Genomic DNA, 115,343 nt, shown 5'->3' with positions numbered 1-115,343 from the left:
GTGGTGCGGCGAAATCTTCGCCCAGCCTTGTTCTTGGCAACATCACCCCTCCGGCAACGTTTGAGGCGCGGAACATCAACTGGGGCAACCAGTCAGTGTATTTCCAGGCGGTGTACGACAGCCTCCTCAAGCCTTCACCGAACGGCAAGGACGTCGAAGCGAACCTGGCCACGGAGTGGAAGTACAACGAAGACAAGACCGTCCTCACGATGAAACTGCGTGATGGCGTCACCTTCACCGACGGCACTGCTTTCACCGCGGACGTAGCAGCACAAAACCTTCTTCGCTTCCGCGATGGAACTTCCCCCCAGAAGAGCAAGGTCGTGGACTTGGCAGATGCCACCGCCAAAGACAAAAACACCCTGGAAATCAAGCTCAAGCAGGCAAACCCGGCGTTCCTGATCTACCTGGCCCAGGCGGCCGGCATGCAGGAAAGTCCTGCCGCTTTCGACAAGCCCGATGTGCAGACCAATCCGGTCGGCTCCGGACCGTACATCCTTAACTCCGGCTCGAGTGTCGTCGGGACGTCGTATAAATTCGACAAGAACCCCAAGTACTGGAATCCGGATGCGGTCAAGTACGACACCCTGACGATCAACGTCTACAACGACGCCACCTCACTGCTGAACGCGTTGCGGGGCAAGCAGTTGGACGCGTCCGCCATTAACGACGTCAGCATCATCCCCCAGGTCAAGGCCGCCGGTTTCACCGATAACGGCAGCGACTTGAATTTCGCCGGCCTGATGCTGTTTGACCGCGCAGGACAAAGCAACCCAGCGCTGGGCAAAGTCGAAGTACGGCAGGCCATCAACTATGCCGTCGACCGTGACGCCTTCCTCAAAGTTGTCGGCCTCGGCTTCGGAAAGGTGACCGGGCAGGTCTTCCGTGAAGACTCCCCGGCCTTCGACGGCAAGCTGAACGACACGTACAAGTTCGATCCCGCCAAGGCCAAGGAACTGCTCGCCAAGGCGGGCTACCCCAAGGGCTTTGACCTGACGATCCCCACTTCCCCGGGATTCCCGAAGCAGATGTGGCCGCTGCTGCAGCAGCAGCTCGGCGATGTAGGTATCAAGGTCTCCTACACCGACGTCGGACAGAACATCATTGCTGACCTTCAGGCCAAGAAATACGGGGTGTCCTACTTCACCCTCCAGCGCGATGCGAATGAATGGCAGCTCATCAGCTTCCTTCTGGCTCCTACAGCAACCTGGAACACCTTCAAGTACCAGGATCCCACCGTTGATGCACTGATCTCCAAGGTCCGTACCGCCGAGGGCGGGGACCGTGACGCGGCCCTGAAGGAACTCAATAAGTACGTAGTTGACCAAGCCTGGTTTGCCCCTTGGTACACGCCAACGAACTTCTTCGTCACCAATGCCAAGACGAACGTTGAACTGAACCAAGGCAACGCCTGGCCCAACCTCTGGAACATCACCCCCAAGGCATAGGACCACTGCCGGGGACCGCTCCCACGGCCCCCGGCAGCCCTACCCACTGAAAGATCATCATCATGATTTCATTCATCGTGAAAAGGCTGCTCACGGGCATCGTCATGCTCGCTGCTATCACCACAGTCGGATTCACGCTCCTGTACCTGGGTGGCGGGGACATCGCCAGGAAGATTCTCGGCGAGTCCGCGGACGCCCAAACGGTCGCCCAAAAGGCCCGGGAACTCGGCCTGGACCGTCCCGTCCTGATGCAATACGGCGACTGGGTAGTCCACGCACTTACTGGAGACTTCGGCTATTCATGGTTCAGCGGCCAGACCGTTTCCGCCGCGATCATCTCCCGTCTGTCCGTCACCTTGTCCCTTGTCATCGGCACCGTCGTTGTGGTCGCCATCGTCTCGGTGGTTCTTGGCGTGCTCGCGGCAACGAAACGGGGCTGGGTCGACAAACTTGCCCAGCTGCTCGCCGTCCTCGGCCACGCAATCCCCGGGTTCCTTTTCGCCGTCGGCCTGGTTCTGTTCTTTGCACTTGCCCTTGGCTGGTTCGACCCCACTGGGTACGTCCCCTTCACAGAATCACCGACGGGATGGCTCAAGACCGTGACCCTGCCCGTAATCGCCCTGGCGCTGGGTGGTATCGCCAACGTCACCCAGCAGATCCGGGGAGCCGTCATCGATGCCCTCCGCAACGACTACGTCCGCACCTTGCGCAGCCGCGGAATCCCCGAGCGCACCGTCATCCTCAAGCACGTTCTGCGTAATGCTGCAGGCCCTGCCCTTGCAGTCCTCGCCGTCATCTTCGTTGGACTCCTCGGTGGAGCAGTCATCGTGGAGCAAGTATTCGCGATCCCCGGACTGGGACAAGTAGCCGTGCAGGCCACAACCCAGGGCGACATTCCCCTCGTCATGGGTTTGCTTGTCGCCACCGGTGTCATCGTTATCGTTTTCAACCTCCTGGTCGACCTGGCCCAGGGCTGGCTCAACCCGAAAGTGCGTCTGTCATGACAACTCCGGCACACACCACCGATCCCGAGATCGTCGTCGCACCCCGCGACGGCACAAGGGTCTCCCTGTTCCGCCGAGTGCTCCGCAATCCCCTCGCCCTCGCTTCGATGGTGTTCCTCACCATCGCTGTGCTCACGGCAATGTTCGCCCAGTTCCTTGCCCCGCATGACCCCAACAACGCCGTTATCCAGAATGTGCTCGCCCCTCCAGGCGGGGACAACCCGCTGGGGGCCGACGGTTCAGGCCGCGATGTCCTGTCCCGGTTGATTTTCGGCGCGCAGTTCAGCCTTGCCGGAGCCTTGGTCGCCTTGCTGACCGCGATGGTGATCGGCGTGACCGGCGGCCTTCTGGCTGGCTACTTTGGCAAGTGGATCGACACCGTCTGGACATGGGTTATCTCTCTGCTGATGGCGCTGCCCGCGATCATCGTACTCCTGGCCGCCCGCGCGGTCGTTGGGCCGTCCCTGTGGGTGTCCATGCTCATTTTCGGCATCATGTTGTCCCCGGCGTTCTTCCGGCTGGTCTACGCTTCCGTCACCGCGGTACGCAACGAACTCTATGTCGACGCCGCCCGTGTATCGGGACTCAGTGATGCCCGCATCATCACCATCCATATCCTGTCCGTCGTCCGGGCCCCCATTGTGATCCAGTCCGCCATCGTGGGCGGCATCGCCCTGGCCGTCCAGTCCGGGCTCGAATTCCTCGGCCTGGGGGACATCAACGTCCCTACATGGGGTTCCATGCTCAGCGATGGCTTCACCAACCTCTACACCGCTCCGATGCTGATCCTTTGGCCGGCCCTGGCCATCGGTCTGACCCTGATCGCCCTGACGCTGCTCGCCAACAGCCTCAGGGACGAGCTTGAACGCGCCAACGCACCCCGTAAGCAGGTGCGCAAGAAGAAGGCCGCAGTTACCACGACCGACCCGAAGACCGTGGACGACATCATCCGGCACCCGGAGCCTGAAGCTTCCGAAGCAGACGTTGTCCTCGAAGTCGCCAACCTCTCTGTTGGCTACCCAGGCCCAGACGGTGGCACCAAGAGGGTCGTCCACGACGTCTCCCTCACTGTCCGCAGGGGTGAGGTCCATGGGCTCGTCGGCGAATCAGGTTCGGGCAAGACCCAGACTGCCTGGTCCATCCTCCGACTACTCCCCGAAGGCGGCAAGATCGTCGGCGGCTCCATCCACTTCCAGGGCAAAGACCTGGCGAAGCTGTCGTCACGGGACATCGAAAAAATGCGCGGGCGGAAGATCGCCTACATTCCACAGGAACCCATGTCCAACCTGGACCCGTCCTTCACCATCGGAAGCCAACTCGTTGAGCCCATGCGCATTCAGCTTGGCATATCGGCCAAAGAGGCCAAAGAACGTGCGCTGAGCCTCCTGGCACGAGTAGGCATCCCCAACCCCGAGCGAACGTATAACTCCTACCCTCATCAGGTCTCCGGCGGTATGGCCCAACGCGTCCTCATCGCCGGCGCCATCTCCTGTAACCCGGACCTTCTGATCGCCGACGAACCCACTACCGCCCTCGACGTCACGGTCCAGGCCGAGGTCCTGGACCTCCTCCGGGACCTCCAGTCCGAGTTCCAGATGGCAGTGGTCCTCGTCACGCATAACTTTGGTGTCGTCGCGGACCTTTGCGACCGGGTTTCCGTCATGCGGCTCGGCCGGATCGTGGAAACCGGCCCGACTGAGCCGATTTTTGACTCCCCGCGTCACCCCTACACCCAGGAGCTGCTCGGCGCCATCCTTAGCGAGGCTGAACCGCGTGGCCCGCTCGTTGGTGCTGGCGGCAGCGCCAGCCCGTCCCCGAAGGGAGCAGTTCGATGAGCGAGTTGTTGCTTGATATCCAGAATGTCACCGTCGAGTACCCCGGCCATGGTTTCCGTGGCAAACCATTCCGGGCCCTGCACAGTGTCTCCGTTGATGTTCAAAAAGGCGAGTGCGTAGGCCTGGTAGGTGAATCCGGGTCAGGCAAAACCACGCTGGGCAGAGCTGTTCTCGGCCTGGCGCCCGTCACCGAAGGAAAAGTGCTGTTCCGCGGAGAAGACATCGCGCATGCCGACCGTGCCGACCGCCGGCGGCTGGCCAGCGACATCCAGGTGGTCTTCCAGGACCCCTACACTTCCTTGAACCCGTCGCTGACAGTCGAGCAGATCCTGTCCGAACCCCTCGACGTACGTAAGGTCCCCAAGGCCGAATCTTCCAAGCGAATCAAGGACCTCTTCGATATGGTCCGCCTCCCGGCCGACGCGGGAAGCCGTCTTCCCAGGGAGTTCTCCGGCGGTCAGCGGCAACGCATCGCCATTGCACGCGCCCTTGCACTCAAACCAGCCCTGATCGTCTGCGACGAGCCGGTATCAGCCCTTGACCTTTCAACCCAGGCCCGGGTCCTGGAACTATTCAAAGACATTCAGGAGCAAACCCAGGTCGCCTACCTCTTTGTCTCCCATGATCTTGAGGTCGTGCGGCACATCAGTCACCGCGTTGCAGTGATGTACCGGGGGGAAATCGTCGAATTCGGCGACGGAGACCAGGTCACGAGCCGACCCCGGCACCCCTATACCCAGCGCTTGTTCTTCGCCGCTCCGGTGGCAAACCCCAAGGCCCAGGCACGTCGCCGCGAAGAACGCCGACAGCTGCTCGCCGCCCAGAACGCATAGGAAGCGGTGCAGACAACCAACGCCATGAGCCCAGAAGCTAACAAAGGCAACAGCGTGACAAGCATCTTCCTGATCACGGCCGACGACATGGACGGCAGCACCACTAACCTCGCGGGAAACCCTGACATGGCACCGGTCCGCACCCGAAAAGGGAACAGCCTGTCCCGCTGGATGACCGGCACCGGCGATCCGATGACCAGCCAATTTCGTTCAGGAATCGGGCAGGCAACTGATTTCACTGGGGCGCCCACCGCATGAACAAGCCCAACATAGTTTGGATTTCCACGCATGACATCAACCCTGATCTCGGCAGCTACCGGGGCATCTGGCCAGGTGCCGAATATGCGCTGACGCCTAATCTTGACCGCTTGGCCGCAGAGGGCGCCCGTTTCGACCGGGCGTTCGCCTCTGCACCGGTTTGCTCGCCTGCCCGATCGGCAATCATGACCGGCTGTTTTCCCAATGCAATTGGCACGATGCACATGCGAACGAAGGCCGTCCCCCCGGCCGAAGTGAGGCTGTTGCCGCAATATTTTCGCGAAGCGGGCTACTACTGCACCAACAACTACTTCACCGACTTCCAGGTGGACGTACCGCCGGTCGTTTTCGACGACTGCAGCCCAACGGCTCATTGGCGCAACAGACCGGACAAGGACGCGCCGTTTTTCGCAGCTTTTCATGGAATGACCACCCATGAGTCACAGATATATCTCGATGAGGAGTCCTTCCAACGCGCCACCACGCATGTAGCGCCGCAGGATCGGCACGACATGGCAGCCGCGCCGCTGCCGCCCTACTACCCGGATACCGAAATCTTCCGCAAAGCGTGGGCACGGTACGCGGACCTCATTACCGAAATGGACCACTGGGTCGGCGATATCCTCAACCAACTGGAGGAAGACGGGCTTGCCGACAACACCATCGTGGTTTTCTGGAGCGACCACGGCAGGGGAATGCCCCGCGCCAAGCGTTGGGCGACGGAAGCCGGCCTGCGTGTACCCCTTCTCCTGCGCTGGCCAGGTGTCATTGACCCCGGGACAGTCAGGACTGACCTTGTCCACACCATGGATCTTGCTCCTACAATGCTTGCCGTCAGCGGGCTGGGCATTCCTGCCCACATGCACGGAAAACCGCTCATGGAACGGGACGGCACTTTCATCAGCCGCCCCAACGCCTACATCTATGGCGGCCGGGACCGCATGGACGAGTCGGAGGACACGACCCGGACCGTCCGCGACGAGCGGTACCGCTATGTCAGGAACTTCCATCCGGACCGCTCGCCCATGCCGCACATCGACTACCCCGACCACACAGCCACTTGGGCAGAGCTCAGGCGGTTAAGGGGGGAGGAAGCCAGGCAACTGGCATGCGGTGAACTGCCCAGCCTTCTGAGCGAGCTTCAACGGCGCCTCGTCGCAGCTTCAAAGCCCGAAGAGGAACTCTACGACCTTGAGCAGGACCCCCACGAAACGTGCAACCTCGTGCAAGACCCTGAAAGTGCCGAAGCTCTGGCGACGTTGCGTCGCGTCCTTCAAACATGGCAGGACCGCATCCAAGACATGGGCATGCTGCCGGAACGACAGTTGATGGAGACATGGCGCCCTAACGGCCAGGCGCCGGTGACCGCTACTCCAACCGTCTCGCTGACCGCCGAAGGGGCCACAGCTGACTGCGAGACACCAGGCGCGTCAATTGGATGGACAGCCCTCCCGTGGCAACCGCAAGAGCCGAGGAAACTCATGGACCGGGTAACTGGCAGTCCCGGGGAAGACGGACGTATCTGGAACCTCTACACAGGCCCCGTACGCGTCAGTGGGGCCACTTCATTGCGCTTCAAAGCCTGGCGTCTCGGCTTCACGCCAAGCCAAGAAGCACGGCTGGAAGCCCCACTGCCCGGACGTGCCCCGCATTCCTACGAGGGCCACCTCCAAGAAAGCAAAGAACTGCCCCTTTGAGGCGGCAAACAACAACGTGCAGCGAAAGAAGGAATCATGGAAACCCTCACCGTAGACCAACGCATGGAAGCACTGCTCAACGAACTGAGCTTGGAGGAAAAGATCCAGCTCCTGACGGGCCGGGATTTTTGGACGACATGGCCGATGGAGAAAATCGGCCTGCGCCGGATCCTGGTTTCGGATGGTCCGACGGGTGTGCGGGGTGAGGCGTGGGATGAGCGGCAGCCGTCGGTGAATTTCCCGTCCGCGACGGCCATCAGCTCCACCTGGGACCCTGCCATGGCTGACCGTCTAGGTGCCGCCTCGGCGGTGGAGGCGCGGCGCAAGGGCGTCGACGTCGTTCTTGGCCCGACGATCAATCTGCACCGTTCCCCGCTGGGCGGCCGGCACTTCGAGGCTTTCAGTGAGGACCCCGTCCTGACGGGTGAGCTTGCCGCGGCGTATGTGAACGGGGTACAGCGCAACGGCGTGGGCGCCACACCGAAGCACTACGTAGCCAACGATTCCGAAACCGACCGGTTCACCGTTGACGTGCAGGTGGACGAGCGGCCGCTGCGCGAGCTGTACCTGCTGGCGTTCGAGAAAGCCATTGTTGAATCCCGTGCGTGGCTGGTGATGAGCGCGTACAACTCCATCAACGGCACAACCGCCACCGAAAACAACCTGCTGGAGACCCCGCTGAACAGCGAATGGGGCTTCGACGGGGTGGTGATCAGTGACTGGACCGCGGTCCGCAGCGTTGATGCCGCGAAGGCTTCCCAGGACCTGGTCATGCCGGGACCGGATGGGCCGTGGGGTGGGGCGCTCGTGGCCGCAGTCCAGGCAGGGGAGATCCCGGAAGCAAGCATTGACCGGAAGGTGCTGCGGATCCTGCAGCTCGCCGCGAGGGTCGGCGCGCTGGAAGGGTTCGAACCCGTTCAGGCAGAACCCGTGGACCAGGAAGACCTTGTCGCCTTCACCCGGGAAGCCTCGGCCGCCGGCACGGTGATGGTGAAGAACGACGGCGTGCTGCCGCTGGACCGTGCCGCGACGGGCACGGTGGCGGTGATCGGGCACAACGCCAGGCACGCCAGGACCCAGGGCGGCGGCTCGGCCACGGTCCTGCCCGAGAAGGTCGTCTCACCGCTGGACGGCATCCGGGCCGCCTTTGGAGCCGATAACGTCACTTACAGCATCGGTGCCATCGTGCAGGAAGGGGTCGCCGAACTGCCTCTGGACCAGCTGACCAACCCGGCCACCGGCGAGCCGGGGCTGCGGGTGAGCTTCCTCGACAGTTCCGGGGCTGAGCTGTTCACCGAGGACCGCCGCTCCACGGCCCTGGTCTGGTTCGGCGGCGACGCCCCGGTGAAGGAGTCCTCCGCGGTGCGGCTGCACACGATCTATACCCCGGATGAAACCGGCACCGTCCGACTGGGCGCCGCGACCGTGGGTAAGACGCGGCTCTACGTCAACGACGTTCTTGTCCACGAAGGGGACATTGAGGTGGAGGGCAAGGACATTGCCGAATCCTTCCTCGCCCCACCCTCCTCAACCACCGAAATCGCAGTGGAAGCCGGTGTTCCCCTGGACGTCCGCGTCGACCTGGACACCGCGGAACGCTCCGGGCCTCTAGACAATGCCCTCAGCGTCACCCTAGGCACCGAGCCCGCCGACGCGGACCCTGAAATGCTGATCACTGAAGCAGCCAAGGCCGCCCGGAAAGCCGACGTCGCCGTCGTCGTCGTCGGGACCAATGCCCGGGTGGAATCCGAAGGTTACGACCGCACCACCTTGGACCTGCCCGGCCTGCAGGACCGGCTGGTCCACGCCGTCGCCGCCGCGAACCCCCGCACGATTGTCATCGTCAACGCCGGGTCCCCGGTCATTATGCCGTGGCGGCACGAGGTCGCCGCGATCCTGATCGGCTACTTCGGCGGCCAGGAATTCGGCAACGCCCTCACCGACATCCTCACCGGCACCGTCGAACCAGGCGGGCGCTTGCCCACCACCTGGCCTGCCACCCAAGGCAGCGTCCCGGTCCTTAACACCACACCCGACGCCGACGGGAAGCTCCGGTACGACGAAGGCATCCACATCGGCTACCGCGCATGGCTCAAGACCGGGGCTACTCCAGCCTACGAATTCGGCTACGGCCTCGGCTACACCACTTGGACCCTGGACACCGTCGACGGACCCGACGGCCCCCTCACCCCGGGCGAGGCCATCCCGGTCAGCGTCACCCTCACCAACAAAGGCGAACGGAGCGGCAAGCAGGTGGTCCAGATTTACGCCGAAAAGAAGGACTCCGCCGTCGAGCGCCCGGTCCGCTGGCTCATTGCCTCCACACCCGTCTGGGCCCAACCCGGCGAAACTGTAACCGCGACTCTGGAGGTCCCCACCCGTCTGCTGGCGTACTGGGACAACGGATGGACTTACGAACCTGGCGAATACACCCTCAGGATCGGCACCTCCGTCTCAGAGCTTCCAATCACCAGGGTTGTTCGGCTCACCCAGCCAGAGCACTGATAAGCGACAGCCCCCAGGATCAGCACCAAACGTACGAAAGGAAGAACGATGTCGAGGACGAACATCATCTTCATCATGTCCGATGACCACGCCGCCCACGCCATTTCGGCATACGGCAGCCGGGTGAACCAAACGCCGCACCTTGACCGCATCGCCCAAGGAGGCATGCGCATGGATGCCGTCTTCTGCACCAACTCGATCTGCAGTCCCTCCCGGGCGTCTATCCTCACAGGGACCTACAGCCATATCAACGGCGTATCCTCCATCTGGACCGAGATGGACTACCGGGTACCCACATTCGTGGACGTACTCCACGAACAGGGCTACAAGACTGCCCTTTTCGGGAAATGGCACTTGGGTGAGCACGGGAAGTCCTTGCCGCGCGGATTCGATGCCTGGAAGATCTTTCCTGGACAGGGTGACTACCTCAATCCGGAGATGATCGACGAGACGGGCAGCGCGACCGTTCCCGGCTATGCGACGAACATCGTCACCGACCTCTCCATCAATTGGCTGGATGGACTCACGGGGGAGGAGCCTTTCTGCATGCTCGTCCACCACAAAGCACCGCACCGCCCCTGGATCCCCGACGAGAAACACAAGCACCTCTACGCTGACGGGAAGATCCCGGAGCCCGAAACATTCTTTGATGACTACGCCACCCGCAGCCAAGCTGTACGGAACGTCCACATGACCATTGCCGACGACATGGGTGCCGAGGACCTCAAGTCTGAGGTCCCGGAGGAACTCCGCGGACCTGAGAACAGGGAAGCGCGCATGCGGTGGAAGTACCAGATCTACATGCGCGACTACCTGCAGTGCATCCAATCCATCGACGACAACGTCGGTCGGCTTCTCGATTACCTCGATGAGCGCGGACTGTCCGAGAACACCCTCGTCGTCTACACATCCGATCAGGGCTTCTTCCTCGGTGACCACGGCTGGTTCGACAAGCGGCTGATGTTTGACCAGTCCCTGCAGATGCCGATGCTGATGAAATGGCCCGCCGAAATCTCTGCCGGCAGCCGTTGCGAGGCAATCATCACAAACGTCGATTTCGCCGCCACCTTTTTGGACATCGCCGGAATCAAGGCAGACGAGGCACTTCCCACATCGCAGGGCAGGAGCTTCCGGCCTCTCCTGCGGGGTGAGGAGATCGACGATTGGCCAGACGCGGCGTATTACCGGTACTGGGAGCACGACGATCCTATTCACTCAGCACCAGGCCACTACGGCATCCGGACCTCCGATTACAAGCTGATCCACTACTACAACGCCGGGCTGGACGTCCCCGGGGCCTCTGATCGTGTCTTTGAGGCTGAATGGGAACTGTACGACCTCAGAAGCGACCCCACCGAAGTCCGTAATGTAGCCGATGACCCCAGCTACCGCTCCGTCAGAGCCGAGCTCGAACAGAAACTAGCCGGGTACCAGCATCATTACCGGGACGAACCCTACGCGGGTCCGGGCACACCTCACCCGGAATGGGGACCGCACGATGCAGACACCCTGGAACGAGTCGAAACATATGTCCAGGCTCTTCGGGCATCCAGCTAGGACGCGATAGGTGGCGGACTGTCCAGCACAAGCCGGGCAGCCCCGTACCCGTTGCAGCTCCGCTTGTCGCGCGGCACCTCTGGTTGTCGCACCGCACCTCTGGTTGTCGTAATGGCCCGGATCACGCGTCAACGTTAGGAACACCCATGACCATGAGCAAGCGGCCCGCTGCCGCTCCCGCAGACACGCCCGCCGTCACTGTGCTGAGTGCCCTGCGCTGGGCCGCCGTCATCCTCGCATACGGCCGGCGGGAGCGGGCCCGCAGATTCCTTGCGCTGGTCCGCCCACGGGAACGGGACCTGGACGACGGGAACACCAGGCCCTGAGAGCCCCGGAACGACCCGTTGCAAGGAAGCGCCCGGGTTTACGGCAGACTCAAAGAGGCTGGCGTCAGTACACCAGGCCCGGAGATATTCGTGCGCTCGGCACCTCTGGACCTGTCGTCAATATTGGAGTTAACATAATTAACATGAATGTTGGCGGGGGTACAGCCCGGCGCTACGACAACCGGAAACGGGCGTCAAACGCCGCTGACACGGGGCGCCGGATCCTTGAGGCGACACGGGAGCTCTTCATGGAAAGACCGCTCTCGGAGATCACCTTGATCGCGGTGGCTGATCGTGCCGGAGTCACCGTGCAGACCGTCATCCGTCGCTTCGGCGACCGCAGTGGGCTCATCGATGCAGCGGTCGAACACACCGCTGCGCAGGTGATGGCCCAGCGCGATGCTGCGCCTGCCGGCAACGTCCCCGGCGCCATCGAGAACCTGCTCGAACACTATGAGACCACGGGCGCTCTCGCCTTGAAGATGCTGTCCGAGGAGGGAACCTCAGCGGCCGTGGCGGACATGACTGAAACGGGCAGACGACTGCACCGCCTGTGGTGCGAGCGGGTTTTCGCCCCGTTCCTTGAGGATGATTTTCTCCCGGACGGGGCGGAACGGGGCCGCCGTCTTGCCCAGTTCGTCGCTCTTTGTGACGTCTACACCTGGAAGCTGCTCCGGCTGGACGCTGGCCTGACCCGTGACCAGGTGGCCCTTTCCTTAATCGAAATGCTTGAGCCCTTCACCCGGAGGCCATAATGTCCACCGTTCTCGCCTACACCTCGCCCGCCATTGGCCATCTTTTTCCCATGGTCCCACTGTTACTGGAACTGAAGGCCCGGGGACATGAGGTCCACGTGCGGACTATTCCCCAACAGCTAACGGCCCTTCGCGGCGCCGGCTTCCAGGCCGAATCCGTCGACCCGCGCCTCCTTGAGATCAGGCACCGGGACTATCTGGCGAAATCGATCAAGGATGGGCTGACCGCGAGCACTGAGACCTTCACGGCGCGTGCCCGCTTCGACGCCCCTGACCTTCGCCGCGCCATCGGCGATACCAGTCCGGATCTGATGCTCGTGGACATCAATGCGTGGGGCGCACGTATCGTGGCTGAGGATCTCGGGCTCCCGTGGGCCAGCTTCTGCCCCTACACACCGCCACTGACGTCCCGCGGAACCCCGCCGTTCGGACCCGGGCTGGATCCGATGCCAGGTCCAGTGGGAAGGCTCCGGGACGCGCTCATCCGACCCCTGGTGACTGGCGCCGTCGAAAAGCTGATGATGCCCGGGATCAACAGGGCCCGGGCTGAAATCTCCGGCGGTAAACTGCCGCCGTCGCGGAACGTGGATGACTTCTTCCTGACCGCGCCGCTCCTCCTCGTTACCAGTGCCGAGCCGTTTGAATACCCGCACCCGGACTGGGGACAGCGCGTCCGGATGATCGGGGCGCTGTCATGGGACCCGCCCTTCTCTCCGCCAGCTTGGCTTGAGAACGCCGTGGACCCGGTCATCCTGGTGACCACCTCGTCCGAGTACCAGGCCGACGAGGATTTGGTCCGCGCAGCATTGCAGGGCATGGCCAACGAGCCCTTCACTGTCGTTGCCACGCTGCCTGCGGAGGGGAACGGATTGGCAGGAGACCAGCGGTCCGCCGGACCGGTGGATTTTGGACCCCTTCCTGCCAATGCCCGGCTGGAACGGTTCGTGCCCCATTCGGAGGTGTTGGAGCGCGCTGCGGTTGCCATCACCCATGGCGGTATGGGAGCCACCCAAAAGGCACTGTCCAAGGGTGTTCCGGTGGTGGTGGTTCCGTTCGGCCGCGATCAGCATGAGGTTGCGGCCCGGGTGGTGGCCGCCGACGCGGGTGTGCGGCTCAGCAGGAAGAAGCTCACTGCGGAGAAGCTTCGCGCCGCAGTTCACGAAGCCCTCACAAAGAAGGAAGGAGCCCGGCGGGTCGCTGCTGGCTATGCCGCCGCCGGGGGTGCGGCGGCTGGAGCCGATGCACTCGAAGAGCTGCTCCGGATTCCCCACGCCTAAGGCCGGCGGCAGTGGTGAACGTCTGAACCGCCAGCGGTGGCCATGGCAGGCTTCTGCGGCGCTGACCGCTGCTGTGGCCTCTGCCGTGAAACTGCCAACTCGGGGGTTCCCTGTCTATTGCCGAGCGAGCCCTAGGGTATTTGGATTCATCGAGTGGCCCTGACCAGCAGGACCGCCTGCTGCATCAGTCGCATTGTTTGCCGGGAGGGACGCAACGTTGGGTCAGTTTCGCGCACTGCCCGAAAGAGGTCTATTGCGGTGCTGGAGTCGGATAGGACGGGATCCCACCGCCAAACCACGGGGCATCAAAAGTTCCAACTATGGTCATTCCGTCACTGAGGTAGACAGGAATTTCTCTTGGCGGCATCGGCTCATTCTTTGCTGCCTCTTCCGGGCTGCCGGGCATCTTTCCGTTGTAGAGGTCTCTGGAGTACACATACCCGTGACTGCCGTTGGTGGCCAGCACCGCGATCAAATCCGGGGTTCCGTTCTCTTGGCTCTCCACACCGAAAGTGTCCCCCCTGTCATTGACGCCCAGCTCCGTTCGGATCTGGTTGACATACCTAGCCGTTACCTTCCACCGACTGTCGGGTTCGGTCTTGATGGTCACTTCATGCTGCCCAGGCGCGATCTTCAGTGTGTATCGTGACCAATTGCCCGGCGTGGACGACGCATCAGCATCCGAACACATGCTGCTGGCACCGTCCTGGAACTCAAAACGCCCGGCCGTGAGGCAGCTAAGTTCGATTTCTATGGCGGTAGTTCCTTGAGGCGGGGTTCCGAGATCCAGCGTCGCGGTCCCTGTGTATGTCTCGCTTATCTCAGGGGCGAGTGTCGTTACTTTCTCGGTTCCAGGGACCTCAAACAGTCCAGCGGCACTGGCGCTGATTCCGCTGAGCGCTCCGATCCCTGCAAGTGCAGCGGTCCCCACCCAGACACGTCCCTTTCTGCGTCGCGCCGGGGAGGTGCCATCGGCCAGTCGAACCAGCTCCGCACGTAGAGCATCGCTAAAGCGGTCATCTACCTTCACAGGGCTCACGATCGTTTTCCTTCCAGGAGAACCGGTCCGTTGGTCTGTTCTGCCTTGGTTTGAAGTGCTGTGGAATCCATAAGCACTGCCTTCATCCGTTCACGCGCACGATGGAGTCTCGTCTTGGCCGCGCCAGGCTTAAGGTCCAGCAAGTTCGCGGCCGCAGCTATGGTGTACCCCTCAAAGACGACCAGAGATACAAGTCTGAGATCCCCTAAGCTCAGCACTCGCAAGGCTCCTTCCAGCTTCGGGTCTAACGTAGCCAAGGGATCCAGCACAGTGTGAGGATCCGGCGCGAGAGCCGTTGACGGCGTCCTCGGCAAGGATTCCAGCAGCCGTCGGTATCGGCGCGTCGCGCGGGTGCTGTTGCGAGCCAGGTTCGTGGTCGTGACAAGAAGCCAGGGCGCGATTGTTCCCTCGACGATTCTGACTTTGGACTTTAGCCTCCAGAGCTCTAGAAAGGCTGCGGCCATAACATCCTCCGCGTCGTGATGGTCGCCAATCAACCGGTATGCATGTTGCAGGACGCGATCGCTGTGCTTGTCATACAAAGCCCCGAAGGCTTGGCCGTCGCCTTCCAGGCTCCGCGCCCATAGCGCTTCTTCGTCCGCTTCAACATTCCCCATACTTACCAATGTCCGCTGAGGTCCAAAAGGTTACATATAACCGAAAAAAGCTTCATTGACTTGTGTGCCAGAGGGAGCCCGTGGATGTCACAGCCACTCGACATCCAAGCGAGGATGGTGATGAGAATGATTGCGAGGAATTTTACGGGGCTCCGCATGCTGATATCCGGCCTCTCAGGTCCTTAGTCCATACCAAACGGCACCAGGGGTCGTGATCCCTCAGTCATTGTCAGATGTTTCTCCCTAGGTTACTTGTCCGGCATGAGGTGCTTGGTGAACCATTGCAGGGCTGCACCGGAGGTCGCTTCGAATTCGCCGAGGTAGGCGTCAAAGTGTCCCCCGGGGAAGAGCAGCAGCTCTTTGGGTTCGAGGGCGCGCTGGTAGGCCTCCAGTGCCAGATCCGTTGGTGTCACCGTGTCGCTGTCCCCGACGATCATCAGCAGAGGCGTCGGTGAGATGCGTCCGATGAAGATCCCGGGTTCGTAGGCCCGCGCCGCCCGTGTTGAGCGTATGGTGACGTTGTTCTCCCAGAGCCCGTCGGGGATGGGTTGCAGGTAGAACGATACGGCTTCCGGATCGGTGTAGCTGGCAGGGACGGACCCGTCAGAGACCAGGGCGATACGGTGCGGTTCCTCACCGGCGAGTTGTGCACGGTCATCGGCCGCGAACGAGGCCTGCAATGCTGCCAGTTTTTCCGGGCTGACCCGCCGGAGTCCTTGCTGATAGCCGCTGATGGTGGGCACTTGCGAGACGATCGCCTTCAACCGGGGTTCGGTAGCGCCCAGGACGAGTGCGTGGCCTCCCGAGTAGCTCGAGCCCCATAGGCCGATCCGATCCGGATCCACTTCCGGGCGGGACTCAAGGTAGGTGATGGCCCTGCGCCAGTCTTCGATTTGCTGCCAGGGGTTGATGTCCTGGCGCGGTGTTCCACCGCTTTCTCCGAAGCCGCGGTGGTCGTGGAAGAGCACGACGAAGCCGGCGCTGGCGAAGGCTTCGGCATAGGGGAGTGCGCCCTGTTCCTTGACTCCTCCGTATCCCATGGAAAGCGTCAGTGCCGGGTGTGGGCCATCACCTGTCGTGGGGATGTAGAGATTGCCCCGAAGCTCAACGTCGCCGTCGGCACGGAAGCCGACCCGTTCGATCGTGAATTTGCCCTGGGTTTGCGATCGCGGCGTTTGGTGCTGATCATTGGACATGGCTGACTCCTTTGTCATTGTCAGTGCAGTTACTAAATCGGGGGGGAACCCATCGTGCCGGTGCTCTACATGTATCGTTCGACCGCCGATGGTCAGGGAATAGGTCTCCTCGCGCAAGACCATCAGCACTAGGAGGCCATTAGGCCGCCGTCGACGAGCAGGATGTGTCCGGTTACAAAATCGGAGGAACGCGATGACAGGAAAATCACCGGCCCGATCAGGTCCTCCACGTCACCGATGCGCCCGAGCGGAGAGAGCCCCTCGAAGAACTTCACCTGATCCGGTTGATCCGTTATTGCTTTGATGAACGGTGTGCGTACCAGGGACGGTGCAACAGCATTGACGCGGATGTTCTGCGGCCCCCATTCAACTGCCAGCGATCGCGTCATGTTGACGACAGCACCCTTGGTGGCCTGGTAAGCCAGGTTCGGGTACCACCCCCCGGACAGCCCCAGTGCCGAGGCAGTATTGACGATCCTGCCACCTCCGCCAGTGAACATAATTGCGGCCGCGGCCCGGGCGGCAAGCATCGATCCAGTCATGTTCACCGCGATCACCAACTGCCAGTCCGCCATGCTGAGCTCAGTGGTCTTCACACGCCGGTTGACGCCGGCGTTGTTGAAGAGCACGTCGAGTTTGCCGTGCTCGTCGGCGATCCGCGCGAAACCGTCGGTTACGGATGCCTCGTTAGTGACATCGATAGCGACCGCAGTTGCGCCATGACCAACTTCCGCGGCGGCCAATTCGGCGGCCTCCTCGTTGGCATCGGTGATGATGACGGTCGCGCCCACATCGGCGTATGCCGCGGCCAAGGTTTTTCCAATGCCGCTCCCGCCGCCTGTGACGACGACGACGTCGCCGTCAAGGCGGAAGCGATCGGTTGTCTCGTTCATGGTGTAGCTTCCTTGTCGGCGGGATTTAGTTGAGGGTGTTGTCGGCCAGCGCGCGCGCCTCCCGGCGACGTGACGCGACCCCGAGCAGGATCATTGCGATCGTTCCTATGAGGAGCGGGAAGCCGATTGCAAAGAAGATCTGCCCGGTGCTCCAGCCGAGGGAGAGCATGACGCCGCCGACAATGCCGCTGACAATGGTGCCGACGCGACCGAATCCGTGCATCCACGAGACTCCCGTACCACGGGCCCTTGTTGGGTAGACAAGCGCGGCAAGCGCGTTGACGCCCGTGTTCGTTGCGGGGAGAAACAGTCCCCAGGCGAAGGCGGCCACAAAGAGGCCGGAGAATCCGAGTGTGAACGCCGCGACAGCCCAGATTGAGAGGGAACCGAGGCTAAACATGACACCGAGCACCCGGAAACTGCCGAGCTTGCCCATGGCGAAACCGACGAGCAGCGAGCCCACCGTGCCGCCCCAGCCGTACATTGCGACGATCACGCCGGCATCTGCAGCGGTCAGCCCGTAGGCATTGATGATGAGGGGCAAGTAGTTGACGAGGAGGTACGTGACCGAAAGCCCAATAAAGTAGCAGACCCATAGCAGGATGCTTGAGGCCAGGAACTGCTTGGACAGCACGACTCGGACGCCGCCCTCCCGTACAGGCTCGGCGCGATCGATGCCGAGGTTGATTTTCTCAACGTCAGCCGATGGCGAAATTGCCTGGAGAGTGTGCTTGACCATCTCGGGGGAGCGTTCCTTGAGCGCCAGGAAGGTAACCGACTCCGGGATTTTCCACGCGAGCAAGGGGATGATCGCGAGCGAGAGTATGCCTGCAGTGACCAGGAGCGCCTGCCATCCGAGGGTCGGAACGATTGCTGCTGCCAAGTAGCCGCACAAGATCACACCGAAAGTGAATCCGGAGAAGGCGATGGTAATGAGAGTGGAACGTCGCGCCGCCGGCATAAACTCGGCTACGAGAGTGACGATTGTAGGCAGGACGGCGCCGAGGCCAAGACACGCCAACAAGCGGGTGGCGCCAACCATCTCAACAGTTTGCGAGGCGGCACCGAGAAGCGTGAAGACTGTGAACCACGCGGTCCCCACCAAGATGATTGTCCGTCGTCCGAAGCGGTCGGCGAGGGGGCCACCGAGTATGGCGCCAACGGCCATACCCACTACACCGAGAGTAACCACTGCGGTAATCGCGGCAAGGGGCGTCCCCCATTTGGCCACGATCTGCGGAAAGACGAAACTCCACGCCTGGACATCGATGCCGTCGAGGGTGATCACCAGGAACGCAAGGACCACGATGGACCAGCGTCTTCTTCCTACGGGTTGCGAGTCGAGGAAACCCTGGATGTTCGTTTTCGCGGAGGTCGTATCAGTGGTCGCCACGATCGGCGAGGTTTTGTCAGAAGTAGCCACGATCGGCCTTTCTTGGGATCAGCATTGACCCGGTAGATGAGTGTGAGGGAACGTCTAGTTCGTAGGTGACATGCACTGCGGATCTCTTAGAGAATCGAACGACCGCCGTCGATCACGAGTGTTTGACCGGTGATGTAGGAGCCGGCCGGCGAGGCGAACAGCAGGACAGCACCCACCACCTCTTCCGGTTCTGCGATGCGCCCGAGGGCCGTCTTGCGCGCGGCTGCGTCGCCGCGTTGGTCGTCGTCCCAGACGGGAGCGGCGAATGGTGTGCGCACGATCGAGGGAGCAATGCTGTTGATTCGGATGCCGCGGCTGCCCCATTCCGCCGCGATGCTTCGAACGAAGGCGTCCGTGGCTGCCTTGCCTGCGCCGTACGCGCCGAGCGAAATGCTGGCGCGAACTGAGGCAATGCTTGAAGTTGCGACTATGGACCCGCCACCGTTGTTCGACATCATCGGCAGGAAGCCACGCATCAGCTCGAAGTTGTTGAGAACCCCGCTGAAGAGGCGGTCGAGTTCCTCGCGGGTAGTCTGTTCGATCGGGCCCATTGGCGCAAATGGCGTGGCATGCGCAATCAGGATGTCGATGGGCCCGAATTCGTCGGTGACGGCCGCTGGGAACGAGCGCACGTTATCCGAACTCGAGAGGTCGCATGTTGTGCCCGAAACCTCGATACCGTCGCTGGCCAGCATCTCGACTGTGCTACTAACATCGTCCGCGTCGAAGCTTGAGATGATGGTGTCTGCCCCGTGCAGTGCAAAGGCTCGAGCGACAGCAAGTCCCATGCCGGAAGTTGCCCCCGTGATCACGGCGCGCTTGCCGCGGAGTTCAAAGGGGCTTCCGGGCGCAGTGGCCACCTGGTGCATTGAGGGCATGGGCTCGGAGAGTTCCTGTTGTCGTTGAGGGAATAGAGCGGCGTGATGGCCGCTCGCGATGGCTGAGTATCCATTGCCACTGGATGTCGTAGGTGTTGTGGAAGTCTCCATTGAATTCCAGTCCTGTCTAATTAGAGGAGAAATGATAGAAAGGGGTTTCGGATGACGTGCCAGGGCGGCCCCGATGACCTCGTTGCATTCGCCAATGCGTCCGACGGGGACCTTTCTGCTGGGCCGGCCCAGGCATCAAAGCCCTTGGCAATGGCCAGTCCCTTACCCGGCGTCGTGTCCGGTGACCAAAACTCTTCCCCGACGTTCGAAGGGGGAATGGATCACTTCATGCCGCCGTTGTCCTGGTCCCTGAGAAACTTCAGGACATGTTCGCTGAAGGTTTCCGGGTACTGGAAGAGTGAGGCGTGTCCGGAGTCGGGGTAGATGATCAACTGGGCGTTGGGAATGCGCTGGGCCATTAGGAAGGAGTTCGGGGTGGGCACCATGACGTCATTGGAACCATTGACGACCAGGACCGGGTGCTGGATGTTCGCCAGCTCCGGCAAGGTGGAGCCGTTGCCTTCCCACCAGTCAACGATGGCGGCGCGCTGTTTTGCGCCGGCCTCCGCAGTTACATTGGCGCGCTCGGGACGCTCGGGAGTGTAAATGCGGTCCATGTAGGCGCGGGTTGCGGCTCTGCCGGTCCCTTTACCGTTGAACCACAATGCCTGGAAGGTGAGTTCCGGGTCTCGTACTGCATTCACCCAGTGTTCAACCTCCGGCCCGGGGTAGGTGGCTCCTTCGCCGCCACCAGGACCCGTACCTACGAGGATGATGTTCCGGACCAGCTCCGGCTCGGTCAGGGCGATGCGCTGGGCGATGTACCCGCCCATCGAGAAGCCAAGCAGGTCCGCCTTCTCAACACCAAGGGACTTGATGAACTCGATGGCAGTCTTGGCCATCTCGGTAATGTTGGCCCCAACCTCACCGTCGCTGAAGCCCACGCCGGCGTTGTCGAAGGTGACCACGCGGCGATCCTGGGAGAGCAGTTCGATGACAGTGGGATCCCAGTCGTCGATGCTTCCGCGGAACCGGCTGAACAAAACCAGCGGAACGCCGGATTGGTCTCCGAATTCGCGGTATGCCAGCCCAGTGCCGTCAACGTCGACAGAGCGCACAGGGGTAGCAAGGTACAGAGAGGACATGCCTTTCCTTTCAGATTGGGAATGCAGGGGCAATGCCCGACAGCCGCAATGACTACATTCTCGGTAGTTACTTCGGAAGTCACTACGTTTTCAGTAGTCGATGGTGACGCGTGCAACATTATTCCGTGGCAGCGTGGCTGTCAACGATTGGATTCAGCATCCCATCCGCGAACTTTCTTACCTTTCCACCCAGGGCATCGAAAGGTCGATGTCGGAAACCAGATTGCCGCCGCCGAAGCTCATGTTCTCCAGCGGAATGGCATGCATAAGCAGAGTTACATCGTCCTGGTCGACGCCCACGCGTTCCACTGCGTAGCGGGTGACCAACTCGGCGAGCCTGCGCTTCTGCTCGATAGTCCTGCTGTCACCGAAGGTTACGGTCACGATCAGGCGCCGGTCGGACCTTTTTTGGGCCGGGAATGTTGGGTGGATGAAGAGCTCATCCACGCCATGCTCGCTGATGACGACAAAACGATCATCCATGGGCGTTTCCATCGCTTCATGAAGCGCAAGATTCAAGGCATCGGCAAGAGCACGCTTCTCCTCGCTTGAGAATTTTTGAGCTGGAATATACGCGTGAAATATGGGCATAAAACTTTCCTTTGTAGTTGCTGGGCTTGAACAGCGTTCGAAGTGGAACTTCCAGCGAATCGAATCAACAATCGCCGGGAACATGGCCTGAAGGCCAATCGCGGCCGAGTCGCGAAGGGGAATGTAGCAAACGCGATGGCCTCCGGATCTCACTTACTCCATTTTCGATAGTTACTCGGAGGGTTGCTACGTTTTCAGTAGTAAGTGGTGATGGCAGCTACGTTATTCCGTCACAGTGCGCCTGTCAACCCCTCACGTTGACTCACGGAAAAGGTCCTCGGCGGGGCATAGGTTGCCTCGTTGAAAAGGCCCGGTTGGGGCTGTTCGTGGACATCCTTGGCAATGGAGGTGCGACGCGTGCGGGCCCGGCCCGCTCTCGCACCGTTTTGTGGCGCGGGTCGTTGAGTTGGTCGCGTGTTGGACCGTTCTGCTGGCGCCGGCCAGCAAACGGCTGGCGCCGACGGCTGCCTGAGTTGGTGCCGACGCCCCGGCTCCGGCATGGTGCAGACCAGACCGCCGTGAACTTCGCCGATGCGCCGGCTAACGGCTGGAGGCGCCTGACCCGACGGTTACGGGCTCGCTGAACCAGCGGGATATGACGTTCTGGGCATAGCCTGAGACCATAATGGGGTCAGCGGCATCGGGCGTGCGGGCGTGTTCGTATCCCCAGTTATCCAAAACCTTTATCAGCACCTCGAGTTCCTTGCCAGCGGACGTCAGCTTGTACTCGAACCGGGGAGGCCTTTCGTTGTACAGAGAGCGCTCGAAAATGCCCGCGTCCACCAGAGTGGCCAGCCTCTTGGACAAAACCGTGGGCGAGATGGAGAGACTCTCCAGGAATTCGTCGTAGCGGCTCTTGCCCCAGACAACGGCGTCCCGGATGATCAGCACGCTCCATTCGTCACCGATGGCTTCGAGAGCATGGGCGACGTTGCATTTCATGCCGTCAAAGCTGCTTCGGCTGCGCATTGTCACACCGCCTTTCTGGGGTTGACTCAATAACTGATCTACCGATGTAACTCCTGAGTTGATAGTTATCCTACCCGAAGGCCCGAAATTCAGTTCGGAGTGAGAGCCAGCCGCACGATGGGTCCCAGACAGGAGTGCCTGGCTTGAAGGAACCCAAGTACCGAGGGACAGTCCCGTTATTGCGTAGGAGCGTGGCGCACTATAGAGGGGCCCTGCCGCAGGGGTGGGGGAGTAGGCGTCATGACTTGTCAGCCATGACGATGATCCGTACTCCGTTCATCACGAACGAGCCCCTCATGCTTCATATTTCGACGGGTCACCCGATTGAGATTCCGGCCTTTTGGTCCAGCGCGTATCCCTGGCCTGCCAAGTATTTGAAAGCACTCCACGTTGGCGAAACCAACTGGCAGCCATACTGATGATGGGCGGCGAACGATGGCCGCCGCTTCGCTCCCGCTCGAAATACGGCGGGGCCGCCACAAGACAGACATGCCAGTTCCTGTCGGGCTGCTTTTTGTTGTTCAGGGAGAAGAACCGCGAACTCCGGGGCGGTCCATTCCGTGCCATCCAAAATGTTCTTTGCCATGTACACGGCGCCTCCTCGTGTAGTTGTCATGGACAGTTGAGCGATGTGCTGCGGCCCAGGTGAGTCGGGCCCCGCCAACGTAACGGTGCTTTCAAAGCACGTGACGGTGGCGGGGCTGGCCCTTTGCTCCGGGTTGCAGGTGCAGTGCAGGCTTCAGGATTTGGAGCTTGGTCGTCCAGGGATATGGCTAAGAATAGATTTGGTGAAGCCACCGTCGACACAAATGTCTTGCCCGGTGACGTAGCCCGCCAGAGGGCTTACGAGAAACTCGATCACGTTGGCAATGTCCATGGGATCTCCAATTCGTGCCAAGGGGATGATGTTTTCCCTGGCCTTCTTGATTTGGGGATCGGCGTACATTTTTTCGGTCATCCGTGTGTGAGTCATTCCGGGCGAGACCACATTGACGCGAATTCCTTCAGGCGCCCATTCCAACGCGAGAGTTTGGGCCAGCATCGTCAACGCGGCCTTACTGGGGCTATAAGCACCTGATCCTGCGTGTGGTATCTGGCCAGACATTGAAGAGGTAAAGCAGGCGGATCCGCGGCTCTGCTTCAAATGCGGGTGGCTTGCTTTGGCAAGAAGCCACGGTCCGCGAAGGTTGACGGAGAACATTTCGTCCCAGTCCTCGATTGTCACGTCACAGATAGCACCAGGATTTGCGATCCCGGCATTCGCTACCAGGGCGTCCAACCCACCAAACTCCGCTACCGCAGCTTCCACCAATTGACTTGGTACATCCGGATCGCCGAGGTTGCCCGCCAGTGCTATCGCGGTACCGCCCATTGACTGGATCGAACGCACCACCTGGTCTTGGTTGCCGTTCGATTCGTGTCCTGCGACTGCGATCATGGGGTGTACGCCGCGGGCAAGAGCCGCCTCTGCGATTCTTAGGCAGGCAGATGCTCCTATGCCGCTGCTTCCACCACTGACCAAAGCTCTCATTAAACGTAGTCCTTATCATCGGTTCACTTGAGAAATACTTCTATTGCCTGAGAATCAAGATCTGCCCAATTTTACCGGCCACCTGATTCGCAATGTGAACTATTTCGAATTTCTAAATTCGATCTACGGGCCCGCAGGCGTCGCGATCGCCAAATCCGGGTTAATTGGCCAGTTCCCAGCCCCGATCTTTGAGGTCCTGCATCGCCTTCTTGAATTCTTGTTCGGGGTTTTCTTCGCGAATAATCTCGAGAACTACGTTGTTGACGCCGCACGTTTCGCTGACCGCCTTGCCCAGTCCGTACCAGTCAATCACTCCCGTGCCGATCGGATCATGACCCCATGTGTCAGTACCCGTATCGGAAATATGTACCAACCCAATTAGCTCGTGATGGGAGAGCAAGCTTTGTACGGGGTCTTCACCTATGTAGGCGGCGTTGGCGACGTCATAGACGATCTTGACGGCGTCGTCGTTGATTGTCTTAACGACGCCTGCCAGGTCCTGGATCGTGGGGGTGAAGCAATACGGAGTGTTTTCGAAGAGGAGTCGCGTGCCCGCCTGTTTGGCCAGCGGAATCAGGCTTTCCAGGCTCTCGTACATCCACCCGTAAGTCTTTTCAAGAGAGGGCGAAATCATAGGGCGTCGCGTGCCGGGGGAGATCACCACCTCCGGGACCTTCCAAGCTTCGGCCAGCTCAATCACTGACTTGATATGCTCGATACTCTTCCGGCGCATATTTGCCCCGGGACTGGCCAGATTGATGTCGTATCCACCGGCATTCAGCGACCTGATTTCGGCGCCGTAGCCATTGAGCCGGCTGTAGATCGCGGACCGCTCGGGGCCGGAGATTTCCTCCGGCCAGCAATGTGGAGAGCTAATTGGGACTTCAAAGGTTTTGTGCCCGTTTTCAACCAACTCGGCAATCGCATCAATTGCCGTGGATGACCACAGGTAGGAAAACGTATTGATAATCATTTGGTTCACTTGGAGAGTTCCTCTCAGTTCTGAGCCAACGTGGAACGAGCTTTTTAGATAGCACGTACTGTAAATTTCGATCCCACCCGGCAATTTGCTGCGCGAGCCGGCGGCCCGGTAAATCGGGGTCACCCGCTGATGCCTCGTCGGGCTGTGCCGGCCTTCAAAGGACAGGCGCGCCTAACGGCCAGGCCTGCCCTAGCTGGTACGCGAGGACGTGCTTGAGACCAGGTGTTCGCCTTCGAGTACCTCAGGGTCGGCAAGCGCCACGGTGGCGCGGTCACCGCGGTTTCCGGTCTCCGGCAGCGTGAAGTAGACCGCGAGGCAGATAGCGACGACGACGATCATGTAGACCGCGACAAGCATTGGCTGCCCGGCGCCGACGAATGCGGCCGCAATCAGCGGAGCGGTACCCCCGAAGACGGCAATCACGATCTGGTGTGCGAAGCCGATGCCCGATACGCGGACGGAGGCGGGGAACAGCTCGGCCTGAATGGTCGGATAGACCGACTGCCAGATGCCGAGAACAACCCATCCGGATGCCGATACGAGGACGTAAACGCCGAAGCCCGGCTGGTTCAGGAGAAGGAGCAAGGGGTAGAAGAGGACGATCATGCCGATGGCGCCGATGATCGGAAAGATCTTGCGTCGGCCGAGACGGTCGGAAAGCGCGCCGCATGCCGGCACGATGATAACCAGCAAGGCCAGCCCGATAACACTGCCGGCCAGTGTGGAAGCGAGGTCCCGGCCGGAGGTCAGCTTGGCGTAGGTGGGGAGGAACGTGGCCCAGGTGTAGTAGGCCACGGCCGGAGCAGAGAGCGCTGCTGCCTGCAGCAGCGCCTTGGGGTGTTCGCGAAGCAGGTCCATCAGGCGCGCAGCTGAGGACTTTTGATCGACAAGGCTCCCTGCTTCAAATTCAGGGGTTTCTTCCGCGCGGGACCGCAGGATGAGGCCTACGATGCCGAGGATGCCTCCAATGACGAAGGGGATGCGCCAGCCCCACGCGGCAAGGTCTGCCGGTGTAAAGGATGATGTGACCATTGCAGCGGCCCCTGTTGCCGCGAGGGTCGCCAGACCGCTTGCCATGTTGGTGAACGAACCGAACAGGCCCCTCCGGCGCGCGGGAGCGTGTTCAACCATGAATGCGATGGCGCTCTGTCCCTCGCTGCCGGCCGAGATTCCCTGGAGGATGCGTGCAACCAGGAAGAGTACAGGCGCTGCGTAACCGATGGTTGCAAAAGAAGGAGTGAGGCCAATGATGAGCGAGCCGAGGGCCATTCCGGAGATAGACAGTGTAAGAATGACCCGCCGGCCGAAACGATCGGCCAGTGGCGAGACGATGATTCCGCTGAGCGGGCGTACCACGAACCCGACCGCGTAGGTGAGCAGTGCTGCGATGAGGGAGGCGAAGGGGGAATCGCTGGGGAAAATCTGTGACGAGAACACGGCCGCCAGCAGTCCATAAATGTACCAGTCGTACCACTCAACGAAATGGCCGATCGTACCGGCCACCATGTTCAGTGTGCGACGAGGATGTTCAGACGCTTCGGGTCGCTCCGAAGTGCCGGGACTGTCAACGGCTTCCTTTGAGGTCTTCATTGAACTCTCCATGTTTTCACGTTTAGTGCTGTGGGTATATTGCGGGTTCCCGGACACGTCGGTGTGCGGGTTTCAGCCGGCTGTAGATTTTGTTGGCCCGTTCGATGGAATTCCAACGCCGGGCAGCCGGGCAGCGCGGTGGGCGCTGCTGGGTTTTGAAGCGGAAAGAAGCATATGCAACATCCGGAATCTCCAATGAGATCGGTTGCTGAGATCGGTTGCAGTCAACGATACGGATGCAATGTGATCATTGTCAATGTGTTTTGCCATAGCTTTGCTCGGATCCAACATGCGGTCGTTTAGGAGCAGGGCTCAATCGACGGGAAGGGGCGCCTCATTATTGAAGTCCAGGTATTCCACGCCGGACCAGGCGCACTCCAAGCGGCCATATAAGGACCAATATTCATCCCAGTGGGCAAGTTTCCACTGGTCTCGTTCCAGTCCGCGGCGGATAAGCCGAGTACGCAGAACGTCTTTAGGCACCCGTACCCGGACTACGGTGATCGTGGACGCTGGCCAGTGGAAGCTTTCTGCCGTGCGGGTCAAATAGTCAGGGTCCCCGAAATAGGCCCCAAAAGGGGCGTCGAGGACTACGGACCTGCCTAGGCGCAGGTTCACTCCCGCCACATCCATGAGTGTTTCGTATTCAAGGGGCAGCAAATTGTCGCGGTAGTAGTCGTTGGACTCCCGGTCGGTGGGATCGTGTCCGGTCGCGGCCAGGGCAAATTCGACAAATCGCCCGCTGACCCGGTCCTTGTCCAGATACGCGGCCTCATGATCCTTTGCCGTTTGCTGGGCAATGGTCGTTTTCCCCGAGCCAGCCGGTCCTATGACAATGAAGACCTGGGGAGACATTAACGGCGGGCCTCTGCTACAGCTGCGAGGAAAGCCCGGGCTGCCTCGCTGACGCGGGTAAAGTCGCCGTCCGGCTGCCATGCCTTGGTCACATAGCTCCCCACGCCGACGCCTGCCACACCCGCGGCAAACCATTCGCCCACATTGTCCAGGGTTACACCCCCAGCCGGCATGATCGGCAGGTGCGCCAGCGGTGCCAGCACTGCTTTCGCGTAGGCGACTCCGCCGGCCTCGGTGGGGAAGAGCTTGAGGATGTCGGCACCTGCCTCGGCGGACTCGACGAGCTCGGTTGGCGTGTAGGCTCCGCTGATTGTTGGCACTTGGTACCGGTTTGCTGTCCTGATCATGGCAGGGTTCAGTTGGGGGCTGACCAGGAACTCGGCGCCCGCCCGGATGCACTCGTATGCGGAGTGCTCATCAAGCACTGTCCCCGCCCCGACCGCCACGCCGCTGGGTCCGTGTTTTGCGGCCAGGTGGCGGATCACTTCAACGGCCCCCGGAATGGAAAGAGTAATTTCCAGGGCCCGGAAGCCTCCTTCGATGGCAGCTTCAGCGACCTGCTCGGCAAGTTCGGCGCTCTCCAGCCGCACGATGAGGACGGCTCCTGATTCATGGATGGTTTGCAGGGTGCGAAGTTTCTTATTCATAGCTGGCCTCTCTCTGGCCGGGCGGCGTCATCTTCACGAGCGGCCCGACCGTATTGATGTTTCGTTGACAAACTCTCCCACCATCCATACTGTTATTGCAACCGATCTCAGCAACCGATCTCATACAAGGGGGTATTGCGGTTGACTCATGTACGAACAATTATTCTTGGCGCCTCCCATTGGCACGTTCCACTCTGCGCGCAGGCTATCGCCGAAGAACACGACGTGGTTGGAGTAAGCGACGAAGATGTCTCCCGTGTGCAGGTAAAGGAACTGGCCGCTCGCTGGGAGACAGACGCTGAAGCCGATTGGCAAAAGTTGGTTGATCTTCCCGACCTAGGACTCGCGTACGTCTTTGGTCCCCACGAGGGGATGGCGGAAAAGTGCATGGCCCTGATTGAGCGGGGTATTCCGTTCGTCGTGGAAAAGCCGGTGGGCACTTCCCTCGGGGAGCTTGGCACCGTGCGCCAGGCCGCCGAAGCAGCAGGTGTGCCAGCTACTGTGCCCTTGGTTCAGCGCGGCGGCCCCACGGAGAAATGGCTTGCCAAGGCGGGTAAGCCCAGTTATCAGCGAGCTTCATTCATTGCCGGGCCGCCATCCCGGTATCTGGAGAACTCCAATCCTTGGATGCTCGATCCGGTCAAGGCCGGGGGAGGCTGCCTCGCGAACCTGGGTCCACATTTTGTCGACCTGTTCCTCCGAGGTTGCGATGAGCCGGCAGCGGACGTGGATTCCCGGCTCTCTTCGGTTCTCCACGGCCAGGCTGTTGAGGATCATGCCAGCCTCATCATCACGACGCCGGAGGGACGTGAAGCCATCGTGGAAGTTGGCTACGCATTCCCTGGCTCGCCATTGAAGCGGTATTGCAGCTTTACCTCAGTGGGCGAGGCCGGATTCGCCTCCCTTAATTCCGATGGCACAGCTACTTTCACGGCACTGGACGGAACTACGGAAATCGACGAAATCAACGTCGACAGCGACCCGCTCTACGACCCGTTTGTGCGGAACGTCGCCCGGACGCTGGAAGATGGATTCCGGGGCCTGCCGACGCTGGCCCAGCTCGAAAATGTCATGCGCCCCATTTGGCAGGCCTATGGCAACCAGCACGGAGGAAGAGAACATGCCTGACTTGAGTATCGACGTCGTCGCGAAAGCCGCCGGTGTCCATCGGTCAACCGTCTCCCGGGCGTTCTCTCGCCCAGAGGCGGTGAAGAGCGAAACACGCGAGCATATCCTCCGGGTCGCCGAAGGACTCGGCTACACGATGAGCCCACTCGCCCAGGCACTTCGACGGAAGACAAGCAACATCATTCCGCTGATCGTCCCCGACATCACCAACCCGTTCTTCGCGGAACTTGCCAAGACGATGACACAGGCAGCCGACGAGCGCGGCTACCAGCTCATGCTCTGCGTCACCAACGGCGACCCGGCCAAGACCGACGGATACTTCACCGCCATGCAGGCGATGTACGCCCCCTTCGGGATTGTGGCACCTTCGACCAAGGTCGATACCGAGGCCCTGAAACGCTTCGACTTCGGCCACAAAGTGGTGGTAATCGACCGTGTGGAAGGGGATTCCTCCGTACCAACCGTCACCGTCGACAGCCGTCAAGGGATCATGCTCGCACTTGACCACCTGCACGGCCTCGGGCATACATCGATCGGATACGTATCCGGCATCGCCGGCACACACACTGCCCAAGACCGGATGGACGCCTACCTTGAACTCACCGCCCAAAGCGGGAGCACGCCCATCGTGCTGGACAGCGGTTCAGACCTTGATGCGGGCACTCGCGGTGCAGAGCACTTCCTGGAGATGGACAATCCGCCAACGGCCATCATCGCAGCCAACGACATGGTGGCCTTCGCCGTGATCTCAGCACTGGGCGGCAGCGGTGTGAAGGTTCCGGAAGACGTCTCGGTTATCGGATTCGATGGCCTTGCTCTTGGTGCCCGGTTTAACCCTGCCCTGACAACCATCCGGCAGCCCATTGCCGACATGGGGCACATTGCCATCGAGCTGGCCGAGAAGCAAAACGTGGATGGGGCGGTTGAGCATATAGTCCTCGAGCCTGAGCTTCTGGTCCGTCGCTCCACCGCTGGACCGCGCAAATGAGCGGGGCGCAGGAACAGACGCTCCGGCGCCTGCCGGGAATACGGCACACAGACCACGTCGGTCTGACGGTTCCGAACCTTGATGAAGGCATTCGCTTCTTTGTCGAAGTCCTCGGCGCCGAGGAGCTGTACCGCTCCGAGCGCGGCCCCGATGAAGAATTCATGCCCACCAACTTCGAAGTGCCGGCAGATGCCAAGCTCACGCTTGCCATGCTGCGCTTGCCGCCGAACCTGAACATCGAGCTTTTCGAGTGGAGCAGCGCTGAGCGGCGTGAGACGCCACCGCGTCATTGCGACGCCGGTGGGCACCACTTGTGCTTCGTCGTGGATGACGTCGACGAAGCCATCGCCGTACTGCAGGAAACACCTGGCGTCAGGGTGCTCGGTGAGCGCAAGGAAGTCGCTGGCGACAGCCCACGCGTAGCTGGCAACCGCTGGACCTACTTCGTCACCCCTTGGGGGCTGCTGATGGAAATCGTGGACAGATCCCGCGTCGCAGCCCCGCCCCGGCTGGTCGGTCCTACGGACTGGACGGCAGCTCCAAACACTTCAGAAAGGACATAAACAATGCGGCTAGCGGGTCACACTCTAGGTACTCCGAACCACACCGTTCCCCAAGCACTTGGTCTCTTTCGGGCCGCAGGGCTCGATGCCGCCGAGGTCATCTACCAGGATGACTACAAGTCCGGTTTGCCCCTGGGCGACCGGCGCTCAGCAATGGAGGCGCTGAAAGCAGCCGAAGGCGAAGGCGTACCAATCGTCGGTTTGACGCCTTACACCACCGCTATCAACTCACTCGACGATGCCGAATGGCGCAATGCCGTCGACGAATTCCGTGGTGCCATTGACACCGCACAATTGCTCGGCGCTGACCGCGTCCGTGTCTACGCTGGTTCCTGGCACCCCGGAGACACCGATCACGCGGCCCGCTGGGGACAGCTGCGGAAGGCGCTGGAGACCCTTGCCCCCGTGGCCCAGCAGGCTGGCGTCCGCCTCTGCGTGGAGAACCATTTCGGCACCATGACCCAGACGGCAGCGGACACAGCGGCCCTGGTCCGGGAAATTGCCCAGCCGTCCGTCCGCGTGCTCTACGATCAGGCGAACCTCACCTTCACGCACGACGAAAACTACGAAGAAGCCTTCGCTGTTCAAGGTGACCTGATCGGTCACGTCCACGTGAAGGACCTTGTCTTCACGGATCCCAATGCGGCCTTCCGCGCCACTGAAACGGCCAGGGTCAACGCCTCAGAGCGGGCAGTCCGCTCCCGCGTTGTAGGAAGCGGTGTTGTTCCGTGGGCCCGGATCCTCGTCGCGCTGCTTCAGCACGGCTATGACGACGTGCTGAGCATCGAGCTTGAATACCGTTGGCACCCGCAAGACCTCCCTGCGCCGGAGGATGGATTCCGGGAATCCGTCGCTGTCCTGCGCTCAATGCTCGCTGATTCGGCCAAAGTAAGGAACGCCTGATGAATACCAACCGCCTCCGCGTCGGAGTTATCGGCGCCGGCAACATCGCCACCATTGCCCAGCTGCCCACCCTCGTGCAACGCGATGACATTGAGCTGGCTGCCTTGGTTTCCCGGCGTGAGGATCCCAGCAGCCTGGTCCGGCGGTGGGGCTTCAACGATGCCTACAAAACGGTGGAGGACATGCTGGCCGCGCAGGCGCTGGATGCAGTTTTCGTGTTGACCCCACGTTCCGAGCATGCCCATGCCGTCCAGCTTTGCCTCAATCACGACGTGGATGTGTTTTGCGAGAAGCCTTTGGCTCCGGCAACTGATGAAGCGGAACGTCTGGCTGATCTGGCCGACGAGCGGGGACGGATATTGATGGTTGACTTCAACCGCCGGTATGCACCCGTATACACGGCCGGCCGCGAAGTTTTTGGCGACAAAGGTGCTACTTTCTGCGTCGCCCAGAAGAACCGCCCAGGGTCCGAATACCGCGCGACTTTCGAGAACGCCATCCACATGGTCGATCTCCTACGCTGGTACTGCGGAGGCGAACCGGAACACGTGGCCGCCCATGCCGCGGGTGAGGATCCTTGGGAAGAAGACGGACTTGCAGCGACCATCCGCTTCAGCACCGGGAATACCGGCGTCCTGATGGCGGCCCGTACAGCGGGGGCATGGAACGAAAAACTGGACGCCTATGGTGACGGGAAGACGGTCGAAGTCAGGGCACCGGAAACGGTTTCCACCACCATCAACGGCGTCACGACGTCACGGGAACTGAGCGCGGAAGCATACGGCTGGGCTACGGCGACAGACACCCTCGGATTCTCGGCCGCCGTTCACCACTTCCTGGACCGGGTCGCCGACAGGGGCCAGCCGCTTACCTCAGGCCGGGAAGCCGTTCACACCCAACGTCTGCTCGATCAGATCCTTGCAGCCGCCGGCCTGCCGACAGAGGAGCAGACCGGCCGCGAATGGGCAAGCCACGCGGTAAACGCAAGCTGAACCGTTCACCTCTGCCAAAGTTGCACAGGTGTCTGGCGCGGGCGCTTTAGACGCAGTGGCCAGAGCCGCCTGTCGGATATAGGGAGGTGCGAACATAGCTCTACTTCGCCTACGAAACATGGGTGCACTGAAAGGCAAGGAAGCAGAGAAGCGGCCGCTTCGGGGGCGTGTCACCGCGCTGGCTGGAGTCCTGCTGGTTGCCTTCAGCGCGAGAGAAGCGGTCTCGGCGGTGTCCCCGCTCCTTGGCCACATAAGTGCGGACCTTCCGTTCGACGCGGTAACCACGGGGATCCTCGGGATGCTGCCGACCGCAGGCTTCGCAATGATGGGCTTCTTTGCGCTCCCGCTCGTGCGGCAATTCCAGATGGAACACCTGCTCTTGGTCGCGATCCTGTTGACAACATCAGGTCAGGTGGGCCGTGCACTTGGATGGAACGTCGTGGCATTCTTGGTGTTCACCTGCATCGCCATGCTTGGGATTGGCCTGGTCAATGTCGTGGCTCCGCCTCTACTGATGGAGTATTTTCCCGATCGGATCGGAGTTCTGGCAGCGCTGCACATCAGTCTCCTGGGTGCCAGCACGGCCATGGCCGCCCAATTCGCCATCCCTCTGGGCAATCTATATGGCTGGCGGTTCTCCATAGGTATTTGGGCTGCCCTCAGTGCGCTTGCTGCGATCCCTTGGCTGATTCTTCCGGGGGCCAAACGGAACCTAGCCCGTTCGCGGACCTCACCAGCCGATGACAGGCCGTTGCCCCCTGCGAACGCGATAAAACCATGGAGATCATCAATCGGATGGGGCACAGCGATGATCTTTGCTGGTTGCTCCAGCAACACCTTTGCGGCGCTGACTTGGCTTCCGGCGGTTCTCGTTGACAGAGGGACGGGCCCGGACGCTGCTGGATCCATGCTGGCGCTCTATTCGATCCTCGCTTTGCCGGTCGCCCTGGTTGCGCCTGTGGTTGTCGTAAGAATGCCACGCCCGCTACCGGTGGCAATCCTCTTTGTCCTCGCATTTGCCGTCGGTTATGCAGGCATAATCCTCGCCCCACCAGCCTCTGCAGCGGTCTGGGTCGTCATTGCGGGCCTGGGCCAAGGCGCTTATGCCTTTGCGTTCACCATGATCAACAAGCGGACACGAACGCAATCCGGCTCAGGAAGTTTATCCGCCTTCGCCCAGGGGACCGGCTACGCCTTCGCAAGCGTCGGCCCTTTTCTTTTCGCGCTCCTGCACAGTCCAGGGGACGGCTGGCTGCCCTCATTTGGCATGCTCGGTGCCTGGCTCGTGGTGCTTGTGGCAGGGGCAATCATGGTCAACAAGCCACGCATGCTTGATAAAGGCCCTTGACACCCTTACTGCGACACCAAATGTTGGTGTCGCCCATTAATACAACCGATCTCATCGACATTTTGAATGAACTCAAGGGAGAGATTTCATGACCTACACTTTCACTCGAGGCTTGACCTTCGCAGGACCCGCATTATGACGACGGCGGCACAGGCACCGTGCGTCGCTGTGGTGGGAGCGGCCGGCTGGGCCGGATCCCGGCATGCCCGCGCATTCGCCAAAGCCGGTGCAAATGTCACCCACCTTGTGGAGCAGGACGAGCGGGGGTTTGCGCTCGCAAAGGAGCTGGGTGCGCACTTGGTGCCCAGCGTCCTGGAGCTGCCTGATCACCTTGACCTGGTCGTCGTCGCGTTGCCAACAACCTTGCAACCGGCCATCTGTGCGGATCTGCTGAACAGGGGATTCCGGGTGCTGACTGAGAAGCCGGTGGCGGCAGATGCAGAAGGTGCTGCACTCATGGCCTCTGCTTCGGGAGTCAATGAACGGCTCATGGTGGGATACACACTCCACCAGCATCCAGGCGTTCCATCCGTATCGCAGTGGGTCAGCGACAACGACGTTATTGCCATTACTGTTCGTTCGGTTGCCCATAAGCAGAACGTTGACTCATGGCGTGCTGATCCCAAGGAGGGTGGCGTCGCGGTAGTGAACGGCATTCACGCCATAGAACTGGTTTCGTCGTGGTTCAAGGGTGCCCCGAAGGTCCTGGCCACCAGCGCCAGCAACAGCCTTTACGGATCTCCGGTGCCAGAATACGTCGTCTCCACGCTCGAATTCCCCTCTGGAGTGGTGTTCACTCTGCAGACTTACTGGTCCCCTTGGCAAGAACCCGAAGGTCTCAACCAGGGCGATTGGAGCCTGACCATCGATGTCCTTGCCAATGGCGGCCGGATGTTGTGGTCAAACGATTCCCTGCACGTGTGGGACCGGGACGGCGGCCAACAAGAGCAGACGTTCGATCCCTCTGACCTCTTCCTCCGCCAGGCGGAAGCGGCATTGAGGTTCTGTGCGGGTGAAACGCCGGCCGTTTCATTCGCCCAGGCACTCCGTGCCACAGAGATCGCCGACGCAATCCGTGCAGGGGCAGCCCCCGATGCCAGGGAGGTTCATCACGCAGCATCAGCAGAACGCGAAATAGACAAAACGCGAACCAATGGCGACCGACCGAGCAATATCGAGTAAGGAAATGAACATGACGCAAGCACCTCACGCCCCGACCACAGGAACGCCGCGGATGAGCCGCGCCCAGAGCGGAGGGAACCGATGAGCCTCAAAAACCAGGTGGTTCTGGTAACCGGATCAAGCGGAGGAATCGGCGATGCTGCAGTCAGCGCACTCACAGCCTCAGGTGCCATCGTCATCGGCGCAGACCGTTCCCCGAAAGAGGACCAGTCCCTGGAGGCATTCCATCCCCTCGACATCACCTCTGAACAACAGTGCGCAACGGTTATCCAGGACATACAAGCCAAATATGGCCGTCTTGATGTCCTCGTCCACGCAGCCGGAGTGCTCGGCCCCACACCGGACATCATGGAAACAAGCACCGAAGAGTTCGACTCCATCCTGAGGATCAATACCACCGCGACCTTCACCATGGTCCGGGAGACCGCAAAATCGATGCTTGAGACCGGCACATCCGGCGCCATCGTAGTCCTGTCCTCAGTTGCGGCCAAAGAAGCACGGCTCAACTATCTGCCCTACAACGCGAGCAAGCTTGCGGTCCTGCATATTATGTGGTCTTTCGCCGAATTGCTTGGACCCAACGGCATCTCAGTGAACGCCATTGCGCCAGGACCGGTGAACACGCCCATGTGGGCTCAATTCGCCAGGGACTCCGGCCCGGACGCAGCAGCAAACCGGGCCAAGCGGGCAGCGCAGCTACCGATGCGCCGCTTTGCCGAACCCGATGAAGTTGCCCGTGCCATCCTGTTCCTTTCTGATCCCGACAATCGCTACATCACTGGAGTGTCCCTCGACGTGGCAGGCGGAGCACATCTGGGAATAGGAACCTGACCCGCGCGCATCCTTGAGCAGATATTTCGATTCAGTCAGGAATTAGAGGAAAAATGCATACAGCAATCCGTCATCATCACACTGCTCTGCACGTTGCAGACTTGGAGCGCAGCGCCCGGTTTTACGTGGAAGGGCTGGGCTTGACCCGTTTGAATGAGTGGACCTCGGGCCCCTACGTCGGCGAGCTGTACGGCCGTCCGAACGTCAAGGTCAAAGCAATGATGCTCACAGCCGGTGATGGGACCTTTCACCTGGAGCTGGTCCAGGTTGAGGATCCTCCGCCTGCCGTTGATCCCTCGGAAGCGCAGCCTGGCACGGCACATCTTGCCTTCACGGATATTGACCTGCGCGAGGTCTACGCCAGAATGACGAAGCTCGGATACAGGGCCTTGTCCGAACCGGTCGCGCCCACGTCCGGACCGGTTGCAGGAGGTCTGCTGATCTACTTACTCGATCCGGATGGGAATCGCGTAGAACTGATTCAGCCGCCCGACTGGCGCTCGAGCGAAAATTCATAAGCGAATTGGCGGGCAGGGTGCACCCTGCCCGCCAATGTTGCATCTACCGTGGCACCACGCCCGCCTGAGGACCAATCCTCGGCGAATAGGCTACCCCTTGACACCACCTGAGGTCATGCCGGCAACGAACCAGCGCTGGAAGGCGAGGAAGATTGAGAGTACGGGGATGAAAGCCACGACGATGAATGCGGCGAAGAGTCCCCAGAAGCTACCGAAGCCGGTGGTTATGTATCGCACTATGCCGTTCTGGACGGTCTTCATGTCTTCTGTGGTGGCGAGGACGGTGCCCACAAGGAAGTCGTTCCAAACGAAGACAAAGATGAAGATTGCCACAGCAGCGATACCGGGCCGGATGAGCGGGAGGATGATGCGCCACAAAATCTGCATTCGGGAGCATCCGTCGATTGCCGCCGCTTCCTCGATTTCGACGGGTATGTTCTCGATGAAATTTCGCAGGAACAGGATGGTTTGTCCACAGATGATTGCCGTGTAGACGATGATCAGCATCGGGTAGGTGTTGATCAAGGCGGTCTTGACGAACATGGAGTACAGCGCGATGAAAACCACGATCGCCGGGACCATGGACAGGACCAGAATCCCGGTCATCAGTGTTTCCATGCGGCGGCTCCGGTACCGCGTTGCCACGTACGCTGCCGGGATGCAAATTGCCAGGGCAAGGACGATAGAGCCGACCGCATAGATGAGGGAGTTTGCGAAAAAGCGCATGTTGGTCGACGTCAGCAGGCCGATATAGCCCTCGGCAGAGAATGGGGCCGGTATCCACCTTGGAGGAAATTCCAGGGTGCTCGAGGCGGTCTTGAGCGAAGTGGACAGGATCCATGCGACCGGAGGAAGGACCACCGCGGCTGAGAGAATGACGTACGCCCAGGACGGGACCGCACGAATGACATTGCCCAGGCGTCGCTGGCGGCGCGGGGTTGTGATGCTCACAGGCTTTCCTTCCGTCGGAAGCGAATGGCGACGAGAGTCAGGACGATGTTGACGGCGAAAAGAAGGATTGCCGTTGCTGATGCTCCGGAGAGATCAAACTTGTCGAACATCTGGTTGTAGACACGCATGGACAGCGTCTCTGTAGACCCGATGGGGCCTCCTCTTGTGGTGACCAAAATGATGGTGACCATCTGCACATAGAGCATGAGAAGAACGACGACGACGGAGACGATGGTGTTGCGCAGGTAGGGCAGAGTGATATTCACGAACTGGTGCCAGATACCGCCGCCGTCTACCCTCAGGCTTTCGCGAAGCTCTTCAGGAATCGTTTGAAGGGCGCCCAGGAAGAGGAGCATGGCCTGGGGGTAGGACCACCAGGCTGTCATCAGAGTTACTGCAACAAGCGCACTGCCGGGTGATGAGAACACATCAGTAGGGCCGAATCCGAGGGATTTGGTGATAGCGGAAGCGGGACCGTAATTGGGATTGAGGAACCAGAGCCAGATTGTTCCTGCAGTGGCCTGTGACATCAGCCAAGGCAGCAGGAAGAGGCTCCGGACGGAACGCTTGAATCGGTGAAGATTGTTGAGCACGATCGCAGACAGAAGTCCGGCCGGCAAGGCGATAACCAAGGCGCCGAGCGAGAATACCAGGGTTGTCCAGATGCGGCTCGGCAGTTCGGAGTCTGAGAACAGTCGGACAAACGAATTCAGACCCGAGAATTTTCCTATCTGGTAGTAAGTCGTCTCGTGGAGGGCCGTCCACGCTGTGTAGATGAGCGGCCCCACAAAAACAAAGAGGAAGACGGCGCTGACGGGGATGACGTAGAGCCATACCATTCGATCCCTACGGACCCGGCGGATAGCATCGACGCCTGAAGGGGAAGCCACAGTCTGGCGTGTGGTGCGGGTTGGGCTTTTTGTTGACATTATCTGTGTTCCTTCCGAGGGGAGCCTGATTTGGTCAGGCTCCCCTGATATCGGGCGGCTACTTCTTGTTGGCCGCGTCCTGTGCGGAACGGATAAAGTCGTTGCCTGACGTACCGTTGAGGGTCAGTTTCTGCCCGGCTTGGGACAGACCAGTGGCAAGTGCGGTCCAGGTGTTGGAATAGGTGCGTGGCTCACTGTTGGTCTTGACGTAGGCTGCGATGTCATTTACGGTCTTTGCCTCAGGCGTGGAGAAGAACGGTTGCTGGTACGTGGCTGCCCGGGTGGGTACCTCACCGCCGGTTGCCATGAGGGCACCGGCTTCCGGCCCGGTCATGTACTCGATAAATTTCCAGGCGGCGTCGGTGTTCTTACTGCCATTGCCTATGCCCAACGTCCAGCCAATGGTGGTACCTGTCGTATCGCCGGTACTCGCTTTAGGCAAGGCCGTCCACTTAAGGTCCTTGTTCTGCGAGCCGAAGGAAACTGCTCGTTCCGTGCCCAGAACTGCCATGGCGACCGTGCCGCTCGCCATGCCGTCAGCTACTGTGCCGTAAGTGTCTGATACGACGTTGCTACCCAAAGCCTTTGCGTCCCTGAGCTTGGCAAGGAAGTTACCAAACTCGTTGCCTTTGGCTGTTGCGAAATCCGCTTTCCCATCCTTGTTCCAGATTTCCTGGTCAACCTGTGTCATGAAGCAGTTGAAGAAGGTGCTGATGATTGCCGAGTTGTCGGTGTCCGAGAAGCCGGTCCCGAAGCCGGTGAATCCTGCAGCAGCAGCTTTCCGGGCAACGTCGACAACCTGGTCGTACGTGGTGGGAACGGTCGCGCCTATCTGGTCAAGGATCTTTTGGTTGTAGTAGAGGGCGCAGGTTCGGTATTCATAGGGCACGGCAACCGGCTTGCCGTCAGGGCCGGCAAGAGTGTCGGTCGGACGCAGCCAGTCAGTCACCTTGGAAGCAGCCTCAGGCAGCGGTGCGTAGACGCCGGCTGACGCCATCTGGGGCACTACGGGAGTGAACATCTTGAAGACGTCAGGAGCCTGACCTGCTGCCGCGGCTTGCGGCAGTCTGTTCAACATGTCGCCAAGCGAAACCACAGAGAGGTTGATCTTGATATCGGGGTTTGCCGCCTCAAACTTGGCAATGTTTTCCTTGAGTGCCTTCGAGCGCGGATTCGCTTGGCTGGGATCGAGGAAGTCCCAGTAATTGAGCGTCACGGGACCTTTGGGTTCCGAAGCCGAGGGGGAGCAGCCACTGAGGGCGAGGCCGGCCACGACAGCTGTGACGAGCGCCAAGCCCCATCGCTTTTTGATCATGAATTTCTCCTGTGAACTGGGTTGCCTATGCGGGAGCATGCCGTGCTCAATCGATGCCTACCAAACGTGGGCCACCGACGATCGGGAGGAGCCAGTTGATCATCGAGTCTCTCCTTTGAGATCGGTTGCATTTTTACGAAATTAGCAGTGAGATCGGTTGCTGAGATCGGTTGCAATAAACTTAGGGCCGATGGAGGGCTCTGTCAAGGGAACCTTTGATGCGGATTTTGGAAGTGCCTGGCTCTCGATCGGCGGCCCGTGCGGCCGCTCCCGCAATGGTCGAACTCAACCAACATCCAGATTAAGGCTCCTCAGCCAGGGCCCGGGGATCCGGCTCCGCCGGTGCGGGCGATACCTTTCTACCCCCTGTTGTACGGAGCAGAGCGCGCAAGGCCTGGATCGTGTCGGCTTCGGCGGCGGTCTTGTCGTCACGGTAGCGCTTGACGCGTGCAAACCGAAGGGCGATTCCGCCCGGATAGCGGGGAGAGTGTTGGACGCCGTCGATGGCGATCTCGACCACGGTGACCGGCTCGATCCATACGGTGCCCGCAGTACGCCGCACCCCCAACTCCTGGAACTTTTCAGTCTGCCACTTCAGCAGCGCGTCGGTGATGCCCTTGAAAGTCTTGCCCACCATCACGTAATCGCCGGGTTCGCCGAACTCCCCAACAGGGTCCAAGGCTCCGAGGTGCAGGTTCGACAGCAGCCCGGCGCGTCGTCCTGACCCCCATTCGCAGGCGAGCACCACCAGGTCGTAGGTGAGCACCGGCTTTACCTTGATCCAGTTCGAACCCCGCCGCCCGGCGGCGTAGGACGAGCCCAGCGCCTTCACGACCACACCCTCATGGCCGGCGTCCAGGGCATCGCGCGAAACGCTCTCGGCAACAGCTGCATCCGCAGTTATTTTCCCTGGGATGCGGTGATCGGGGACGATCCGCTCAAGCACGCCGATTCGTGTGGCCAGCGGCTCGTCGAGAAGGTCGCGCCCGTCTACGTGCAGCACGTCGAAAAACCACGGATGCAGCAGTATGGTGCGGGCCGCGTTCGCCCCGAACCGGGACATGGTCTCCTGGAACGGTCTGGGCCCGCCGTCCTCGTCTAGTGCCAGTGTCTCGCCGTCGAGGATCACATCGCGCACCGGCAGTCCGCGCACCACCTCCACCACCTCGGGCAACCGATGGGTCACTTCGGCCAGGGTGCGGGTGAAGATATGCACGTCGTCGCCGGCACGGTGCACCTGGATGCGTGCGCCGTCGAGTTTGTATTCCACGGACGCTTCCCCCGTCGTCTCCAACGCCTCGCTGGCACTGGCCGCGGTTGCGGCGAGCATGGGTTGGACCGGACGCCCGACGATGAGGCCGACTGCGTCAAGCTGTGCCGCGGTGCCCGTGATCGCCAGCAGGGCAGTCGCGCCGAGATCGCCGGAGAGCATCGCTGCGCGGCGTACGGCCTCGACCGGGCGATCGGCGGCACGGGCAACGGCATCCGTTAATACGCCCTCAAGCGCACCGGTACGAAGTTCCCCGAGCAGCACGCCGGCGATGAAGTTCTGCTCTCGTTCTGTGGCTTCCGCCATCAGGGTCCGAAGGATGGCGGCGCGTTCTACGGTCGACCCAGCGCCTGCGGCCGCCAGCAGCCGGTCCAAGGCAGCGTCGAGGTGGGCGATGGTGAGAGTCGGCTCAGCAGCGGGCTTGCCCTTGGCCGCCCTCATGCCGCTCCAGCCGATCCCGACCCGGCCTTGGCGAGGCTTGGCCGTAAGCAAGCCGACCGCCGTCGGGATGTCCGCGGGGTCGAGGCGGAGCAGCAGACCTGCCAGTTCGTTGATCTTGGCGACCCGGGAGCGGGTGGCCGCGACGGCTTCCGAGGTCCTCACGAGCTCATCGAGCAGCATGGCACCAGTCTGTCACGGCGGCCGTCCATGAACAGCGATTAATCCCTGTCCAGAAGCGGCGCGGGCGAATGCCCGGTCCCCGGCCAATTTGCCGGCAACCCCCTGACTTGTGGAGGAATGCCTTGTATTCTCATGGCACCACACCGAACCACGGCACCACCCCCCGAACCACTTGAGACTTTCGGCAAGGAGAAATCATGCCCAGCGACGACGAAGCACAGGTTCTGTCCCAGTGGAGCCAGGAACTGGCCCGGGCGCTGCACATCCTGGATCTTGAGGTTGACCAGGAACTTGTCCTTGATCTGGCCAGGAAATCTGCAGACTCCGTGATCCATGCAGCAGCGCCGGTGACGGCTTTCATGGTCGGTTACGCTGCCGGGCTTGAAGCCGGGAAAGGAAGCCGGGGATCGGACGTTTTACCTGCCGTGGCAACTAACAAGGCGGCAGACATCGCCTTCAGGCTCTGTTCTGACCGGGCGGAAGGAAAGGGCTGGGAGCCCACAAATCAGTCGTAAGGCCGAGAACCCCTGACGGTAAGACTTGGCACAGGGGAGTACCGGACGACTCAGCCCGCGAAGCCGGTAGCCGGTAGCCGACTCTAGAACAGCGGCCAGGGGACGGCCGGCATTCCGCCGACCGGGGCCGGAAATCGTCCCGTCAGCCGGAGCCGAGCGCAGCGCGCGGTGAGCGATGCGATTTCTTCGGAAGTCAGCAGGTCCGCCAGATTCCGGCCCAGCTCGCTCTTCAGTCCTTCGATGACGCGATCGATCCCGTCGAGTTCCTCCGCTGTCAGGGCCTCTCCCAGCCATCCCCATAGCACCGTACGCAGTTTAGGTTCGCTGTGAAAGGTGAGTCCGTGGTCCACACCGTGCCGGTGCCCGTCCGTCATGGCAAGTATGTGGTTTCCTTTGCGGTCCGCGTTGTTGACCACGACGTCGAACACCGCCATACGTCTCAGCGCCGGCGAGTCCTCGTGCACGAGGGCCACCATCCGACCGTTTTCATCTTGTCCCTCGAGAACGTGTTTCCAACCTGACTCTGGCAGGTGGTCCGCTGCAATCAGGTCCACCGCGCTTTGGGCGGGCTGTTGCTCCTGCCAGAGTTGCACCATCCCTTCGCCCAGAGGACCGTCACGCAGCCAGGTGCGCGGCACGACGTTCCAGCCGAGAACCTGCGAGACCAGGTACGCGGCCACCTCCCGGTGGGCGAGGGTGCCGTCGGGAAAGTCCCATAGGGGGCTCTCGCCCGCTATTGGCTTATAGACGACCGGCACGTCGCCGATGCTGCCGAGGAATGTGGCGTTTGAGGCCGTCGTGATGCGCCCTGAAAGCGTCAGCTCGGCGGTCATCAGGTCCAGCGCCGGCATTAGACCTCGGGCAAGGTGCAGTCGTGCCCGTCCGCATCCATGGGGTAACCGCAGCGGGGGCATATCGGCCGCCCGGCGTCCACAATCTCACGGGTGCGCTTCGCGAACGCGCGGGCGGTGCCAACCGGCATTCGCACCAGCATCATTTCGGTTTCGTTAGAGCCGTCCTCAACAAGCGGTTCGTCCTCGTCGTCAGCATCAACGTCGATGAGGGGGTATGCCTCGACGACGATCTGGGCTGTGGTTGGGTCCCAATCCAAGGTCATGGCGCCGGTGCGGAACTGCTCCACAGGAGGTTCGATCGGGTCATTATCGACGAGTTCAATGGGTGTACCCGTAGGGACGCTGAAGGGGTTGCCGTCGACGGTGAGGAGCTGATCGAGCAGTTCGTCGATCTTCTCCGCGAGCAGGGCGGACTGCTGCTTCTCAAGGGCAATACTCACGATCTGCGCCCCGGTCCGCACTTGCAGGTAGAACGTGCGCGCTCCGGGAAGGCCAATGGTGCCAATGACAACCCGATCAGGCCAGGCAAACTCGTGAACGCGTGTAGGCATGCCAGTAGTTTAGGCACATGACGTTCACGTCGTCTTCTGTCCTGCACCGCCGCCCACCGGTGCATCGCCCGAACGGATGCCGTTGGACAGCCATGACAGGTCACCAGCTTCGGTATTGGTCGCATGGACGCTGGGGCGACTCGCGCTGTAGTGGATGATTGATACGGAACCGGGGCTGACGTTTATTCGCTGGAACAGGTCAAGGTGCATGCCGAGTGCGTCGGCAAGGATTGACTTGATGACGTCACCGTGGCTGACGGCCACCCACACGGCCCCTGGCCCGTTCCGGGCTTCGAAGGCAGCATCGTGGCGTCGAATCGCTGCCACGGACCTGGCCTGCATCGCGGCCATGGATTCACCGCCGGGAAAGACTACGGCGGACGGTTGCGACTGCACCATGGGCCACAAATCCTCGGTGGCGAGATCATCGAGCTTCCGGCCCTGCCACTGACCGTAATCGCATTCGGTGAGATCGGGATCGACTACTGCCTGCGGCGAGCCGGCCTGGCGATCGATGATGAGCCGGGCGGTCTGCCGGCAACGCTCAAGAGGGCTCGATACCACTCCGGCGACGGGCACAGCAGCGAGCCGGTCACCGGCCAGGGCTGCTTGATCGCACCCCAGTTGGTCCAGGCTGATGCCGTCGGCCCTACCCGCCAACAGTCCACTGGCGTTGGCTGTGGTGCGGCCATGCCGCACGAGAATTAGTGTTGCCATCCACCCAGCCTAGCCACCCTCCGCTGGTGGTGTGGACCATGCCGGGTCGCATCATTCCGGGCTCGATAAGGAAGAGAATCCTGCGGTGAACAAACAGGCTTCGGATAGGCCGAAGAGGCCTTCCCGAGCGGGACACACAGCGGTACAAAAGAGTTGAGGAGGGCATATTCGCCCTCCAACCATGGTCGACAAGGAGGTCGTGGTGTCCAATCAAAATGGTGCGGGTCCGGATCAGGGCCCCTTCCCCGCAGTTCCGCCGGGCGGACAGCCAACCCGCGAGACGCCAACCCGAGGGCCGGCGAGGCCGCTACCCTACGTTGTGGCAGGCGTACTGTTGGTCACCGCGATCGTGCTCCCACTCATGCCGCAGCTGTACTCGTTCGACGCGCCACGCCTGGGCGGTATGCCCTTCTTCTACTGGTACCAGCTGCTCTGGGTGCCCATCTCCGCAGGGCTCAGCGGGATCGCCTACTGGCTGGTCAGTACGGAGGATCGACGACGGCGGACAGCGGCCCGCGCCGGGAACCGAAACGGAGGGGACAGGCCATGAACGGACGCGAGATCAACTGGATCGCCCTCATCATCGTCATCGTGCTGTTCGTCATTGTTGCTGTTATGGGCTTCCTTGCCGCTCGGTGGCGCAAGTCGGACGAGGGGCTCCACAGCCTCGATGAATGGGGGCTGGGCGGCCGCGGCTTCGGCACGTGGATCACTTGGTTCCTGCTGGGCGGCGATCTATACACGGCCTACACCTTCGTGGCCGTGCCTGCAGCGATGTGGGCCACGGGCGCGGTGACCGGCTTCTTCGCCGTGCCGTATACGGTCGTCCTCTACCCGATCATCTTCATCATCATGAGCCGGCTGTGGTCCGTGTCCCACAGGCACGGCTACGTCACTTCGGCGGATTTCGTTGGTGGCCGGTACGGGAGCCGGTGGCTGTCGCTCGCCGTCGCCATCACCGGCATTGTGGCGACGATGCCTTACATCGCCCTCCAGCTCGTGGGCATCAAGGCCGTCCTCACGGTGCTCGGCCTCGGCAGCTCCGAGAACGTGCTGCTGACGGACCTGCCGCTCATCCTCGCATTCGTCGTGCTCGCCGCCTACACCTACACCTCAGGTTTGCGGGCGCCGGCCATGATCGCCGTCGTCAAGGACCTGCTCATCTACCTCTCCGTCATCGTGGCGGTCATCTACCTTCCGATCAAGTTCGGCGGTTGGGACACGATTTTCGGTGCGGCGGAAACCAAGCTGGGCACAGTGAACCAGGCAACGGGCAAGCCCGCCGGGGTGTTCATCCCGGGCGGCGCCAACTACTCCGCGTATTGGACCCTGGCGCTCGGCTCAGCCTTGGCCCTCTTCATGTACCCGCACTCGGTGACTGGCGTCCTCGCGTCAAAAGGCCGCAACACGATCCGACGCAACGCAGCCATCCTGCCGCTTTACTCGCTCATGCTCGGGTTCCTCGCCCTGCTGGGTTACGTGGCCATCAAAGCCGGTACCAAGCCGACTGACCTCGATGGATCGGTCAATCCCCAACTCGTGGTCCCGCAGTTGTTCCTGGACCACTTCCCGGCGTGGTTCGCCGGAGTTGCCCTCGCGGCCATTGCCATCGGTGCCCTGGTGCCGGCGGCCATCATGTCCATTGCCGCGGCGAACCTGTTCACGCGCAACGTCTACCGGGACTTCATCCGGCCCGACGTCGACCCCAAGACAGAGGCGCGCGTCTCCAAGATCGTCTCGCTGGTGGTCAAGGTTGGCGCGCTCATCTTCGTCGTCGCCATGGACCAGACCACGGCGATCAACTTGCAGCTGCTGGGCGGTATCTGGATCCTCCAGACGTTCCCGGCCGTTGTAGCCGGCCTATACACGCGATGGTTTGACCGCTGGGCGCTGCTTGTCGGATGGGCGGTAGGCATAGCCTTCGGTACCGTCTCGGCCTACAACGTCGTCAACCCGGTGACCCACGCGCATTTTGGTGGATCCGTCGCCCCCGTCCCGGGAACCGACTTCACCGTGTATATCGCCGTTACGGCCTTCGTCCTCAACCTGATCGTCGCCGCTGTCCTCACCTTGGTGCTGCGCGCGCTGAAGGTGCCGGCAGGGCCGGACAAGACCCGGCCATCGGATTATGGCGCCGATGAAACCGATCCGAAGATTGCCGAGATCGAGCGGACGCATCGCTTCGTGGAGCCGGGAGACGCGCCCCCGGTGCCGTGAGGCAGACCTGGTCGACGGCGGGGGAGGCGATGTCTCTCAGCGCACCGGAGCCGGCGCTTCCTTCCGCGGACGCCAGGTAATGGGCGATTCCGGATCGCTGAGCCGGTCCTGCAGAAGAAGTTGGTGTCGAGTCCGTCGATTCGCAGCATTCGGCTGCCTTTCGGCGATGCCAGGGTCTCGTCGGGCAGGGGAGTGATGACATTCTCGGGTATGGCCAGGAGCCGTCTTTTGGCTTAGCGCGTGTACCGCAGTCACCGGCCGGGCGGACTGCGCCCGTGAGAGTGCTAGGCCACCTGCGGTGCCCGCTTCCGTGCAGGTCCAACGGATTCGCGCAGTAAGATCCGGGAGTCAGCGAGTGCGGGTAATTCCGGCCCGGGCGCGTTGCGGGTTCGTCCGATGAGCTTCATCATGCTCCTGGCGCCCAAGGCTTCCAGGTCCATACGAACCGTCGAAAGTGAGGGGACAAGGAAGGAAGATTCCTCTACGTCGCCCCAGCCGATGACGCTGACGTCATCGGGGACTTTGAGACGGCTATCGTGGAGGGCCCTGATCACGCCAATTGCCATCTGATCGTTGGCGGCCACAACGGCTGTGACGTGTTTATGAACTGCGATTCGTTGGCCGGCCGTGTAACCGGAGGCCACGGACCAGTCGCCGGCCTCGATGCCGTGCGAGGTCAAGCCCAGTTCAATGATGGTCTGGGAGAAGACGGCCGCGCGACTACGGGCCGCCGTCCAGTCAGTTGGGCCAGCAACGTGGACGAAGTTCGAGTGACCCAGAGAGGCAAGGTGACGCACGATGGCGGCAACAGGTGCGCCGTCGACGAGCGTTCCCGGTAGCCGCAAATTGTCGTCACAGTCGCCGGCAACCACCAACGGCGGCTGGGCAAAGGACCGGTCGGAGATGGACCGCGGCAGAGGTGCGAAGGAGAGGACTCCGGCGACATCGTCGAGTGAAAACAATCGGTGGAACTGTGATTCCCTGTTCTCTTTATATGGATCCAATATAACGATCTCCACGCGATACCCATTGGCCTGGGCAGCGGCTTTGGCGCTGTTGAGCATTCTGGGTGGGACCTGGATGGAGGGTTCCGGAACGATGAAATAGATCGTGTAGGGTTCGCGGGAACGGAGAGCGCGGGCGGCGAGGTTTGGGCTGTAGTTGAGCTGGGAGAGAGCTTTTGCGACGCGCTCAGCCGTGGCAGGTCGAAGTGAGCTCCCGCCTTTGAGGTATCGAGAGACGGTTTGATGTGACACACCGGCCAACATTGCCACGTCATATAGGGTCGGCTGCCGCGATTTGGGGGCGGCTGAGGATCCGGCTGTTGGCGGAATCGTTTCTGCGGTCATCGCCATTTTGTCCTTGTACGAGCGGTGATTCACCCTGATTGGGAATTGAATTTGCGCAGAACCAGCGTGGGTGTGCGGCGAGAGCTCAGCATCATGTCCGTCAAGCCTTATCCCGTGGCTGCTTACTGGTTGATCGAAACCGACGCGGGTTGTCCAACGTGCCCGGGCGCGGCGCTGGTATGGCGGGGCACCAACTGGGGTGCAATGACATAGTGCGCCGGTTGGGTTCGGCCGCCAATACGTTCAAGCAATAAGCGTGTGCTGTTGGCTCCCGTGAGCTGGCCTGACTGGTCCACTGTGGTCAATGAGATCCGGCCGATGGCAGAGACGTAAATATTGTCGTAGCCGGCAACGGTTAGGTCTTCAGGAACGCGGAGTCCTAGCTCCTCGGCAGCACGGAGGACGCCGAGGGCAGCGATGTCCGCTCCCGCGAAAATTGCCGTCGGCCGTTCATCCCCGGACAAAACCTGTATTGCAGCGTCGTATCCGCCGATTTCCGAATAGGCAGTTTCAACGATCTCCGGGACAAGTCCATGGCGTGTCATGGCTTGCTCGTAGCCGTATCTACGGGCGGTATGCGACAAAACGAAGGGCTCAAGCCCGCCAGAGGGCATGCTGGTATGGACGATCCGCTCATGGCCGAGGGCGACCAAGTGGTCAACCATCAGGCGGGCGCCCTGATACTCGTCGTCTACGACGGTGTCAAAATTACTGGCCGTGCCATGCCTTGCCACAACTACGGTCGGGATCTTGGCGCCAAGCTCCTCCAGCCACGCAGCTTCCATCCAGGGAGCGACAAGAATAAGACCGTCGACCTGCCGGTCCATCAAGGCTTCTATGCTTCGCTTCTGACGTGAGGGTGATAAGCCACCAGCGATGAGTACCTCTTGGTATGGCGTACCTTCAAGTGCGTCGGTAATTCCCTGAACCACTTCGGGCTGGAATGGCGAACTCATCTCCACGATCATCACCCCGATCGTGTACGATTTTCCGCGCATTGCCCTGGCGCCGGCGTGCGGACGGTAACCGAGCTTTTCGATTGCCGCTGTGACACGCTCCCGCATTTGCGGGCTTACTCCGGAGGCACCCCGGATGACCTTGGACACCGCAGAGAACGACACGCCTGCTTCACTGGCAACGTCCTGAAGAGTTGCCCGGCGCGGTTTTTCCGTAGATGTGGTTCGTTTGGGTGTCACCGTCGACCCCTTCTGTCTGAGTTCATGGCTAGCTCAGTGTATCGCGCTGGACAACGTTGCACTAGACGCGCCAAAACTTCCGGGTTGGACGAAGCGAGGACGATAAACAAAAGAACGCAGAATCCCAGCAATTCCGCACTTTGCAGGGCCTCCTGTGAGCTGAGCAACAAAAGTCCCTTGACGGTGTTGAGACTCTTGGCTTAGTGTTCTTATGGACAACGTTGCACGCCCTTGCGGTCCACGTCATCGACTGGAGAATTTGGCGGCCGTTGCTGGCAGCGTTCCTGCCCTCAACAACAAAGGAGTTATTTCATGCGACGCACACGACGACGTGCCCTAGTCGCCCTTGCGGCCCCCTTGGCCGTTGGGCTCGTAGCCTTGACAGGCTGCACGAGCGGTGGCCAGACAGGCGATACGAGCGGAAGTTCAAGCAGCAAAGAAATGCTGACTCTCGGTATGACGGCTGACATTCAGGGCTGGGACCCGGGTGTTCAGCCCAGCTACCAGGGGTGGAGCGCCGACGCGGTATGGGATTCCCTGCTGCGGTGCGACAAGACGGGTAAACCGGAGGCATCGCTGGCCGACAAGTGGGAGTTCAGCGCCGATCAGAAGACGGCTACCCTCCACCTGCGCGAGGGCGTGAAGTTCTCGGACGGCACGCCTGTCGATGCTGCTGCGGTGAAGACCAACGCTGAGTACTACGCCACCGCTGGTGGAGCTTCCAGCCGTTGGGCCGGAATCACCGTCACGACCCCCGACACCCAGACTGTAGCCATTTCCTGGCCGGCTCCGAATCCGCTGCTTGCCCTGCGCATGTGCGAGTCCAAGATTGCCACCCCCGCATCCATCCAAGGCAAGAAGTTTGATGTACCGGTCGGTTCCGGTCCCTATGTCCTGGATGTTGCCAACACCACCCGAGGCTCCGTCTACACATTCACCAAGAACGACTCGTTCTGGGACAGCAGCCGCTTCCCGTACAAGAAGCTTGTCCTGAAGGTTCTGGAAGACGAGACAGCAGCGGTCAACGCCCTGAAGACGGAGCAGATCGACGGCACGATGGTGTCCTCGGCCACCCTTGAGGAAGCAAAGGGTGCAGGTGAGAACATCCAGACGCTGAAGGGCAGCAGCACCACGCGCCTGCTGATCACCGACCACCTCGGCGAGAAGATCCCGGCCCTGGGCAACCTCGACGTCCGTAAGGCCATGAACATGGTCTTTGACCGTAATGCCATGTCCGAGAAGCTGTACCAGGGGCATGCGTCGCCGGCGTTTCAGATCTTCCGTGAAGGGAGCGATGCCTATATCCCGGACATGAAGGACCCGTACCCCTTCAATGTCGACGAAGCCAAGAAGCTGATGGAAAAGGCCGGATACGCTGACGGATTCACCTTGCAGATTCCGACCATGACCGGGCAGAATCACGAAACGCTGATGCCGTACATCACCCAGCAGCTGGCCCAGATCAACATCAAGGTGGAGCAGGTTGCCCTGTCCGGACCGAACGCCATTGCCGAACTTCTCAGCGGAAAGTTCCCCGTGCCGCTGTGGCAGCTGGGCAACTACGGTGAATCCCTGCAGGACATCAGTGACTACGTCCTCAAGGACGGCATCTGGAACGTCTCCCACCAGCCGGACGCCAACGTTGACGCGCTCTGGGCCACGGTCCTGTCCGGATCCGATACCGAACGCAAGCAGGCCCAGCAGGACCTGAACAAGTACGTAACCGAGCAGGCCTGGTTCGTTCCGATGGCCTACATGGACCGTTTCTACGCATCCAACCCCAAGGTTGACGTCCAGGAATCAAGCGACTTCTCCGGTCTGCACCCGCTCCTGCGCGACTTCAAGTAACCGAACACAAGAGACCCAGCGACCACAATGATGTTATCCCTACTCAAAAGCCTTCTCCGCTCCGCGGCCATACTTCTCCTTGTCAGCTTTGCAACGTTCTGTCTCATGTTCGGCAACGGAACGGGAATTGCCAGGGCAATCCTGGGCTACCAGGCCACAGAGGCTGATGTTCAACGCAAAGTGGTCAACCTGGGCCTCGATCGTCCGTTGTTTGTGCAGTTCGGCGATTGGCTGGTCAATGCGGTCACCGGCAACCTCGGCGAGTCGTTCTTCACGGGACAAACCGTGACCTCGGCTCTTTCGACGAGGGTGCCGGTGACCCTGACCCTGGTCATCCTTACCTTGATCCTTACCCTAATTCTTAGCGTCCTCCTGGGCGTGGCAGCGGCCGTCTACGGCGGCTGGCTGGATAAGGTTCTCCAGTTCGTCGCTGTTCTGGGTGCCGCCGTTCCGCCGTTCATCATCGCTATCGCCCTGGTTTTCATGTTTGCCATATCCATCCGGCTTTTCCCGGCCACAGGGTACGTTTCCCCTGACCGCAGCTTCAGCGGATGGATTCTCTCGGTCACCTTGCCAGTCGTAGCCCTGCTCATCGGCTCAGTGGCCAGCGCTGCCAGCCAGTTCCGCGGAGCTGTCCTGGACGCGCTCTCCAAGGATTTTGTCCGTACCCTGCGGGCCCGTGGGCTTAAGGAGTCGCACGTGATTTTCAGACATGTGCTCCGGAATGCCGGCGGTCCAGGCTTGACGGTCCTCAGTCTCCAGACCTTGGGGCTGCTCGGCGGTGCAATCTTCGTTGAACAGGTCATGGCACTTCCCGGAATGGGGCAAATGGCCAACCAGTCGGCCCAGCAAGGTGACGTTCCCATGGTGATGGGAACCGTCGTGGTGACGATCATCATCGTGTTGAGCGTGAATTTCCTTGGCGATCTTGCCAACTCCGTCTTGAACCCGAAAGCGAGGACCCGATGAGCGCCGAAGCAAGCATGATTGAGACTGAAGCCGAGGTCCCCGCAGCAGGCCGATCCGTACTGCGGCGCCTGTTGACAAACCCACAGGGCATGATCTGCATCGTGTTCCTCGTGCTGGTGATACTTTTCGGGGTCCTCAGCCCCTGGCTGGCTCCCTTCCAGCCCAACGAGGCGAACCTCAACTCAGTGAACGCCCAACCATTCTCGGAAGGGCATCTGTTCGGTGCCGACCGCGCCGGTCGCGACATCCTGTCACAGCTCATGTGGGGTACCAATGGCACCCTTCTTGGGTCATTGTTGGTGCTCGTGATCGCGGTCCTGTTCGGTGTCACCACCGGTCTCCTCGCAGGGTTCTACCGAGGCAAGTTCGAAGCCGTTGCCGGTTTCGTCACGGACCTCATCATGTCCCTGCCAAGCATCGTCCTGCTGATTGCGCTTTTCGCGCTAACAGGGCCCAACGTGATGGTCGCCATGGCAGTCTTCGGTGTCCTGGTCGCCCCGACCTACTACCGTTTGGTCCGCTCGGTGGTTCTTGGCGTCAGGACGGAGTTGTACATTGATGCAGCAAAAGTGGTCGGCCTTTCGGACCAGCGCATCATTGGCCGGCACGTCCTCTGGGCCGTACGGGCCCCAGTCGTTATTCAGAGCTCCTTCGTCGCCGCGGCCGGTATTGCCATCCAGGCCGGTGTCGAGTTTCTTGGACTCGGCGATCCGGAACAGCCGTCGTGGGGCGGCATCCTGCAGAACGCGAACAGCAACATTTACAACAACCGGTTCGGAGTGCTCTGGCCGGCGCTGTTGATCAGCCTCACTATTCTTGCCCTCATCCTGCTGGGGAACGTGCTCCGCGACGTCCTGCAATCCTCGGCTCATAACAAGACATTGAAAAAGTCGCGCCGACGCGCTTTGCTCACCGATGCCCAAAACGCGCGGACAACGTCCGATTCGTCAGCATCCGATAAGGCACTCCTGTCCATCCGCGGCTTGAAGATCGGCTATCCGGACGGTCCCGACCGTGTCCGCACAGTCGTGCACGGCGTCGACCTGGACGTCCGCCGTGGCGAAATCCACGGTCTCGTTGGGGAATCCGGATCCGGAAAATCCCAGATGGCCTTCTCAACGCTGGGCATCCTGCCCAAGGAAGCCCTCATTCTCGGCGGCAGCATCTATCTCGATGGCGAAGACCTGTTGGCGGATGACAAAGCACTCAAGAATGCGCGAGGCCGGCGCATTGGCTACATTCCCCAGGAGCCCATGTCCAACCTGGACCCCTCCTTCACCATCGGCGCACAGCTCGTCTACGGTCTCCGGGCCGTCAAAAAGATCAGCGACAAAGAAGCCAAAGAACAACTGATCGCACTGCTGACACGGGTCGGCATCCGCAACCCTGAAAACGTAATGCGCTTATACCCGCACGAAATATCCGGAGGTATGGCCCAGCGCGTCCTGATCTGTGGTGCCGTTGCCGGGGACCCGGACCTGATCGTTGCCGATGAACCAACCACCGCACTGGACGTCACGGTGCAGGCTGAGGTACTTGAACTCCTGCGCGAGCTCAGCACCGAACGCGGTTTGGCCATGATCCTTGTCACCCACAATCTGGGCGTCGTCGCAGACCTCTGCGACACGGTCAGTGTCATGAAGAACGGCCGGATTGTGGAACGAAACGACGTCGAATCCCTGTTCAGCGACCCGGAGCAGGATTACACGAAGGCGCTGCTGGAATCGTCCCGCAGCGTCGAACTGATGGAGGCGTAAAGGTGACTACTCCCATACTCCAAGTCGAAAACCTCGTCGTGACCTATACCGGGCGCCACGGGCTTTCCAAGAAGGTTATCGACAATGTCAGCCTGGAACTGAAGGCGGGCGAGACCCTGAGCCTGGTAGGTGAATCCGGGTCAGGCAAGACAACCATCGGCCGGGCCATCCTTGGACTCGCACCCGTTACGGAAGGTTCCATTAGGTTCCGTGGTGACACCATCAGCAACATTTCCCGTTCTCAGCGTCGGAAGGTGGCGCGAGGCATCCAGGTGGTCTTCCAAGACCCCTACTCATCGTTGAATCCGTCAATGACGGTCGAAGACATCCTGGTGGAGCCGATGGCCGCCGCTGGTGCGTCCGGAGGCCGCCAGCGCGTGAGGGAGCTGCTCGACTCTGTTGGCTTGCCCAGCGATTCGGGCAGCCGTTACCCGAAGGAGTTCTCCGGTGGACAGCGTCAGCGCATCGCCATCGCGCGTGCGCTGGCTTTGGATCCGTCGGTCATCATCTGCGACGAGCCGACCAGCGCACTGGACGTTACCACTCAGGCCCGTGTTCTGACACTTTTCAAGGAACTCCAGGAACAAACCGGGGTCGCGTACTTGTTCATCAGCCACGACCTGGGCGTTGTGAATTCCATCAGCGACCGTATCGCCGTGCTGTATCAAGGCTCGGTGGTTGAAATCGGGGAAGCCGATCAGGTAGCCCGTGCTCCACGCCACGACTACACCCGCCGACTTCAGATGGCAGCGCCTGTGGCAGACCCGAAAAAGCAACGAGAACGCCGAGCCGCCCGCTTGCAGTTCCTCGCCGCCGAGAAGGCCGCGGAAACTCCCCGGGGCGCCCCCGCCCAGCTCTGACCCTCACGCTTAACCAGCCGCCCCTTCCTGACAAGGCCGGCACCCGATACAACACCGTCTGGAGACACTCATGGCACACGTTGCCGCTCCCCAAGGCCTTCGCTTTGATCAACGTACCGAAACTTCACCCGTTATTGGGCTGGGTACCGGAACACCGCGACTCTCATGGTTCGTGCCAGTCGCCGATGCCGGATACACGCAGATCGCCTACGAAGTCGAGGTGACCCGCGGTGAAGCAACTGAGGTCTACCGTGTCGAAAGCAACGAGCAGGTGCTGGTCCCGTGGCCTGCGCCGGAGCTGAAGTCCAGGGAGTCCGCCGCCGTGCGGGTCCGTGTCACCGATGGTGGGAATTGGAGTGACTGGAGCGAAGCCTCGACGGTCGAAGCCGGTCTTCTCAACGCATCAGACTGGGCAGCCGATTTCGTCAGCCCCGCGGATATAGGTGCACCCGCCATGCCGGCCCCCATCCTTTCCGGCATTTTGGACCTGCCTGCGGACATCGTCAAAGCCCGTCTCTACGCCACAGCCCACGGCATCTACGTCCCGACTGTTAACGGCCAGCGCGTCGACGACACGGTGCTGGCTCCGGGCTGGACTTCCTACGAGAACCGTCTTCGCTACCAAACGTATGACGTCACGTCGCTGCTGCGGCAGGGCCCGAACCACCTGGACATGCTGCTGGGCAACGGCTGGTACCGTGGTCGACTGGGCTTCGAAAACAAGCGCGCCATCTACGGAGACCGCCTGGCCGTCTTGGCACAACTTGAAGTCACGACGGCGGACGGCGCCGTCCATGTTCTCCTGTCCGACGATTCCTGGACCGCCCGCAACAGCCACATTGTTGCCGACGACCTTTACGACGGCCAGAGCACCGACCTGCGCGAGATGGCCGGCGTCACCGCGTCTGCCTCCAGCGCGGTAGAAGTCATTCCCGCGGATCATTCACGGCTCGTCGCCCCGGAAGGCCCGGCTATACGCCCGATCGAGGTGCTCCCGGCGGTGTCTGTCTTCACTTCGCCTGCCGGGAAGACACTGGTCGACTTTGGGCAGAACCTCGTCGGCTGGGTCAGGCTTCGGACCCACGGTCTTCCGGGGGGCAGCGAAGTGGTCATCCAGCACGCCGAAGTTCTTGAAAACAATGAGCTCTGCACGGAGCCGTTGCGGTCGGCGAAGGCTACTGACACCTTCATAGTGGCCGGGGCCCCGGAAGAAACCCTGGAACCGTCCTTGACGCTTCACGGCTTCCGCTATGCCGAGGTCACTGGCGTTCCGGACCTGAAGGCTGAAGACATTGAAGCGGTCGTCATCGGTTCGGACCTAAAGCGTATCGGCTGGTTCTCATCCTCGGACGAACTGCTGAACCGGTTCCACGAGAATGTTAACTGGAGCATCCGCGGGAACTTTGTCGATGTGCCAACGGACTGCCCCCAGCGCGACGAGAGGCTCGGCTGGACCGGAGACATCCAGATTTTCGCTCCTACAGCCTCATTCCTTTACGACATCGGCGGGTTCCTTGGTTCCTGGCTCCGCGACCTGGCCGCCGAGCAGCTTCCCGACGGTTCGGTACCCCACGTGGTCCCGGACGTCATCCACTCGGACTTCACGAACACCCCCGCAGCTGCCTGGGGAGATGCAGCTGTACTCATCCCGTGGACTTTGTACCAAAGGACCGGCAACCGCCAGATCCTGGAACAGCAATATCCAAGCGCATGCAAATATGTCGCCAAGGTGGCCTCACTGGCCGGTGACGACATGTTGTGGACAGGTGGTTTCCAATACGGTGACTGGCTCGACCCCAGCGCTCCGCCCGAAGACGCTGCCAGGGCCAAAACGGACCCCGACGTCGTCGCTACCGCGCATCTGGCGCGTTCTGCGGAGGTTCTGGCGTATACCGCCGCCGTACTCGGCCACGATGAGGACGCCGCAACCTATCACAAGCTCTCTGAAGAGGTGCGCGCCGCGTTTGCCCGCTCCTATGTGACCCCGTCCGGCCGGATTCTTTCCGACACCCAAACGGCGTATGCAATGGCTCTCGAGTGGGCGCTTCTGCCCAGCGAGGACCAGCGTCAGGAGGCGGGGCGCCGGCTCGCGGACCTGGTTCGCGTCAGCGGTTTCCGCATCAGTACCGGTTTCGTTGGCACACCGCTCGTTTGTGATGCGCTGACCGACGCCGGTGAAGTGGACGTCGCCTACCGTCTGCTCCTCCAAACGGGGTGCCCCTCCTGGCTTTACCCTGTCACGATGGGTGCCACCACTGTCTGGGAGCGATGGGACAGCCTGCGACCGGATGGCAGCGTCAACCCTGGCGGTATGACCTCATTCAACCATTACGCCCTGGGGGCTGTGGCGGACTGGTTGCACCGGACCGTCGCCGGCCTGGCACCTGCGGCGCCCGGGTACCGAAAGATCACTGTCCAACCATGCCCGACGGCGGCCCTCACCCAGGCATCTGCACGGCACCTGACCCCGTATGGTGAAGCTTCGGTTCAGTGGGAGCGCGAAGGGGGGAAGCTGACCCTCGACGTCACCGTACCGGTCGGCACTACCGCCGTCGTTCATGTTCCCGGCACCAGCGAACCCGAAGTGGTTTCGCATGGCACCCACACATGGACCGTTGCCGATCCCACTCCGGACACCGGGGAAGGCAACGCCCTGACCATCCGCGAACTGTTGGATCGTCAACCCCTCACCTGGTCAGCCGTGGTGGACGCCGCCGTCGAAACCGGCATTGCCCCCGAGGGTGAAGCCCAGACCGCTGACAAACTCGCCAGGTATCTGGACGAGCCTGTCGGCAATCTGGGATACGCCTTGGTTCCCGAACCCTGGATCAACCGGAACGTTTCTCTGCGGGAAAAAGTAGCCCAAATCCTGAAAGGCTCCCAGGCATGACAGCGACCTCAACGCACGTGCCCGCAGGCGGGGAGCAGACGGCGAATTCTGCCATTCAGCCGATCCTTTCCGGCTTTTACCCTGACCCTACAATCTGCAGTGCAGGCCCGGACTACTACCTGTCGACGTCCAGCTTCGAGTACTTCCCGGGTGCACCCATCTTCCACAGCACTGATCTGGTGACGTGGACACAGATCGGCCATGTCTTGGACCGGCGGACCCAATTCAGGCTGGGGAACCCCCTCCCGTCGACCGGGATTTATGGTTCCACGCTTCGGGAGCATGATGGGACCTTTTGGTTCATTACCACCAATGTCAGTGATTACGGGGCCGGCCAGGTGCTGGTCCGGGCCACCGACCCGGCCGGTCCATGGAGCGAGCCGGTGTTCATCGGGGACGCCATCGGCATCGACCCGGATCTGTGCTGGGACGACAGCGGCGATTGCTACCTGAGCTGGAAGGCCATGAACTTCACCGAAGGTGAAATCGGTATCCTGCAAGCCCGCCTTGATACCAGCACCGGCATGCTTCGCGATGCTCCATATCCGATCTGGCAGGGCAGTGGAATGGGCGCCGTGGAGGCGCCCCATCTGTACCGTATCGGCGAGTATTGGTACCTCCTGCTGGCGGAGGGCGGCACCGAACGCGGTCACTGCGTGACCGCTGCCCGCAGCACACATCCAGCGGGTCCGTTCGAACCCTGTCCCAGCAACCCGGTCTTCACCCACCGCAGCTCCATCCACCCCGTTCAGAACGTCGGTCACGCCGACCTGGTACAAACACCCGACGGCGAATGGGCGGCCGTTTACCTTGGTGTCCGTCCCAAGGGGTCCACGCCTGGATTCCATGTTCTGGGCCGTGAAACCTTTATTGCGGGCATCGACTGGGTCGACGGGTGGCCGGTGTTCGATGAGGACCGGTTTCACATCCCCTCGGTAGATACAGCATTTTCGGACGACTTTTCCGGCCCGGATCTGAACCCCCGGTGGGTAGTACCGGCGGGGGAGCCGGACAGCGTCACCCAGCGCAACCCTGGGGGTGGCATAACGCTTCTACCCATGCGGGACGGATCTCCGGGAATGCTCTGCACCCGTGTGAAGGATTTGAGTTGGAGGGCCGAAGCGACGATCGAGGGGCAGGGCACCTTCATGCTGCGAATCGACGACAGGTACTGTTACGGGATCACCGTCCGATCCGACGTCGTACGGGCGTGGGCCCGTATCGGCGGACTAACGTTCGACCTCGGATCATGCCCTGCTGATTCAAGCACTATCGTGCACATTGAAAGCGTCCCTGCTGAATCTCCGACAGTCCCGTTGGGCCACGGCGGGCCGGATGACGTTGTACTCTCTGTCGTTCGGCACACGGGAACCGTCCAGCTCGGCCGCCTGGACGGGCGCCATCTGTCCACGGAAGTCGCCTCCGGATTTACCGGGCGCATGTTGGCCCTCCAAGGCGCGCAAGGGCCCGGGACCGTCCTGTCGGTCAGCTACACCCCACAAACCTAGGAAAACTTACATGCCTTTCACGAAGAATGCTTTGCTCAGGGACATCCTGGCAGACCCTGCCGCTTCCCAGGTTCTGGAGCTGCACTTTCCCGGATTCGCGACGTGGAATGACTGGTCCCTAACGCCTTTGGCCACCCTGGACGAGGTATCGCACTGGGCACGCGGGGTAGGGGAGCAGTCACCGGACCTTGCGGCACTTTGGAAGGATATGGCCGCCGTCGAATCGTCCCCCACGATTGCAACTGCCGATGCCCCGAAGCCTGCCACCTCGGGAGACAGGAAAGCCAGCGAGCATGTGCACACTTCGGCCAAGTGCCCGGCGATCCCTTCCCAACAGTGGGGCGTGGCCGAAGTTGTGCTGGCAGGCCCATCAACCGGGAATCCCTTCACGGACGTTGAACTCGAAGCGACTTTCCGCTCCGGCAGCGAAGCAGTACGCGTAGGCGGTTTTTACGACGGCGAAGGCACGTACCGTATTCGGTTTATGCCACCACGGGCCGGCACTTGGCAATTCACGGTGACTTCAAATGCCGACGAACTCCACGGAGCCAGAGGCGCAGTTGAGGCCGCGGCGCCAGAGGAAGGCAACCGTGGTCCTGTAGGTATTCGTGACACCTTCCACTTCGCATACGCCGACGGGACACCCTACCTGCCTTTCGGGACCACCGCCTATGCCTGGACCAACCAAAGCACCGAATTGCAGGAACGGACACTGCGCACCCTGGCCGAAAGCCCCTTTACGAAGATCCGCATGTGCGTGTTCCCGAAGTCGTACTCCTACAACGCGAATGAGCCCGAAAGCTTCGCCTTTGAGAAGAATCCTGACGGCAGCTGGGACTTCAGCAGGTTCAACCCCGCCTTTTTCCGCAACCTTGAACAGCGGATTGACGGTCTCCAAGCACTGGGGATAGAAGCGGACCTGATCCTCTTCCACCCCTATGACAGATGGGGGTTCTCCGCCATGCCGGCCTGGGCGGATGACCTCTACCTGCGCTACATCGTCCGCAGGCTTGGCGCCACCCGCAATGTCTGGTGGTCCCTGGCCAACGAATACGACTTCATGCAAACCAAGAACGAGCAGGACTGGGAGCGGTTTGCCGCAATCGTATGCCAGGAAGACCATGCCGGGCACCTGCTCTCCATACATAACGGAGCTTCCTTCTACGACTACTCCCGGCCATGGGTGACCCACTGCAGCATCCAACGCACGGACAATTACCTGTCCGCCGAGAACACCGACATATGGCGCCAACGATGGGGGAAGCCCGCAGTCATCGATGAAGTCGGCTATGAAGGAGATGTCGCCGAAGGCTGGGGCAACCTTAGCCCCCAGGAATTGGTTCGCCGCTGCTGGGAGGGTGCAGTCCGGGGCGGCTACGTCACCCACGGGGAGACATACCTTGACGACGGCGACATCATTTGGTGGGCCAAAGGAGGCGGGCTGAAGGGTCAATCACCCGAACGAATCGGGTTTCTTCGGCGCCTGCTGGCCGAGGCGCCCAGTGCTCGATGGGATCCGCTCCCTGGAGACTGGGATTCACGCACCGGAGGAGACCAAGACCACCGGGTCATATACCTGGGTATAGGGCGGCCACGTTTCCGCTCGGTACTGGTTCCGCCCGGCTCAGCCTGGCATGTAGACATCATCGATACGTGGAACATGACGATAACTACATTGCCGGAACCGGTCGAAGGCCGGGTCATCGTTCAGCTGCCCGGTCGCGAATACATCGCAATCCGGGTCCGACGCGCCACCAATTCAAGCTAAGCTCCGGGCCGAGACGGCCTCTGATCCGCAGTCTTCGCGGCAGGAAACATCAATCTTGTGAGGAAACAGGATGACTTCTTCCGTGAAACCGGACCCTTCAGGGCAACAAGCCGTGAGAGTATCCACCGACAGCTTTCCCCTGTACGGACTTCTCGCGCTCTCAGCAGCAATCTTCATTTCAATGGCCACCGAGTTTCTGCCAGGCGGACTGATTCCTCAGATTGCCGCAGACTTCGACAGGTCGCCGGGCGAAGTTGGACACCTCATTACGGTCTTCGCTCTAACTGTCATCGTTACGGCAGCGCCTGTTGCCCTGCTTACCCGCCGGGTCCAGCGTAAGGCATTGATTCTGGTTGCTTTTGCCCTGATTGGTCTCGGCAACATTGCCACGGTCCTGGCGCCGTCGTTTGAATTCTTGCTGGCGGCACGCGTATTGGGGGCCCTCGCCCATGGTGCTTTCTGGTCCGTGGTGGCCGCTTACCCCGCCCACCTTGTTCGGCCCACCCAGCTTGGCAAAGCAACCGCGCTCACCGCCGCCGGTGGATCCGTGGCGGGAGTCCTCGGAATACCCCTTGGAAACGCGCTCGGCCAGGCCTTCGGGTGGCGCGTCTCATTCGGCGTACTGGCAGCTCTCGTGGTCGTGACAGGAATGTTGATGGCCTGGAAGTTGCCATCTGTCGCCATCCGGGGCGCCAAGCCTTCGTCCGGCACGACTTCCGCGGTCCGCCGGGATCCGACGCTGCCGGCGATCCTGATCGTCTGCGTCCTCATCACCCTCGTGGTGGCCGCCCAGAACAGTTTTGGAACCTTCAACGTCGTGTGGCTGCTGGACTTAGCCCATGTGGCACCTCCGGCAGTTCCCATCATGCTGTTCGTCGGTGGCGTTGCCAGCGCCGTGGGCGTCGCCCTGACCGGGATTCTGTACAACAAGTTCCCCATTCGGCTCTTCCTCGGTTCCATCGCTGTCCTTGTGGGGCTGTTTTTCACCCTTCCGGCCGTCGTTGGGTCCGAGCCTTCTGTATGGCTGTTGTCGGGATTGATGGGCGCGGTATTCGGTGGTGTGCCGGTCATGCTGCAAACGCGAATGATGATGTCTGCATCCCCAGGGATGCGCAACGTTGCGGCCGCCCTGCAAACAACTGCCTTCAACGTCGGCATCGGCGGAGGAGCTTTCATGGGCGGAGTAGTGATTGACCACCTCTCACTGGACGTCCTGCCGTTTTGGGCCGCCACCCTAATGTTCGTGGCCCTGGTGACTGCGGGCATTTGGCAAATTTACATCAGAAGGCGCCTGCACAACGCGTCACCTCAAGAGAAAGAAGCAGACCATGGCGTTTATGGGTGAACATACGAAAGCCCGATTGATACTCGACTATGAAGCCGGACGGGCCGCCTTGTCCGAAGCGTTGCCTGAAGTTGTCACCAACCCGGAACAATTTGGGGGTGCACTGGATCTGCCCATCGGAGCTCTGGTGACTGTTTTGCGTGTGAAAGAAGCAGCCCAGCAGAAATTGTGGTCGCAACTATCCGTCGTCGAGGTCCCGGATCGCGTCCAGGAACCCGCGATCGAACCCGACCCTGCCTATGAAGGGTCGGACGTTCCCCACGCATCCGCGCCGCTAACCGCGCCGGAAACAGGACAGGTCCATGAAACTGTGGAAATCGCCTTCGAAGGGCCGTCCCACGGCAACCCGTTCACCGACGTTGAGCTGCATGCGTACTTCTCCCTGAACGGCGAAGAAATCCGTGCGGGTGGCTTCTACGACGGCAACGGCCGGTATGTCGTCCGCTTCCTTCCCGAGACGGCAGGGCAATGGCAGTTCCGGACCGAGTCAACCGCCAGGTCCCTTAACGGGCACACCGGCACCATACGTGTTGAGGCCGGCACGGCCCGCGGAGCCGTCCGTGTTGCCGGGACCTTCCACTTCTCCTACGCCGACGGCGAGGTGTACCGGCCAGTGGGGACCACCCTGTACGCCTGGACACACCAGAGTCCCGAGCTGGAAAGGAAGACCCTCGAGACGCTGTCCACCAGCCCGTTCACCAAAGTCCGGATGTGCGTCTTTCCCAAGGCGTTCATTTTCAACGACAACGATCCCGACCTTTACCCCTTCGAACGCGACGGCGAAACCTGGGACACGACCCGCTTTGACCCGACCTTCTTCCAGCACTTCGAAAACCGCATCCGCGACCTCGGCAAGCTGGGCATCGAAGCCGACGTCATCCTCTTCCACCCCTACGACCGTTGGGGCTTCCAGGATTTGGGAGCCGCAGCTGATGACCGGTACCTTCGCTACATCGTGCGCCGCCTGGCGGCCATCCCCAACGTGTGGTGGTCCTTGGCCAACGAATATGACTTCGTAACTACAAAAACGCCTGAAGACTGGGAGCGCTTCGCGAAGATCGTCACGGAAGAAGATCACGCCAACCACCTTCTGTCCATCCACAACGGCACGCGGATCTACGACTTCACTGCGCGGTGGGCCACCCATTGCAGTTTGCAGAAAGTGGACTACTACAAGTCGGCTGAGCTGGTTGAGGATCTGCGCGAGAAGTGGGGCAAACCGGTCATTATGGATGAAATCGGCTATGAAGGCGACCTCGAATATGAATGGGGCAGCCTTTCGGCCCAAGAGGTTGTCCGACGCGTCTGGGAAACGAATCTGCGCGGCGGCTACTATACGCACGGCGAGACCTATTATCGCCCCGACGACGAACTCTGGTGGGCCAAGGGCGGGGAACTGGTCGGTCAGAGCGCAGACAGGATCGCCTTCCTCGACAAGCTTGTCGCCGAGTCCCCGACGGGACGGCTTGAGCCTCTGCCGCTTACGGCTCCCACTCCTGCCGGGGGCGTCGCAGGGGAGTACGAAATCCACTACAACGGCTACAGCCAGTACCGGTACGTCACCTTGGGAATCCCTGAAGGACGCGATGCTTTCATCGACGTCATTGACACCTGGGCCATGACCATTGAGACGCTGCCTGGAAACTACTCAGGCCGGACGAGGGTTGAGCTTCCCGTCCGTCCCTACATGGCTGTGCGCGTACGCGTAAACCAGGCATCGTAATGACGAACAACCGTGAACGGCTCTTCGCAGCATCTGACGTCGTTGAGGCAGGTGGTTGGCGGGCTGAACTACGCAACGACGAAATCGCCGACATCAGCTACGGAGGCATTCCGGTGCTGCGGGGAATCCGCGCGGTTGTCCGGGACCGGGACTGGCAAACGCTGGTCCCGGTCGTTCGGGCCGTTGAACGCCTTCCAGCGGGGGAGGGCACGCGCTTGGTCCTTGACATCGAATTCGACGGGTTCGGCTGCCAGTACAACGCGGCATTGAGCATCGTTTTTTCCGCCGATTCCCTTGTGGTGGTGTTCGAGGGGGAGTCGCCTGCCGATTTCCAAAGCAACCGCATCGGGCTGGTTGTGCTTCACAGGCCTGATGACGCAGGACGGGACGTTCTTATCGGGGGACGCTCCGGCGACCTCACGCCGTCGAGGTTCCCGGTAGAGATCAGCCCGCATCAGCCTTTCCAGAATGTCGCCAGTATGCAGTGGCAGCGTGACGGGGTGGACTTCAATCTGGCATTTACCGGCGATGTTTTCGAAACGGAAGACCAGCGCAACTGGACTGACGCCTCCTTTAAAACGTACAGCCGGCCGTTGGCTCTGCCATTCCCAATGGACGTGCCGGCGGGAAGCCGGGTCAGTCAAAGCGTGACGCTGACGGCATCGACTGGTCAGGAACCCCAACCCGAGACCAGCCGCGTCGGGGACCTGGCCATCACCTCCGACGTTGTGTCTGTGGTACCGGCTCTGTCCATGCCCGTAGCCTCAACCCTTGAGCCGCAGGCAGAATCCGGGGTCCTTCAGGGGGTGGAGTCCGTACTGGTTGAGCTTGTGGCCGGAGCGCCAAAAGTTGCCGAATTGGCCAAGCAGGCCGCCGAACAGGCCAAGGCCCTTCAGGTGCCATTGGATGTCCGGATCAGCGCCGAAACACCCGGTCAAGTACCGGGATTGCTGCAACTGGTTCCCACCCGGAATGTTGCACGGCTCGGCGTTTTCCATTCCACCAGCCACGTTACGGAACCGGACCTGTGGAAGGCTTTGAAGTCCGCGGCGGACGAGGCAGGTTTGACCACCTCGCTCATCGCGGGCGCCCGATCGCATTTCACCGAGCTCAACCGCAACGCCCACCTACTGCCCTCCGATGCCGAGGCGTTGGTTTACAGCATCACGCCCCAGATGCATGCCACCGAGGTCCCCCATCTGGTCGAGAGCCTGCCGATGCAGCGGCTCACGGCACGCAACGCACTGCGGATCTCCGGGGGCCGTCCGCTTCACGTTGGCCCGGTCACGCTCAAACCGCGGTTCAATGCTGTATCCACATCAGGAGGTCTGGACGGAACCGCCGAGGCTTCCTGCGATCCGCTCCAAGCAGAGCCCTTTGCGGCGGCGTGGATGCTGGGCAGTATCGCGGCCCTCAGCATCCCCGGCATTCGGAGCATCAGTTACTTCGAAGCGACAGGGCCTTGCGGCATCAGCTCATCCACGGGTCTGACACCGGCCGGGAACATCTTGAGTTCCATCGCCGCCCAACGTGGCCGCAACATCCTTGGTACACAAGGGAGCCGGCGCGGTCTTGTTCTGTACCCAGTGCAGGCAGAGGACGGCATTGCCCTTTACGCGGCCAACCTGACAGCCAATCGGAAGACCGAGAGCGTCCAACTGCCCGACGGCACCAGCACGGATCTGGTGCTTGAACCATGGACAGCTATTTTCCAACACATACCAGTAGAAAGAAGGACAACATGACGAGCAATCGACTCTCGGGCAAGAGCGCCCTTGTCACTGGAGCGGGTTCCGGCATAGGACTGGCGGTAGCCCAACGATTCGCGGCTGAGGGTGCGAAGGTGTTTTTCGCGGACGTCAACATTGAAGCGGCCGCGAAGGCAGCCGCTGAGACCGGCACCGACCGTGCACTGCCAGTGCACATGGATGTCTCCGACGAGGCCAGCGTCCGGGAGGCGTTCAGCCTGGCAAGTGAGCCCCTGGATATTGTTGTCGCCAACGCTGGAGTTCAACTGTTCGGACAAGACGCAAAGGTCGGAGACCTGGACCTTGAAGTTTGGGAACGCACCGTGGCCATCAACCAGCGCGGCGCCTTCTTGACCCTTAAGCACGCTGTCCGTGCCATGCAAAGCCGTGGAGGATCGATCATCGTCACGGGGAGCCCCACGGCAGTTGTGGCCTGCGGACAGACCTTCTCGGCTTACACCAGCTCCAAAGCGGGAGTTCATGGTCTTGCCCGCGTGGTCGCCGCGGACTACGCAGCCTCCGGTATCCGGGTCAACATCGTGGTCCCTGGGTACACCGAAACGCCCCTCGTCCAGACGATCGCTGATGACCCCGAGAGCCGGGCCGGGTTGGTGAACGCCACAATGCTCGGAAGGGCGGGCCGGGCTGCCGACGTCGAAGGCATCATGGTTTACTTGGCCAGCGACGATTCAGCGTATGCAACCGGGGGCATTTTCACGGTCGATGGTGGCCTGACGGCTCTCTGATCGTTCCCTGCAGAATTCTGAGACGGTCCTCGCCAATCTCTGGCGGGGGCCTTCAGTTTTGTCCAGGCATTCCAGCCGTTGCTCCTGAGGAAAACGGCGCTGGCTTGTGCACGACTATGACCCATGCACGACTATGACCGGGGTCCAGCCATCAGCTGGGCCCCGGACATGTAGCGGCATCCGTTCGTGTCAGGAGGTGGTCTTTAGCCGCCCGGAGTCACGACGATCTGGGCGCGGTCGAGATTCTGAGCCAAGGCAAACGTGGCCGTTGCATCGCCATTGCGTTCCGATGAAATCCGGAGTGCTGTCAGATAAGTACCAGGCGCGTCGAAGGAGGCGTCGGTCTGCACGGTAACTACGTTCCCGATGCGGGTCAGCGGCGCGTTCTCATATACGCCGTCGCCGTCCAGGTCCCATTCGGCCTTGACTACCTCGCCAGTGCCTGGAGGCACCTGAGCCTTGGCTGTGAGCTTCACTGATTGACCGGCCTTTACGGTGGCGGATTCCTTACCTTGGACTGTCAGGTCAACCGTAGGCTGAATACCTCGCCGGGCCACTGCGTTATCAGGCACGACGACCTGGGCATCCGAAATCTCATAGTTAGTGGATGCTGGCGGCTTTACGCCGTTTTCGGCCCACGCGGCGACATCGCGGAGGGCTTGTTCTGCCATGCCGTACCAGTTGACCAGGTGCTTGGCTCGTTCCCCCGAGACGGGTGCGTTCTGGTGGTCAGCGTGGTCGTTGTAATAGATCCGGTAGCTGTCAGACGCTGCATTGCCCAGGCTGGCCTCGACACGCTTCCTGTACCAATCGGCGTGCAGGGGCAAGGCGTCGGTGTCGTAAAGGTTGTCCACCACAATGACTTTTCCGTTGATGGAGCCGTCGAAGGCTGTGTTTCCGGACACGAATCCGTAGAAGCCCGGATCCTTCACGGGCCGCTGTGGATATAGGGCCGTGCCGTCAGCCTTGAGGAATTGTTGCAGGCCTACCCAGCCGTCGCCCGCTGGAGGGGTCTGGTAGCGGTAGTAGAAGCGGTTGGCTATGTTCCAGCGGTTATCGACCGTGTCGCCCATCTTCGCCAGTTCAGCCCGGACCCTGACTCCCAACGGGGAGTCCTCAGTGCCCAGATACCCTGCAGCGTTCCAGAAGTCATCGGCATACGTTGGGTCGAACGACAGCGGAGCGCTGGAGTCGAGACCATTAGGATACTGATCCGAACGTCCAAGGAGGTAGTCAGGGAACTCCCAGCCCTTCCAGGGGATTCCGAGTGCGTGAACTTCTCTCAGCATTGCCTGCTCGGCCGCATCGAGGCCCGCGTAGGGGTTTCCACTGCCGCCTGGGAGAAGTGCGTTGCGGATCTGCTCGGACTTGTCGCCGAGAATCAGCTCAGCGGCTGAGCGGCCCAGGAAGTTGTAACTGGTGGGTTGAGGGACGCCTTGGACCATCGGTACAAACCCCTGCCAGACGCCGGTGCTGTTCTCGGTTGCGCCGATCGTCTGGTAGGAGCCGCCACTTGGGCCATAAAGATAACCCGAAATCTTCCGGTTGCTTCCGTAGTATTTCGCGGCCAGTGTTTCGGCGAACTTCGCAGCTGCGGCTGTGTGCCGGTACCCCAACGCCAAGGACTTGTTACCCGCCTGAACTGCGTAGCCTCCGCTGGAAAGCGCGAACCCTATGGCGCGCTCGTCGGCTTGGGAGGTGTCCTCCTCGGGGGTGAAGGCCGTGGGGTAGGTGTACTGGAAGAAGCGCCCCTCCCATTTGCTGAGGTCCTGTTTGGTGTGGAAGTAGACGGTGAATTGGATGTTGGTGCCCTCGAAATGCCCGCGAATCCTGTGGTGGGCGACCGGAGCTGTTTCGTCCGTTTCGCTGTCGATGACGGGCTTGGTGTACTGCGGGTCGATGCAGTCGGCAGTGATCTGCATGGCGCCGGCGATTGCGCCGCACTCAGGTGCGGCTGCTGTCGCCGGTACAGGGCTTCCGAGGCCGGTCCCGAGCAGCAGCGATGCTGTCAGGATACCGATCCCGCCGTGACGAGCCAGAGTGGGATTGATGGTCATGGTCCTCCTTCATTGGGGGCCCCAGGGGGTGCGCAGACGATCTTTGTGTGCGCCGGGGGAGTGGGGAAACGCTCACAATGGAACGTTTCAGGAGCTTATCGCTGACACCTAAATCGGTCAACCGGTTGACAAGATTGAGGAGTTAGGCTTCCATAAGCCGCCGAGGTCGTCCTAAGGTGTGTGGTCCTGGGGACTCCACGCGTCCTGCCAGTCGATGACGGGCTGCTGGCCTTCGAACCGGACCTCGAGCCACACGTGACGGGCAGATGAGGTGTCGGGAGCTCCTGCCTTAACGAACGCGTCAATCTCCGGGTCGGGTGTTCCGCCCGTGAACTGGGCTTCTGTTGCATCCCACGAGCGCCGGATCATGTCGTCAGGCATGTCGGGGAGCCACCGATCGGCAAGCGCGATGTGACGTCCATTGTCGAGGGTGAAGACAGAGGATATTTGCGAGTGGAAAGATGTGCCCGTCGAATCGTTTCTGTGCGGGTCCCCCAGAACTGTCCAAGGTCCGTGGTAATCGTCGGCGACTGCGATTTCGGAGCGGTTGGGGAAGTACCAACTGGTACCTGACGTGATGAGGTAATGGCGGCCCTCATGGCGAAAATAGGCAGGCGCTTCCCTGACGAACGGAGGATGCGGGTGCGGGAAATGGGAGCTGTAAGTCCCCGTCACATTCGTCAAGTCGTCGGTCAGGTCTGCGCAGATGAGTTCGGAATGAACCCGTTCAAAGAAGTAATAGCCTCGTCCGGTTTCAGGGTCGATGACCAAGTCAAAGTCGCCGGCACTCATCCCTAAAGGTTCGAATCCTTGTTGCACGAGTCTGTAGGGTCCCTCGAAGCGCTCAGCCTGGTAGACCCAGGAGCGCTGCTTGCCGTCTGCATGCATCACTTTCATCCAGCAAACGAAGTTTCCAGTAGTGGGGTGACGAACGATGTGGGGTCGGTCCATCATGGATTCCGGATGCAGCGGAGAGTCAGGAACATCCGGCTCCGCCGGAATGATGGTTCCGAGATCGTGCCAGGTCAGTAGGTCGGAGGAGCGGTACGCCCTGACCCCGCTGTGCCATCGTCCCGTGGCTGGCGTTGACTGGGATTTATCCTCGCCGTACCAGTAGTACTGCCTATCAACTGCGAGGATGGAGCCACCATGGATGTGGATCCGCTTGCCTTCGGCGTCGTGCATGATTTCGCCGGGGCGGATGCTGGGTGTCATGGGAGTCACGCCTTGTCTGTGAGATGTTGGTAAGGATGCATGTGTGCGGTTGGCATTAGCCGGCGTAGAAGGACCTGTTCCTACCGTCTATCAGTGCGTCTGAATCTATGTGTATCGTGCTCTTCAACCGGATGTCAGCGGACGAAGCACCGACCAGGATGTCCACATCGCCCGCTTCGACCTTCCATTGCATCGCAGCATCGAGGAAGGCCAGTTGAGACGTCTTAAGGTGAAAGTCCACGCGGGTTTTCTGTCCCGCTTCCAAAGTCACCCTGCGGAAGCCGGCGAGTTCCAAAACGGGGCGGGACATGGAAGCAAATCTGTCACTCACGTAAATCTGCACGACTTCAGTCCCTGCCCGATCGCCTGTGTTGGTGAGGGAGAAGGAAACATCGAACCCGTCGCTGGCCAGAATGTGATCCTTGGACACTGAGAGTTCCGAGTAGTCGAAGGTGGTGTAGGACAGCCCGTGTCCGAAGACATACCGCGGAGTGTGAGGTGAGTCGACGTAGTCCGGAAATCCTATGCTTTCTCCTTGGTGCCAGGAGGATCCGTGGGGATGGTTGTAGTAGACCGGGACCTGGCCGGCGTTCCGGGCAATGCTGACTGGAAGTCGGCCGCTGGGAGATTGTTCGCCAATCAAGACGTCAACGATCGCTTCCGCGCCCCCTTCGGCAGGGCTCCATGCTTCCAGGAGTGCTGACAAGTACTTGTCTGCTGCGTCACTGGAAACCGGGCGGCCATCCAAATGGATTCCGATCATGGGCTTTTCCAGTTGCGCCAGTTTCACAATGAGCTGTTCCTGGCAGGCCGGAAGGTTGATGTTCGTTGCGTCTATTCCTTCACCCATCGAAGCAATGGATGCCGTGCCGTGCTTGCCTCCGAGCGTCAAAAGTACGACGTCGGCTTCAGCCGCCAGCGCTAAGGCTTCCTCGTGCCCGGATTCGTCAGCACCTGCGATGGGGTACCCGTAGGCCCACTCCACCTCTGTCCCGGGCATCCGCTCAACGAGCTCATCCATGAGGCTGCGGATGTGTGGCTTCTGATACTGCAGCAATTCCTCGAATACAGCGCCGTCAGAAGCCTCGATCGTCGTCCCGGGAACGGTATCGCGGATAGTCCTGAGGGCATCGCCGCTGGTGGCCAGTCCGGCCATTGAAGCGTTGGCGGCAAGCTTTCCTTCTGCCATTGAATAATGGGTGTAGCCGCCAAAGAAAAACCTTGCGGTGGTGGCGTGGCAGCCGATGACAGCCAGTTTCCTCACGTTTGGTGGCCGCAAGGGGAGGGCGCCATCATTGCTGAGCAGGACAAGCGACTCCCGTGCTGATTGGAGGGAAACTGCCGTGTCAGAGGCCACGTTAAATGAGGCGTCCCGCTCGTCAGGGTCGGGGGCGAATGGATGCTCGAAAAGACCCATGCGGAATTTTGCTTGAAGCACTTGCTGCACTGCCCGGTCCAGCAAAGCAATGTCGGCGCGTCCCTCTGCAAACCACGTCCTGAGTTCCGGGCCCAAGCCTTGGGGTACGTGGAGCTCAGCATCCAGGCCTGCGCGCAAAGCGGCCAGCCCGGCCTCCGCGGGGGACTGTGCGACACGCTGTACGGAGTGCAGATTGCCCACGGCGCCATAGTCGGAGACGACCAGGCCGTCGAAACCCATTTGTTCCCTCAAGACTGTTCTAAGGAGTCTGACGGACGCTGTGACTGGTTCCCCGCCTACGGAGTTGTACGAAGGCATCACTCCCCTCAATCCGGCTTCTGAAATAGCAGCCTGGAAGGGCTTGGCGTAAATCTCCATGAGGGTGCGTTCCGGCACGTTGCAGTGGGCGCCGTGGATCCCGCCCTCTGTGTGATGTGAACCGACGAAGTGCTTTGCTACCGCCTCTGTTCGCCGACCGGCCAGGTCCTGGCCCTGCAACCCCTGCGTGTAAGCGACGCCTAGTGCGGAGGCCAGAGCCGGATCTTCACCGTAGGTTTCGCCTTGTCGGCCCATTCGTGGGTCGCGTGAGATGTCCAGAACAGGTGCCAGCGTGTGGGTGATGCCGACAGCACGTTCCTGTTTGCCTACGATCTGGCCGATCCTGCGTTCTACATCCACGTTCCACCCTGCCGCCCGCGCCAGACCGGAGGGAAAGCTGGTGGTTCCGGGCAGGTATGCGCCACAGAGCCCTTCCATGTGGAAGATCGCGGGGATACCGTGCCGTGAACGCTCCATCGCTTCGGTTTGTATCCGCCGTTGGAACGCGGTCACTTCATCCAGCGATCGCGCCGAACGGGCCTCAAGGCAGGACACTTGGCCAATTCCGAAGGGAAAACGCTCGGCAAAGTCGGCAGTGCTGGTGATGTCCGTGGGGAAGTAGCAGGAAACCTGGGCCAGCTTTTGGTCAAGGTTCAGTTCCTGAAGAAGCAGGTTTGCGCGGTCTTCAGGGGCTTTCGCGGTGTCCAGCCAGGGTTTTATGACGTGTGCGCTCATGGAAGTCCTCAATCCAGCAGTCGTTCAACCGGTTGAGGGAAATTCGCGTGCCCAACCGGACAGCGGGGGTCTCCCCGCCGTGCCGGACGACAGGGCGCCGGACTTCAAAGTGAAACGCTGCACTCGCGTGCAACGTTATACGTCAGGTTATCGAGCCATTCTCCAGAAGGCAATGGAAATGCGGCCTGCGTTTGAATTACAGACATTAACGGCCCGAGGTGCGGTGGCATGGTGACCACCGCACCTCCGGGAAGGTTTCAGCGCTTGACGGCGTCCAGCTTGAGCATCTTGGCGATGACGCCGTCCAGTTCGGAGTCGTCGAAGATCTTCTTCCAGTCGTCCTTGATGATGGTGTCCTTGCCGTATTGGATCGCGATTTCGCAGGCTTCGGAGAAGGGGTTGGACCCGCGCAGGGCGTTGGTGAGTGCGATCTGGACGTGGCCGAACAGCATGGCCTTGGCGGCTTCCTCGGGAACCCCGGCTGTGTGGACGGTCTCGTGCAGTGCTTCGTTGAGCAGGGTGCCGATCATGCAGGCCACGGTTTCCACCAGGGTGGGTTCCAGGATGGCGAGCTGCTTGACGGTGACCCAGTGAACGTCGATCACGGGTGCGTAAATGGTGCGGATGACCGCTTCGGCTACGTCGCGGGTGGTGCTGGGTGCGTCGTCGTCGATGGCCGCTACGACGTTCTGCGGGGCCCCCTGGCCGCCGAAGGTATCGGCCCATTCTTCCTTGGTGGTGCGCTCCAGGAACACCGACGGGTGGCACGGGTGGGCAACAGCCTGGACAACGTCGTCTCGCTTGGCCAGCAGTCCTGCGTACGCGGCGGCCGGGTCAAGGGTCAGGAGGATCGCGCCGGCCTTCATCTGCGGGACGACGCCCTCGGAGACGATGCCCAGGACGGTGTCCGGGACGGCGAGGATGACGACGTCGGCGGACTTGACGGCGTCGTCGGTCGCCGTGATCTCGCGGCCTTCGGCGCGGACGCGCTCCTGGCCGGCGGGGGAGTTCTCGCTGTAGAAGACGGTGTGGCTGGACTTCTGGAGGTTGCGGGAAACGCGCATCCCCATTTTGCCACCGGCTCCGATAACCGCGACGGTCAATTGTTCTGCTGACATTTCACTTGCTCCTTAGGAAATCGAGGCTTTGTTGGGTCCACTGGTTTTCGAGGCGGATGGTCTCCGCTTCGGTGTCCTGCCATGGCAGCCAGTGTTCGACGATCTGGTTGATGTTTCTTTCTTTGGGCTGGATCTTTTCGACCATGTAGTCGTAGTCGAGAAGGCCCTCGCCCAGGGGTGCGCCCGAGTACGTGAACCCGACCCATCCCTGTTTGCGGCTGAACGCAAAGTCTTTGATGTGCATATTCAGGACGTAAGGCCCGACGGCGTCAATCACCTGCCGCGGCATCTCCAGCGCCGCCACGGTATTGGCGGGGTCGCTGCAAATGCCGAGATACGGGCTGTTGACGCGGCGGACGACGTCCAGGATCCGTTCCGTGGGGACCTGTTCATAGGTCTCGACGGCGATCCTCACCCCGGCTGCCTCAAACTCGGGCAGCACCTCGGTAAAGATCGCCACGGCTTCCTCGTTGTCCGGGGTGTGGCCGGGAACGTTGAACATGGTCCGCAAAAGGTCCGAGCCCAGCACCCGGGCGATATGCAGGAACCTGCGCAGGTGCTCCGGGCGGATGCCCTTCGTCCCCACTTCCAGGGTGATTCCCAGTTGGTCTGCCGTACGGCGGACGGCGGCGAGGTCGGCGTCGTCCATGTCTTCCAGCGGCGCGTAATCGCAGATCTGGAACAGGTCCACGCCCAGGTCCGCGGCCTTCCGCAGGGCGTCATGGATGCTCAGCGGTTCACTGACCTGGTCCGAGAGCTGCCAAAAGAACGCGTAGCTGCTGAGTCCAATCCTGCTCATGCCGCCACCGCCCTATCCGCGGCGAGCCGTGCGGCTGTCTCGTCCAGGATGGTCTTCAGCGCTTGCGGATCGTGCGCGAAGCGGCCCAGGAACAAGCCCGCGACGGCGGTGTCCAGTTCCGTGATCAGGCCCGGTCCGGCGCTGCCGCCGTAGATGACCCGGCTGTTTTCCTGGCCCGGCAGCGAGCGGAGGTGCTCGTCCAGGCCACGAACCACGGCGCTGATGTAGTCCGGTGTTGCAGGTTCCGGTGCTCCGATGGCCCACTGCGGTTCGTAGGCCACGATGGTCCTGTTTGTGGGGCCAAGGGTTGCGGCACGGTTGAGCGCGGCGTCGATCTCTGCCGTGCAGTGGGCAACGGCTTCCTCGGGGGAGCCGGCGTTCAGTTCGCCCACGCAGAGCACGGGCGTGAGGCCATTGCGGTAGGCAGCTGCAGTCTTCAGGCCGATCACACGATCGTCCTCGCCGAAGATCCTGCGGCGTTCCGCGTGTCCAACCTCGACGTACCTGCCACCGAGCTCTGCAACGGTCTTGCCGCCGACCTCCCCGGTGTACGCGCCTTCGTCTTCCCAGAAGATGTCCTGCGCTCCCGTTCCAACGCCGGCTTGCCCCAGGATCCGGGCCGCTTCGGGCAGGACCGGCAGGGTGGGCAGCACGAATACTTCGATGTCGCCGCTCACCACGGCCGGGTGCTTGAAAGCGATGGTGGCGACATCGCGGCAATAGTCCACGGAGCGCTGGTAGCCGAAATACATCTTCAGGCTCACGCCGATGACCGCCATGGATTTCACCCCGGGGTTGTTAGCAGGAAGTGACACCCTCGTAGTCCTTAATTAGTGTGACCTTCTCGGCCGAGGCAGAGGTTTCGTCGAAGGTGTACGTGAGCCATTCCTTGGCGAGGCGGCGGGCGAGTTCCAGCCCAACCACGCGCTGTCCGAAGGTGAGGACCTGTGCATTGTTCGAAAGGACCGAGCGTTCCACGGAGAAGGAATCGTGGGCGGTGACGGCGCGGATGCCGGGAACCTTGTTCGCTGCGATCGCGACGCCGAGGCCGGTGCCGCAGACCAGGAGCGCTCGGTCGGCCTTGCCGGCGGCGATCAATTCAGCCGCTGCGATGGCCACGGACGGGTACGGAGTGTGGCTTGACGCGTCGACGCCGACGTCAGTCACGGATTCCACCAAACCGTTGGCTTCCAAGTCGGCCTTGAGGGCCTCCTTGTACTCGAATCCGGCGTCGTCCGATCCTATGACCAAGCGCAGTTTGGTGCTCATGCTGTTTCCTTTACTGAGATCTTCCCGGCGGTGTTCCCGGCGAGGGTGTTGTGGATAGCCCGGACGATCAAAGCCATGGAGACGGCTCCGGCGTCGGGAGTTCCAAGGCTCTTTTCCGCGTGCGGGCGGGCGCGGCCCATGAGGGGCAGCAGGTTCGCTGTCGCCTCGGCCGACTGCTCGGCGATGGTGGCGGCGATGCCCCACGCTTCGGTGAGGGACTGGCCGTGGTGGACACCCTCGCTGAGTGAGTCGCGGAACGGGACCAGGACGTCAACCATGGTCTTGTCGCCCACCTTGGCCTTGCCGAAGTTCATGATCGCGGCTGCGGCGTCGGCCACACCGGTGGCGACAGCACCGGCGTCGGGCGCGTTGACATCACCCAAGGCGTCACCAACCGCCCGCAAGGCCATGCCCCAGAGGGCGCCGGAGGTGCCACCGGCTTTGTCTGCCCAGGCATCACCGGCCAGGTTCAGGACGGTTCCGGCACCGGCACCGCGTTCGACGGCGTCTGCCGCGGTTTCCACGGCGGCCCGGACTCCGCGTTCCATGCCGATGCCGTGGTCGCCGTCGCCGGCGATCGCATCGATCCTGCCCAGTTCGTCCACGCTTGAGTCAATGACTGCCTTCGCGGCACCAAGTGCCGCAAGGATACGGACTGCTGCATCACGGGAGACCACGGAGGCAACTGGGATGGAACGCTCCGCCACGTCGTTGCCGGCGGCGAGTTGTGCGGCGTCGAGCGGTGTTGCTGTGACCGCACCGCGGCGGAAAGCCGGGGCATCGGCGGGCGCAAGCCACAACGCCTCCAGCTCCGCGTCCAACCAGAACAACGTCAGGGACGTCCCGGCCATGTCGAAACTGGTGACGAGCTCGCCCACCTGTGGGTCCACGGCTTGGATGCCTGCCTCGGCCAGGAGTTGGGCCACGCGGCGGTAGACCACGAACAGTTCCTCGTACTTAACGCTGCCCAGGCCGTTGAGAATAGGTACGACGCGTGCTCCGCGGACGGTGAGGCCATCCGGGATTTCGGCGAGGAGGTCCTTGACCAGCAGTTCGGCGAGTTCATCCGCGGTCGGGACGTCAGTTTCGGCAATACCGGGTTCGCCATGGATGCCCATTCCCACGGCCATACGCCCCTCGGGAACTGTGAAGAGCGGGTGGTCCGCGCCCGGCAACGTGCAGCCGGTGAACGCGACACCGAAGGAACGGGTGCGGTCGTTGGCCCGTTCGGCAATCTCCACCACGGCATCCATGGAGTAGCCCGCTTCGGCGGCCGCTGCCGCCACTTTGAAGACCGTGAGGTCGCCGGCGATGCCCCGGCGCTTGTGCCGTTCGGCCAAGGGCGCGCTGGAAATGTCATCGGTGACGGCGATGCTCCTGCAGTCGATGCCTTCGGCGCGGAGCTTGTCCTGGGCCTGGGTGAAGTGCAGGACATCGCCGGCGTAGTTGCCGTAGCCGAGCAGGATGCCGCCGCCGTTGTCCGCGGCTTTGGCTACGTTGTAGACCTGCTGGGCGGAAGGGGACGCGAAGAGGTTGCCCATCGCTGCACCGTGGGCCATCCCCTGGCCAACCAAGCCAGCGAACGCCGGGTAGTGACCGGAGCCGCCCCCGATCACCAAGGACACGGAGCCCGGGATACTGCGGGTGCTTCGGCCGACGCCACCGGGGACACGCCGGACCCAGCGGCCGTGCGATGCGACGAAGCCTTCGATCATTTCGTCAGCGAAAGCTGATGGCTCGTTGAAGAGGCGGGTCATGGGGTATCTCCTGCGCTGTACTAAAGGTGTGAGGTGTGGTGGTTGTGCCCTCCCTGCTGGAAGGGCACAACCTGCTGCTTGGCGCGGTTACGGCTCCGCGTGGTGGCCGGCACCTGCGGGGTCCAGGGCCTCGGCGGGGATGCCGTCGCTGGACCTACGCTGGCGGCTGAGGGTGACCATGAGGATCGAGGAGAGCAACATGAAGCCTCCGACGACGAACATGGGTACCGAGTAGCCGCCGGTCAGGTCCTTGAGCCAGCCCGTGATGTATCCGGCGCTGAAACCTGCCAGGTTGCCCACCGTGTTGATCAGTGCGATGCCTGCGGCGGCCGCTGCACCTGTAAGGAACTGGGTGGGAACCGTCCAGAAGTTGGGCAGTGCCGCGAAGATGGACATGGCCGTGATGGTGATGACGGCAATCGTTGCCGCGGGGGATCCGGCGAACAGCGCCAGCGGGATGCTGACACCGCCAATGAGGGCCGGAAGGGCGATGTGCCAGGTCTTCACGCCGCGCTTTGTGGCGTCCTTGGACCAGAAGTACAGGGCGAACGCTGCCGGCAGGTACGGGATCGCTGTGATCAGGCCCTTCTGGAAGACATCGAACTTGGTGCCGTAGAGGCCTTCGAAGCCGGCGATGATGGTCGGCAGGAAGAAGCCCAGGGCGTACAGGCCGTAGATGAATCCGAAGTAGATCAGGGAGAGCATCCAGACGCGGCCGTTGCCGAAGACGGTGCGGACGCTGACGTGCTTGTTGCTTGCGGCGGTCTGGGCCTTTTCCTTTTCCAGGGCGCCGGTCAGCCAGGTCTTTTCCTCGGATGTCAGCCACTTGGCCTTGGCGGGGGAGTCCGCCAGGTAGAACCAGGCGATGATGCCGATGACGATTGCCGGAATGGCTACACCGAAGAACATGAAGCGCCAGCCCTCGAGGCCGAAGAACACGCCGTGCTGCTGGATCAAAGCTCCGGCAAGGGGAGCGCCGATCACAGTGGTGAGGGGCTGTGCCAAGTAGAAGAGGGCAAGGATCTTGCTGCGGTGCTTGGACGGAACCCAGAGGCTCAGGAAGAGGATGGCGCCGGGAAAGAAGCCGGCTTCGGCAACACCCAGGATGAAACGCAGGATGTACAGCTGCTCAACGTTGCCTACCCAGGTAAAAAGCAGGGACACGATGCCCCAGCTGACCATGATGCGTGCCAGCCAGCGGCGGGCGCCGAATTTGTGGAGGGCCAGGTTGCTGGGGACTTCGAGAAGGATGTAGCCGATGAAGAAGACTCCGGATGCGAAGCCGAACTGGGCCGCAGAGAGTGCCAAATCGTTGTTCATACCGTTGGGGCCGGCAAAGGAGATGGCCGTCCGGTCAAGGTAGTTGATGAAGAACATCAGGGCGACGAACGGCACCAGCCTGATTGCCACCTTCTTGATTGCGGATTTTTCGACCACCGATTGTGTGGTGTCCACATTGACTCCTAGATGTTGGTATCCCTGCGGATCCTGCACTGGATGCGCCGGGCTGACTCATGTCATGCCGGTGGGGATCCGGCGATGGCGAAGCTTGTGAGTTAAACCATAGGGCGTTCGAGGCAAATTGGTCAACCGGTTGACCTCAAGTATTTGTTCCGGATCCCCAAACGCTCAATTGGTCATCCGGTTGTTACGCTGAGAGCATGTCAGCGAACACCGCCGCAGCAGCGGCACACATGACGGCAGCGCTTGCCCCCATGGAGCAGGGCTCCGTTGTGTCCGAAGTTGCAGAAAGGCTGCTCGCCTACTTCACGAGTGGTGACATCGCACCGGGAACCCGCCTTCCGGCGGAGCGGAATCTGGCTGCTTCCTTGGGGGTTGGGCGTTCAGCGATCCGCGAGGCCCTCGCCGCGTTGGAGATCCTCGGTATCGTCATCGTGCGCCCAGGTTCGGGAACGTACCTGCGCGACGGCGTCTCCGAACTTTTGCCCCGGACGCTGAGTTGGGGACTGATGCTGGGTGAGCCGCGTACCCGCGAGCTGGTTGAGTTGCGCAGCGGCCTGGAAGTTCAAGCTGTCGAGCTTGCCGCGCTTAGGGTTACTGACGAGGCGCTTGAGCGCATGCAGACCGACCTGGACGTCATGGCCAAGAACCTCGATGACCTCGCAGCATTCGTTGAAGCAGATGCGGCCTTCCACCGCGAAATTGCGGCCGCCTCCGGCAACATGGTCCTGGAGGAGCTCCTCCAGAGCATTCGCTCGCTGCTGCGGATCTGGGTGGACCGTGCCCTGACCGACGAAGGTCACGCTGAAGCCGCGCTCCGCGAACACACTGCGATCTTCGAGGCATTGCGTTCCAGGGACGCGTCAGCAGTATCCGAAACGATGCGTTCCCACATGGCTACGGCATCACGGCGCCTTCTCGCCGGATTCGACGCCGCGCAGTAAGGCACCGCGCGATTCGCGCCAAACGCCGCGGGCTTTTGATTCCGGCAATGGTCTTACGCAGTGGCTTCCGAGACCGGGTGGGTGACCTTTCGTTACTTCCCGGTCATGTTGCGCTCATCACATCTATTTGCTTCCCTCGACCTGTGCGCTGGATCCTTGCATGACCTAGTTTTTTTAGCGCTTGTCAGAGCGTGCCCAATGGAGGACACAATTTATGACTAACGTTCTTTGGTTTTCTGAGCTTGGCTTGTCCGACCTTGACCAGGTTGGCGGCAAAAATGCATCGCTTGGGGAAATGGTCCGGAATCTCGCCTCTGCCGGGGTGAAGGTTCCAGGCGGTTTCGCGACGACGGCGGACGCTTACCGGCGTTTTCTGGCGGACTCGGGGTTGGATGCCCGGATTGAAAGCATTCTTGAGGGTTTGGACAGTGGCGATGTGGCCGCGTTGGCCAAGGCCGGCCAGGAAATCCGGACCCTGATCCGTGAGACGCCGTTTCCGGCCGGTTTCGAAGAGGACATCCGGACGGCTTATGAGCGACTGACCCAGGAGCATGGTGGGGATGTGTCGTGGGCGGTACGTTCCAGTGCCACGGCTGAGGACCTTCCGGATGCGTCGTTTGCAGGGCAGCAGGAGACGTTCTTGAACATCCGCGGCATCGGGAACATCCTGCTGGCCATTAAGGATGTGTTCGCTTCCCTGTACAACGATCGCGCAATCGCCTATCGCGTACATCACGGCTTCACGCATTCGGAAGTGGCGCTTTCGGCCGGTGTGCAGCGGATGGTGCGTTCCGACGTCGGTGCCTCCGGCGTCATGTTCACGATGGACACCGAAACCGGCTTCAGGGACGCTGTCTTCATCACGTCCTCGTATGGGCTGGGGGAGGCCGTGGTCCAGGGGGCTGTGAACCCTGATGAGTTCTATGTCTACAAGCCCGCTTTGGCAGCTGGACGCCCGGCGGTGCTCAAGCGCGGCTTGGGGGAAAAAGCCGTGCAGATGGTCTACACGGATTCGGACGAAGTTGGCCGGACGATTGACTTCGTCCCGGTGGCGCAGGATCTGCGGAACCGTTTCAGCCTGACCGATGCTGAGGTTGAACAGCTCGCCCGGCACGCGGTAGCAATCGAGGAGCACTACGGCCGCCCGATGGATATTGAGTGGGGCAAGGACGGTGTGGACGGGGAGCTTTACATTCTTCAGGCCCGTCCGGAAACCGTAGAGTCCCGAAAAGCCGCGGGGACCACTTCCCGGTACACGCTCACTGAGCGGTCCACGGTGTTGGTGGAGGGCCGGGCGATCGGTCAGCGGATCGGTGCCGGGCAGGTGCGGGTGCTGTCCTCGATCGACCAGATGGCCTCGTTCCAGGAAGGCGATGTTCTGGTGGCGAACATGACGGACCCGGACTGGGAACCGATCATGAAGAAGGCCGCCGCGATTGTCACGGACAGAGGCGGCCGGACCTGCCACGCCGCCATCATTGCCCGGGAACTGGGTATTCCAGCCGTTGTTGGTACCGGATACGCGTCCCAGATCCTCAAGGACGGAACTCCGGTCACCGTTAGTTGCGCGGAGGGCGAGGCTGGGCTCGTCTATGAAGGTTTGCTGGAGTACTCGCTGCACGAAACCAGCCTGGAGACCATGCCGGAAGCTCCGGTGAAGATCATGATGAACGTGGGAACCCCGGAACAGGCGTTCAGTTTCGCCAAGCTCCCCAACCACGGTGTGGGCCTGGCCCGCTTGGAGTTCATCATCAACCGGCAGATCGGTGTCCATCCCAACGCCCTGTTGGCTGTGGCTGGTGAGATCGAGCGCCCGGCGACTCTGGATGACTACACCATCCGGCAAATCCAGGAAAAAACAGCCGCCTACGACGGTCCCCGCGACTACTACATCCGGCGCCTGGCCGAAGGCATCGCCACCATCGCGGCGGCTTTCGCCCCCGAACCGGTCATCATCAGGCTCTCGGATTTCAAGTCCAACGAGTACGCCAACCTGATCGGTGGTCCGGCGTTCGAGCCGGAGGAGGAAAACCCGATGATCGGGTACCGCGGCGCGTCCCGGTACCTGTCGGCGTCCTTCCGGCAGGCGTTCGAACTCGAATGCGAAGCCCTGAAGTACGTGCGCAACGAGATGGGCCTGTCCAACATCAAGTTGATGGTCCCGTTCGTACGGACCCTGGACGAGGCCCGTGGCGTCACCGAACTGCTCGCCGCCAATGGGCTGCGGCGCGGAGAGGACGGGCTGGAGATCGTGATGATGTGCGAATTGCCGGCCAACGCCCTCCTTGCCGATGAGTTCCTGGAGTACTTCGACGGCTTCTCCATCGGGTCAAACGACCTCACCCAGCTCACCCTGGGCCTGGATCGCGACTCTGCCCTGGTTGCCGAAGGCTTCGATGAACGGAATCCCGCCGTGACCAAGCTGCTGGAGATGGCGATCACGGCGTGCCGCGCCAAGGGCCGCTACGTCGGGATCTGTGGCCAGGGCCCCAGTGACCACCCGGACTTTGCCGAGTGGCTGCTCGGGCAGGGCATCAGCTCGATTTCGCTCAACCCCGACGCCGTGACCGAAACCTGGCTGCGTCTGGCCCGCACCACCAGCACCACGGTCTAAATGGCAGACCACCAAACCGTGGGGGCGGGCTCCCCGCCCGCCCCCACGGTGTTCTTCCTCTCGGACAGCACCGGAATCACCGCTGAAACGCTCGGCAATACGCTGCTGACCCAGTTCCCCGGCCAGCGGCTGGAACGGCGGACCATCCCGTTCATCACCACCATCCAGCAAGCGCGTGAGGTGGTGGCGCTGATCGACCGGGTGGCGGCCACAGGTCCTGTTCCGATCATCTTTTCCACCGCCGTGGGGCAGGACATCCGTGCGGTACTCTCCCAGAGCCGCGGGCAATTCTTCGACTTGTTCGGTACGCATATAGGGCAACTCGAACAAGTCCTCGGTGCGCAGGCCAACGGCAAGCCCGGCCAGGCTCACGGCGTGGGCGATGCCGTCCGCTATCAATCCCGCATGGCCGCGGTGGAATATGCCATAGAGCACGACGACGGCCAGTCGCTCCGGGCGCTTGAACGCGCCGAATTGATACTCATTGCCCCTTCGCGGTGCGGGAAAACTCCCACCACCATGTACCTTGCTTTGCAGCACGGCATCCTCGCCGCCAACTTCCCGCTGGTGGAGGAAGACTTTGACAACATGGTGCTCCCGAAGCCCTTGTTGCCTTTCGCGAGCAAGTGTTTCGGGCTGACCTCCCAGCCCGTCCGGCTCAGCCAAATCCGGCAGGAACGCCGCCCGGGCAGTAACTACGCGTCCCTGAACCAGTGCACCTTTGAGCTGCGCAACGCTGAGGACATGTACCGGGCCAATGACATTCCCTACGTCAACTCCGCATCCATGTCCGTGGAAGAGATATCTGCCACGGTGCTCCAACGAATGCAGCTGCATCACTGATGGCCTGTCGTTGTCTCGCAACCCACAGGGGATGTCGATCATGAAGATCGGGAGGCACGCTCTTGGGCCGGAAGGTCAATGAGGGTTAGGTGTCTTCGGCCAGGTCCTGGACGTCGAAGGTCTCGCGCGCCTGTTCGATGAGGGGCATGTGCTTTGCAGCCCACTCCAGGAGCACATCGATGGGGTAACGAAGTGTCTTGCCTAAAGGTGTGATGCGGTACTCGATCGCGACGGGGCGCGAGCTAAGCAGTTCGCGTTCGATAATGCCGTTTCGTTCGAGGCGACGCAGCGTCGCCGTCAGGGACTTCTGCGACACCGACGGGATGGCCCGTCGCAGTTCGCTGAACCGGCAAGGCCGCTCGCAGAGTTCGTTGAGCACGCTCAATGACCACTTGTCGAGAACTTGATCGAGCAATTCCCGATGGGGCGTGCTGATCTCCAGACGGTCATCGTGGCTAGTGGTATCCGGCATGAAACCTGGTCTCGTTGAAGTGTCCTGCATCTACCAGGTATCAAAGATATACCAACGTTTACCTCTTTCCCAAGGAGTCTCATGCCTGTTCACCGTTTCAGCCCGGAAGGCCTGATGCAGCCCACCCCCTACCACCACGTCGCCGTCGGCACCGGCACCCGTCACGTTCACGTCGCGGGCCAGATCTCGCGCCTGGCTGATGCTACGCCCGTCGCTCCGGACGACCTGGCCGGCCAGGTCGCCCAGGCCCTCCGCAATACCGCGACCGCGCTGGCCGGCGCCGGGGCGAGCTTCGACGACGTCGTGCGTTTGACGTTCTACGTCACCGCCTGGGCTCCGGAGAAAATCAGCGCTTTCATGGAAGGTATCGAAAGTGTCGCTGCGGAGATCGGACTGCCCTCGCCGATGCCACCGTCCTCGCTGATCGGCGTCGAGTATCTGTTCGAACCGGATGTGCTCGTCGAAGTTGAAGCAACCGCGGTACTGGATTAGCAACGCCACCAGGGGTTTATACGCCACTCCTAAAGAGCCCTCAGCGCTTCAACCACCAAATCGTGATACCGGTGGGGGCCAAGCCCACTCAGCGGGAAAACGAGTACTACAGTTGATGTATGGCTGCCAGCCGCAATCCGCTCGATGACCTGCGCGAAACCATCGGCCATCTGGCCAATCAGCTCAAGTTGCCCGGTTCCGAACGCGTCGACGACCTCGTGGGCGATCTCATCGGTGCAAGGCCCGGGCCGGCCCGGCCGCTGTCCGAGGTGCAGGCCGAACTCGACGCGCTGGTTGGACTGCAGACGGTGAAGGAACAGGTGCGGGCCCTGGTCGCACTGCTCCAGGTCCAAGCCCGTCGTAAGGCGCACGGTCTGCCGGAGGTGGCCACATCCCAGCATCTGGTGTTTCTCGGAAACCCGGGCACAGGCAAGACCACCGTGGCGAGGCTCCTGGCCGAGATGTACCGCGCGGTCGGGCTGCTGCAGAAAGGACACTTGGTCGAGGTCGACCGTTCGGGCCTGGTGGGGCAGTACGTCGGGGCGACCGCCATCAAGACGGACCGGGTGATCCGGCGTGCGTTGGACGGTGTCCTGTTCATCGACGAGGCCTACGCGCTGGCCCCGGAGGACGGCCGGATGGATTTCGGCCCTGAGGCGATCGAGGTCCTGCTCAAGCGGATGGAGGACCACCGCCACCGCCTGGTGGTGATCGTGGCCGGCTACCCGCGGCTGATGGAATCCTTCTTGCTCTCGAACCCTGGACTGCGCTCCCGGTTCGCCCGGGAGATTACGTTCCCGGACTACTCCGTGGACGAGCTCGATACGATCTTCCACCAGATGCTTGCCCAGCACGAGTACACGCTGGAGCCGGGTGCGGACCAGGTGCTGCGGCGCATCCTCACCGGACTCCACGCGGGCGAGGACTCCGGCAACGCGCGGTTTGCACGCACGCTGTTCGAGCAGGCGCTCAACCGCCAGGCGCTTCGGCTCTCGCTCGATGAAGAACAAAGTCTCGACGCCCTCGATCGTGAGGCCGTCATGACGCTCACCGCGGACGACATCGCCGAGGCCGCGCTGGCCTTGGGTGAGGAGCCGGAGCCGGAGACGGAAGCGACGCCGGAACGGGAACAGTCACGCTGGTGGCGCTGGCTGGTCTGACGTAGAGACCTTCTCCAGGCGTCGGGCTCGGGCTCGAGGCGGTGGCACGCCGCCGGAAGCCTTTCAGTCACGGCAGTCGGGCCAGATTTGATGGCTCGTTTCCTGAATGCCAAAACCACGGGATTCGGATCGCAGCCCAGTCGCGGGGGGAGTCCGCCACGCGGTCGCCTTACATGTGACACCGCTCGACACTTTGACCGGCGAGCTTCCCTTGGGGGCTCCGCCAAAGGTAGGGGTGGCTGTTATGCGCTTCATGGCTCCTCCTGCATCCTGCTGGTTCAACCATGCTTCAGCTGGATCAAGAGTTACCCCGGTTTTGCGCAGCTTAGGCAAAGTTTATCGACAGGAAAAAGTGCGACGGCGGTACTTGCCGAGTGCCGCCGTCGCACAATTCCTGTTACTTAAGCCAGGACGTCACCGTTTCCTGGTGCGCGTCGACCCACTTTTTGGCTGCGGCTTCCGGGCTCATGCCGCCCTGAATATCCGTGGCGACTGAATTCTGGTCATCGTTGGTCCATTTGAAGCCCTTGGCCAGTTTGGCTGCCGGTGAGCCGCTGTCCGCAAACTTCTTGGAAATGATCTTGTTGAGTGTATAGGTCGGGTAGTCGCAGGCCACCTTTTCTGCGTCAGCATCGCAGCCCTCGGTCCAGGCCGGCAGGGAGACCTTCTTGAGGGGAATCTGGGACAGGAACCACTGCGGTTCGTAGAAGTAGCCCAGCAGCGGCGTCTTGTTTTGCTCCGCCGTCCGGAATGACTGTATAAGGGCAGCCTCCGAGCCGGAGAACACCACTTTGTAATCCAGGTTCAGGTTCTTCACCAGTGCTTCGTCGTTCGTGACGAAAGCGGGGTCGCCGTCGAGGATCTGGCCCTTTCCGCCGGACTCGGAGGTGGTGAACATCGACGCGTACTTGTTCAGGTTCTTCCCGTCCGTGATGTCCGGGTACTTCTCTGCCATCCATGGTGGTACGTACCAGCCGATGTGGCCTTCGTTGCCGGTGGGTCCGGCGTCTACAGCCACCTTCTGATCCGTAATGTACTGCTTGGTGAGGTCAGCATGACCCCAGTTTTCCATGATGACGTCCACCTCGCCGGAGGCGAAACCCTGCCAGGAAATCTGTTCGTTGAGGTCCTTCTGCACCACAGTGCAACCAAGCTGGTTTTTCGCTACGTAGCTGTACACGGCGGCATTGGCCGTATAGCCGACCCAGGCGTTCATCGCGACACTAACAGCTCCGCAGGGTGCATCCGAGGCACCTGCGGGTGCGGCGGCCACCTGGTTCACGGAAGCACCCCCGCAGCCTGTCAGCAGCAAAGCAGCCGCGGCGACTCCTGCCATCAGGGGGATAGTTCGTTTCAACAGCGGTCCGGCTTTTTTCATTGTTGGGTCTCCTTGTTGGGGGGTGGGAGTATGGCGGGAATGGTTGTTCATTGGAGTGACCAGGTTCAGGGGGTCTTGGCCGCGGCAATTTTCCGCAGCGGGGTTGCTGCCGCAGCCTGGGTCATCCTGTCGAGCAGGATGCCGAGGAACACGATGGCAAGGCCTGCGGCCAGGCCCTTGCCGAACAGTGAACTTTGGACAAAGCCGGCGACGACGTCGTACCCGAGTCCGCCTGCACCGACCAGGGCACCCACGACCACCATGGCAAGGACGTAGATCAGCCCTTGGTTGGCAGCGAGTGCCAGGGACTTCCTGGCCATCGGCAACTGGACCTTGGTAATGACCTGCCAAGGCGTTGAGCCGCTGGAAATGGCAGCTTCAAGGACAGTGGGTGAGATTGCTGCGATGCCATCGGCAGTGATTTTGATGGCGACAGGAGCTGCGTAGATGATGCCTGCGATGATCGCCGTGAAACGGGTAGCGCCGAAGAGTCCCAGGAACGGAACAAGATAAACGAACGCGGGCATCGTCTGGCCGGCGTCCAGAATTGGCCGAAGGACTTGGTCTACCCTTTCGGAACGGCCCATCGCGACACCGAAGACCACACCAAGGACCATGACAAGCGCGGTGGCCACCAGCGTTCCGGCGAGGGTGACCATGGAATCGCTCCAGAGGCCAAGGTAGATGATGACACCAAGGCAGGCGGTGGTTACGGCGGCGAGCTTCCAACCGCCCAATGCGTAAGCGGCCAGGGCAATGACGCCCACGAGGATGTAGAAAGGGGTGTCTGTGAGCAGGGACTGGAACGGGTTCAGGATTCCAGTGGTGACCGATTCACGCAGGGACACTGTGAACAGGGACAGGTTGCTCTGCATCCACTGGCTTGCCGAGCTCACCGCCTGGACAATCGCCGGGCCGATGTTGAAGTCCTTCGGGAAAGCCGCGGCCCACAATGAGCTCCTGGACAACTGGACCATGACCAGGGCCAGGCCCAGCGTGACACCCAGGACTATGTATCGGTTCCTGCGCGAGATCCGGCCGTTCCGGGCAGCGCCCGGTTCCGCCCGGCGGCTGGCTGCAGTGGTTACCCGGTCCAGCACGATCGCGAGCAGGACGATGGAGAGGCCGGCATTTACTGCAGTTCCGACGTCGAGCGATTGCAGCGCGCGGACAACGACCTGGCCAAGTCCTGGAGCGGCGATCAGTGCCGCAATAGTGACCATGGACAGAGCCGCCATGGTGCTTTGGTTGATTCCCATGACAACTGTGCGCCTGGCCATGGGAAGCTGCAGGGTAAGCAGCCGCTGCAGGCCCGTGGTGCCCAGCGAGTCCGAGGCTTCCCGGGTGTTCTCCGGGATGCTTCGGATACCGTGGGCCGTGAGGCGGATTACCGGAGGCGCGGCGTAGATGACGGTGGCAATGACGGCCGAGGCCGGGCCGATGAGGAAGATGAGCGCCAAGGGGGCCAGGTAGACGAATGTGGGCAGCGTCTGCATGAAGTCCAGTACCGGCGTGATCACTGTGGCAACCCGGCTGGAGACACCGGCGAGGATACCGAGCGGGATCCCAATCAGGAGTGTCAGCAGCACAGCGGTAAGAACCAAGGCGAACGTGTAGGTGGCCTCAATGAACAGACCCTGGATGCCGAAGAAGGTAAAGACGGATACGGTCAGAAGAGCCACGCGGACGTTCCCGACGGCGAACGCAATCCAGCCAAGTAGTCCTACAGTTCCTAGCCAGCCAATTTCAGGCAGCCGCAGGCCGGTGGAACTCGCCGCAAAGAGCGTGATGAAGAGGTTGGCGACGTTGTCCACCACGGCCCGCAGTGGTGTGAAGATATACAGGAAGACGGGGTTGTCGGCCCGGTTGGCCGCAACCCAGGCGTTGAACTGGTTGAGTGAGCGGTGCAGATCCGTCAACTCGGAGGCAGGCAAAGTCAGGGTGGACGTCCCGTGCAGGATCAGAAAGCCCAGGATCCAGATGACGCCCGCGCCAACCAGCAGCATGGTGCGGCGACTGGGCAGGCGGCGCGGTTCCTTAACAGGGGAGGAGGCTGGCTGGATCTTTTCCTGATCCCGGACAAGCGTAGTCATCAGGCCGCTGCTTCCGCTGGCTGCAGCACAGAGAGGATGCTGTCACGGTCGATCTGCCCGATGATCCTGCCTGCTTCATCCTCCACGAGGACGGGGCAGGAGGAATGCATCACGGTTGTTATGGCGTCCCGGATGATCATGCCGGAACTGAGGACCGGAGCATCCAGAGGCGTTCCATCCATCAAGGGACGCATAATCCACTTCAAGGTCAGGACGTCCGCGCGGGGAACTTCGGACACAAAATCCTGAATGTACTTATCTGCCGGAGATCCCACCAACTCATCCCCGGTGCCGCACTGGACCATCTCGCCATTGCGCATGATCAGGATGCGGTCCCCGAGCTTGAGTGCCTCGGAAAGGTCATGGGTGACGAACACCATGGTCTTCCCCATTTCCTTGTGGAGCCGGATCACCTCGGCCTGCATGTCACGCCTGATGAGGGGATCCAATGCAGAGAAGGGCTCGTCGAAAAGGATGGTGTCCGGGTCGCCTGCCAAAGCCCGGCCAAGGCCGACACGCTGCTGCATACCGCCGGACAGCTGGTCCGGATAGTGCTGTTCGTACCCCTTCAGGCCGACCAGTTCAATGATTTCCCGAGCCCGGCCGTAGCGCTCGTTCTTAGCCGCCCCGCGGATTTGCAGCCCGTAGGATACGTTGTCCAAAACCGTCCGGTGAGGCAGGAGTCCGAAGTGCTGGAACACCATGGACATCTTCCGCCGGCGAAGTTCCCGCAGCTCCCCAACGCCTGCCTGCAGGACGTCCTTGCCGTCCACCATTACCTGCCCTGAAGTGGGTTCAATAAGCCGGGTGAGGCAGCGGACAAGGGTTGATTTGCCGGATCCCGAGAGACCCATAACGACGAAGACCTCACCCTTTGCGACGTCGAAACTTAGGTTGCGGACGGCCGCTACGCAGCCTGAGGCTGCCAACAGTTCAGCAGAGCTAAGGGACGAAAGCCGGGGATCACCAGGGATCTTTTCACCAGCGGGGCCAAAGACTTTCCAGAGGTTCCGTACTGAGATGTCGGGGCTGTTCATTGCTGTACTCCTGCTTATGGCGGCTCGAACCAATGGCCGGGCTTTGAGTGGATGTCTTGCTGCTTGCCTTTTCGCCGAAGTCCCCCACTGAGCTTGGGGAAAGCTGGGGGATACGCCGGTGGAGGCAGCGCTCTCAACGCCATGCTCCAGACGCCCGCGGGCAAATCCTTGCGCGATGTCGCGAGGGCACTGTAAATCTTCTTCGCTGCGAACGGACTTGATCTGCATGTTGCTGGTTGTGCATGCATCAACATCACCCGTAATACGCAACAGTGATGTATCTCACTCCACCTGTCAAGGTTTGGAAATAAATAAAAACGATGGCCAACAGCCACCGTGGGCGACGCTTGCGCCATCCCAACGATTGGCGGGTTGGGCGCTGGACCACGTCAACGGAAGGGTCACCGTGAGCGAAGCTGCTTTGTGACGGTGCCATCGAGTCGTATGACGGCATTGGCCCGTACTGGTTCTGACCGGCGTCAGGATCTCAGAGGTCGTCTTCGGGCCGGGCAGTGAGAATTCGATTGGCGCTCAACTGGAGGATGCCGAGCGATTCCTGGATCAGGGGAGAGGTGATGCTGCCGCGGCGAACGGCAGCGACAATGCGGCGCGACGGCTTACCCCTGCCCGTGATACGGAGGCGAACTACGTTTTCTGCACTACGCAGCGGCGCCAGTCTCGGCAACAGGCCCACGCCCAGCCCTGCGCCCACGAAGGCGATTTGGGTTTCCCACTCGACGGCCTCGTGGGCAATTCGGGGTGTTACCCCGGCCGCGGTGAACGCCGCAGTGAAGAGGGAATGGTAGGTGGAGCCGGCGGCCTCCGTGATCCAGGGTTCCGACGCCAGCTCCTGGAGTGTCACTGTCTCCCGCGATGCCAACGGATGATCAGAGGGAATGATCACGTCCAGGGGGTCATCGAGCAGGACGGTCTGTTCGAAGCGCGGATCGTCTTCGGCGTAAGTGTCGGACTGCATGGCGACGATGACTGCAAGGTCGATTCGCTCGGCAACCAACAAGTCGAAGCAGCGGGCCGGGTTGGCCTCGAGCACTTGCACTTCCAGTTGGGGGCGTGTTGAGCGAAGAGTCGCGGCGAGTGGCGCAAGCAACTGGGCGGCCGCCGTCGAGAATCCGCCGAGGCCAAAATGTGACTGGACCTGGTCCCCGGCCTTCATGGCTGCGGCGCGCAGGCTCTCCCAGTCGGCAATGAGCGTGTCCGAACCCGCCACGAGAAAGCGGCCAGTGGCGGTCAGCCGCACCCCCCGGCCGTCCTTCGTCAGCAGCTGCATTCCAAGTACGCGTTGGAGCTCCCGCAACTGCGCCGACACGGCGGAGGGAGAATAACCTGTGAGCTCCGCGGTGGCGCCAATGGTGCCGCAGCGGGCAAACACCCGAAGTGTGATGAGTCTCGCATCGATCATGCACCTATTGTGCACGGTTATCTTCCAAATGTTGCGCTTTTGTTGCAGCGCATTCGTCCCTAATCTCATGACTACAAGGATTTTGAATACAACATCGGTTGCACCCAAGCACCCTTGGTCGCCATGAATCGCACGCTAACCCAGGCCTCCCGGGAGGAAACACATGTCTGCTCCAGTCTTGCCCCTCAATTCACGCGGAAAACTCGCTTCATCATTGCCTGCAGAGCAGCTGGCAGAGATCAGCCAGTTGTTCGAGTTCCGGCGCACGGGATATTCCCTCGATGCCCCCTTCTACACAGACCCCACGATTTTCAAGATCGACATGGAGGCCATTTTTGGCCAGCACTGGATCTTTGCCGGCAGCGTCGCAGAACTCCCGGAGCCGGGTGACTACATCACTGTGGATTATGGCCCCTACTCGCTGATTGTGCTGCGGAACGACGACGGCGGCGTGAACGTCCTGCACAACGTGTGCCGCCACCGTGGCGCCCGCGTCCTGACCGAAGCTGCCGGGTCCACTGGCAACCTCGTTTGTGGCTACCACTCCTGGACCTATTCCGCGGAAGGTAACCTCATCCACGCCTCCGCTCCCGGCGAAGCGAAGTTCGACAAGAACTGCTTCGCGCTCAAGCGTGCACACAGCCGCGAAGTTGCCGGCCTCATCTTCGTCTGCATCGCTGATGAACCGCCGACGGACTTTGACGAGACCTCCAAGATCTTCGAGCCCTATCTCGCGCCCCACGATCTGTCCAAGACGAAGATTGCCTACCAGCAGAACATCATCGAAGAGGGCAACTGGAAGCTCGTCATGGAGAACAACCGTGAGTGCTACCACTGCGACGGGCATCCGGAACTCGCCTGCTCGCTCTTCCCCACGTGGGGCCTGACCGAGGGACTGATCCCGGCCCATCTCGAGGAAGTTTGGGACCGCAACAAGGAAGCACAGTCCTCGCTTGAGGAGCGTTGCCGCCGTTACGGCCTGCCCTACGAGGTAGTTGAGGAACTGGACACCCGTATTGCCGGAATCCGCATCTCGCGCGAATCCCTGGACGGTGAGGGCGAATCGTTCTCCGCCGATGGCCGCCGGCTGTCCAAGAAGCTGCTCGGTGACCTGCCCGACTTCCGCCTTGGCCGCTGCTCGATGCACCTGCAGCCCAACAGCTGGTTCCACTTCCTGGGCGACCACGTAATCACCTTCGGTGTCTTCCCGATCAATGAGCACCAGTCCTTGGTCCGCACCACCTGGCTGGTAGCCGACGATGCCGTGGAAGGCGTTGACTACGACCTCGAGAAGCTGACCTACACCTGGAAGCAGACCAACCTGCAGGACAAGGCCTTCGTGGAGCTGTGCCAGCAGGGCGCCGGCAGCCCCGCCTACGAGCCCGGCCCGTACATGAAGAGCGAATACCAGGTTGAGGCGTTCATCAACTGGTACGTACAGCGCGTGCAGGAGCACTTGGCATGATTGAACTCCTCACAGAGACGGCAATCCAGGAGCCACAGCGGATCCGTGGACTTGAAATGCCGTGGAACAGGGTGATGGGCAGCACCGAGGCACCCGCCCGTGCTGCCCGTGCCCTGGGCCCCTGGCACCCGCAGGAGTTCATGGCTGAATGCGTGGAAACCGTTCCGGAAGCGGGCGGGCTCATGACGTTCGTGTTCCGGCGCTGCGACGGCGCCCCTCTGGCGTTCCGCGCAGGGCAGTACGTCAACGTGGCCTTTCCCGTGAACGGCGAGGACAAGGAACCGGTGGACCGCAGCTACTCGCTGTCCAGTTCGCCTACCGAGCCGTGGACTTTCAGCATCAGCGTCAAGCGCGACGGTGGCGGCCTGGTTTCGCCGTGGGTGCACGAAAACGTCAAGCCAGGTACCGTCCTGGAGATGCTCGGGCCAGTCGGCGCGTTCCACCTGCCCGACGCGGACCGGCGTGCTCGTTACCTGTTGCTCGCTGCTGGAGCCGGCATTACGCCCATCATGTCCATGGTGCGGACCATCCACTCCTTGCCGGGGCATGCTGACGTTGTTGTCCTGTACCACGGAGCGGAAGCCGGGGGTTTTGCCTTCCACCAGGAATTGGCGTACATCGCGTCCGTGGACTCGCGCGTAAAGGTCTTCTATTCCCTGGGTGACCGCAGCAAACCCGAGGGGTGGGAAGGGCTCAGCGGAAGGCTGACGGCGGCCATGCTCGACGAGGTGGCCCCCGATGCCAACGGCCGCCAGGTCTATGCCTGCGGTCCTGAGGGCTACCTGAACACTGCCACCGAGCTCCTCAAGAAGGTGGGCGTCGACGACACCTCCATCTACATGGAGTTCTTCACCGGCGACCGCCAGACGCTCCTTGAATACCAGGCGGAGCTGGCGCATGCAGCGGACATTGCCGAGGAAATCGCGGAGGAAATCGCCGATTCCGCCGAGGACTACTTTGAAAGCCAGCCCACAGCCTTCGGGCTCTACGAGCCAGGCTACGACGCCGAGGGAACCCTGAAGGCCGGGGGACTGCCGCTGGAAACCGTCGATGCGGATGCGGCTGGTCCGGAAGCCCTCGACGGCGGTTCGGACACCGAGCCGGAGACCGCGTCCCCGGATGCCTCAAGTTTCGACACTGTCGGAACGGGAAGCCTCACGCTATCCTTCATGCGCACGGGAATCAATGTACGCATTGATCCCACCGAGCACATCCTGGGGGCGGCCCAGCGTGCGGGCGTCAGGATCGGCGCGAACTGCAAGGAAGGCATGTGCGGCTCCTGCAAGGTCGTCAAGCTTTCCGGGGAGGTGGAGATGAACCACCAGGGCGGGATCCGGGCCAGGGAAATCGATGCAGGCAAGTTCCTGCCCTGCTGCTCCACAGCCCGGACCGACATGGTGATTGATGCCTAGCTTCCAGCTGCGGAGATAGCGGGACAGGTAGCGTGGCCGCGGTTACGGACGAAAGACGAGTACAAACTACTCGTGCACCAAGACTGCCCGTTGGTCTTTACTGGATGCAGCGGAGCCCAAATAACTGCCAATAACCCCCCAACGTTTGGCGGTTGGTGCCCAAGGGTTCCGTCGGCCAGGGCCGGACAACTGCAGCAATGCAGATGTCCGGCCCTTAGCCTTGCCGCGGGCTAGGATGTGGCGCGTCGCGCCACGTTGTAGAAGCGGATGTTCTCGTATTCTTCGAGGCCCTCGGCGCTTCCTTCGCGTCCGAGACCTGACTGCTTGACGCCTCCGAAGGGGGCGGCTGCGTTGGATGGGACGCCTTGGTTGATGCCGACGATTCCTGTCTGGAGATTGTCGGCGACATTAAGGGCGCGGTCCAGGTTCTCGGTGAAGACGTAGCCGGCGAGGCCGAATTCCGTGGCGTTGGCGCGGGCAATTACATCGGCTTCGGAGCCGAAGCGCTGTATCGCCGCGATGGGGCCGAAAATTTCGGACCGGGCGACGTCGGAATCCTCGGTGACGCCGTCAAGGACAGTCGGGGCGAAGAAATTGCCTGCGGAGTCGTAACCGTGGCCGCCGGTGAGCAGTGTGGCTCCCAGAACCACGGCGTTTTCGGTGTACGCCTGCATTTGGGCGACTGCACGGTCATCGATCAGCGCGCCAAGTCCGGTCTGCTGTCCCAGGCCACTTCCCACAGCGACCTGGCCGAAGCGTTCGGTGAGCGCTGCAACGAAGTCATCGGCTATTCCGTCCTGGACGTAGATCCGGTTGGCTCCAATGCAGGACTGGCCGCCATTGCGGAGTTTCGCGGCAAACGTTCCGTCCACTGCCCGCTGCAGATCGGCGTCGTTGAAGACGATGAGCGGTGCGTTGCCGCCAAGCTCCATTGAGCTTCGGAGGACATTCTGGGAGGCAAGCTGCAGCAGCTGGCGTCCCACCGGCGTCGATCCGGTGAAAGAAACTTTCCTGACTCTGGGATCGAGCAGGACGGCTTCGCTGAACGCACCTGATTTTGAGGTCGTGATGACCTGGATAAGTTCTTCCGGTACCCCTGCCTCGACGGCGAGTTGAACGGCAAAGTACGTCGTGAGGGGAGTGAGGGTCGCAGGCTTGATGACTACGGGGCATCCCGCAGCCAGGGCGGGTGCGATTTTTCGGGTGGCCATCGCCAAGGGGAAATTCCATGGCGTGATCAGGACCGCCAGGCCGACGGGGGAGCGGCGTGTCAGGAGGCTCGCACCACCATCCGGTGTTTCGCGGAAGTTTCCTGCGGGGCGGACTGCTTCCTCGGCGTACCAGCGGACGAAATCGGTTCCGTACTTGACCTCGCCGCGGGCTTCGGCGAGGGGCTTGCCCATTTCGCGGGAGATCAGGTGGGCGAGGTCTTCGGTGTGTTCAACGAGTTTGTTGTACCAGGCGTGGAGTACGTCGGCGCGCTGGCGGAGGCTGGACCTGGCCCAGGGCGTTCCAGCCTTGTCGGCTGTCGCAACAGCTTCCAGCGCGGCCTCAACATCGGCGTCGGGGACATGGGCTATGGTTTCGCCTGTCGCAGGGTCCTGGACTTCGATGCCCGAGCTGGGAAGGCTGATGGATCGGATGACGGCATCGGCGTGTTTGACGCTGGGGGAGTCGGCCGCAATCAGGGGTGCAGCGACGTCGGACATGAGGCTCATCGATTCTCTCTTTCGGTACTGGCCTGGTCGATGGCGGTACGAAGACGCGTACATCTCCAACGGATGATCTTCGTCGCGATCGATAACCAACGCATGATGGTTTCGTGCCTAAAGCCAATGTAATTACGTGCGAAAGTAAATAAAAGCGAACCTTTTTGACGTACTTATGTAAGTTTTTCTTACATGTTGTGCTTGGCGTGCAGCACTTGGGTTATTGCTTCCCGCACGGCAGTCAGGGAAGCGCTGCGCTCAGAGCCGGACCGAACCAGGAACTGGATGCTGCGCTGTTGATCCGCTGGCAGCCAGGAGCTGGGCGTCATCACACTGCCGGCTTCACGCAGCACCATGTCAGGCAGGAAGGCCGCGGCGAGACCTTGTTCAACCATGCGGAGGTGGAAAAGAAGGTCCGAAGAAACATAGGAGATGACCGGATCGATGCCTAGTTCGCGGCAGACGCGCACGGCCCATTGTGAAGAGGCAGTGTGCGGTGGCTCTGCTACCCAGCGCAGTTGCTTTAGATCCTCAAAGTCAGCAAACTCCAGGCCATGCGGCAGATAGCCGCGGATTGGGTCCTGGCCGATCAGGGTGGTGTGTACTCCTCCGGGCGGAGCCACTGCAGTCCCGGGAAACGCATCACTGACCACGGCATCGACCTGCCGCGAGATCAGCTGGACGACTGCCTGCTCGGGATCCTCGCGTCGCAACCTGACGTCCAGTCCAGGATAGTTTCGGGCCAGCTCCGCCAGCGCAAAAGGCATTACGCTGCGGCTGATAGTGCTGAATGCCGCTATGGTCACAATCCCCTGCGGCCGTTCATGGGAGGTCGCAAGATCAGCTTCGGCGCGCTCCATCGCGGCCAGTATTGCCTCCGTATTGCGCACGAGTTCCTCTCCTGCAGGGGTGAGCCGGACATTGCGCCCCACCCGTTCGAGAAGAACGACACCTGTTTCCTTTTCCAACAAACCGAGCTGCTGAGAGATCGCGGAGTGGCTATAGGAAAGTTCGCGGGCGGCGGCACTCATGCTGCCGTGCAGCTTGACTTCCCTGAGGAGGGTGAGGCGATGGAGGTCGAGCATGCTGGTAGCTTACGCGTGCGCAGGCGGGGTAGTTTCCACTTCGGTGCATCCGGTGGGGTTCGAACCCACGACCCGAGGATTAAAAGTCCCCTGCTCTGACCACTGAGCTACGGATGCCGGAATCGCGCCGGAGCCATGCGCGCCGGACTCCGGCTCGGCCAGGGTCACACGACCTGACTCATTGTGGGCGCAATCTTTAACCGTGCCTCACCACGAGGTATTCCCGGCCGGGTCAGCCGCTGGTTCCGGTGGCATCATGGGCTGCGCCAACAGGTTTGGACTCCGGTGATCCCCGCTGGCGAAGGTAAATGGAAAGGACCACCATGGATCCGACCGCAAGGAACTCCGACTGCCAGTTCTGCAGAGTGCGGTTCCAAAAGTCAGGTGATACCAGATACTCCGCCCAGGACAGGGGCTCTTGGAAGTTGCGAAGTTGCTCTTCGTTGAAGGCAACGTGGCCTGTGATGGATTGGACCAGCCACGAGAGGATAAAAATCAGACCCATTGTTGCGGCGAGCGAGTTCGAGAATACGGTCAGGCGCCAACCTTTTGCCTTGGCCCATGCGGGGGACTTGGCGTTGGCATGCTCACCGACGAGTTGTTCTTCGTCGGATTCCAGGCCGGGCTTGTCCAGTTCCTTTGATTCCGGGGACCCCTTCTGAAGCAGCCAAATGGTGGCTGTGATGTAGAGGAGAAACTGCAGGTACTCGGATTGCCAGTTTTCCGACACGTCAACCGCGAAGCTGGAAGAAGTGATGTATTGGAGGAAGGTGATTTCATCAAGGCCGGCAGTGAGTTGGTCTTCGTTGAAGACGGCCTGTCCAGTAATGGCCTGGCCCGCCAACGCAAGGATGAAGATCAGACCGAAAAATAGGCTTAATCCGTTGTTCCTCAAGGCTTTTTTCACGTCGTGTCCTATCCGTGAACCAGTCCCACGGAGGCCAGGTAGGCAAGACCACCGAAAATGAGAATGAGATAGAGGCTAAAGGCGACACGCATTGCTATCTTCCTCTTACTTCACAGGAATAGGGGGTTTCCTCCCTTTGAGTGCATCCGGCAGCTGTCACACGCCAACTTGAGCCGGAAACAGCGACGAAAACGTTATCCCTCTCGAACTGCACCAATGCTTCCCGGCCATAGGCTTCGGTTTTGACCACTTCTCCGGAGGCTCGAAGATGTCGCGACGCCAAGTGGGTCTGGCAGTCGTCACCGTCCTGCTCTTCAGATTTGTCCCGGCTCGTGGGCTGCAGCAAATCACAGGCAGCAGCCCAGTCCGAGGCATCTACGGCACGATGGAAATCCTGAGCGACCTTGGTTGCGCCGGTAGTATCTACGGCGCAACCTGTCGCAGCAAGGAGGAGAAGGCTGGCGGCAGTGGCGGGGATTATTCTGCGCATGGGCCCCAGCTTAAGAGACTGGACCAGGTAACCGAACCTTCGACATGCACCCATGCGTTCCTCCCCGCCACCGACACTAAGCAACCTGAGGATCTGCTATGGCTTTAGTGTAAACCCAGGAGCTGCTTAGCCAGGTGAACTGTACGTCGCCGCCTTATCCAGCGACTTTGGGCAGTTCCGCGGTGGTCCTCAATGGCGACCTTCATCAGGGCCTGTGCTCACCGTACGGGCGACCCAACTCTGGTGATGCCCGCTATGCGCCGTGGGAACTGATCCAGTTGCTCGCCGGCCTCCTCATACCACTGCGTCAGGACGGCTGGTGGCTCGCCCAGTGTGACGGCATCGGTGAAGGACTCGATCCATGAACCGGACTGTGCCAGATGATCGCTGATCACGGACATGTGATTGGCCATGGACTCTGCTTCGGCATGGACCTGAAGGCAGGTGATTTTCCGGCCTGATTCGTCGCCGAAGAATTGGAAAATAAGCATCCTGGGCTCGCGGCTCTCCACAAGCCGCGACACCTCGCGGCATGCTTCGAGGGCTTCCTCCAGATGACCGGCCCGCACCTTATATGTGCTGAAGTAGATGAACGGCTCTGACATGATGGCCTCCTGAATCAAGGAATCCGCACCTTGCGGATTACCTTCAGGATCCCGCTGGCGCTCCGCCCGGACATCGGGAGTTCGGGCCGGCTTCGCCGTCCCGGCTTTGGGTAGTTCTGCCCAGTCCACCGATGCATACTGGTGATCAGGAGGTGGACGTGGCCGACGAGGCAGATCACCTGGCGAGGGCCCGGACGCTCCACATGGAGTACTAGTGGCGGGAGGCGTGCGAGGAGTTTCGCGCCGCCGGCGGACTCCCGGCACTCGGGGTAGAGGATGTGGAGCGCTTCGCGGAGTGCGCACAGATCGCAGGGCTGAATGAGGATGCGATACCCGCGCTTGAGCGTTCCTTCGAAGTGCGGGCAGCGGAGGGTCAGGTGCGCGCCGCGCTCGCCTCAGCGTTCTGGCTGTGGCAGGCGTACAACCTCAATAATGAGTTCGCCCAGGCCAGCGGCTGGATGGCAAGGGCTCGCGAACTCGGTCCGGATGACGTGGGGGGAGACCCCGGTTGGCTGCTCATCACTAAGGCTTACGGTCTCATCGCGGCGGGCGCGTATGACGAGGCGGGCGTACTTCTCGCGCGCGCCCGGGCGACGGCCACTGCCGCGCACGACGCCGATCAGCTGGCTTTTTCGACGCTTCTTACCGGCCGCGCACTGGTCAAGTCCGGCCACCTCGCGGACGGACTGGCTTTGCTGGACGATGCGATGCTCCGCGTTGTGGTGGGCGAAACCACCCCCAGGACCACGAGCCTGCTCTTCTGCGCGGCGATCGGCACGTGCCAGATGGAGGCCCGGGATGTGTCGCGGGTCCGCGAGTGGAGCATAGCCCTTGGATCCTGGTTGGATGCGGTGCCCCCATTCGGCGGGCCCTTCTATGGCAATTGCCTTACATACCGGGCAGTCCATCTCCGGCTCGCGGGACAATGGGCGGCGGCCCTCGCTGAGCTTCAGGAGGCATGTCGGAGTTTGGCCGACGGTGCGGGCACACGCCTTATCGGCCACGCCCGCTACGAACTCGGTGAATCGCATCGTCTTTTCGGCGATTTCCCCGAGGCAGAGGCGTCCTTCCGGGCAGCCGCCTTCTCGGGAGGTCCTACGCAGCCGGGGCTGGCACTGCTCAGGCTTTCCCTGGGCGATGTTCCAGCGGCGGCCGCGGGTATCCGGCGCGCACTCGGGGAATCCGCGGGATCAGGTGCTCGCGTGGACCTGCTGCCCGCGGCGGTGACGGTCCTCCTTGCGGCCGGGGCTCGCGGCGAGGCCGCGGCCGCTGCCGAGGAGATAGGCAGCCTCGCCGAGCATTTCGCCTCTGACAGTGTTCGCGCAGCCCACGCGCGGGCCCTGGGCGAGCCTGCTCTTGCCGACGGTGACTGTCAGAAGGCACTTCCGGAACTTCGACGGGCCGCTGACCTATGGCGTGGGCTGGATGTCCCCTACGAGGTCGCGCGGTGCTCGGTCCTCCTCGCGACGGCCTGCCGGGGTGTGCGGGACCACGAGGCCGCAGGCTTTGAGCTTGAATCAGCGCGACAGGAATTCAGGCGTCTCGGCGCCCGTGCCGATCTGGCCGAGGTTGAGAACATGCTCCGGCAGCAGGGCGTTCCCCCTCAATACGGGCTCTCGCCACGCGAATTGGAGGTGCTCCGCTTGATCGTGCGTGGCCGGACGAACCGGGCAATTGCCGGCGAGCTGTTCATCAGCGAGCGGACCGTCCACCGGCACGTAACCAATATTCTCGAAAAGCTCGGCGTGAGCTCCCGAACGCAAGCAGCCACGCATGCCATCGGCCAGGGGATCGTCAACATCGCCCCGTAGCCGAGTGTCGTTGGGCGCCAGGCTGCCGCATCACGTCAAATGGTCAAAGTCGCCTCGGGTCCAGGCAGCATGCCGTTGGGCTGAATCGTGCAGAACGGCTTTGGCGTCGGAGGCGATGAAGTTGTTGAAGTTGCCATAGATCCTGTCGAACGTGAGTTCTTCCAGCTGTGCGGCGACCCGCAACGCTACTGCTCCCGAAAGTGGCAGATGATTCGGGTAGCTGCGCATGAAGGCGATGGAGCGGCGGTCCGGATTTGGAAACACGCTGTCTCCGGTCAGCAGGACCCCCTTGCCTCCTGCTCCCGCAGTCCAGTGCGCTACCGCGCTGCCGGGGAAGTGGCCTCCGGTCTGGTGCAACGTCAATCCTTCGGTGATGGTCCTACTGCCGGACCAGTAGGAGATGACCGCATCATTCCGACCAACCCACTGCCGGTCGGCGTCCGCCACAAGCACGGGGACGCCGCCAAGCCGGCGTGACCATTCCACCTGTACCCCGAACATGTGGGGATGGCTGGCTGCAATCACCACAACCGGGCCTCGTTCAAGAATTGCTTTCACGCTGACGTCATCAACAAATCCAACGGGGTCCCACAGCAGCGAACCCTGTGGTGTCACTACAAGCTGGGCAGTTTGACCGATCCCGACTTTCGGCGCAGTTCTGATGCCGATAAGTCCCGGCTCGTTCTCTTCCAGCAGTAACTGCTGGCCAGCCTGCGCCAATTCGTCGAGTGAAATCCACGTTTGTCCGTCCTCGGGCACATACTGGCGCTCGTCGGCGCAGATCGGGCAGACTTCCGGCGTCGGCTCGTCGCGTTCAACGGCACAGGTTGCGCAGATCAGCACAGCTATCCCTTCCAGCTCAGGTCCCGGACGTATCCGGTCTGCGCCCGGACAGATTTTCGACCGCTTGATCGATCCCTACTATCTCGCGTTCGACATCCTCCATATACAGCCTTCCGGAGGTGATCAGGCCGTCCTTTACTTCGAAGAGGGTGACCCCACGGGCATGGAATGGTTCCCCGTCGGTACGATTGCCTGTCCACGACCATTCTGTCCACGTGATGTTCCCGTCGTCGACTGAACGGATCAATTCTGTCCGAAAGTCAGGGATTCCAGCGAACATCGCAGCCCAGTTCGCATGCAGCTGTCCTTTGCCTACGAATGTCCGACCGGGGTGGGCAGGCTGCTCGCTGTGGTAATCGGCGTCGAACAGGGCTGCCACAGCTTCGAGGTCGTGCGCGTTCATCGCCTCCAAGAGCCGGTCTATGACTTCACTCAACCGGGTCTCCTTCTGCTCCGTGATTGCCACCTTTAGCCCCGTTCCCGGACGGGTAGATACAAGGGCCGAACCTGGCGCCAATTTACGCTGTATCCGCCCTCTACTCCAGCCCCTCTACGCCAGAAATCTATATGTCGATCTCTTTACGAGCGTCATGGGAACGATATAAACTGTGTCTGGAAGCATGGGGGCACCGCAAGTGGTGGCCCGCTCCTCATGTCCGAACTAAGGAGACAAAGATGTCTGGTTCACGCTCTGATGAGATCAAGGAAAATTCACAGGAACTGACCATGGGCGCTCTGCTCGATGAAGAGTTCCGCTCCGTGTTCGACGGCACTACGCCGGTTGCCACACCGTGGGCTGGCCTCATCTTCATCTAGACACCCTTTGAACAAAATTCCTTGCGCGTACAGCACGTACAGCAGGTAGGGCCGTGAAACTGCATGGGCTGGCCGCGTAGGAGCTCTTCACCAAGCTGCACGAGTTCCTGAGTCCGAAGGCCCATGATGATGCGCTGTCCATCGTTGGTTCACCTGCGACATCGGATGTGCCGGCAGTCGCAGCCCTTAACAGTCACGGCCCTTAACAACTGTGTGAAAGTACGCAACCGTGAAAAGGGTTGGGGCAGCATCGCGCCCCAACCCTTCTCCGACAACCCATCCCGGAATCAGTGTCCTTGGAAGGCCTCCGCCAGCCACCAGGAGCCACCGTCCGAGGCGATCTTGGCATCGATCACCAATGGCCGGTCCTGTCCGCCGTCGCAGAAGGCCGCAACCCATTCCCGCACTGGCTGAAGGTCCTCCAGAGTCCTGACGGTCACGCCGTCGGCCCCAAATCCCCTGGCGATTGCGGCAATATCCGTCTCTGGGAAGGACACGCTGCCCAGTTCCTCCTGGGCGTGATGCTCAGCGAAGTGATGCACCTCAGCGCCGTACGCAGCATCGTTGTAGACGATGCAAACCAGCGGCAGCTTAAGCCGGACGGCGGTCTCCAGTTCGCTGATGCCCATCAGGAAACCACCGTCTCCGGCACCCAGGACGGGCAACCGATGCGGTTGCGCCAGTGCAGCGCCGATTGCCGTGTAGAGGCCAATGCCGATCGCCTGGAACGCTTGGGTGAAACAGAATCCGAATTCGTCCGGCACCGCCAGGTACTGGCTGGGGTAGCCCATGAAGTTGCCCGAATCCACTGCGACAATCCTGTCTGCCGGAAGGATTGTATCCAGTTCCCGGCTGATCACCCGGGGATCGATGGACGTCGAAGTGCCCAGGTCCGGAGTCTCCACGTCCCGCCACCGTGCACTCTGTTTGATGGCGAGGGCGTTCTGCTCGGTACGGTACTTTTCAGCCGCAGCAGGCTGGATCGTCTTGAGGACTTCCAGGGCGTCCTCCGCGGTCAGGGCGGAATCACCCAGCACGCCCAGTGTGATCGCCCTGTTGACGCCCAAGGAGGAGTCTTCGACGTCGATCTGGACTACTTTTGTTCCGGCAGAGATGAGTCTGCCGTGACGCATAGTCCACATATTCAGCGTGCAACCCCACCCGATAATCAGGTCCGCTGAGGTAATGAGCTCCGCGGTCAAAGGGGAGGAGAACCCGCCGGAGATGCCCAAATTATGCGAATCGCCGTTGAACAGCCCATTGGCCACGGCCGAGGTCGCCACCAGCGCCCCCGCGTGCCGGGCCAGGGCCAGGATGGAATCCCGGGCGCCCCGGCCACCGCGGCCTGCAACGAACACGGGGCGTTTCGCATTCGAGATCAGCTCTACCAGCTGGTTCACTGCACCGGTATCCGGACGAAGCCGCGCCGGCACAGGCACGACGACGGTACCCACCGTGTCTGCGGCGGTTCCGCTTTGGATATCCAAAGGCAAGCTGAGCACGACGGTCCTGCGCTCGTTCACCGCCGTTCGGAAGGCCCGGACGGTATCCGCTACGGCCGTTTCGGGGGAGTGGATCCGTTCTGCCACGGCCCCGACGCTGCGCGCCAGAGCATCCTGGTCGATCTTGAAGTTGGACCGGATGGCTGCCGCCTGCGTATCAGCCGTCAGCACGATCATGGGGGTGCGGCTCTTGGCAGCCTCTCCGACGCCGGTGATCGCGTTGGTCAGGCCACATCCTTGGTGTGTGGTCACCACGCCCACCCTGCCCGACATCCTGGAGTAGGCATCGGCCATGGTGGCAGCGCCGCCCTCATGGCGGGCCGCGGTGTAGGGAACACCGGCGTTCATCAGGGTGCTGGTGACGTCGAAGTTGCCGCTTCCCACCACCCCGAAGACGTGGCCGACTCCCAGCTTTGCCAGGGTCCGGCCCACCAGGGTGGAGACCCTTACCTGCTCGCTCATGCGCCCGGCTCCGATGCCGTGCTTGCCGTATGTGCTGAGTTGTCAACCAGAGCATAAACGCGGCTGGGGCTGCCCGTCCCGCCAACGATAGGCAGCGGTGCGACCACCAGCGTCGCGCCGGTGACCGGGAGGCGGTCAACGTTCCGCAGCGACGTCACGCCATATTTGTCAGCGCCGAGCAGAAACGAATGGACGGGGAACATAGGGTCCAGCGTGGCGGCCTGGCCGGCGTCGATGCCCACCGTTTCCACGCCGAAGCCGCTGATGGAGGCATTGCCGGCGAGCCACTTGGCGCCGGCCGCGGAGACCCCCGGCGTGTGGGGGCCGGCGTCGTCAGCGTTCATGAAGTCCGCGGCGTTACCGCCGCGTGCGGACCAGCCGGTGCGGAAGATGACCCAGCAGTTTTCCGGGAAAGGGCCATGCTCCTGCTGCCACTGCTCGAAGTGTTCGGGCTCCAGCAGGAAATCGGCGTCTCGTGCAGCTTCGGCGGTCTTGTCAATCACCACGGCCGGCCCCACCAGGCGGTGCGGCTCGATCCGGTCCACCGACTTCCCGTCCTTGCCCGTGATCCAGTGGACGGGAGCGTCCAGGTGCGTCCCGGCGTGTTCGCCCACCGTGACGTCGTTCCACGCCCAGGCCGGTCCGGCGTCGTCGAAATTGCTGACGGGAGTCAGCGAGAGTCCAACCGTGTTGGCCAGGGGTTGCGGCAGATTCAGGATGGGAGTGTCACCGCTGAGCGGCGTGGTGAGGTCGACGACGTCGATGGCGCCGGATGACAAGGCTGCGGTGAGCTCATTTAGAACAGACATTGTTCTCCTGTCGGATTGATGTATGGGTTCATTTCAATTTTTGGGCCACCAAATGCCCCGACCCGCCGGACAGTCCGGGGCCGGGGTGGGTGGACGCGCCGATGTGCCACAAGCCCTTGACCGGGGTTTTGTGGTTTGCGGCCTCGGGGAAGGGCCGCCAGAGCAGGTTCTGGAAGAGTTCGGCGGATCCGCCGTACGGGTCGCCGTTGACAGCATTGGGGTTTTCCGCAGCCAGATCGGTTGGTGCCAGGATGTCCCAGGCCAGGACGGACGCCCTGGTGCCCGGCGCGAATTGTTCGAGCCTGCTCAGGACGCGTTCCATGTACCGTTCCTTAAGTTCCTGTGTCCAGCCGCCGTCCACGGCGAGCGCGCCTGCGGCATCCGCCACCGGCGAGAAGGGCACTTCCTGCAGCTGGAGCCATAGTGTCGCTTTGCCTGCGGGGGCCCGGGTAGGATCCAGGACGCATTGTTGACCGACGACGACGGTAGGTTCCGTAGGCAACAGCCCCGCCTCGGCTTGGGCGCAAGCAATTGCAGTGCTGTCCGAACCGTTGCTCAAGTGAACCAGGGGCACGGAATCCAAACGGGGATCGAGCCATTGGACCGGTTTGTCCAGGGCCAGGTGGATCTGCATGGCTCCGCGGCCGTTCTGGTAACGCGCGGCTGCTTCGGCCAAGCCCGCTGGTGGTTGACGCAACAGTTTGGAATACAAGGCCTGGGGCGACACGTTTGCCAGGACGGTCCTTGCGCTGACCAAGCCATTGGAGGTTCTTACTCCCATTGCACCTTTGGAATCGACCAGGATTTCCTCGGCTTCTGTGTCCAGCATGATCCGGACGCCTTTATCCCTCAGGAGGGCCTCAAATGCAGCGATGAAGTTCGAGGCTCCGCCTTTCACGACAGGGAGGCCAAAGCTGTGCATGCTCAAGGCCATGACCGGAAGCATGACGCCGCCGGTCGCTTGGTCCGGGCCGAGGCCTGCGTGAAGGAGCCAAGGAGACCAGAGCTGGTCGGTTTGCCATCCATTGAAGCGGCTGCGGAGGTAGTTGCGGCCACTCATCACCGAATCGCGGACGAATCCTTCGGTGCCCTTGACCTTGCCTCGCCGCAGGGCGCCCGCGGCGATCGTCAGGACCTCCCTGAAAGACCGCAGTTCAGCACCGAACGCACCGAAAATGGTCCCGGCATTGCGGCCCAGGTCCTCCAGCATCGCCAGGTAGGCGCCGTCGTCTCCGTTTGCCTGCAAAGCGGCTGCAGTGACCTCGGGATCGCGGTGGGCCACGACCGTTCTGTGCTGCCCTGTCTTTGGATCGGCTGCCACGCTGGCGGTCACCGCGCCGTCGGAATTGCAGTATTCCAACCCCCTCGCATGGAGCTCGCTTCCCAAAGCCTGGTAAGCCCCTCCGGAAACGAACAGGGGGTGCCAGGAAGAGAAGGAATCATGGATGAACCCGGGCAGCGTTCGTTCCGCTGAATGGATGAAGCCGCCCAGCCTATCGGCACGTTCAATCAGGCAGACGCGCTTCCCGGCCATCGCAAGCTCCGCGGCGGCTACCAGGGAATTAATCCCCGAACCAACGATGGCAATATCGGTCGAGTCCGTCATGGAGGACGCCGTCATCTCAGAAGTCCGGGTGTTTGCTCGCGGCGTGGTACTTCCCGCTGTGGAACACCAGGGGCGCCCCTCCAGCATTGTCGTACTTCTCCACCTCGCCTACGTAGATGACGTGGTCTCCGGCATCGTGTCGCGAGACGGTCCGGCATTGGAACGTGGCGACGGCGCCGTCCAGCAACGGGATCCCGGCGATTCCTTCCGTGGTTTCCGCGCCGGCGAATTTGTCTGTGGCGGGTGTTGCGAACTGGCGCGAGAGGACGTGCTGGTCGCTGGCCAGGATATTGATGGCAAAGTGCGTGGCGTCCTCGAAGTCCGCCAGGCTCGGAGCCCGTTTGCTGGGGCACCACAACACCAGTGGAGGTTCCATGGAAACGGACGTGAAGGAGTTGGCAGTCATGCCTACTTTCCGGCCGTCGGTTCCGAGGGTGGTGACCACCGTGACGCCGGTGGCGAATTGTCCCAGGGCGCCGCGGAAGTCCCTCAGGTCAAAAGCCGACGAATCTTCGTCCTTGCATGCCTGCACGAACTCGGCGGCAGCTGCGGGATCGAACCACCATGGGTAGAACGTGCGGGGATCATCGAATCCTGCAGCGATGCTTGCGGCCAGGGCCGGGTGGTCTGCAGCCTCGGCCAGGACAGTCTGCTGGTGTTCCCGCCGGGGTTTGAGCATGTCATTTGTCCATGCCACCGCCCACTGGCCCCAGCCCCGCCAGAACTCGTCAAAGGTGCGTTCCATCCATTGCTTGTCAAATGGCTGCTGGCCTCGCCTCACGATGGAATCCAGATAGTACTTGGCGGCCAGCGTCGCGTTATTGGACCCTTGGCCGGTGAGGGGATCGTTGAGCAGGACGGCGTCGCCCAGGCCGAAGACCAGGTTGCCGTTGCCCAGCTCACCCACTGCTGAGCGAACCGTCGGGGTGATCCGGCCCAGGAGGGTTGCGCCCTCGTCGGTGAGCCTTGCGTTGGCGAAGTTCTTCGCCTCGTGGGGAAAATACTCTTCCAGGATTTCCAGAGATCGACTCAGCTGTTCCTCCGGACTGACGACGTCGGTCCACTTATCCATCGGGCCGCCCACGACGCCTTCAAAGACCATCATCTGGCATGGCCCGGACACGGTGAGTCCGGGAAAGGTGAAGAATTCCCCGACGCCGGGGACTACGGACATGCGGATGCTGTCGCTGGGCTGATCGGCCGGTTCGGTGGTGGATGCATCGAGAGAGGCTGTGTCGAGAGAGACCGTATCGAGGCAGACATAGTTCAGGGCGAGGACTCTTTGCGGCCGGTCAAACGGGGACTTGGACCTGTCCTTGGGGAAGATCTGCGCGATCTCTCCCTTTCCGGTGCTGACGATTACCAGTTCGTAGTCCCGTGCGAGCACCTCGAGCATGCGCGGCGTGACTTTCTCTATACGGAAATCACCGCCGCCAGCCACAAAGGCCTCGATCCAGGCCGCACTCTTGATCCGCTGATCCACCGAGTGGGCGGTTCCCTCAAGGGGCGCCTCCCACTCGATGGCGCCGAAGCCGGGTTCGCCTTCCACACGTAATTGGATAGCGCTGATCCCGGGCACGGCTTCATCGTCATAAAGCCTGGTCAGGGCCGAACTCAGCTGTGCTTCGGCGGCGAGGGCCGTGGGGAACATGCATTGGCTGGACATAACCTTGCCGGTGCGGATTTGGGCGGCCGAACGGTCCGAGAACAGCGTGACTTCATACCCCTCCCGCTGCAGGCCCAAGGCCAGTTGAGCGCCGGATTCGCCGGCTCCGATAATTGCGATCTTTCGCATGTCTGGTTTTCCTTCGAGGAACGTTGTTGCCTGGGGAAGTGGAACGACCATCAGGTCGCGGGTACGGCGGAGCCCACGCTTGCAAGGTATGCGGCCGCCTTATCCGGGTCCATGAACCATTCCTGGAAGTCCGGCGGGTTGTTGAATCCGTTCGCGAAGCGGTGGGCGATTTCGGCCGACTGGCCGGCCGCTCCCAGTAGCGAAAGGACATGCGGCGGCGGCGGAGCCAGCAGCGCATTCGTCCACTGTGCTACGTGCTGGGCGTAGTTCCAATACTTTTCGAAAGTGGCCTGCATGAACGCTGCGTCGAAGGCACCTTCGCCGTGCGCCGCGATGCTATGCAAGTAGGAAGCCGCGCACTTGCTGGCGTTGTTGGAGCCCTGTCCGGTAATGGGGTCGTTCAGGACAACGACGTCGGCGAGTCCCAGGACCTTCTTGCCGCTGGGGAGCGTGGCGATGGGATGACGGACAGTGGGTGCGAACCGGCCCTGCAGGAACCCGTTGGGGTCGGTCAGCTCGACGTCGGCTGCCCGGCTGGCTTCCCACGGCAAGTACTGCTTCAGGATGTTTTTGGACGTCTCCAGGTGTTCCGCGGGAGTCAGGCCCTTCCAGCAATCCATGGGTCCGCCCGGGATGCCCTCGAAAACCATGATTTCGCAGGGACCAGTGGTGGTGAGCGCAGGGAAGGCAAAATATTCGCCCACCCCTGGAATCAGGTTGAAGGAAACTGCCGAATGTTCTGCCCTGGGCTCCATTCCAGTGACGTACGTCAGCGCCAAAGCGCGTTGGGGTGCGTCGTAGGCGCTGCGCTGGGCATCCCGGGTGAAGAGCTGCGCAATTTCTCCCTTGCCGGCTGCCACAATCACCAAATCGGAGTTAAGCGAGTAGCGTTCCAGTTCTTCCACGCCGGCGTCCTCGAACACGAGCTCGCCTCCCTGCGCCACGAACTCTTCCATGAACCGCGGGAATTTGACCCGCTGGTCAATGGACTTCGCCGGGTTATCCAGGCGGGATGCCCAGCTGATGGCCTTCTCACCAGGAACTTCAGGATGGGGGATCGTGAACGATATTCCGTCCACAGTGGGAGCTTCTGGCCAGAAGTCCAACCCAAGCGCCCTCTCGTGTTCAAGGGCATCGTGGAAGATGCACTGGCTGGAGGAGACTTTTCCCTTGTGGATTTCTTCAGCGGTGCGGTTGGAGATCGTGGTGACCGCAAATCCTGCCTTGAGCAAACCGATGCCAAGTTGCAGGCCTGATTGCCCTGCTCCGACGATGGTGATGTGGCGCTGTGTCATAGTGTTGACCTTGTCTTTCTGCTGTCTCTGCATCCGTAAATGATGGGGGAAGATATTTGGCCGGGCCTCGGCGTTCGTTCGGGATGGGTTTGTTCCCAGCCGGGAAGGCCGATGTGCACGTGCTTGATGTCATTCATGTGTCGTCACCTCTTTTCAGCGGCGAGTAATGGGATGGCTTCTTCGGCGCGCTCGGGCCCCAAAGCGGAGTAGCCGCCGTCGACGGCCCAATCAGCTCCTGTCACGAAGCTTGCGGCGTCGCTGGCGAGGAAAGCGACCACGGCTCCGATCTCCTCGGGCCGGCCCACCCGCTTCAGGGCATGGAACGGGGCTGCCACCGAGTCTGTCTTGTCAATGTCGCCGCCGGACAGGGTGTCCATGATGTTGCTCCACACCCATCCAGGGCTGACCGAATTGACGCGAATGCCGTCGTCGGCAAGATCTACGGCCATACTCCGGGTGAGCTGGACCAGGGCGGCCTTGCCCGCGGGGTAGAGCCACCGGCCCGTCTGGGCAACGGAACTCGAAATCGAGGTGAAGTTGATGATGGCTCCGCGCTGGGATGCCTTGAGGTACGGGCGCGCCGCGTTGCTTGCCATGACGGCACTCACCACGTTGACGTTCAGTGCCTGAAGCCAATCGTTCCTGTCCGAAGCCGCACCATCATCCTTGTAGGTGCAGGCAAGGTTGACAAGGATGTCGATACCCCCGTGCGAGGCTGCCGTGTCGTCCATAAGCCGCGCAATGGCTACGTCATCCGTGATGTCAGTGAGTGAAAAGCTGATGCCGCTTCCCAACGTGTGGAGCTGGGCACCGCCGTCGGCGTCGATGTCGGCGACCACGACGGTGGCACCGGCATCGCGCAACGCCATGGCGACGCCTTGGCCGATCTTGGTGACGCCGCCAGTGACGACTGCGGTCCTGCCCGAGAGTGCTGACATGGCCAAACCTTTCGTATTGAATCTGTGAGGTGGAAAGTCTTACGTACGCATGACGCTCGTCATTGCCGACGGAGGGCCCGTTTCACTGCCTATTTGACCGAGCCAGGACTATTGGACAGTCGGCCTGGACCTATTTGACAGTCGGCTTGGGCGCGGGCTTCGGATGAGTCCGTTCCCACTCGATTCGGCGGTCATGCACCATCTTGACGTTCTTCATCTCTGCTCACCCCTTCCATCGGTTTCGTTGCTCCGTTTCTATGACGTGCGTCATACTTGTTCTAAGAGCGACTCTATTCATAGGCGAAAAACGGGTCTATCCGCTTGGCGCAGCGCTCATCCGAAAAACGAAAACCGGGGAAGGAACGCGCAATGGTGAGGATCCTTCCCCGTGACGTCCTCCGGGGTTTGCCCACAGTGACCACGACCGATGTCGATGATGCGCACCAGAAAATCGCCGATTTGTTCTGCGGTCACGACCTCGTTCCGCAGACCCGGGGGACGTCTGTGGACATGAAGCTGCGCTCGTTGCATCGCGGTGACGTGGGTATCGAATTCCTCGACTATGGTGCGGACGTCCGGATCAGTCCGGAAGGCCTGGAGAACTTCCACTTGATCCAGATTCCCCTCGCTGGCCACGCGCACATGGATGTGGGCTCATCCTCGGTGGATTCGAGCCCCAAAACCGCGACAGTTCCGCCGATCGACCGCCCGTTCACCATGACGTGGGATCGCGGAACCCCGCATCTGATTGTCTACGTGAGCCGCCTCGCCCTTGCCTCCGTTGCAGCCCAGCTCTACGGCGGGGATCCGCAGGGTAAAGACTTGCGCAGCAATGATCCGGGCGGGGACCCGGATAAGAGCGTGAAGCTCGGCTACGCGATGGACCTCACTGGCTCCGCCGGCCGGGCGTTCTTGAGGTCCGTCGTCGAACTCCACGACGACATGATCAGCCAGCAGGAAAAGACGGCTCCAGGGTTCGTCCAGAAGCTACTCGCGGACACGATGGTTTCACGGCTGCTCTTGGCAATGAATCCTGTGACGGAGGCTGATCGCTCCAGCCCGACCTCCGAAAGCAGGTTGATCCGCCAGTTCCGCGAACTGCTGGAACGGCATGCCTCTGAGGACCTGGCGGTTCCGGACATCGCAGAGAACCTGGGAGTGTCGGTGCGCACCCTGCAACTGGCTCTTCGCGCCGAAGTCGGGGCAACGCCGTCGGAGTTGTTGAGGAGGGTGCGCCTGGACCGGGCCCGGGAACTACTTCTCGCTGCCGCCCCCGGGCAGGAAACCATTGTTTCGATCGCCGAGCGCTGCGGTTTCTCCCACCAAGGGCGCTTCTCGGCACTGTACCTGGACACGTTCGGCGAGCTGCCCTCGGAGAGCCTTCGCCGGTAGCCTCGCTGTCCGATATCCAGCTATGCGCTAGTCGCCCGGCCGAGGTCCGTACAATTGGTCACCATCCGCCATCGAAGGGCGCATGCCCCCAACCTACTCACTTGACCGGATGGTCGCAGCCGCCAAGGGACGCCCCCGCAATCTCTGAAGAGTAGCGGATGGAGATTCCTTGTACTTTTCGCTGTAATACGCAGCAAAGCGCCCAAGGTGGGAGAACCCGGCGTCGAAGGCGGCTTCGGCCACCGTGGCCGCGGCTGGACCTGCCTGTCCCTCTAAAATCCGGCGTGCACGTGCAGTCGAGTCGCAGTTCTACGCCCGCCAATGCGGGAGCGCAGGTGGATCAAAAGTACGACGCAGTGGTTCCGTCACCCAAACGCGCCCAGCTGGATGTTGACGGCAAGCACCACGGACGCCAGCGCGAGGATTCCCGCGCCGAGCTGCAAGAGGATGCCGTCCTTGGAGAGCCGCGATCCTCCTGGCGCGGAGCGCGGAATGAGGGACACTGCACTGAAACTGGTCACCAAGGCCGCGGCGATGATGAGGCTCAAGCTAAGCATGGCGCCAGAACCTTCGCCGGCTTGCATAACTTCCAGGGCGATAGACGACGACGTTGTCGCATGGGGGCTGCCTTTCGCAGACGGATGCAACAACAGTATCGTCAATTGTTGACGATTGACAAGGATTTCGACCTACCGTCTGCCTTCGTTCAGCCTTCTCCGGGAACCTCGGACGAAGGCAGCGCCCGTACAGCAAGTTCGCTTGCCATCTCGTCCCCGACTTCGCGGAGTTTTTCTGCCAGCAGTGCTGAGCTGGGGGCCAGGGGCCTATCGGGATGGAGCAGCAGCCCTACTTGTTGAGCCAGTCCGTTCAGATGAAGGTCGACGATCTTCACATCCGGTTCAGCCAAGGCCATGGACTCAGGCATGAGGGCCAGGAACCCCGCCTCCACCACGAGCGTACGCACGGTGGCCGGAGCGCCGGATTCGACCTGTTGTGCAGGTGGGGCAAGCCCGGCATTCCTGAAATTCTGTTCGAGCTCATCGCGAAGCGGAGTGTTGGCAAGTGGTACCACCCAACGCTGATCAGCCAGGTCCTGCAGGGTGACGTCGGGCATGGCGTGGGCGGGGTGCCACGGAGCTGCGACGATGCGAAAGTCCTCACGGTACAGGGGGACGAGCCGCAGCCGTGCTGTACTGGGATGCTCAGTCACACGCCCTACAAGCAGGTCCAGGTCACCATTGCCCAGTTCCTGGATCAGTGTCTCAGGCGGCGCTTCGCGGAGACGGACTTCCACGCGGGGCTTTTCGGCGGTGAGGCGGGCGACAGCGCGCGGCAACAGGAGATTGGCGCCGGTGACATGTGCGCCCACCTTAACCAGGCCCGAGGCAGGGTCGGCCAGTTCCTCTACCCGGCGCCGCAGGGTGCTGAGATGACCGACGATGGCCTTTGCATGCTCAAGGCATGCCTCCCCGGCCGGCGTAGGGACCATCCCACGCGCCGTTCGTTCGAAAAGGGGTGCTCCGATGGCGTGTTCGGCTTCCCGTAAAGCGCGGCTCAACGCCGGTTGGGTTAGATAGAGTTCTTCGGCCGCCCGGACCAAGCTGCCTTGCTCCGCCACGGTGAGCACAATGACAAGGTGGCGGAGCTTTACGTGGGTGGTCAGCAGCGCCCGCAGGTCCATGCCTTCATCCTACGGGTCGATATCCTGCGGGCTGCTGCCAACCCCAGCGGGAGTGGCAATCAGCGGGTGCCTACAGACGCGGCCCGGTGCGGGGAGGCAACGTCCCTGTCCCACTGTGCTGCCTCCCGGCCAGCGGCTTTGAGCACCTGTTTGCGCACTTTGCCGTTCTCGGTCTGGGGCAGTTCATCCACGACCCGCAGGAAGCGGGGGATGGCGAAGGAAGCGAGCCGGGGAACACAGAACTCGCACAACCCCTCAAAATCCACAGGTTCACGCAGGACAAGTGCGGCCATGACTTCATCTTCACCGAGTTCGGAATCCACCGCGTACACGGCAGCCTCCTGGACGGCGGGATGCTGCCGCAGAACCTGCTCAACCTCCACTGAAGAGATGTTTTCCCCGCGGCGCCGGATGACATCCTTGATCCGGTCGACAAACCGGACCCACCCGTCCTCTTCCAGAACCACCCTGTCCCCGGAATGGAACCAGAGATCCTGCCACGCCTTCGTTGTCGCCTCGGGCATGGCATGGTATCCGGTGGCCAGTGCATGGGGCTGCTCGCTGCGGATGAGCAGCTCACCCGGCTGCCCATTGGGAACGGGCACTCCGTGCGCGTCCACAACGCGGATGGAGAACCCGGGCCGCACCTGGCCCATGTACCCTGGACGCCACCGATGGGGCGTGGAACCGATCACGGAGTTGGTCTCGGTGGATCCGTAGCCATCCAGGAGGAGCACACCGAACCGTTCCTGGAAGGGCTCCACCAGGCGGGAAGGCGTGGCCGGGGAAAGGGCCAGGCGAATGGTGTGGTTCCGATCGCCGGGTGCAGGCTCCTTGCCGGCGAGTATTCCGACCATCGCGCCGAGAAGGTAGGTCACGGTCGCTCCCGCCGAGGACGCATCTGCCCAGAACCGCGAGGCCGAAAACCGTGGGCCGAGTACGTACTCACCGCCGCAAGCGACGGCCTGCATGAAGGCATTGAGGGCGTTCGTGTGGAACAGCGGCAAACAGGTGTAGAGCACGTCATCAGGCTTGAGACCCAGCTGGTCTGACATATTTTCGGCCCACCAATAGAACTGCCCTTGAGGGCACAGCACACCTTTGGATACCCCGGTGGTGCCGGAGGTGTAAAGGATCGCAGCTGTGTCTGCCGGTCCCGCTTCCACTGGTTCCACTCCGGAAACGGCCTCGGGAACAGGCATAACCTCAAATGCGGGGGTGGCCTCGAAAGCGGTGGTAACGTCCGTCATCGAACCATCAAGTACCCACACCTTCTGCAGGTCCGGTATTGGACCAACCGCGGAGATATGGGGCAGCAGTTCAGCTTCAGCAACCATCAGCGCCGGTCGGGAGTTGATCAGGACGTGCCGCAACTGCTCGCCCCTGCTTGCAGTGTTTACGGGGACAGCGACAGCGCCGATCCATGCGCAGCCCAGGATGAAGTCCAGCAGCTCTGTCCTGTTGGAGGACATCAGGGCTACTGTTTGGCCAGCCTCGATCCCGGCACTGCGCAGCAGCCCACCAGCGCGGGCAACTGCGTCTGCCATCGTCTGGCTGTCCCGACGAATTTCACCGCAGCGGAACAGAGGCGCCGTGGGTGCTTTCCGGGCTCGTTCAAGGAGCATTTCCGGGATGGTCAGGGGGCGGCGGTTTGGGTCTGTTACCTGAGGGTTCATGGCTGATTCTCATTTACGTTTGAGTGGACAGGGATGAAGGCGTGGACGCCGGGGCCGGCGTTTGGGTTGTTGGTGAGCGGCAGGCTTTGACCGGGCTTTGTCGTGCCGCCGGTCACCCTGGCAATGACATGAGGCCCGTTCGGGATACTCAGAGTGGCCAGAAGCGTGCCGTCAGCCAGTTGCGTTGTCTGCTGGACGTCTGCGTGCCCGGCCTGGACCGTCGAAAAGTCATCCTGTCCGCAGCGGGGACAAATGAGACGTGCCGGAAAGAAGAGGCTCCCGCATCCAACGCAGGCTTGGATGGCGGCGCTCATTCGGCTGCCTCCAGCACCGACATCGTGGCGCAGGCCCCGTAACGGTAAAGGACCATCCCATAACCGCTGACGACTGCGTGGCGTGCCGTGACCTGACGGGCCCCGGCCCGTCCCATCAGCTGTGTGGCC

99 protein-coding genes and 1 tRNA gene (2 of these 100 only partly in view) are annotated in these 115,343 nt (G+C 61.5%); 44 read left to right on the top strand and 56 right to left on the bottom strand.

Translation table 11 applies throughout. The features are described from left to right. The 11 genes from J2Y41_RS04490 to J2Y41_RS04440 form a co-directional block, all read left to right on the top strand. Positions 1-1,448, top strand: partial view of an ABC transporter substrate-binding protein gene (locus J2Y41_RS04490; RefSeq protein WP_309926512.1) — the 3' portion only. Its footprint begins 82 nt before the window's first position; only the last 1,448 of its 1,530 coding nucleotides appear in the window; its start codon lies beyond the left edge, outside the window; it ends in the stop codon at positions 1,446-1,448. 62 nt (positions 1,449-1,510) lie between these two features. Further along, on the top strand, positions 1,511-2,452 hold the full coding sequence (locus J2Y41_RS04485) for an ABC transporter permease (protein ID WP_224089991.1): 942 nt from the start codon (positions 1,511-1,513) through the stop codon (positions 2,450-2,452). Beyond that, on the top strand, positions 2,449-4,287 hold the full coding sequence (locus J2Y41_RS04480) for a dipeptide/oligopeptide/nickel ABC transporter permease/ATP-binding protein (protein ID WP_309926509.1): 1,839 nt from the start codon (positions 2,449-2,451) through the stop codon (positions 4,285-4,287). The genes J2Y41_RS04485 and J2Y41_RS04480 overlap by 4 nt, the downstream gene beginning before the upstream one ends. After that, a complete protein-coding gene (locus J2Y41_RS04475; protein WP_309926507.1) occupies positions 4,284-5,120 on the top strand; it encodes an ATP-binding cassette domain-containing protein in 837 nt (278 codons plus the stop codon). The genes J2Y41_RS04480 and J2Y41_RS04475 overlap by 4 nt, the downstream gene beginning before the upstream one ends. Before the next feature lie 54 nt (positions 5,121-5,174). Further along, entirely contained in the window at positions 5,175-5,378 is a 204-nt protein-coding gene (locus tag J2Y41_RS04470) for a hypothetical protein (protein ID WP_309926505.1), read from the top strand. Further along, a complete protein-coding gene (locus J2Y41_RS04465) occupies positions 5,375-7,075 on the top strand; it encodes a sulfatase-like hydrolase/transferase (protein ID WP_309926503.1) in 1,701 nt (566 codons plus the stop codon). Before J2Y41_RS04470 ends, J2Y41_RS04465 begins: the two co-directional genes overlap by 4 nt. Positions 7,076-7,111: 36 nt before the next feature. Further along, entirely contained in the window at positions 7,112-9,580 is a 2,469-nt protein-coding gene (locus tag J2Y41_RS04460) for a glycoside hydrolase family 3 C-terminal domain-containing protein (protein ID WP_309926499.1), read from the top strand. Positions 9,581-9,628: 48 nt separating this feature from the next. Next, positions 9,629-11,137, top strand: a complete 1,509-nt coding sequence (locus J2Y41_RS04455) for a sulfatase (RefSeq protein WP_309926497.1) — start codon at positions 9,629-9,631, stop codon at positions 11,135-11,137. Positions 11,138-11,283: 146 nt separating this feature from the next. After that, on the top strand, positions 11,284-11,463 hold the full coding sequence (locus tag J2Y41_RS04450) for a hypothetical protein (RefSeq protein WP_309926494.1): 180 nt from the start codon (positions 11,284-11,286) through the stop codon (positions 11,461-11,463). Positions 11,464-11,606: 143 nt separating this feature from the next. Next, positions 11,607-12,218 (top strand): TetR/AcrR family transcriptional regulator, encoded by a 612-nt coding sequence (locus J2Y41_RS04445; RefSeq protein WP_309926491.1) that lies wholly within the window; start codon positions 11,607-11,609, stop codon positions 12,216-12,218. Beyond that, a complete protein-coding gene (locus J2Y41_RS04440; RefSeq protein WP_309926489.1) occupies positions 12,218-13,495 on the top strand; it encodes a glycosyltransferase in 1,278 nt (425 codons plus the stop codon). The genes J2Y41_RS04445 and J2Y41_RS04440 overlap by 1 nt, the downstream gene beginning before the upstream one ends. A 250-nt stretch (positions 13,496-13,745) precedes the next feature. Here the strand turns inward: J2Y41_RS04440 and J2Y41_RS04435 are convergent, their stop codons facing one another. From J2Y41_RS04435 to J2Y41_RS04370, 14 genes are all read right to left on the bottom strand, one after another. Continuing rightward, the gene (locus tag J2Y41_RS04435; RefSeq protein ID WP_309926487.1) at positions 13,746-14,534 is read right to left on the bottom strand and encodes a peptidase M56 family protein; all 789 of its coding nucleotides are present in this window, start codon (positions 14,532-14,534) and stop codon (positions 13,746-13,748) included. Further along, positions 14,531-15,151: an RNA polymerase sigma factor gene (locus tag J2Y41_RS04430; RefSeq protein WP_309926485.1), complete on the bottom strand. Its 621-nt coding sequence runs from the start codon at positions 15,149-15,151 to the stop codon at positions 14,531-14,533. The genes J2Y41_RS04435 and J2Y41_RS04430 overlap by 4 nt, the downstream gene beginning before the upstream one ends. 248 nt (positions 15,152-15,399) lie before the next feature. Then, positions 15,400-16,347 (bottom strand): alpha/beta hydrolase, encoded by a 948-nt coding sequence (locus J2Y41_RS04425; protein WP_309926483.1) that lies wholly within the window; start codon positions 16,345-16,347, stop codon positions 15,400-15,402. Between the two features lie 128 nt (positions 16,348-16,475). Next, on the bottom strand, positions 16,476-17,240 hold the full coding sequence (locus J2Y41_RS04420) for an SDR family NAD(P)-dependent oxidoreductase (RefSeq protein ID WP_224090030.1): 765 nt from the start codon (positions 17,238-17,240) through the stop codon (positions 16,476-16,478). A 25-nt stretch (positions 17,241-17,265) separates the two neighbouring features. Continuing rightward, a complete protein-coding gene (locus J2Y41_RS04415; protein WP_309926480.1) occupies positions 17,266-18,663 on the bottom strand; it encodes an aromatic acid/H+ symport family MFS transporter in 1,398 nt (465 codons plus the stop codon). An 86-nt stretch (positions 18,664-18,749) separates the two neighbouring features. After that, positions 18,750-19,541, bottom strand: a complete 792-nt coding sequence (locus J2Y41_RS04410; protein ID WP_309926477.1) for an SDR family oxidoreductase — start codon at positions 19,539-19,541, stop codon at positions 18,750-18,752. A gap of 332 nt (positions 19,542-19,873) precedes the next feature. Next, positions 19,874-20,737 carry an alpha/beta hydrolase gene (locus J2Y41_RS04405; RefSeq protein ID WP_309926475.1) on the bottom strand — a complete coding sequence of 288 codons (864 nt, stop codon included), beginning with the start codon at positions 20,735-20,737 and terminating at the stop codon, positions 19,874-19,876. 177 nt (positions 20,738-20,914) lie between these two features. Further along, a complete protein-coding gene (locus tag J2Y41_RS04400; protein ID WP_309926473.1) occupies positions 20,915-21,412 on the bottom strand; it encodes a tautomerase family protein in 498 nt (165 codons plus the stop codon). 456 nt (positions 21,413-21,868) lie between these two features. Beyond that, positions 21,869-22,297 (bottom strand): helix-turn-helix domain-containing protein, encoded by a 429-nt coding sequence (locus J2Y41_RS04395; protein ID WP_224167393.1) that lies wholly within the window; start codon positions 22,295-22,297, stop codon positions 21,869-21,871. 739 nt (positions 22,298-23,036) lie between these two features. Then, the gene (locus tag J2Y41_RS04390; protein ID WP_224090039.1) at positions 23,037-23,828 is read right to left on the bottom strand and encodes an SDR family NAD(P)-dependent oxidoreductase; all 792 of its coding nucleotides are present in this window, start codon (positions 23,826-23,828) and stop codon (positions 23,037-23,039) included. Between the two features lie 160 nt (positions 23,829-23,988). Further along, on the bottom strand, positions 23,989-24,801 hold the full coding sequence (locus J2Y41_RS04385; protein ID WP_224090986.1) for a sugar phosphate isomerase/epimerase: 813 nt from the start codon (positions 24,799-24,801) through the stop codon (positions 23,989-23,991). A gap of 198 nt (positions 24,802-24,999) precedes the next feature. Beyond that, the gene (locus tag J2Y41_RS04380) at positions 25,000-26,400 is read right to left on the bottom strand and encodes an MFS transporter (protein WP_309926471.1); all 1,401 of its coding nucleotides are present in this window, start codon (positions 26,398-26,400) and stop codon (positions 25,000-25,002) included. A 312-nt stretch (positions 26,401-26,712) separates the two neighbouring features. Further along, positions 26,713-27,255 carry an AAA family ATPase gene (locus J2Y41_RS04375; RefSeq protein ID WP_309926469.1) on the bottom strand — a complete coding sequence of 181 codons (543 nt, stop codon included), beginning with the start codon at positions 27,253-27,255 and terminating at the stop codon, positions 26,713-26,715. Further along, the gene (locus J2Y41_RS04370; protein ID WP_224090041.1) at positions 27,255-27,902 is read right to left on the bottom strand and encodes a bifunctional 4-hydroxy-2-oxoglutarate aldolase/2-dehydro-3-deoxy-phosphogluconate aldolase; all 648 of its coding nucleotides are present in this window, start codon (positions 27,900-27,902) and stop codon (positions 27,255-27,257) included. Before J2Y41_RS04370 ends, J2Y41_RS04375 begins: the two co-directional genes overlap by 1 nt. Positions 27,903-28,043: 141 nt before the next feature. Here J2Y41_RS04370 and J2Y41_RS04365 point away from each other — a divergent pair, with 141 nt between their 5' ends. The 9 genes from J2Y41_RS04365 (at position 28,044) to J2Y41_RS04325 (ending at position 36,355) form a co-directional block, all read left to right on the top strand. Continuing rightward, positions 28,044-29,030, top strand: coding sequence for a Gfo/Idh/MocA family oxidoreductase (locus J2Y41_RS04365; RefSeq protein WP_309926467.1), 987 nt, complete (start codon positions 28,044-28,046; stop codon positions 29,028-29,030). Then, positions 29,023-30,018 (top strand): LacI family DNA-binding transcriptional regulator, encoded by a 996-nt coding sequence (locus tag J2Y41_RS04360; RefSeq protein WP_309926465.1) that lies wholly within the window; start codon positions 29,023-29,025, stop codon positions 30,016-30,018. Before J2Y41_RS04365 ends, J2Y41_RS04360 begins: the two co-directional genes overlap by 8 nt. After that, positions 30,015-30,581, top strand: coding sequence for a VOC family protein (locus J2Y41_RS04355; RefSeq protein WP_224090044.1), 567 nt, complete (start codon positions 30,015-30,017; stop codon positions 30,579-30,581). Before J2Y41_RS04360 ends, J2Y41_RS04355 begins: the two co-directional genes overlap by 4 nt. Positions 30,582-30,584: 3 nt before the next feature. Next, positions 30,585-31,484 (top strand): sugar phosphate isomerase/epimerase, encoded by a 900-nt coding sequence (locus J2Y41_RS04350; protein WP_224167399.1) that lies wholly within the window; start codon positions 30,585-30,587, stop codon positions 31,482-31,484. Continuing rightward, positions 31,484-32,476: a Gfo/Idh/MocA family oxidoreductase gene (locus J2Y41_RS04345; RefSeq protein WP_309926462.1), complete on the top strand. Its 993-nt coding sequence runs from the start codon at positions 31,484-31,486 to the stop codon at positions 32,474-32,476. The genes J2Y41_RS04350 and J2Y41_RS04345 overlap by 1 nt, the downstream gene beginning before the upstream one ends. Before the next feature lie 118 nt (positions 32,477-32,594). Then, complete coding sequence (locus tag J2Y41_RS04340) at positions 32,595-33,824, top strand: MFS transporter (protein ID WP_309926460.1); 1,230 nt, start codon at positions 32,595-32,597, stop codon at positions 33,822-33,824. 135 nt (positions 33,825-33,959) lie between these two features. Then, positions 33,960-35,006, top strand: coding sequence for a Gfo/Idh/MocA family oxidoreductase (locus J2Y41_RS04335; RefSeq protein WP_309926451.1), 1,047 nt, complete (start codon positions 33,960-33,962; stop codon positions 35,004-35,006). A gap of 81 nt (positions 35,007-35,087) precedes the next feature. Beyond that, complete coding sequence (locus tag J2Y41_RS04330) at positions 35,088-35,837, top strand: SDR family NAD(P)-dependent oxidoreductase (protein WP_224090049.1); 750 nt, start codon at positions 35,088-35,090, stop codon at positions 35,835-35,837. Positions 35,838-35,890: 53 nt separating this feature from the next. Beyond that, positions 35,891-36,355 carry a VOC family protein gene (locus tag J2Y41_RS04325; RefSeq protein WP_309926446.1) on the top strand — a complete coding sequence of 155 codons (465 nt, stop codon included), beginning with the start codon at positions 35,891-35,893 and terminating at the stop codon, positions 36,353-36,355. A 90-nt stretch (positions 36,356-36,445) separates the two neighbouring features. Here the strand turns inward: J2Y41_RS04325 and J2Y41_RS04320 are convergent, their stop codons facing one another. From J2Y41_RS04320 to J2Y41_RS04305, 4 genes are all read right to left on the bottom strand, one after another. Beyond that, the gene (locus J2Y41_RS04320; RefSeq protein ID WP_224167404.1) at positions 36,446-37,306 is read right to left on the bottom strand and encodes a carbohydrate ABC transporter permease; all 861 of its coding nucleotides are present in this window, start codon (positions 37,304-37,306) and stop codon (positions 36,446-36,448) included. Further along, positions 37,303-38,235 carry a sugar ABC transporter permease gene (locus J2Y41_RS04315; protein WP_309926443.1) on the bottom strand — a complete coding sequence of 311 codons (933 nt, stop codon included), beginning with the start codon at positions 38,233-38,235 and terminating at the stop codon, positions 37,303-37,305. The genes J2Y41_RS04320 and J2Y41_RS04315 overlap by 4 nt, the downstream gene beginning before the upstream one ends. Positions 38,236-38,293: 58 nt before the next feature. Further along, the gene (locus tag J2Y41_RS04310) at positions 38,294-39,550 is read right to left on the bottom strand and encodes an extracellular solute-binding protein (RefSeq protein WP_309926442.1); all 1,257 of its coding nucleotides are present in this window, start codon (positions 39,548-39,550) and stop codon (positions 38,294-38,296) included. 301 nt (positions 39,551-39,851) lie between these two features. Beyond that, positions 39,852-41,441 (bottom strand): ATP-dependent DNA ligase, encoded by a 1,590-nt coding sequence (locus J2Y41_RS04305; RefSeq protein WP_309926440.1) that lies wholly within the window; start codon positions 41,439-41,441, stop codon positions 39,852-39,854. Positions 41,442-41,638: 197 nt separating this feature from the next. Here J2Y41_RS04305 and J2Y41_RS04300 point away from each other — a divergent pair, with 197 nt between their 5' ends. Further along, positions 41,639-41,956 carry a DUF6457 domain-containing protein gene (locus J2Y41_RS04300; protein ID WP_309926438.1) on the top strand — a complete coding sequence of 106 codons (318 nt, stop codon included), beginning with the start codon at positions 41,639-41,641 and terminating at the stop codon, positions 41,954-41,956. An 83-nt stretch (positions 41,957-42,039) separates the two neighbouring features. Here the strand turns inward: J2Y41_RS04300 and J2Y41_RS04295 are convergent, their stop codons facing one another. Genes J2Y41_RS04295 through J2Y41_RS04285 form a run of 3 tightly spaced genes read right to left on the bottom strand, consistent with a single transcriptional unit; the run spans position 42,040 to position 44,078 of the window. After that, the gene (locus J2Y41_RS04295) at positions 42,040-42,807 is read right to left on the bottom strand and encodes an SCO1664 family protein (RefSeq protein WP_224167409.1); all 768 of its coding nucleotides are present in this window, start codon (positions 42,805-42,807) and stop codon (positions 42,040-42,042) included. Then, on the bottom strand, positions 42,807-43,361 hold the full coding sequence (locus tag J2Y41_RS04290; protein WP_224090060.1) for a DUF3090 domain-containing protein: 555 nt from the start codon (positions 43,359-43,361) through the stop codon (positions 42,807-42,809). The genes J2Y41_RS04295 and J2Y41_RS04290 overlap by 1 nt, the downstream gene beginning before the upstream one ends. A 24-nt stretch (positions 43,362-43,385) precedes the next feature. Then, complete coding sequence (locus J2Y41_RS04285) at positions 43,386-44,078, bottom strand: histidine phosphatase family protein (RefSeq protein WP_224167411.1); 693 nt, start codon at positions 44,076-44,078, stop codon at positions 43,386-43,388. A 202-nt stretch (positions 44,079-44,280) separates the two neighbouring features. Between J2Y41_RS04285 and J2Y41_RS04280 the strand changes: the two genes are divergently transcribed. Further along, positions 44,281-44,628 carry a DUF3311 domain-containing protein gene (locus J2Y41_RS04280; RefSeq protein WP_224090062.1) on the top strand — a complete coding sequence of 116 codons (348 nt, stop codon included), beginning with the start codon at positions 44,281-44,283 and terminating at the stop codon, positions 44,626-44,628. Beyond that, positions 44,625-46,295, top strand: coding sequence for a monocarboxylate uptake permease MctP (gene mctP, locus J2Y41_RS04275; RefSeq protein WP_309926432.1), 1,671 nt, complete (start codon positions 44,625-44,627; stop codon positions 46,293-46,295). The genes J2Y41_RS04280 and mctP overlap by 4 nt, the downstream gene beginning before the upstream one ends. A gap of 284 nt (positions 46,296-46,579) precedes the next feature. Here mctP and J2Y41_RS04270 read toward each other — a convergent pair whose 3' ends face one another. Further along, positions 46,580-47,644 (bottom strand): LacI family DNA-binding transcriptional regulator, encoded by a 1,065-nt coding sequence (locus tag J2Y41_RS04270; RefSeq protein WP_224167413.1) that lies wholly within the window; start codon positions 47,642-47,644, stop codon positions 46,580-46,582. Positions 47,645-47,766: 122 nt separating this feature from the next. Continuing rightward, positions 47,767-48,840: a LacI family DNA-binding transcriptional regulator gene (locus tag J2Y41_RS04265; protein WP_224167414.1), complete on the bottom strand. Its 1,074-nt coding sequence runs from the start codon at positions 48,838-48,840 to the stop codon at positions 47,767-47,769. Between the two features lie 456 nt (positions 48,841-49,296). Between J2Y41_RS04265 and J2Y41_RS04260 the strand changes: the two genes are divergently transcribed. The 11 genes from J2Y41_RS04260 (at position 49,297) to J2Y41_RS04210 (ending at position 66,002) form a co-directional block, all read left to right on the top strand. Next, on the top strand, positions 49,297-50,688 hold the full coding sequence (locus J2Y41_RS04260; RefSeq protein WP_309926428.1) for an ABC transporter substrate-binding protein: 1,392 nt from the start codon (positions 49,297-49,299) through the stop codon (positions 50,686-50,688). Positions 50,689-50,715: 27 nt separating this feature from the next. Then, positions 50,716-51,657, top strand: a complete 942-nt coding sequence (locus tag J2Y41_RS04255) for an ABC transporter permease (protein WP_309926426.1) — start codon at positions 50,716-50,718, stop codon at positions 51,655-51,657. After that, positions 51,654-53,414, top strand: coding sequence for a dipeptide/oligopeptide/nickel ABC transporter permease/ATP-binding protein (locus J2Y41_RS04250; RefSeq protein WP_309926424.1), 1,761 nt, complete (start codon positions 51,654-51,656; stop codon positions 53,412-53,414). The genes J2Y41_RS04255 and J2Y41_RS04250 overlap by 4 nt, the downstream gene beginning before the upstream one ends. Before the next feature lie 2 nt (positions 53,415-53,416). After that, positions 53,417-54,274, top strand: a complete 858-nt coding sequence (locus J2Y41_RS04245; protein ID WP_224167417.1) for an ATP-binding cassette domain-containing protein — start codon at positions 53,417-53,419, stop codon at positions 54,272-54,274. A 70-nt stretch (positions 54,275-54,344) separates the two neighbouring features. Further along, positions 54,345-57,164 (top strand): family 78 glycoside hydrolase catalytic domain, encoded by a 2,820-nt coding sequence (locus J2Y41_RS04240; RefSeq protein ID WP_309926420.1) that lies wholly within the window; start codon positions 54,345-54,347, stop codon positions 57,162-57,164. After that, positions 57,161-58,672: a family 43 glycosylhydrolase gene (locus J2Y41_RS04235; RefSeq protein WP_309926418.1), complete on the top strand. Its 1,512-nt coding sequence runs from the start codon at positions 57,161-57,163 to the stop codon at positions 58,670-58,672. Before J2Y41_RS04240 ends, J2Y41_RS04235 begins: the two co-directional genes overlap by 4 nt. 10 nt (positions 58,673-58,682) lie before the next feature. Next, positions 58,683-60,440: a DUF5060 domain-containing protein gene (locus tag J2Y41_RS04230; protein ID WP_309926416.1), complete on the top strand. Its 1,758-nt coding sequence runs from the start codon at positions 58,683-58,685 to the stop codon at positions 60,438-60,440. 70 nt (positions 60,441-60,510) lie between these two features. After that, entirely contained in the window at positions 60,511-61,785 is a 1,275-nt protein-coding gene (locus J2Y41_RS04225) for an MFS transporter (RefSeq protein WP_309926414.1), read from the top strand. Continuing rightward, positions 61,778-63,508: a DUF5060 domain-containing protein gene (locus tag J2Y41_RS04220; protein WP_309926412.1), complete on the top strand. Its 1,731-nt coding sequence runs from the start codon at positions 61,778-61,780 to the stop codon at positions 63,506-63,508. The genes J2Y41_RS04225 and J2Y41_RS04220 overlap by 8 nt, the downstream gene beginning before the upstream one ends. Next, positions 63,508-65,253, top strand: coding sequence for a hypothetical protein (locus J2Y41_RS04215; protein WP_309926410.1), 1,746 nt, complete (start codon positions 63,508-63,510; stop codon positions 65,251-65,253). The genes J2Y41_RS04220 and J2Y41_RS04215 overlap by 1 nt, the downstream gene beginning before the upstream one ends. Beyond that, the gene (locus J2Y41_RS04210; protein ID WP_309926408.1) at positions 65,250-66,002 is read left to right on the top strand and encodes an SDR family oxidoreductase; all 753 of its coding nucleotides are present in this window, start codon (positions 65,250-65,252) and stop codon (positions 66,000-66,002) included. The genes J2Y41_RS04215 and J2Y41_RS04210 overlap by 4 nt, the downstream gene beginning before the upstream one ends. A 203-nt stretch (positions 66,003-66,205) precedes the next feature. On the opposite strand, the gene J2Y41_RS04205 is transcribed toward J2Y41_RS04210, so the two are convergent. The 9 genes from J2Y41_RS04205 to J2Y41_RS04165 form a co-directional block, all read right to left on the bottom strand. Then, on the bottom strand, positions 66,206-68,059 hold the full coding sequence (locus J2Y41_RS04205; RefSeq protein ID WP_309926406.1) for a hypothetical protein: 1,854 nt from the start codon (positions 68,057-68,059) through the stop codon (positions 66,206-66,208). A gap of 171 nt (positions 68,060-68,230) precedes the next feature. Next, positions 68,231-69,274 carry a family 43 glycosylhydrolase gene (locus J2Y41_RS04200; protein WP_309926404.1) on the bottom strand — a complete coding sequence of 348 codons (1,044 nt, stop codon included), beginning with the start codon at positions 69,272-69,274 and terminating at the stop codon, positions 68,231-68,233. A 55-nt stretch (positions 69,275-69,329) separates the two neighbouring features. Further along, on the bottom strand, positions 69,330-71,744 hold the full coding sequence (locus tag J2Y41_RS04195) for a glycoside hydrolase family 3 N-terminal domain-containing protein (RefSeq protein ID WP_309926400.1): 2,415 nt from the start codon (positions 71,742-71,744) through the stop codon (positions 69,330-69,332). A gap of 257 nt (positions 71,745-72,001) precedes the next feature. Next, the gene (locus J2Y41_RS04190) at positions 72,002-72,862 is read right to left on the bottom strand and encodes a phosphogluconate dehydrogenase C-terminal domain-containing protein (RefSeq protein WP_309926398.1); all 861 of its coding nucleotides are present in this window, start codon (positions 72,860-72,862) and stop codon (positions 72,002-72,004) included. Between the two features lies 1 nt (position 72,863). Beyond that, the gene (locus J2Y41_RS04185) at positions 72,864-73,661 is read right to left on the bottom strand and encodes a sugar phosphate isomerase/epimerase family protein (RefSeq protein WP_309926396.1); all 798 of its coding nucleotides are present in this window, start codon (positions 73,659-73,661) and stop codon (positions 72,864-72,866) included. Next, positions 73,658-74,476 carry a triose-phosphate isomerase family protein gene (locus tag J2Y41_RS04180; RefSeq protein WP_396133438.1) on the bottom strand — a complete coding sequence of 273 codons (819 nt, stop codon included), beginning with the start codon at positions 74,474-74,476 and terminating at the stop codon, positions 73,658-73,660. The genes J2Y41_RS04185 and J2Y41_RS04180 overlap by 4 nt, the downstream gene beginning before the upstream one ends. Then, positions 74,460-74,930, bottom strand: a complete 471-nt coding sequence (locus J2Y41_RS04175) for a ribose-5-phosphate isomerase (protein ID WP_224090067.1) — start codon at positions 74,928-74,930, stop codon at positions 74,460-74,462. The genes J2Y41_RS04180 and J2Y41_RS04175 overlap by 17 nt, the downstream gene beginning before the upstream one ends. Next, the gene (locus J2Y41_RS04170; protein WP_309926393.1) at positions 74,927-76,687 is read right to left on the bottom strand and encodes a dihydroxyacetone kinase family protein; all 1,761 of its coding nucleotides are present in this window, start codon (positions 76,685-76,687) and stop codon (positions 74,927-74,929) included. The genes J2Y41_RS04175 and J2Y41_RS04170 overlap by 4 nt, the downstream gene beginning before the upstream one ends. An 87-nt stretch (positions 76,688-76,774) precedes the next feature. Continuing rightward, positions 76,775-78,142 (bottom strand): MFS transporter, encoded by a 1,368-nt coding sequence (locus J2Y41_RS04165; protein ID WP_309926391.1) that lies wholly within the window; start codon positions 78,140-78,142, stop codon positions 76,775-76,777. Positions 78,143-78,348: 206 nt separating this feature from the next. Here J2Y41_RS04165 and J2Y41_RS04160 point away from each other — a divergent pair, with 206 nt between their 5' ends. The 3 genes from J2Y41_RS04160 (at position 78,349) to J2Y41_RS04150 (ending at position 82,549) form a co-directional block, all read left to right on the top strand. After that, positions 78,349-79,092: a FadR/GntR family transcriptional regulator gene (locus J2Y41_RS04160; protein ID WP_224164277.1), complete on the top strand. Its 744-nt coding sequence runs from the start codon at positions 78,349-78,351 to the stop codon at positions 79,090-79,092. A gap of 214 nt (positions 79,093-79,306) precedes the next feature. Further along, positions 79,307-81,706 carry a phosphoenolpyruvate synthase gene (gene ppsA / locus J2Y41_RS04155; protein ID WP_309926389.1) on the top strand — a complete coding sequence of 800 codons (2,400 nt, stop codon included), beginning with the start codon at positions 79,307-79,309 and terminating at the stop codon, positions 81,704-81,706. Beyond that, positions 81,707-82,549: a pyruvate, water dikinase regulatory protein gene (locus J2Y41_RS04150; RefSeq protein WP_309926387.1), complete on the top strand. Its 843-nt coding sequence runs from the start codon at positions 81,707-81,709 to the stop codon at positions 82,547-82,549. It abuts the gene before it with no gap. Between the two features lie 85 nt (positions 82,550-82,634). On the opposite strand, the gene J2Y41_RS04145 is transcribed toward J2Y41_RS04150, so the two are convergent. Then, positions 82,635-83,021 carry a helix-turn-helix domain-containing protein gene (locus J2Y41_RS04145; RefSeq protein WP_224090072.1) on the bottom strand — a complete coding sequence of 129 codons (387 nt, stop codon included), beginning with the start codon at positions 83,019-83,021 and terminating at the stop codon, positions 82,635-82,637. Between the two features lie 81 nt (positions 83,022-83,102). Between J2Y41_RS04145 and J2Y41_RS04140 the strand changes: the two genes are divergently transcribed. Together J2Y41_RS04140 and J2Y41_RS04135 are read left to right on the top strand one after the other, a co-directional pair. Beyond that, on the top strand, positions 83,103-83,513 hold the full coding sequence (locus J2Y41_RS04140) for a Rid family hydrolase (RefSeq protein WP_309926385.1): 411 nt from the start codon (positions 83,103-83,105) through the stop codon (positions 83,511-83,513). 119 nt (positions 83,514-83,632) lie between these two features. Continuing rightward, positions 83,633-84,673, top strand: a complete 1,041-nt coding sequence (locus J2Y41_RS04135) for an AAA family ATPase (RefSeq protein ID WP_309926382.1) — start codon at positions 83,633-83,635, stop codon at positions 84,671-84,673. A 397-nt stretch (positions 84,674-85,070) separates the two neighbouring features. Here J2Y41_RS04135 and J2Y41_RS04130 read toward each other — a convergent pair whose 3' ends face one another. The 4 genes from J2Y41_RS04130 to J2Y41_RS04115 form a co-directional block, all read right to left on the bottom strand. Next, positions 85,071-86,051, bottom strand: coding sequence for an ABC transporter substrate-binding protein (locus tag J2Y41_RS04130; RefSeq protein ID WP_309926380.1), 981 nt, complete (start codon positions 86,049-86,051; stop codon positions 85,071-85,073). A gap of 65 nt (positions 86,052-86,116) precedes the next feature. Next, a complete protein-coding gene (locus J2Y41_RS04125; protein ID WP_309926378.1) occupies positions 86,117-88,144 on the bottom strand; it encodes an ABC transporter permease subunit in 2,028 nt (675 codons plus the stop codon). Further along, complete coding sequence (locus tag J2Y41_RS04120; protein WP_309926374.1) at positions 88,144-89,181, bottom strand: glycine betaine/L-proline ABC transporter ATP-binding protein; 1,038 nt, start codon at positions 89,179-89,181, stop codon at positions 88,144-88,146. Before J2Y41_RS04120 ends, J2Y41_RS04125 begins: the two co-directional genes overlap by 1 nt. A gap of 487 nt (positions 89,182-89,668) precedes the next feature. Continuing rightward, on the bottom strand, positions 89,669-90,601 hold the full coding sequence (locus J2Y41_RS04115) for a LysR family transcriptional regulator (RefSeq protein ID WP_224090081.1): 933 nt from the start codon (positions 90,599-90,601) through the stop codon (positions 89,669-89,671). Positions 90,602-90,764: 163 nt separating this feature from the next. On the opposite strand from J2Y41_RS04115, the gene J2Y41_RS04110 reads away from it, so the two are divergent. Next, positions 90,765-92,066 (top strand): SRPBCC family protein, encoded by a 1,302-nt coding sequence (locus J2Y41_RS04110; protein ID WP_224164285.1) that lies wholly within the window; start codon positions 90,765-90,767, stop codon positions 92,064-92,066. Next, entirely contained in the window at positions 92,063-93,478 is a 1,416-nt protein-coding gene (locus tag J2Y41_RS04105; protein WP_224164286.1) for a ferredoxin reductase, read from the top strand. Before J2Y41_RS04110 ends, J2Y41_RS04105 begins: the two co-directional genes overlap by 4 nt. A 230-nt stretch (positions 93,479-93,708) precedes the next feature. Here J2Y41_RS04105 and J2Y41_RS04100 read toward each other — a convergent pair whose 3' ends face one another. From J2Y41_RS04100 to J2Y41_RS04075, 6 genes are all read right to left on the bottom strand, one after another. Continuing rightward, positions 93,709-95,196 (bottom strand): NAD-dependent succinate-semialdehyde dehydrogenase, encoded by a 1,488-nt coding sequence (locus tag J2Y41_RS04100; protein ID WP_309926369.1) that lies wholly within the window; start codon positions 95,194-95,196, stop codon positions 93,709-93,711. Between the two features lie 179 nt (positions 95,197-95,375). Further along, complete coding sequence (locus J2Y41_RS04095) at positions 95,376-96,272, bottom strand: LysR family transcriptional regulator (RefSeq protein WP_309926366.1); 897 nt, start codon at positions 96,270-96,272, stop codon at positions 95,376-95,378. Between the two features lie 44 nt (positions 96,273-96,316). Next, positions 96,317-96,389, bottom strand: a tRNA-Lys gene (locus J2Y41_RS04090). A 115-nt stretch (positions 96,390-96,504) separates the two neighbouring features. After that, positions 96,505-97,179 (bottom strand): DUF6766 family protein, encoded by a 675-nt coding sequence (locus J2Y41_RS04085; RefSeq protein WP_224164289.1) that lies wholly within the window; start codon positions 97,177-97,179, stop codon positions 96,505-96,507. 94 nt (positions 97,180-97,273) lie between these two features. Continuing rightward, entirely contained in the window at positions 97,274-97,669 is a 396-nt protein-coding gene (locus tag J2Y41_RS04080) for a hypothetical protein (protein ID WP_309926364.1), read from the bottom strand. A 218-nt stretch (positions 97,670-97,887) separates the two neighbouring features. Continuing rightward, complete coding sequence (locus tag J2Y41_RS04075) at positions 97,888-98,274, bottom strand: hypothetical protein (RefSeq protein ID WP_309926361.1); 387 nt, start codon at positions 98,272-98,274, stop codon at positions 97,888-97,890. A gap of 278 nt (positions 98,275-98,552) precedes the next feature. Between J2Y41_RS04075 and J2Y41_RS04070 the strand changes: the two genes are divergently transcribed. Beyond that, positions 98,553-100,085, top strand: a complete 1,533-nt coding sequence (locus J2Y41_RS04070) for a helix-turn-helix transcriptional regulator (RefSeq protein WP_309926359.1) — start codon at positions 98,553-98,555, stop codon at positions 100,083-100,085. A 30-nt stretch (positions 100,086-100,115) separates the two neighbouring features. Here the strand turns inward: J2Y41_RS04070 and J2Y41_RS04065 are convergent, their stop codons facing one another. Together J2Y41_RS04065 and J2Y41_RS04060 are read right to left on the bottom strand one after the other, a co-directional pair. Next, positions 100,116-100,928, bottom strand: a complete 813-nt coding sequence (locus J2Y41_RS04065; RefSeq protein WP_309926357.1) for a hydrolase — start codon at positions 100,926-100,928, stop codon at positions 100,116-100,118. A 16-nt stretch (positions 100,929-100,944) separates the two neighbouring features. Beyond that, the gene (locus J2Y41_RS04060) at positions 100,945-101,364 is read right to left on the bottom strand and encodes a nuclear transport factor 2 family protein (RefSeq protein WP_309926354.1); all 420 of its coding nucleotides are present in this window, start codon (positions 101,362-101,364) and stop codon (positions 100,945-100,947) included. 239 nt (positions 101,365-101,603) lie between these two features. On the opposite strand from J2Y41_RS04060, the gene J2Y41_RS04055 reads away from it, so the two are divergent. Next, positions 101,604-101,744, top strand: a complete 141-nt coding sequence (locus tag J2Y41_RS04055) for a hypothetical protein (RefSeq protein WP_309926352.1) — start codon at positions 101,604-101,606, stop codon at positions 101,742-101,744. Positions 101,745-102,031: 287 nt separating this feature from the next. On the opposite strand, the gene J2Y41_RS04050 is transcribed toward J2Y41_RS04055, so the two are convergent. The 6 genes from J2Y41_RS04050 to J2Y41_RS04025 form a co-directional block, all read right to left on the bottom strand. Then, complete coding sequence (locus tag J2Y41_RS04050; protein WP_309926350.1) at positions 102,032-103,708, bottom strand: thiamine pyrophosphate-binding protein; 1,677 nt, start codon at positions 103,706-103,708, stop codon at positions 102,032-102,034. After that, positions 103,705-104,517, bottom strand: a complete 813-nt coding sequence (locus J2Y41_RS04045; protein ID WP_309926348.1) for a cyclase family protein — start codon at positions 104,515-104,517, stop codon at positions 103,705-103,707. Before J2Y41_RS04045 ends, J2Y41_RS04050 begins: the two co-directional genes overlap by 4 nt. Before the next feature lie 28 nt (positions 104,518-104,545). Then, complete coding sequence (locus tag J2Y41_RS04040) at positions 104,546-106,123, bottom strand: NAD(P)/FAD-dependent oxidoreductase (protein ID WP_309926346.1); 1,578 nt, start codon at positions 106,121-106,123, stop codon at positions 104,546-104,548. Between the two features lie 16 nt (positions 106,124-106,139). Further along, a complete protein-coding gene (locus J2Y41_RS04035) occupies positions 106,140-107,918 on the bottom strand; it encodes a flavin reductase (protein WP_309926344.1) in 1,779 nt (592 codons plus the stop codon). Between the two features lie 50 nt (positions 107,919-107,968). Continuing rightward, entirely contained in the window at positions 107,969-109,246 is a 1,278-nt protein-coding gene (locus tag J2Y41_RS04030; protein ID WP_309926343.1) for a styrene monooxygenase/indole monooxygenase family protein, read from the bottom strand. A 110-nt stretch (positions 109,247-109,356) separates the two neighbouring features. Next, positions 109,357-110,151, bottom strand: a complete 795-nt coding sequence (locus J2Y41_RS04025; protein WP_309926341.1) for an SDR family oxidoreductase — start codon at positions 110,149-110,151, stop codon at positions 109,357-109,359. 369 nt (positions 110,152-110,520) lie between these two features. Here J2Y41_RS04025 and J2Y41_RS04020 point away from each other — a divergent pair, with 369 nt between their 5' ends. Then, the gene (locus J2Y41_RS04020) at positions 110,521-111,543 is read left to right on the top strand and encodes an AraC family transcriptional regulator (RefSeq protein WP_309926338.1); all 1,023 of its coding nucleotides are present in this window, start codon (positions 110,521-110,523) and stop codon (positions 111,541-111,543) included. A 365-nt stretch (positions 111,544-111,908) separates the two neighbouring features. On the opposite strand, the gene J2Y41_RS04015 is transcribed toward J2Y41_RS04020, so the two are convergent. The 5 genes from J2Y41_RS04015 to J2Y41_RS04000 form a co-directional block, all read right to left on the bottom strand. Next, a complete protein-coding gene (locus tag J2Y41_RS04015) occupies positions 111,909-112,100 on the bottom strand; it encodes a hypothetical protein (RefSeq protein WP_309926335.1) in 192 nt (63 codons plus the stop codon). A 149-nt stretch (positions 112,101-112,249) separates the two neighbouring features. Further along, complete coding sequence (locus J2Y41_RS04010) at positions 112,250-113,224, bottom strand: LysR substrate-binding domain-containing protein (RefSeq protein ID WP_309926332.1); 975 nt, start codon at positions 113,222-113,224, stop codon at positions 112,250-112,252. 59 nt (positions 113,225-113,283) lie between these two features. Continuing rightward, positions 113,284-114,900 carry an ATP-dependent acyl-CoA ligase gene (locus tag J2Y41_RS04005; protein WP_309926330.1) on the bottom strand — a complete coding sequence of 539 codons (1,617 nt, stop codon included), beginning with the start codon at positions 114,898-114,900 and terminating at the stop codon, positions 113,284-113,286. Beyond that, the gene (locus J2Y41_RS23080) at positions 114,897-115,214 is read right to left on the bottom strand and encodes a zinc ribbon domain-containing protein (protein ID WP_224090125.1); all 318 of its coding nucleotides are present in this window, start codon (positions 115,212-115,214) and stop codon (positions 114,897-114,899) included. The genes J2Y41_RS04005 and J2Y41_RS23080 overlap by 4 nt, the downstream gene beginning before the upstream one ends. Then, on the bottom strand, positions 115,211-115,343 hold the 3' portion of the coding sequence (locus J2Y41_RS04000; protein ID WP_224090126.1) for a thiolase family protein. 1,007 nt of this gene lie beyond the right edge of the window; only the last 133 of its 1,140 coding nucleotides appear in the window; its start codon lies off the right edge, out of view; its stop codon occupies positions 115,211-115,213. The genes J2Y41_RS23080 and J2Y41_RS04000 overlap by 4 nt, the downstream gene beginning before the upstream one ends.

This window comes from Arthrobacter sp. 1088 (assembly GCF_031455315.1).
GTDB lineage: Bacteria > Actinomycetota > Actinomycetes > Actinomycetales > Micrococcaceae > Arthrobacter.
The sequence above is the reverse complement of the archived record's forward strand: the minus strand, read 5'-3'. Positions and strand labels throughout refer to the sequence as shown.

What these genes read in the sequence shown, in the direction of transcription:
- J2Y41_RS04485 (WP_224089991.1), top strand. Translation starts at nt 1,511, where the DNA reads ATGATTTCATTCATCGTGAAAAGGCTGCTCACGGGCATCGTCATGCTC.
- J2Y41_RS04480 (WP_309926509.1), top strand. Translation starts at nt 2,449, where the DNA reads ATGACAACTCCGGCACACACCACCGATCCCGAGATCGTCGTCGCACCC.
- J2Y41_RS04475 (WP_309926507.1), top strand. Translation starts at nt 4,284, where the DNA reads ATGAGCGAGTTGTTGCTTGATATCCAGAATGTCACCGTCGAGTACCCC.
- J2Y41_RS04465 (WP_309926503.1), top strand. Translation starts at nt 5,375, where the DNA reads ATGAACAAGCCCAACATAGTTTGGATTTCCACGCATGACATCAACCCT.
- J2Y41_RS04460 (WP_309926499.1), top strand. Translation starts at nt 7,112, where the DNA reads ATGGAAACCCTCACCGTAGACCAACGCATGGAAGCACTGCTCAACGAA.
- J2Y41_RS04455 (WP_309926497.1), top strand. Translation starts at nt 9,629, where the DNA reads ATGTCGAGGACGAACATCATCTTCATCATGTCCGATGACCACGCCGCC.
- J2Y41_RS04450 (WP_309926494.1), top strand. Translation starts at nt 11,284, where the DNA reads ATGACCATGAGCAAGCGGCCCGCTGCCGCTCCCGCAGACACGCCCGCC.
- J2Y41_RS04445 (WP_309926491.1), top strand. Translation starts at nt 11,607, where the DNA reads ATGAATGTTGGCGGGGGTACAGCCCGGCGCTACGACAACCGGAAACGG.
- J2Y41_RS04440 (WP_309926489.1), top strand. Translation starts at nt 12,218, where the DNA reads ATGTCCACCGTTCTCGCCTACACCTCGCCCGCCATTGGCCATCTTTTT.
- J2Y41_RS04430 (WP_309926485.1), bottom strand. Translation starts at nt 15,151, where the DNA reads ATGGGGAATGTTGAAGCGGACGAAGAAGCGCTATGGGCGCGGAGCCTG.
- J2Y41_RS04425 (WP_309926483.1), bottom strand. Translation starts at nt 16,347, where the DNA reads ATGTCCAATGATCAGCACCAAACGCCGCGATCGCAAACCCAGGGCAAA.
- J2Y41_RS04420 (WP_224090030.1), bottom strand. Translation starts at nt 17,240, where the DNA reads ATGAACGAGACAACCGATCGCTTCCGCCTTGACGGCGACGTCGTCGTC.
- J2Y41_RS04410 (WP_309926477.1), bottom strand. Translation starts at nt 19,541, where the DNA reads ATGCCCTCAATGCACCAGGTGGCCACTGCGCCCGGAAGCCCCTTTGAA.
- J2Y41_RS04405 (WP_309926475.1), bottom strand. Translation starts at nt 20,737, where the DNA reads ATGTCCTCTCTGTACCTTGCTACCCCTGTGCGCTCTGTCGACGTTGAC.
- J2Y41_RS04400 (WP_309926473.1), bottom strand. Translation starts at nt 21,412, where the DNA reads ATGTTCCCGGCGATTGTTGATTCGATTCGCTGGAAGTTCCACTTCGAA.
- J2Y41_RS04395 (WP_224167393.1), bottom strand. Translation starts at nt 22,297, where the DNA reads ATGCGCAGCCGAAGCAGCTTTGACGGCATGAAATGCAACGTCGCCCAT.
- J2Y41_RS04390 (WP_224090039.1), bottom strand. Translation starts at nt 23,828, where the DNA reads ATGAGAGCTTTGGTCAGTGGTGGAAGCAGCGGCATAGGAGCATCTGCC.
- J2Y41_RS04385 (WP_224090986.1), bottom strand. Translation starts at nt 24,801, where the DNA reads ATGATTATCAATACGTTTTCCTACCTGTGGTCATCCACGGCAATTGAT.
- J2Y41_RS04380 (WP_309926471.1), bottom strand. Translation starts at nt 26,400, where the DNA reads ATGAAGACCTCAAAGGAAGCCGTTGACAGTCCCGGCACTTCGGAGCGA.
- J2Y41_RS04375 (WP_309926469.1), bottom strand. Translation starts at nt 27,255, where the DNA reads ATGTCTCCCCAGGTCTTCATTGTCATAGGACCGGCTGGCTCGGGGAAA.
- J2Y41_RS04370 (WP_224090041.1), bottom strand. Translation starts at nt 27,902, where the DNA reads ATGAATAAGAAACTTCGCACCCTGCAAACCATCCATGAATCAGGAGCC.
- J2Y41_RS04360 (WP_309926465.1), top strand. Translation starts at nt 29,023, where the DNA reads ATGCCTGACTTGAGTATCGACGTCGTCGCGAAAGCCGCCGGTGTCCAT.
- J2Y41_RS04355 (WP_224090044.1), top strand. Translation starts at nt 30,015, where the DNA reads ATGAGCGGGGCGCAGGAACAGACGCTCCGGCGCCTGCCGGGAATACGG.
- J2Y41_RS04350 (WP_224167399.1), top strand. Translation starts at nt 30,585, where the DNA reads ATGCGGCTAGCGGGTCACACTCTAGGTACTCCGAACCACACCGTTCCC.
- J2Y41_RS04345 (WP_309926462.1), top strand. Translation starts at nt 31,484, where the DNA reads ATGAATACCAACCGCCTCCGCGTCGGAGTTATCGGCGCCGGCAACATC.
- J2Y41_RS04340 (WP_309926460.1), top strand. Translation starts at nt 32,595, where the DNA reads ATGGGTGCACTGAAAGGCAAGGAAGCAGAGAAGCGGCCGCTTCGGGGG.
- J2Y41_RS04335 (WP_309926451.1), top strand. Translation starts at nt 33,960, where the DNA reads ATGACGACGGCGGCACAGGCACCGTGCGTCGCTGTGGTGGGAGCGGCC.
- J2Y41_RS04330 (WP_224090049.1), top strand. Translation starts at nt 35,088, where the DNA reads ATGAGCCTCAAAAACCAGGTGGTTCTGGTAACCGGATCAAGCGGAGGA.
- J2Y41_RS04325 (WP_309926446.1), top strand. Translation starts at nt 35,891, where the DNA reads ATGCATACAGCAATCCGTCATCATCACACTGCTCTGCACGTTGCAGAC.
- J2Y41_RS04315 (WP_309926443.1), bottom strand. Translation starts at nt 38,235, where the DNA reads ATGTCAACAAAAAGCCCAACCCGCACCACACGCCAGACTGTGGCTTCC.
- J2Y41_RS04310 (WP_309926442.1), bottom strand. Translation starts at nt 39,550, where the DNA reads ATGATCAAAAAGCGATGGGGCTTGGCGCTCGTCACAGCTGTCGTGGCC.
- J2Y41_RS04305 (WP_309926440.1), bottom strand. Translation starts at nt 41,441, where the DNA reads ATGCTGCTCGATGAGCTCGTGAGGACCTCGGAAGCCGTCGCGGCCACC.
- J2Y41_RS04300 (WP_309926438.1), top strand. Translation starts at nt 41,639, where the DNA reads ATGCCCAGCGACGACGAAGCACAGGTTCTGTCCCAGTGGAGCCAGGAA.
- J2Y41_RS04295 (WP_224167409.1), bottom strand. Translation starts at nt 42,807, where the DNA reads ATGCCGGCGCTGGACCTGATGACCGCCGAGCTGACGCTTTCAGGGCGC.
- J2Y41_RS04290 (WP_224090060.1), bottom strand. Translation starts at nt 43,361, where the DNA reads ATGCCTACACGCGTTCACGAGTTTGCCTGGCCTGATCGGGTTGTCATT.
- J2Y41_RS04285 (WP_224167411.1), bottom strand. Translation starts at nt 44,078, where the DNA reads ATGGCAACACTAATTCTCGTGCGGCATGGCCGCACCACAGCCAACGCC.
- mctP (WP_309926432.1), top strand. Translation starts at nt 44,625, where the DNA reads ATGAACGGACGCGAGATCAACTGGATCGCCCTCATCATCGTCATCGTG.
- J2Y41_RS04270 (WP_224167413.1), bottom strand. Translation starts at nt 47,644, where the DNA reads ATGACCGCAGAAACGATTCCGCCAACAGCCGGATCCTCAGCCGCCCCC.
- J2Y41_RS04260 (WP_309926428.1), top strand. Translation starts at nt 49,297, where the DNA reads ATGACGGCTGACATTCAGGGCTGGGACCCGGGTGTTCAGCCCAGCTAC.
- J2Y41_RS04255 (WP_309926426.1), top strand. Translation starts at nt 50,716, where the DNA reads ATGATGTTATCCCTACTCAAAAGCCTTCTCCGCTCCGCGGCCATACTT.
- J2Y41_RS04250 (WP_309926424.1), top strand. Translation starts at nt 51,654, where the DNA reads ATGAGCGCCGAAGCAAGCATGATTGAGACTGAAGCCGAGGTCCCCGCA.
- J2Y41_RS04240 (WP_309926420.1), top strand. Translation starts at nt 54,345, where the DNA reads ATGGCACACGTTGCCGCTCCCCAAGGCCTTCGCTTTGATCAACGTACC.
- J2Y41_RS04235 (WP_309926418.1), top strand. Translation starts at nt 57,161, where the DNA reads ATGACAGCGACCTCAACGCACGTGCCCGCAGGCGGGGAGCAGACGGCG.
- J2Y41_RS04230 (WP_309926416.1), top strand. Translation starts at nt 58,683, where the DNA reads ATGCCTTTCACGAAGAATGCTTTGCTCAGGGACATCCTGGCAGACCCT.
- J2Y41_RS04225 (WP_309926414.1), top strand. Translation starts at nt 60,511, where the DNA reads ATGACTTCTTCCGTGAAACCGGACCCTTCAGGGCAACAAGCCGTGAGA.
- J2Y41_RS04220 (WP_309926412.1), top strand. Translation starts at nt 61,778, where the DNA reads ATGGGTGAACATACGAAAGCCCGATTGATACTCGACTATGAAGCCGGA.
- J2Y41_RS04215 (WP_309926410.1), top strand. Translation starts at nt 63,508, where the DNA reads ATGACGAACAACCGTGAACGGCTCTTCGCAGCATCTGACGTCGTTGAG.
- J2Y41_RS04210 (WP_309926408.1), top strand. Translation starts at nt 65,250, where the DNA reads ATGACGAGCAATCGACTCTCGGGCAAGAGCGCCCTTGTCACTGGAGCG.
- J2Y41_RS04205 (WP_309926406.1), bottom strand. Translation starts at nt 68,059, where the DNA reads ATGACCATCAATCCCACTCTGGCTCGTCACGGCGGGATCGGTATCCTG.
- J2Y41_RS04200 (WP_309926404.1), bottom strand. Translation starts at nt 69,274, where the DNA reads ATGACACCCAGCATCCGCCCCGGCGAAATCATGCACGACGCCGAAGGC.
- J2Y41_RS04195 (WP_309926400.1), bottom strand. Translation starts at nt 71,744, where the DNA reads ATGAGCGCACACGTCATAAAACCCTGGCTGGACACCGCGAAAGCCCCT.
- J2Y41_RS04190 (WP_309926398.1), bottom strand. Translation starts at nt 72,862, where the DNA reads ATGTCAGCAGAACAATTGACCGTCGCGGTTATCGGAGCCGGTGGCAAA.
- J2Y41_RS04185 (WP_309926396.1), bottom strand. Translation starts at nt 73,661, where the DNA reads ATGAGCAGGATTGGACTCAGCAGCTACGCGTTCTTTTGGCAGCTCTCG.
- J2Y41_RS04175 (WP_224090067.1), bottom strand. Translation starts at nt 74,930, where the DNA reads ATGAGCACCAAACTGCGCTTGGTCATAGGATCGGACGACGCCGGATTC.
- J2Y41_RS04170 (WP_309926393.1), bottom strand. Translation starts at nt 76,687, where the DNA reads ATGACCCGCCTCTTCAACGAGCCATCAGCTTTCGCTGACGAAATGATC.
- J2Y41_RS04160 (WP_224164277.1), top strand. Translation starts at nt 78,349, where the DNA reads ATGTCAGCGAACACCGCCGCAGCAGCGGCACACATGACGGCAGCGCTT.
- ppsA (WP_309926389.1), top strand. Translation starts at nt 79,307, where the DNA reads ATGACTAACGTTCTTTGGTTTTCTGAGCTTGGCTTGTCCGACCTTGAC.
- J2Y41_RS04150 (WP_309926387.1), top strand. Translation starts at nt 81,707, where the DNA reads ATGGCAGACCACCAAACCGTGGGGGCGGGCTCCCCGCCCGCCCCCACG.
- J2Y41_RS04145 (WP_224090072.1), bottom strand. Translation starts at nt 83,021, where the DNA reads ATGCCGGATACCACTAGCCACGATGACCGTCTGGAGATCAGCACGCCC.
- J2Y41_RS04140 (WP_309926385.1), top strand. Translation starts at nt 83,103, where the DNA reads ATGCCTGTTCACCGTTTCAGCCCGGAAGGCCTGATGCAGCCCACCCCC.
- J2Y41_RS04135 (WP_309926382.1), top strand. Translation starts at nt 83,633, where the DNA reads ATGGCTGCCAGCCGCAATCCGCTCGATGACCTGCGCGAAACCATCGGC.
- J2Y41_RS04130 (WP_309926380.1), bottom strand. Translation starts at nt 86,051, where the DNA reads ATGAAAAAAGCCGGACCGCTGTTGAAACGAACTATCCCCCTGATGGCA.
- J2Y41_RS04125 (WP_309926378.1), bottom strand. Translation starts at nt 88,144, where the DNA reads ATGACTACGCTTGTCCGGGATCAGGAAAAGATCCAGCCAGCCTCCTCC.
- J2Y41_RS04120 (WP_309926374.1), bottom strand. Translation starts at nt 89,181, where the DNA reads ATGAACAGCCCCGACATCTCAGTACGGAACCTCTGGAAAGTCTTTGGC.
- J2Y41_RS04115 (WP_224090081.1), bottom strand. Translation starts at nt 90,601, where the DNA reads ATGATCGATGCGAGACTCATCACACTTCGGGTGTTTGCCCGCTGCGGC.
- J2Y41_RS04110 (WP_224164285.1), top strand. Translation starts at nt 90,765, where the DNA reads ATGTCTGCTCCAGTCTTGCCCCTCAATTCACGCGGAAAACTCGCTTCA.
- J2Y41_RS04105 (WP_224164286.1), top strand. Translation starts at nt 92,063, where the DNA reads ATGATTGAACTCCTCACAGAGACGGCAATCCAGGAGCCACAGCGGATC.
- J2Y41_RS04100 (WP_309926369.1), bottom strand. Translation starts at nt 95,196, where the DNA reads ATGAGCCTCATGTCCGACGTCGCTGCACCCCTGATTGCGGCCGACTCC.
- J2Y41_RS04095 (WP_309926366.1), bottom strand. Translation starts at nt 96,272, where the DNA reads ATGCTCGACCTCCATCGCCTCACCCTCCTCAGGGAAGTCAAGCTGCAC.
- J2Y41_RS04080 (WP_309926364.1), bottom strand. Translation starts at nt 97,669, where the DNA reads ATGCGCAGAATAATCCCCGCCACTGCCGCCAGCCTTCTCCTCCTTGCT.
- J2Y41_RS04075 (WP_309926361.1), bottom strand. Translation starts at nt 98,274, where the DNA reads ATGTCAGAGCCGTTCATCTACTTCAGCACATATAAGGTGCGGGCCGGT.
- J2Y41_RS04055 (WP_309926352.1), top strand. Translation starts at nt 101,604, where the DNA reads ATGTCTGGTTCACGCTCTGATGAGATCAAGGAAAATTCACAGGAACTG.
- J2Y41_RS04050 (WP_309926350.1), bottom strand. Translation starts at nt 103,708, where the DNA reads ATGAGCGAGCAGGTAAGGGTCTCCACCCTGGTGGGCCGGACCCTGGCA.
- J2Y41_RS04045 (WP_309926348.1), bottom strand. Translation starts at nt 104,517, where the DNA reads ATGTCTGTTCTAAATGAGCTCACCGCAGCCTTGTCATCCGGCGCCATC.
- J2Y41_RS04040 (WP_309926346.1), bottom strand. Translation starts at nt 106,123, where the DNA reads ATGACGGACTCGACCGATATTGCCATCGTTGGTTCGGGGATTAATTCC.
- J2Y41_RS04035 (WP_309926344.1), bottom strand. Translation starts at nt 107,918, where the DNA reads ATGCGAAAGATCGCAATTATCGGAGCCGGCGAATCCGGCGCTCAACTG.
- J2Y41_RS04030 (WP_309926343.1), bottom strand. Translation starts at nt 109,246, where the DNA reads ATGCAGAGACAGCAGAAAGACAAGGTCAACACTATGACACAGCGCCAC.
- J2Y41_RS04025 (WP_309926341.1), bottom strand. Translation starts at nt 110,151, where the DNA reads ATGTCAGCACTCTCGGGCAGGACCGCAGTCGTCACTGGCGGCGTCACC.
- J2Y41_RS04020 (WP_309926338.1), top strand. Translation starts at nt 110,521, where the DNA reads ATGGTGAGGATCCTTCCCCGTGACGTCCTCCGGGGTTTGCCCACAGTG.
- J2Y41_RS04015 (WP_309926335.1), bottom strand. Translation starts at nt 112,100, where the DNA reads ATGCTTAGCTTGAGCCTCATCATCGCCGCGGCCTTGGTGACCAGTTTC.
- J2Y41_RS04010 (WP_309926332.1), bottom strand. Translation starts at nt 113,224, where the DNA reads ATGGACCTGCGGGCGCTGCTGACCACCCACGTAAAGCTCCGCCACCTT.
- J2Y41_RS04005 (WP_309926330.1), bottom strand. Translation starts at nt 114,900, where the DNA reads ATGAACCCTCAGGTAACAGACCCAAACCGCCGCCCCCTGACCATCCCG.
- J2Y41_RS23080 (WP_224090125.1), bottom strand. Translation starts at nt 115,214, where the DNA reads ATGAGCGCCGCCATCCAAGCCTGCGTTGGATGCGGGAGCCTCTTCTTT.